At 47.8% G+C, this 115,343-nt stretch carries 102 protein-coding genes, 12 pseudogenes and 2 riboswitches (2 of these 116 only partly in view); of the genes and pseudogenes, 58 read left to right on the forward strand and 56 right to left on the reverse strand.

All coding sequences use genetic code 11. The features are described from left to right. The 7 genes from HUN05_02725 to HUN05_02755 all read left to right on the forward strand — a co-directional run. On the forward strand, window positions 1-27 hold the 3' portion of the coding sequence (locus HUN05_02725; protein ID WDP84208.1) for a cytochrome c3 family protein. The gene continues 309 nt to the left of window position 1, outside the view; 27 of the gene's 336 nt are visible here — the last part of the coding sequence; its start codon lies off the left edge, out of view; its stop codon occupies window positions 25-27. A gap of 1 nt (window position 28) precedes the next feature. Beyond that, the gene (locus HUN05_02730) at window positions 29-796 is read left to right on the forward strand and encodes a YaaA family protein (GenBank protein WDP84209.1); all 768 of its coding nucleotides are present in this window, start codon (window positions 29-31) and stop codon (window positions 794-796) included. 113 nt (window positions 797-909) lie between these two features. Continuing rightward, window positions 910-1,476 carry a flavodoxin family protein gene (locus HUN05_02735; protein WDP84210.1) on the forward strand — a complete coding sequence of 189 codons (567 nt, stop codon included), beginning with the start codon at window positions 910-912 and terminating at the stop codon, window positions 1,474-1,476. A gap of 224 nt (window positions 1,477-1,700) precedes the next feature. After that, complete coding sequence (locus tag HUN05_02740; GenBank protein WDP84211.1) at window positions 1,701-2,276, forward strand: hypothetical protein; 576 nt, start codon at window positions 1,701-1,703, stop codon at window positions 2,274-2,276. Between the two features lie 8 nt (window positions 2,277-2,284). Then, window positions 2,285-3,286 carry a hypothetical protein gene (locus HUN05_02745; GenBank protein WDP84212.1) on the forward strand — a complete coding sequence of 334 codons (1,002 nt, stop codon included), beginning with the start codon at window positions 2,285-2,287 and terminating at the stop codon, window positions 3,284-3,286. Then, entirely contained in the window at window positions 3,283-4,671 is a 1,389-nt protein-coding gene (locus HUN05_02750; GenBank protein WDP84213.1) for a PLDc N-terminal domain-containing protein, read from the forward strand. The genes HUN05_02745 and HUN05_02750 overlap by 4 nt, the downstream gene beginning before the upstream one ends. Before the next feature lies 1 nt (window position 4,672). Next, on the forward strand, window positions 4,673-5,410 hold the full coding sequence (locus HUN05_02755; protein WDP84214.1) for an endonuclease/exonuclease/phosphatase family protein: 738 nt from the start codon (window positions 4,673-4,675) through the stop codon (window positions 5,408-5,410). A gap of 9 nt (window positions 5,411-5,419) precedes the next feature. Here HUN05_02755 and HUN05_02760 read toward each other — a convergent pair whose 3' ends face one another. Beyond that, window positions 5,420-6,367 carry a hypothetical protein gene (locus tag HUN05_02760; protein WDP84215.1) on the reverse strand — a complete coding sequence of 316 codons (948 nt, stop codon included), beginning with the start codon at window positions 6,365-6,367 and terminating at the stop codon, window positions 5,420-5,422. 179 nt (window positions 6,368-6,546) lie between these two features. On the opposite strand from HUN05_02760, the gene HUN05_02765 reads away from it, so the two are divergent. The 6 genes and pseudogenes from HUN05_02765 (at window position 6,547) to HUN05_02790 (ending at window position 13,697) form a co-directional block, all read left to right on the forward strand. After that, the gene (locus HUN05_02765; GenBank protein WDP84216.1) at window positions 6,547-7,257 is read left to right on the forward strand and encodes an IS6 family transposase; all 711 of its coding nucleotides are present in this window, start codon (window positions 6,547-6,549) and stop codon (window positions 7,255-7,257) included. Window positions 7,258-7,713: 456 nt separating this feature from the next. Beyond that, window positions 7,714-8,322, forward strand: a complete 609-nt coding sequence (gene rdgC, locus HUN05_02770) for a recombination-associated protein RdgC (protein WDP84217.1) — start codon at window positions 7,714-7,716, stop codon at window positions 8,320-8,322. A 10-nt stretch (window positions 8,323-8,332) separates the two neighbouring features. Next, complete coding sequence (locus tag HUN05_02775; protein ID WDP84218.1) at window positions 8,333-8,863, forward strand: hypothetical protein; 531 nt, start codon at window positions 8,333-8,335, stop codon at window positions 8,861-8,863. Between the two features lie 370 nt (window positions 8,864-9,233). Continuing rightward, window positions 9,234-10,355, forward strand: coding sequence for a DNA polymerase III subunit beta (gene dnaN, locus HUN05_02780; protein WDP84219.1), 1,122 nt, complete (start codon window positions 9,234-9,236; stop codon window positions 10,353-10,355). Next, on the forward strand, window positions 10,352-12,766 hold the full coding sequence (gyrB, locus tag HUN05_02785; GenBank protein WDP84220.1) for a DNA topoisomerase (ATP-hydrolyzing) subunit B: 2,415 nt from the start codon (window positions 10,352-10,354) through the stop codon (window positions 12,764-12,766). The genes dnaN and gyrB overlap by 4 nt, the downstream gene beginning before the upstream one ends. 272 nt (window positions 12,767-13,038) lie before the next feature. After that, window positions 13,039-13,697: pseudogene (locus tag HUN05_02790) on the forward strand (cytidylate kinase-like family protein). Between the two features lie 316 nt (window positions 13,698-14,013). Here HUN05_02790 and HUN05_02795 read toward each other — a convergent pair. After that, a pseudogene (locus HUN05_02795) lies at window positions 14,014-14,820 on the reverse strand (IS4 family transposase). A gap of 96 nt (window positions 14,821-14,916) precedes the next feature. Between HUN05_02795 and HUN05_02800 the strand changes: the two are divergent. Beyond that, window positions 14,917-14,997: pseudogene (locus HUN05_02800) on the forward strand (IS6 family transposase). A gap of 3 nt (window positions 14,998-15,000) precedes the next feature. Here HUN05_02800 and HUN05_02805 read toward each other — a convergent pair. Further along, window positions 15,001-16,215 (reverse strand): ISL3 family transposase, encoded by a 1,215-nt coding sequence (locus tag HUN05_02805; protein WDP84221.1) that lies wholly within the window; start codon window positions 16,213-16,215, stop codon window positions 15,001-15,003. Window positions 16,216-16,356: 141 nt separating this feature from the next. Between HUN05_02805 and HUN05_02810 the strand changes: the two genes are divergently transcribed. Beyond that, entirely contained in the window at window positions 16,357-17,001 is a 645-nt protein-coding gene (locus HUN05_02810) for an IS6 family transposase (protein WDP84222.1), read from the forward strand. Between the two features lie 272 nt (window positions 17,002-17,273). Here the strand turns inward: HUN05_02810 and HUN05_02815 are convergent, their stop codons facing one another. The 4 genes from HUN05_02815 to HUN05_02830 all read right to left on the reverse strand — a co-directional run bounded on the left by HUN05_02815 (window position 17,274) and on the right by HUN05_02830 (window position 22,331). Then, entirely contained in the window at window positions 17,274-18,479 is a 1,206-nt protein-coding gene (locus tag HUN05_02815) for a 4Fe-4S binding protein (GenBank protein WDP84223.1), read from the reverse strand. Between the two features lie 109 nt (window positions 18,480-18,588). Next, window positions 18,589-19,881: an ammonium transporter gene (locus HUN05_02820; protein ID WDP84224.1), complete on the reverse strand. Its 1,293-nt coding sequence runs from the start codon at window positions 19,879-19,881 to the stop codon at window positions 18,589-18,591. A gap of 531 nt (window positions 19,882-20,412) precedes the next feature. Next, window positions 20,413-22,053 carry a DNA polymerase III subunit alpha gene (locus HUN05_02825; GenBank protein WDP84225.1) on the reverse strand — a complete coding sequence of 547 codons (1,641 nt, stop codon included), beginning with the start codon at window positions 22,051-22,053 and terminating at the stop codon, window positions 20,413-20,415. Then, on the reverse strand, window positions 21,945-22,331 hold the full coding sequence (locus HUN05_02830; GenBank protein ID WDP84226.1) for a hypothetical protein: 387 nt from the start codon (window positions 22,329-22,331) through the stop codon (window positions 21,945-21,947). Before HUN05_02830 ends, HUN05_02825 begins: the two co-directional genes overlap by 109 nt. Before the next feature lie 56 nt (window positions 22,332-22,387). On the opposite strand from HUN05_02830, the pseudogene HUN05_02835 reads away from it, so the two are divergent. After that, a pseudogene (locus tag HUN05_02835) lies at window positions 22,388-23,599 on the forward strand (IS256 family transposase). 56 nt (window positions 23,600-23,655) lie between these two features. Here the strand turns inward: HUN05_02835 and HUN05_02840 are convergent. The 4 genes from HUN05_02840 to lexA are packed head-to-tail and all read right to left on the reverse strand — an operon-like array spanning window position 23,656 to window position 27,227. After that, window positions 23,656-24,576 (reverse strand): PHP domain-containing protein, encoded by a 921-nt coding sequence (locus HUN05_02840; protein ID WDP84227.1) that lies wholly within the window; start codon window positions 24,574-24,576, stop codon window positions 23,656-23,658. Further along, a complete protein-coding gene (locus HUN05_02845) occupies window positions 24,573-25,793 on the reverse strand; it encodes a hypothetical protein (protein ID WDP84228.1) in 1,221 nt (406 codons plus the stop codon). Before HUN05_02845 ends, HUN05_02840 begins: the two co-directional genes overlap by 4 nt. Further along, complete coding sequence (locus tag HUN05_02850; protein ID WDP87894.1) at window positions 25,790-26,563, reverse strand: DUF72 domain-containing protein; 774 nt, start codon at window positions 26,561-26,563, stop codon at window positions 25,790-25,792. The genes HUN05_02845 and HUN05_02850 overlap by 4 nt, the downstream gene beginning before the upstream one ends. Before the next feature lie 25 nt (window positions 26,564-26,588). Continuing rightward, window positions 26,589-27,227 (reverse strand): transcriptional repressor LexA, encoded by a 639-nt coding sequence (gene lexA, locus HUN05_02855; GenBank protein ID WDP84229.1) that lies wholly within the window; start codon window positions 27,225-27,227, stop codon window positions 26,589-26,591. A 297-nt stretch (window positions 27,228-27,524) separates the two neighbouring features. Between lexA and HUN05_02860 the strand changes: the two genes are divergently transcribed. The 6 genes from HUN05_02860 to HUN05_02885 all read left to right on the forward strand — a co-directional run bounded on the left by HUN05_02860 (window position 27,525) and on the right by HUN05_02885 (window position 33,880). Continuing rightward, on the forward strand, window positions 27,525-28,292 hold the full coding sequence (locus HUN05_02860; protein WDP84230.1) for an ABC transporter ATP-binding protein: 768 nt from the start codon (window positions 27,525-27,527) through the stop codon (window positions 28,290-28,292). A 17-nt stretch (window positions 28,293-28,309) separates the two neighbouring features. Next, window positions 28,310-29,446, forward strand: coding sequence for a branched-chain amino acid ABC transporter substrate-binding protein (locus tag HUN05_02865; protein WDP84231.1), 1,137 nt, complete (start codon window positions 28,310-28,312; stop codon window positions 29,444-29,446). A gap of 94 nt (window positions 29,447-29,540) precedes the next feature. Continuing rightward, window positions 29,541-30,452: a branched-chain amino acid ABC transporter permease gene (locus HUN05_02870; protein WDP84232.1), complete on the forward strand. Its 912-nt coding sequence runs from the start codon at window positions 29,541-29,543 to the stop codon at window positions 30,450-30,452. Then, the gene (livM, locus tag HUN05_02875; GenBank protein ID WDP84233.1) at window positions 30,436-31,662 is read left to right on the forward strand and encodes a high-affinity branched-chain amino acid ABC transporter permease LivM; all 1,227 of its coding nucleotides are present in this window, start codon (window positions 30,436-30,438) and stop codon (window positions 31,660-31,662) included. The genes HUN05_02870 and livM overlap by 17 nt, the downstream gene beginning before the upstream one ends. Before the next feature lie 5 nt (window positions 31,663-31,667). Continuing rightward, a complete protein-coding gene (locus tag HUN05_02880) occupies window positions 31,668-32,390 on the forward strand; it encodes an ABC transporter ATP-binding protein (protein ID WDP84234.1) in 723 nt (240 codons plus the stop codon). 173 nt (window positions 32,391-32,563) lie between these two features. Next, window positions 32,564-33,880 (forward strand): HAMP domain-containing protein, encoded by a 1,317-nt coding sequence (locus tag HUN05_02885; GenBank protein WDP84235.1) that lies wholly within the window; start codon window positions 32,564-32,566, stop codon window positions 33,878-33,880. 7 nt (window positions 33,881-33,887) lie between these two features. On the opposite strand, the gene HUN05_02890 is transcribed toward HUN05_02885, so the two are convergent. The 3 genes from HUN05_02890 to HUN05_02900 are packed head-to-tail and all read right to left on the reverse strand — an operon-like array spanning window position 33,888 to window position 36,157. Beyond that, complete coding sequence (locus HUN05_02890; GenBank protein ID WDP84236.1) at window positions 33,888-35,099, reverse strand: IS256 family transposase; 1,212 nt, start codon at window positions 35,097-35,099, stop codon at window positions 33,888-33,890. A gap of 39 nt (window positions 35,100-35,138) precedes the next feature. Then, window positions 35,139-35,642: an ABC transporter permease gene (locus tag HUN05_02895; protein ID WDP84237.1), complete on the reverse strand. Its 504-nt coding sequence runs from the start codon at window positions 35,640-35,642 to the stop codon at window positions 35,139-35,141. Continuing rightward, window positions 35,624-36,157 (reverse strand): ATP-binding cassette domain-containing protein, encoded by a 534-nt coding sequence (locus HUN05_02900; GenBank protein WDP84238.1) that lies wholly within the window; start codon window positions 36,155-36,157, stop codon window positions 35,624-35,626. The genes HUN05_02895 and HUN05_02900 overlap by 19 nt, the downstream gene beginning before the upstream one ends. A gap of 76 nt (window positions 36,158-36,233) precedes the next feature. Then, a riboswitch (cobalamin riboswitch) is annotated at window positions 36,234-36,428 on the forward strand. Window positions 36,429-36,693: 265 nt separating this feature from the next. Here HUN05_02900 and HUN05_02905 point away from each other — a divergent pair. Further along, on the forward strand, window positions 36,694-37,944 hold the full coding sequence (locus tag HUN05_02905; protein WDP84239.1) for a DEAD/DEAH box helicase: 1,251 nt from the start codon (window positions 36,694-36,696) through the stop codon (window positions 37,942-37,944). An 8-nt stretch (window positions 37,945-37,952) separates the two neighbouring features. Here the strand turns inward: HUN05_02905 and HUN05_02910 are convergent, their stop codons facing one another. From HUN05_02910 to HUN05_02925, 4 genes are all read right to left on the reverse strand, one after another. Then, the gene (locus tag HUN05_02910; GenBank protein ID WDP84240.1) at window positions 37,953-38,504 is read right to left on the reverse strand and encodes a hypothetical protein; all 552 of its coding nucleotides are present in this window, start codon (window positions 38,502-38,504) and stop codon (window positions 37,953-37,955) included. A gap of 107 nt (window positions 38,505-38,611) precedes the next feature. Further along, window positions 38,612-40,062, reverse strand: a protein-coding gene (locus tag HUN05_02915) for an IS3 family transposase (protein WDP87895.1) whose coding sequence is annotated in 2 segments (ribosomal slippage) — window positions 38,612-39,675 and window positions 39,675-40,062 — 1,452 coding nt in all. Because the reading frame shifts where the segments join, the coding sequence is not laid out codon by codon here. Between the two features lie 527 nt (window positions 40,063-40,589). After that, window positions 40,590-41,261 (reverse strand): response regulator transcription factor, encoded by a 672-nt coding sequence (locus tag HUN05_02920; GenBank protein WDP84241.1) that lies wholly within the window; start codon window positions 41,259-41,261, stop codon window positions 40,590-40,592. 61 nt (window positions 41,262-41,322) lie between these two features. Further along, on the reverse strand, window positions 41,323-43,536 hold the full coding sequence (locus HUN05_02925) for a cache domain-containing protein (GenBank protein ID WDP84242.1): 2,214 nt from the start codon (window positions 43,534-43,536) through the stop codon (window positions 41,323-41,325). A 650-nt stretch (window positions 43,537-44,186) separates the two neighbouring features. Here HUN05_02925 and HUN05_02930 point away from each other — a divergent pair. From HUN05_02930 to HUN05_03010, 17 genes and pseudogenes are all read left to right on the forward strand, one after another. Further along, window positions 44,187-45,026: pseudogene (locus HUN05_02930) on the forward strand (IS4 family transposase). 74 nt (window positions 45,027-45,100) lie between these two features. Further along, window positions 45,101-45,811 (forward strand): IS6 family transposase, encoded by a 711-nt coding sequence (locus tag HUN05_02935; GenBank protein ID WDP84243.1) that lies wholly within the window; start codon window positions 45,101-45,103, stop codon window positions 45,809-45,811. Between the two features lie 152 nt (window positions 45,812-45,963). Continuing rightward, window positions 45,964-46,380 (forward strand): transposase, encoded by a 417-nt coding sequence (locus tag HUN05_02940; protein WDP84244.1) that lies wholly within the window; start codon window positions 45,964-45,966, stop codon window positions 46,378-46,380. Window positions 46,381-46,562: 182 nt separating this feature from the next. Then, window positions 46,563-47,772: pseudogene (locus HUN05_02945) on the forward strand (IS256 family transposase). Window positions 47,773-47,971: 199 nt separating this feature from the next. Further along, a complete protein-coding gene (locus HUN05_02950) occupies window positions 47,972-48,268 on the forward strand; it encodes an ABC transporter permease (GenBank protein ID WDP87896.1) in 297 nt (98 codons plus the stop codon). Window positions 48,269-48,351: 83 nt separating this feature from the next. Beyond that, window positions 48,352-48,539, forward strand: a riboswitch (cobalamin riboswitch). Between the two features lie 201 nt (window positions 48,540-48,740). After that, window positions 48,741-49,745: an iron ABC transporter permease gene (locus HUN05_02955; GenBank protein ID WDP87897.1), complete on the forward strand. Its 1,005-nt coding sequence runs from the start codon at window positions 48,741-48,743 to the stop codon at window positions 49,743-49,745. A gap of 5 nt (window positions 49,746-49,750) precedes the next feature. Then, window positions 49,751-50,527 (forward strand): ABC transporter ATP-binding protein, encoded by a 777-nt coding sequence (locus tag HUN05_02960; GenBank protein WDP84245.1) that lies wholly within the window; start codon window positions 49,751-49,753, stop codon window positions 50,525-50,527. Continuing rightward, complete coding sequence (locus tag HUN05_02965; protein ID WDP84246.1) at window positions 50,484-51,461, forward strand: ABC transporter substrate-binding protein; 978 nt, start codon at window positions 50,484-50,486, stop codon at window positions 51,459-51,461. Before HUN05_02960 ends, HUN05_02965 begins: the two co-directional genes overlap by 44 nt. Next, window positions 51,458-52,162 carry a precorrin-2 C(20)-methyltransferase gene (gene cobI / locus HUN05_02970; GenBank protein WDP84247.1) on the forward strand — a complete coding sequence of 235 codons (705 nt, stop codon included), beginning with the start codon at window positions 51,458-51,460 and terminating at the stop codon, window positions 52,160-52,162. Before HUN05_02965 ends, cobI begins: the two co-directional genes overlap by 4 nt. Then, on the forward strand, window positions 52,159-53,214 hold the full coding sequence (locus HUN05_02975) for a nucleoside recognition protein (protein WDP84248.1): 1,056 nt from the start codon (window positions 52,159-52,161) through the stop codon (window positions 53,212-53,214). The genes cobI and HUN05_02975 overlap by 4 nt, the downstream gene beginning before the upstream one ends. A gap of 2 nt (window positions 53,215-53,216) precedes the next feature. Continuing rightward, the gene (cbiE, locus tag HUN05_02980) at window positions 53,217-54,461 is read left to right on the forward strand and encodes a precorrin-6y C5,15-methyltransferase (decarboxylating) subunit CbiE (GenBank protein ID WDP84249.1); all 1,245 of its coding nucleotides are present in this window, start codon (window positions 53,217-53,219) and stop codon (window positions 54,459-54,461) included. After that, on the forward strand, window positions 54,461-55,243 hold the full coding sequence (gene cobM / locus HUN05_02985) for a precorrin-4 C(11)-methyltransferase (protein ID WDP84250.1): 783 nt from the start codon (window positions 54,461-54,463) through the stop codon (window positions 55,241-55,243). Before cbiE ends, cobM begins: the two co-directional genes overlap by 1 nt. After that, window positions 55,206-56,285 carry a cobalamin biosynthesis protein gene (locus HUN05_02990; GenBank protein WDP84251.1) on the forward strand — a complete coding sequence of 360 codons (1,080 nt, stop codon included), beginning with the start codon at window positions 55,206-55,208 and terminating at the stop codon, window positions 56,283-56,285. Before cobM ends, HUN05_02990 begins: the two co-directional genes overlap by 38 nt. Beyond that, a complete protein-coding gene (gene cobJ, locus HUN05_02995; protein WDP84252.1) occupies window positions 56,186-57,064 on the forward strand; it encodes a precorrin-3B C(17)-methyltransferase in 879 nt (292 codons plus the stop codon). Before HUN05_02990 ends, cobJ begins: the two co-directional genes overlap by 100 nt. A 22-nt stretch (window positions 57,065-57,086) precedes the next feature. Beyond that, window positions 57,087-57,599: a cob(I)yrinic acid a,c-diamide adenosyltransferase gene (locus HUN05_03000; GenBank protein WDP84253.1), complete on the forward strand. Its 513-nt coding sequence runs from the start codon at window positions 57,087-57,089 to the stop codon at window positions 57,597-57,599. Continuing rightward, window positions 57,596-59,062 carry a cobyric acid synthase gene (locus HUN05_03005; protein ID WDP84254.1) on the forward strand — a complete coding sequence of 489 codons (1,467 nt, stop codon included), beginning with the start codon at window positions 57,596-57,598 and terminating at the stop codon, window positions 59,060-59,062. Before HUN05_03000 ends, HUN05_03005 begins: the two co-directional genes overlap by 4 nt. Before the next feature lie 227 nt (window positions 59,063-59,289). After that, the gene (locus HUN05_03010) at window positions 59,290-60,372 is read left to right on the forward strand and encodes a hypothetical protein (protein ID WDP84255.1); all 1,083 of its coding nucleotides are present in this window, start codon (window positions 59,290-59,292) and stop codon (window positions 60,370-60,372) included. 56 nt (window positions 60,373-60,428) lie between these two features. Here HUN05_03010 and HUN05_03015 read toward each other — a convergent pair whose 3' ends face one another. Then, window positions 60,429-61,640, reverse strand: coding sequence for an IS256 family transposase (locus tag HUN05_03015; GenBank protein WDP84256.1), 1,212 nt, complete (start codon window positions 61,638-61,640; stop codon window positions 60,429-60,431). Between the two features lie 56 nt (window positions 61,641-61,696). Between HUN05_03015 and HUN05_03020 the strand changes: the two genes are divergently transcribed. The 3 genes from HUN05_03020 (at window position 61,697) to HUN05_03030 (ending at window position 64,112) form a co-directional block, all read left to right on the forward strand. Then, complete coding sequence (locus tag HUN05_03020) at window positions 61,697-62,353, forward strand: DUF342 domain-containing protein (GenBank protein ID WDP84257.1); 657 nt, start codon at window positions 61,697-61,699, stop codon at window positions 62,351-62,353. A gap of 359 nt (window positions 62,354-62,712) precedes the next feature. Then, window positions 62,713-62,895: a hypothetical protein gene (locus HUN05_03025; protein WDP84258.1), complete on the forward strand. Its 183-nt coding sequence runs from the start codon at window positions 62,713-62,715 to the stop codon at window positions 62,893-62,895. A 56-nt stretch (window positions 62,896-62,951) separates the two neighbouring features. Continuing rightward, on the forward strand, window positions 62,952-64,112 hold the full coding sequence (locus HUN05_03030; protein WDP84259.1) for a hypothetical protein: 1,161 nt from the start codon (window positions 62,952-62,954) through the stop codon (window positions 64,110-64,112). Window positions 64,113-64,151: 39 nt separating this feature from the next. On the opposite strand, the pseudogene HUN05_03035 reads toward HUN05_03030, so the two are convergent. From HUN05_03035 to HUN05_03055, 5 genes and pseudogenes are all read right to left on the reverse strand, one after another. After that, window positions 64,152-64,406 (reverse strand): annotated as a pseudogene (locus HUN05_03035) (transposase). Between the two features lie 178 nt (window positions 64,407-64,584). After that, window positions 64,585-65,796 carry an IS256 family transposase gene (locus HUN05_03040; GenBank protein ID WDP84260.1) on the reverse strand — a complete coding sequence of 404 codons (1,212 nt, stop codon included), beginning with the start codon at window positions 65,794-65,796 and terminating at the stop codon, window positions 64,585-64,587. Window positions 65,797-65,835: 39 nt separating this feature from the next. After that, window positions 65,836-66,456: a DDE-type integrase/transposase/recombinase gene (locus HUN05_03045; protein ID WDP84261.1), complete on the reverse strand. Its 621-nt coding sequence runs from the start codon at window positions 66,454-66,456 to the stop codon at window positions 65,836-65,838. Beyond that, window positions 66,453-66,605, reverse strand: coding sequence for a hypothetical protein (locus HUN05_03050; protein ID WDP84262.1), 153 nt, complete (start codon window positions 66,603-66,605; stop codon window positions 66,453-66,455). The genes HUN05_03045 and HUN05_03050 overlap by 4 nt, the downstream gene beginning before the upstream one ends. 4 nt (window positions 66,606-66,609) lie before the next feature. After that, complete coding sequence (locus HUN05_03055; protein WDP84263.1) at window positions 66,610-66,882, reverse strand: hypothetical protein; 273 nt, start codon at window positions 66,880-66,882, stop codon at window positions 66,610-66,612. 7 nt (window positions 66,883-66,889) lie between these two features. Here HUN05_03055 and HUN05_03060 point away from each other — a divergent pair, with 7 nt between their 5' ends. Continuing rightward, on the forward strand, window positions 66,890-67,414 hold the full coding sequence (locus HUN05_03060; GenBank protein ID WDP84264.1) for a hypothetical protein: 525 nt from the start codon (window positions 66,890-66,892) through the stop codon (window positions 67,412-67,414). 4 nt (window positions 67,415-67,418) lie between these two features. Here the strand turns inward: HUN05_03060 and thpR are convergent, their stop codons facing one another. Then, the gene (gene thpR, locus HUN05_03065; GenBank protein WDP84265.1) at window positions 67,419-67,991 is read right to left on the reverse strand and encodes an RNA 2',3'-cyclic phosphodiesterase; all 573 of its coding nucleotides are present in this window, start codon (window positions 67,989-67,991) and stop codon (window positions 67,419-67,421) included. A gap of 19 nt (window positions 67,992-68,010) precedes the next feature. Then, window positions 68,011-68,289 carry a thiamine biosynthesis protein ThiS gene (locus HUN05_03070; protein ID WDP87898.1) on the reverse strand — a complete coding sequence of 93 codons (279 nt, stop codon included), beginning with the start codon at window positions 68,287-68,289 and terminating at the stop codon, window positions 68,011-68,013. Window positions 68,290-68,613: 324 nt separating this feature from the next. Here HUN05_03070 and HUN05_03075 point away from each other — a divergent pair, with 324 nt between their 5' ends. Together HUN05_03075 and HUN05_03080 are read left to right on the forward strand one after the other, a co-directional pair. Beyond that, window positions 68,614-70,737 (forward strand): PAS domain S-box protein, encoded by a 2,124-nt coding sequence (locus tag HUN05_03075; GenBank protein WDP84266.1) that lies wholly within the window; start codon window positions 68,614-68,616, stop codon window positions 70,735-70,737. Next, window positions 70,734-71,372 (forward strand): response regulator transcription factor, encoded by a 639-nt coding sequence (locus HUN05_03080; GenBank protein WDP84267.1) that lies wholly within the window; start codon window positions 70,734-70,736, stop codon window positions 71,370-71,372. Before HUN05_03075 ends, HUN05_03080 begins: the two co-directional genes overlap by 4 nt. On the opposite strand, the gene HUN05_03085 is transcribed toward HUN05_03080, so the two are convergent. From HUN05_03085 to hcp, 10 genes are all read right to left on the reverse strand, one after another. Continuing rightward, window positions 71,358-71,846, reverse strand: a complete 489-nt coding sequence (locus HUN05_03085) for a MarR family transcriptional regulator (protein WDP84268.1) — start codon at window positions 71,844-71,846, stop codon at window positions 71,358-71,360. The genes HUN05_03080 and HUN05_03085 overlap by 15 nt on opposite strands. A 207-nt stretch (window positions 71,847-72,053) precedes the next feature. Further along, a complete protein-coding gene (locus HUN05_03090; protein ID WDP84269.1) occupies window positions 72,054-73,949 on the reverse strand; it encodes a TRAP transporter fused permease subunit in 1,896 nt (631 codons plus the stop codon). A gap of 93 nt (window positions 73,950-74,042) precedes the next feature. Then, window positions 74,043-75,008, reverse strand: a complete 966-nt coding sequence (locus HUN05_03095) for a TAXI family TRAP transporter solute-binding subunit (protein WDP84270.1) — start codon at window positions 75,006-75,008, stop codon at window positions 74,043-74,045. 127 nt (window positions 75,009-75,135) lie between these two features. Beyond that, window positions 75,136-76,206, reverse strand: a complete 1,071-nt coding sequence (locus HUN05_03100) for a patatin-like phospholipase family protein (GenBank protein WDP84271.1) — start codon at window positions 76,204-76,206, stop codon at window positions 75,136-75,138. Beyond that, window positions 76,206-76,997 (reverse strand): tRNA pseudouridine(38-40) synthase TruA, encoded by a 792-nt coding sequence (locus HUN05_03105; protein WDP84272.1) that lies wholly within the window; start codon window positions 76,995-76,997, stop codon window positions 76,206-76,208. Before HUN05_03105 ends, HUN05_03100 begins: the two co-directional genes overlap by 1 nt. 94 nt (window positions 76,998-77,091) lie before the next feature. After that, window positions 77,092-77,583, reverse strand: a complete 492-nt coding sequence (locus HUN05_03110; GenBank protein WDP84273.1) for a pyridoxamine 5'-phosphate oxidase family protein — start codon at window positions 77,581-77,583, stop codon at window positions 77,092-77,094. 348 nt (window positions 77,584-77,931) lie between these two features. Continuing rightward, a complete protein-coding gene (locus HUN05_03115; protein WDP84274.1) occupies window positions 77,932-78,711 on the reverse strand; it encodes a sulfite reductase in 780 nt (259 codons plus the stop codon). Next, on the reverse strand, window positions 78,708-79,448 hold the full coding sequence (locus HUN05_03120) for a 4Fe-4S binding protein (protein WDP84275.1): 741 nt from the start codon (window positions 79,446-79,448) through the stop codon (window positions 78,708-78,710). The genes HUN05_03115 and HUN05_03120 overlap by 4 nt, the downstream gene beginning before the upstream one ends. A 38-nt stretch (window positions 79,449-79,486) precedes the next feature. After that, a complete protein-coding gene (locus HUN05_03125) occupies window positions 79,487-80,221 on the reverse strand; it encodes an HD domain-containing protein (GenBank protein WDP84276.1) in 735 nt (244 codons plus the stop codon). A gap of 87 nt (window positions 80,222-80,308) precedes the next feature. Beyond that, on the reverse strand, window positions 80,309-81,952 hold the full coding sequence (gene hcp / locus HUN05_03130; protein ID WDP84277.1) for a hydroxylamine reductase: 1,644 nt from the start codon (window positions 81,950-81,952) through the stop codon (window positions 80,309-80,311). Between the two features lie 160 nt (window positions 81,953-82,112). Between hcp and HUN05_03135 the strand changes: the two genes are divergently transcribed. Then, window positions 82,113-82,838, forward strand: a complete 726-nt coding sequence (locus HUN05_03135) for a Crp/Fnr family transcriptional regulator (GenBank protein ID WDP87899.1) — start codon at window positions 82,113-82,115, stop codon at window positions 82,836-82,838. A 149-nt stretch (window positions 82,839-82,987) separates the two neighbouring features. Here HUN05_03135 and HUN05_03140 read toward each other — a convergent pair. The 3 genes and pseudogenes from HUN05_03140 to HUN05_03150 form a co-directional block, all read right to left on the reverse strand. Next, a pseudogene (locus HUN05_03140) lies at window positions 82,988-83,701 on the reverse strand (IS6 family transposase). 72 nt (window positions 83,702-83,773) lie between these two features. Further along, window positions 83,774-83,959: pseudogene (locus HUN05_03145) on the reverse strand (IS4 family transposase). 222 nt (window positions 83,960-84,181) lie between these two features. Continuing rightward, the gene (locus HUN05_03150) at window positions 84,182-84,775 is read right to left on the reverse strand and encodes a hypothetical protein (GenBank protein WDP84278.1); all 594 of its coding nucleotides are present in this window, start codon (window positions 84,773-84,775) and stop codon (window positions 84,182-84,184) included. A gap of 88 nt (window positions 84,776-84,863) precedes the next feature. On the opposite strand from HUN05_03150, the pseudogene HUN05_03155 reads away from it, so the two are divergent. After that, window positions 84,864-85,118: pseudogene (locus tag HUN05_03155) on the forward strand (methyltetrahydrofolate cobalamin methyltransferase). Window positions 85,119-85,305: 187 nt separating this feature from the next. Here the strand turns inward: HUN05_03155 and aroB are convergent. Beyond that, window positions 85,306-86,352, reverse strand: a complete 1,047-nt coding sequence (gene aroB / locus HUN05_03160; GenBank protein WDP87900.1) for a 3-dehydroquinate synthase — start codon at window positions 86,350-86,352, stop codon at window positions 85,306-85,308. Further along, a complete protein-coding gene (gene aroF / locus HUN05_03165; protein WDP84279.1) occupies window positions 86,349-87,359 on the reverse strand; it encodes a 3-deoxy-7-phosphoheptulonate synthase in 1,011 nt (336 codons plus the stop codon). Before aroF ends, aroB begins: the two co-directional genes overlap by 4 nt. A 321-nt stretch (window positions 87,360-87,680) precedes the next feature. Between aroF and HUN05_03170 the strand changes: the two genes are divergently transcribed. The 5 genes from HUN05_03170 (at window position 87,681) to minE (ending at window position 91,439) form a co-directional block, all read left to right on the forward strand. Then, window positions 87,681-88,331 (forward strand): response regulator transcription factor, encoded by a 651-nt coding sequence (locus HUN05_03170; GenBank protein ID WDP84280.1) that lies wholly within the window; start codon window positions 87,681-87,683, stop codon window positions 88,329-88,331. Window positions 88,332-88,357: 26 nt separating this feature from the next. Further along, complete coding sequence (locus HUN05_03175) at window positions 88,358-89,503, forward strand: response regulator (GenBank protein ID WDP84281.1); 1,146 nt, start codon at window positions 88,358-88,360, stop codon at window positions 89,501-89,503. Window positions 89,504-89,629: 126 nt separating this feature from the next. Further along, a complete protein-coding gene (locus HUN05_03180; protein WDP84282.1) occupies window positions 89,630-90,325 on the forward strand; it encodes a septum site-determining protein MinC in 696 nt (231 codons plus the stop codon). Between the two features lie 39 nt (window positions 90,326-90,364). Further along, on the forward strand, window positions 90,365-91,162 hold the full coding sequence (gene minD, locus HUN05_03185; protein ID WDP84283.1) for a septum site-determining protein MinD: 798 nt from the start codon (window positions 90,365-90,367) through the stop codon (window positions 91,160-91,162). Window positions 91,163-91,172: 10 nt separating this feature from the next. After that, on the forward strand, window positions 91,173-91,439 hold the full coding sequence (gene minE, locus HUN05_03190) for a cell division topological specificity factor MinE (GenBank protein ID WDP84284.1): 267 nt from the start codon (window positions 91,173-91,175) through the stop codon (window positions 91,437-91,439). Between the two features lie 121 nt (window positions 91,440-91,560). On the opposite strand, the gene HUN05_03195 is transcribed toward minE, so the two are convergent. From HUN05_03195 to HUN05_03205, 3 genes are all read right to left on the reverse strand, one after another. Then, a complete protein-coding gene (locus HUN05_03195; protein WDP84285.1) occupies window positions 91,561-92,010 on the reverse strand; it encodes a YaiI/YqxD family protein in 450 nt (149 codons plus the stop codon). A gap of 73 nt (window positions 92,011-92,083) precedes the next feature. Further along, the gene (gene aspS, locus HUN05_03200) at window positions 92,084-93,871 is read right to left on the reverse strand and encodes an aspartate--tRNA ligase (GenBank protein ID WDP84286.1); all 1,788 of its coding nucleotides are present in this window, start codon (window positions 93,869-93,871) and stop codon (window positions 92,084-92,086) included. 2 nt (window positions 93,872-93,873) lie between these two features. Further along, a complete protein-coding gene (locus HUN05_03205; GenBank protein WDP84287.1) occupies window positions 93,874-95,166 on the reverse strand; it encodes a histidine--tRNA ligase in 1,293 nt (430 codons plus the stop codon). A gap of 268 nt (window positions 95,167-95,434) precedes the next feature. Between HUN05_03205 and HUN05_03210 the strand changes: the two genes are divergently transcribed. Then, window positions 95,435-97,159 (forward strand): GAF domain-containing protein, encoded by a 1,725-nt coding sequence (locus HUN05_03210; protein WDP84288.1) that lies wholly within the window; start codon window positions 95,435-95,437, stop codon window positions 97,157-97,159. A gap of 208 nt (window positions 97,160-97,367) precedes the next feature. On the opposite strand, the gene hisD is transcribed toward HUN05_03210, so the two are convergent. The 4 genes from hisD to HUN05_03230 all read right to left on the reverse strand — a co-directional run bounded on the left by hisD (window position 97,368) and on the right by HUN05_03230 (window position 103,133). Further along, complete coding sequence (hisD, locus tag HUN05_03215) at window positions 97,368-98,663, reverse strand: histidinol dehydrogenase (GenBank protein ID WDP87901.1); 1,296 nt, start codon at window positions 98,661-98,663, stop codon at window positions 97,368-97,370. A 307-nt stretch (window positions 98,664-98,970) separates the two neighbouring features. After that, a complete protein-coding gene (locus HUN05_03220; protein ID WDP84289.1) occupies window positions 98,971-100,698 on the reverse strand; it encodes an aldehyde ferredoxin oxidoreductase in 1,728 nt (575 codons plus the stop codon). 44 nt (window positions 100,699-100,742) lie between these two features. Continuing rightward, window positions 100,743-101,912, reverse strand: coding sequence for an RtcB family protein (locus HUN05_03225; protein ID WDP84290.1), 1,170 nt, complete (start codon window positions 101,910-101,912; stop codon window positions 100,743-100,745). Window positions 101,913-102,209: 297 nt separating this feature from the next. After that, window positions 102,210-103,133, reverse strand: a complete 924-nt coding sequence (locus HUN05_03230; protein WDP84291.1) for a glycyl-radical enzyme activating protein — start codon at window positions 103,131-103,133, stop codon at window positions 102,210-102,212. A 340-nt stretch (window positions 103,134-103,473) separates the two neighbouring features. On the opposite strand from HUN05_03230, the gene HUN05_03235 reads away from it, so the two are divergent. The 4 genes from HUN05_03235 to HUN05_03250 all read left to right on the forward strand — a co-directional run bounded on the left by HUN05_03235 (window position 103,474) and on the right by HUN05_03250 (window position 108,724). Then, window positions 103,474-104,124: a TetR/AcrR family transcriptional regulator gene (locus tag HUN05_03235; GenBank protein WDP84292.1), complete on the forward strand. Its 651-nt coding sequence runs from the start codon at window positions 103,474-103,476 to the stop codon at window positions 104,122-104,124. Window positions 104,125-104,139: 15 nt separating this feature from the next. Then, window positions 104,140-106,692: an SCP2 sterol-binding domain-containing protein gene (locus HUN05_03240; GenBank protein ID WDP84293.1), complete on the forward strand. Its 2,553-nt coding sequence runs from the start codon at window positions 104,140-104,142 to the stop codon at window positions 106,690-106,692. A 39-nt stretch (window positions 106,693-106,731) separates the two neighbouring features. Further along, window positions 106,732-107,943, forward strand: coding sequence for an IS256 family transposase (locus HUN05_03245; protein WDP84294.1), 1,212 nt, complete (start codon window positions 106,732-106,734; stop codon window positions 107,941-107,943). A gap of 205 nt (window positions 107,944-108,148) precedes the next feature. Next, complete coding sequence (locus tag HUN05_03250) at window positions 108,149-108,724, forward strand: hypothetical protein (protein ID WDP84295.1); 576 nt, start codon at window positions 108,149-108,151, stop codon at window positions 108,722-108,724. Here the strand turns inward: HUN05_03250 and HUN05_03255 are convergent. The 8 genes and pseudogenes from HUN05_03255 to HUN05_03290 all read right to left on the reverse strand — a co-directional run. After that, window positions 108,639-109,799: a hypothetical protein gene (locus HUN05_03255; protein ID WDP84296.1), complete on the reverse strand. Its 1,161-nt coding sequence runs from the start codon at window positions 109,797-109,799 to the stop codon at window positions 108,639-108,641. The two genes, HUN05_03250 and HUN05_03255, sit on opposite strands and share 86 nt — an antisense overlap. Window positions 109,800-109,855: 56 nt before the next feature. Continuing rightward, window positions 109,856-110,038, reverse strand: coding sequence for a hypothetical protein (locus tag HUN05_03260; GenBank protein ID WDP84297.1), 183 nt, complete (start codon window positions 110,036-110,038; stop codon window positions 109,856-109,858). Between the two features lie 646 nt (window positions 110,039-110,684). Continuing rightward, on the reverse strand, window positions 110,685-111,506 hold the full coding sequence (locus HUN05_03265; protein ID WDP84298.1) for an MBL fold metallo-hydrolase: 822 nt from the start codon (window positions 111,504-111,506) through the stop codon (window positions 110,685-110,687). Between the two features lie 84 nt (window positions 111,507-111,590). Continuing rightward, window positions 111,591-112,317 (reverse strand): annotated as a pseudogene (locus HUN05_03270) (amino acid ABC transporter ATP-binding protein). Next, the gene (locus tag HUN05_03275; GenBank protein WDP84299.1) at window positions 112,310-112,975 is read right to left on the reverse strand and encodes an amino acid ABC transporter permease; all 666 of its coding nucleotides are present in this window, start codon (window positions 112,973-112,975) and stop codon (window positions 112,310-112,312) included. Before HUN05_03275 ends, HUN05_03270 begins: the two are co-directional and overlap by 8 nt. A gap of 11 nt (window positions 112,976-112,986) precedes the next feature. Next, a pseudogene (locus HUN05_03280) lies at window positions 112,987-113,709 on the reverse strand (amino acid ABC transporter permease). A gap of 76 nt (window positions 113,710-113,785) precedes the next feature. Next, window positions 113,786-114,688 carry a transporter substrate-binding domain-containing protein gene (locus HUN05_03285; protein WDP84300.1) on the reverse strand — a complete coding sequence of 301 codons (903 nt, stop codon included), beginning with the start codon at window positions 114,686-114,688 and terminating at the stop codon, window positions 113,786-113,788. Window positions 114,689-115,327: 639 nt separating this feature from the next. Then, on the reverse strand, window positions 115,328-115,343 hold the 3' portion of the coding sequence (locus tag HUN05_03290) for a transporter substrate-binding domain-containing protein (protein ID WDP84301.1). It continues 806 nt past the right edge of the window; only the last 16 of its 822 coding nucleotides appear in the window; the start codon falls outside the window, past its right edge; its stop codon occupies window positions 115,328-115,330.

A 115,343-nucleotide genomic window follows, 5' to 3' on the forward strand; every position in this document is an offset into this window, starting at 1 on the left:
TCGTGCAAGGCCTGCCATAAAAGATAGAATGCAAATCATCCTTTCGCCTGCCAAGACCATGGCAGCAGGCCCAAACCAAGGTCTGGGCCCGGACAGATGGCCCAAGGACCCGGGTCTTGACATACCGGAATTTGACCAGGAGGCAAGGGCGTTGATCCAGGCCCTTTCCCCCATGGATACGGCCTCCCTTAAAAAATGTTTCAAGATCAGTGATGGGCTGGCCCTGAAAACCAAAGCCCTGATTCAAGGGTTTGAAAACGCCCGTTCCGGCCCTGCCCTTTTTCTCTTCCAGGGAGAGGCCTTTAAAAGCCTTGGACCCCAGGACTTTACCCATGAAGCGCTTGGGTTTGCCAACACCCATTTAAAAATTTTTTCAGGGCTTTACGGGGTGGTCTCCCCCCTGGACCGGATCAAGCCCTACCGCCTGGATTTCAACACCCCCCTTAAAATTAACGGCCAGGGGCTTAAAATTTTTTGGAAAAAAAAGCTGATTCCCTGGTTTGAAGCCTTGCTCGAACCAAACGAGCCCATCGTAAATCTGGCCTCGGACGAGTACAGCAGCATCCTGAACTCCAAAGAACTGAAAAAAAGGATGATCTCGTTCCAGTTCAGGGAACAGACCGAAAAAAAACTGAAAAACATCCCGGTCCAGGCCAAACAGGCCAGGGGATATTTTGCAAGGTATATGATCCAGCAGAGAATCACCCGGCCCGGAAAGATGAAAAAAATTGCCATTGAAGGATATGCATATGAAGAACGCCTCTCTTCAGAAAATGAATGGTTTTTCATCCGCTGACCTTTGGCTGGTGATTCGTTTGTCCTGATCGTTTATGACCCTCTTTATTTATTTGACAAATCCGTTTTTTCATCTAGAATATCTTCCAAACATAAAATAAACAGGAGCATTCAATGAAAATTTTAACCCTTCAGGGCAGTGGACGAAAAAAAGGCAATACAGCAAAAGCGCTTGATTTTGCAGAACAGGAACTGATCAGCCTGGACCATGAGGTGGAATCCGTATACCTGAGTGACAAGTCTCTTAAGGGTTGCCTGGGATGTGCTGCCTGCAAAAAAAAACCATATGAAATCGGCTGTGTTCAAAAAGACGATATCCCGGAAATTCTTGAAAAAATGGTGAATGCCCAGGCCGTGATCTTTGCCTCTCCCCTTTATTTTTGGGGGGTGAATGCCCAGCTCAAGGCCGTTATTGACCGGACCTACAGTTTGTACACCCTTTACCATGAACCCGGCCATGCCTCCCTGGTCGAGGGACAGCGCCAGGCCCTGTTAATGACAGGGGCAGGCCCCTGGGACAACAATGCAGAGGCGGCCTTTACCGCATTTTCCAGAATCCAGAATCCCCACAAAGCCGTCTTCGCCGGAGAATTGTTCATTGGCGGCTGCACCACCCCGGATCAAATGGATGACGCCATCAAGACAAGGGTCATTGAATTTGCCAGAAAACTTGTTGAATAAAGGGTACCTCTGATAATCAGGATTTTGGTTTGAGTTATAGGCGCAGGTAAATTTTAACCAGATGAATATATTGAATATTTCGAGGATTCAAATTTGCCTGCAACAAAGAAACAGCGCCAAAAGACAATTAATAGAAGTGGCCTAAAATACGAATCACCTGAATATAAACAAAGGTGACGGTACTCTGCCGGAATGCCGGCATAGACGACCAAGGAGAGACCTCTATGAAACATTTAAAGCTTAACTTATTGATCCTTGCACTCATCACCCTGATCTGGACACCTGCACATGCAGATTCATTTTCCAACACCATTTCAGTCTTTAAAAAATCAGATGCGGTTCAGCCTTTTTTAAAAAACTGCTATGGATATGCCGTGTTCCCCACTGTGGGCAAAGGCGGAATCGTGGTCGGGGGATCCTTTGGCAAGGGCAGAGTTTATAAACACGGCACCCTGACCGGAACGGTTATGATGTCCAAACTCAGCATTGGATTCCAGCTGGGCGGCCAGGCCTTTTCCCAGATCATTTTTTTCCAGGACCAAAGATCATATACGGAATTTATCTCCGGAGATTTCGAGTTTGATGCTTCGGTCTCTGCCGTGGCCATTACCGCAGGGGTCCAGGCCAAGGCCGGAACCGAAGGCGGAACTGCCGGGGCCAGTGCCGGTCCTGCAACCGGGGTCCAGGCAGACATCAACTATTTTAAGGGTATGGCCGTGTTTGTCCATGCCAAGGGCGGACTCATGTACGAGGCGTCCATTGGGGGACAAAAATTTGATTTCACCCCATTGAACCCATAATCGGAGAGATGAAGCAAGTTCTATTTCTGACCTTGCTCTTTTTCCTGCTAATGCCCTCCGGGGCCATGGCAGCAGAGTGCTCCACGCCTGAAGCAGATGCCCAAAGCAGCCCTTCAGACCTTGGAGAAAAAATAGACACCTTTCACCAAAAGGTGTCAAAAACCATTATCAGTTCGGCCCTTTATTTTGATGATTTTTTTTCAGATGAACGATTTCTTCTGGAGGACAACCAGACCCGGCTGATGATCCGGCCGGCCATTGGGTATGAAAAAAACAAAGACCTGGAAACCAGGTTAAGAATCTCGTTGAGACTGAAGCTGCCCAAGGCCGAAACCAGGTTCAGCCTTTTGTTCACCAGTAATATTGATGATGAGAACGACTGGAACAGATCTGCCCTTGACATCCCATTGGAAGGGTATGAACAGGACCGAAACAACAAATTTCACGGTGCCCTTCAATACATTTACCGGGCCACCAAAAGGCATAACCTCAGATTCAGCGGCGGGGTCAGGGTTTCCACCCGGCTCCAGATCTACACAAGCGACAGGTATCGATTTTTCCGGCCCATGGAAAACTGGGACTTTCGCCTGATCCAGCGGGCCCGGTGGTATTCAAGGGACAAGTGGGAGCTCAGATCAACTCTTGACTTTGACCGGGAATTTTCCAAAAAATATCTTTTCCGCCTGTCCACGGACTGGGACTGGTATGAAAAAGAAGATAACAGCCCCACCTATGGGGTGAGCACCTCCCTTCACCAGTTTTTAAGCCCCAAGCGGGCAATACGATACGAGTGGGCCACGGGATTTGAATCCCGGCCCTGCCACCGGGTAACCAGCACGGTATTGAGCATGAGCTACAGACAGCGGATATGGCGGGACTGGTTGTTATATGAAATAACCCCCCAGATTGCCTTTCCCCGAGATGAAGACTTTCATTTCACCCCTGGCATTTCCCTTCAATTTGAAATAGAATTCGGCTATGTAAAGAAAAACAAGGATATAAGGGAATGAATGAGAACCTGATCTACATACTTGTATTTCATGTAGGTACCATTGTGGTTGATATCCTTGTGCTCAGTGCTCTTGGGCATATGGTCTACCAGCGAAGAGAACCCACCAGCATGATTGCATGGCTTTTGGCCATTATTCTCCTGCCCTATATTGCGGTGCCACTCTACTTTATTTTCCGAAGCAGAAAATTAAAAAGAAAGAAAAAATCCAAGGTGATGCTGGCCTGCAGGCAGGAAGTGCCAAAAGAAGACGCAGCCCAGATTGATCTGATTCTGAGGAACAACGGCATTGCAGGGGCCACTCTTGGCAATACCTTTGAATTTTATCCGGACGGGGTAGAGGCGCACCAGGCGCTCATGGAGCATATCCGGTCTGCCAAAAAAAATATCCTGATATCCACCTATGTGTTCAGCTCCGATGATGTGGCCCGGTCCATTATATTTGCCCTGACCCAGAAAGCCAAAACCGGGGTGGATGTTCGTTTGCTCATTGACAGCATCGGCTCTCTTCCCCTTTACCTATTCCAATGTCCCTTAAAAAAACTCAAACAGGCCGGGGGAAAGGTGGCCTTTTACATGCCCCTGCTGGCCAGGCCGTTCCAGAACTATATCAACCTAAGAAACCATAGAAAAATATTTTTGTTTGACGATACCCGGGTCATGGCAGGGGGAATGAACCTGTCCAGGGAATATATGGGACCTGTCCCCTGCAAGGACCGGTGGATCGACATTCTATTTGAGATCCAGGGACCAGCGGTATTCCATTACCGGGAAATTTTCACCCAGGACTGGAACCACACCTCGTCTGCGACCCTGGAAATGCCAAAACTAATGCCCGACCCGGCCGGTGACACCGGCATCCAGGTGGTACCCTCCGGCCCGGACATTGCCAGTGACGCCCTTTATGAAGCCCTGCTCTCGGCCATTTTCTCGGCCAGGGAACGGATCTGGATTGTCACCCCCTATTTTGTACCGGACAAAAGCCTGCTCCAGGCCCTGATCATTGCCAGACACCGGGGGGTGGATGTCAAACTCATCACCCCGGCCAACTCCAACCATTTGATTGCCGACTTAGGCCGGTCGTCCTTTATGCGGGACCTGGATGCCAGCGGTATTGAAGTCCATTTATTTCAGGACGGGATGATCCATGCCAAGGCCATTTTAGTGGACAAACGGGGGGTGATGATGGGATCGGCCAATATTGACCAGCGAAGCCTGTTTTTAAACTATGAGGCCGTAAGTTTCATCTACTCCCCCCAGGCCATCCTAAGCTGCGAAAAATGGATGAAACAGCTGCTGACAAGGTGCCGGGGAACAATGGTTCAGGCCGGCCGATGGCGTCGGGCCGGCGAAAACCTCATGCGAATATTCGCCCCCCTGTTATAAGATGCTGATCCCTGCCTCTCCCCTGGTTCAGTCCCCGGTATTTTTTGAAAATACCGTTATTCCGGAACAATTTTCTCTTCTCTGCTGGAATGTTCACAAGGAAAATTTAAAACCTGAATTCATTGACCAGATTCTAGAGTGGAAATCCCTTCATGGCCTGAATCTTATCCTGCTTCAGGAGGCCCGGTTTTCCGATGCCCTCATCTCCGTTGCAGGGTTTCCCTATGTGGCAGCTGCCAATCTCCGTCTGCCCGTCCATTACTCCGGGGTGATCACGGCAGCCAATGCAGATCCCCACAAAAGCAGCTTCCACATGACCCATGCCAAGGAGCCTTTGATTTTTACTCCGAAAAACGCCTTGATCACCATTTACCGGTTCAAAGACAAAGAAACCCTGATGGTGGTGAACCTTCACGCCATTAATTTCAGGTCCCTGGCCTGGTACCAATGGGAACTTGCAAGGTTGTTCGACCTGCTCCGGGCCTATGAGGGGGCCATTGTCTTGGCTGGGGACTTTAACTGCTGGCGGCGGTCCAGAAAAAAAGTCTTGGACCATTTTACAGATCTTTTAGGCCTCACCTACGGGATCCCTGAAAACGAACACCACATCAAACAATGGTTTGGGTTTCTTCTGGACCGGATCTATTACCGGGGCATCACCCTCAAATCCATCCAGGCAGTAAACTGTAAAACCCTGTCCGACCACAACCCCATCATTGCCCAGTTTAAAAGGGCTTAAAAAGCACCATCAAAGTTGAGATTCAATGGGCAGCATTCCCAAAAGATCAATGCCCAAGCGCTTGAAAAATGAGGTGTGGGGGTCTCTCAGGTAGACTTTGTTTTTTCCGTCTTCCTGCCGGTGCCAGCGAATCTGATCCGGGCCGGTCTGATTTTGTCTCAGTTCCAGTTCAATGGCAATCTTGTCCACATGGGTATCAAACCACTCCCCCATCCCTCTTCCGATTTCAGGTGAATCCAGAATCAGGCCGATTTCAGTATTTTCAATCACAGACCGGGGATCCAGGTTTAAAGAGCCGATAAACACCTGTTTTCTGTCCAAAACAAAGGATTTAGTGTGCAGGCTGGCTTTGGATGCCCCGAGTTTTCCTTTTTTCTTCTTTTTTTCCTGCCTGGAAATTTTTTTATCCAATTCGTACAATTCAACCCCTGCCCTGAGCAGGGCCTTTCGATAGCGGCTGTAACCGGCATGGACAAGGGAAACATCCGTGGAGGCCAAAGAGTTGGTCAAGACCCTCACCCGGATCCCCCTGCGGCAAATATCAGCCAGATACTCAACCCCCTTTTTCCCCGGCACAAAATAGGGAGAAAAAATAATCAGCTCCTGGTCCACCCGGTCAAAATGGGGTGCCAGCCGGCTGGACAAATGGATATCGGTCCGCTCCCTGGAGGCTGAAATTTTTTCAGGTTCATCATATACGGCAACGGCCTTGCCCCAGAAAAATTCAGCCTGGCCAAGCTTGAGCCGGGAGGCCAGGTCAGATGAGGCCAGGGCCCTGACATAGGCAGATCCTTCATGGTCACGAATAAAGGTTTCCATCTCCTGGCGATAGGTTTCAACGGTCTCCTTGTGGGGTGCTTTTTTAGCCAGTGAGGTGGCAGGATAGGCAAGTTCACTATTCCAATATTTATCAAAGGAAAGGGAGACATCCCGGACCACGGGGCCTATGGCCAGCACATCCAGGTCACTGAATTCAATGTCAGGGTCTGCCTGAAAATACTCATTCCCAATATTTCGTCCCCCCAGAATCGCCGCCTGATTATCGGCAATAAAGGCTTTATTGGGTTCTGTTGCAAAAAATTATTAATGTCTGATACAAGTCCGTTTTGGCACTAATTTGTTTGCAGAGAGATAGTATGAAAAATGAAAACCCTTTCAAGTGGCGTCATTATGAAAAAGAAATCATCCTGTTGAATGTTCGCTGGTATCTGAGATATCAACTGAGTTACAGGAATCTGGAAGAGATGATGCAAGAACGGGGCTTGTCTGTGGATCACAGTACCATTTACCGATGGGTTCAGCGCTATGCTCCTGAAATGGAAAAGCGAAGCAGGAAGTATCTGCGGCAATCAAATGATTCTTACCGTATTGATGAAACATATATCAAGGTGCGGGGGAAAATGAAGTATCTTTACCGAGCGGTCGATTCCCGTGGAAATACCATCGATTTTCTTCTTCGCAGCAGACGTAATATGGAATCTGCCAAACGATTTTTTAAAAAGATGCTGCGAGCTTCCAATAGCTCCAGACCTCGGGTTCTGAGTGTTGACGGAAATTCTGCATATCCTCCGGCTGTAAAGGCTTTGAAAGAAAAAAAGCTTCTGAATAAGGACTGTATCCTAAGACAGAATAAATATCTGAACAATATTATTGAGCAAGACCACCGGTTTATCAAAAAGCTTGTCAGAGCTGGTATGGGGTTCAAGACATTTCATTCTGCCTGGCGGACGCTAAAAGGCTATGAAATTATGAACATGATCAGAAAAGGACAAGTTAAAAATATCAGGAAGGGAGAAATTTTAAAGCAGAAAAAATTCGTCGAAAATCTGTTTTCTTATGCTGCGTAAATTTTACGCCTGAACGATCTCTTTGTCCTGGAAATATTTTTTGCAACAGAACCTTCCGTAATAAATTTAATGCAATGTGCCGAATTGCTGCAAAATTCTCAGGAGAGTTCCACTTTCTGACTCTGCTTTCGTCTTCACGGAACCCAATATCCAATTATTATAGCAAACCAGGAGTGTCAGGCTGGGATGGGGTGAAGGGGGTGGAGTGGCGTAAATGAGCGGCCCGCCAGGACGGCATAGGTCCGATCATTTCCGCTTCTTAAGCAGTCAGGACGACCGCTTAAGATTTAACGGAATCCCCTCGGCAGATCTTAATAAAAGTTACATGCGATGGCCCGGTAAAATCAATTGATCAAGGATGGATCAACACCTGTTCATTCCCTTCTTAATATGATATTATGCCTAGTTTTAAAACAGATTCTATCTTGAATAATAACCATAATTTAAGGAGATAATATGGGGTTGATCTCATCCACCCATTCCATGAGCCGGTACTGTGTAGACGGATCATTTGACGGCAGTATTATGGAAGAGGTCCGGGAGGGCCTGATCCAGAATGCCATTCCAAAAATTGAAAGCGAATATGATGAAATTTCAGCCGGGTGGACCCCGTTTGAAAGTCCGTACAATCCGGATTTTGAAAAGTTTTCCTTTATATTCGGCACCTATTTTCTCTTTTCCCTGCGCATTGATAAAAAATCAGTTCCGGCCAAAGTGGTTCAAAAACACATGGCCCTGGAAATAGAGAAAAAAAAACAAGAGTCAGGCAGGGAATTTATCTCAAAAAATGAAAAATCGGAAATCAAGGAAATGGTCATTGATATCCTCATGCACAAGATTCCCTCGGTTCCCAATATTTACGATGTGCTCTGGAGTTATGAGGAAAAAACCCTGATCCTGTTCACCACCCAGAAAGCAGCCAATGAATTGTTTGAAACCCTGTTTTTAAAATCCTTCAACCATAAACCCATACGGATCTTTCCCTATACCATGGTGGAAAAACTGGGATCTTTTTCAAATGATCAAAAAGACCGTATTATGACCCTTTCCCCCCTTAAATATTAAAAGGTGAATCATGCTTGATATTGCAACCGCGTATAATAAATATTCCTTTTTAGGCAATGAATTTTTAACCTGGGTCTGGTATCTCATTGAAACCGATCAGAACATCTCCGCCCTTGCAGGAATTCAGGAGCCCATAAGCCTTGAAATCGGCAATTCTTTGAGCCTTGAAAACAACCTGGGAGATAAATCCAAGGAAAAAATTACCATAAAAGGCGACCAGGCAGGCCTTGAAGAGGGCACCACAGCTCTTAAAAAAGGGGCATGGGTCACGGATATGAACCTGATCTGCAAAATCGGAGAAGAAGAGTACAAGTTAAACATCAAAGGGGAGAGCTTTAATTTTACCGGCTTAAAAACCCCGACCATAGACACCTCGGCATCTGAAGATGAAATTGAAGGCATGGTCATTGAAAAAACCTATTTAATACTCAAGGTTACCCAGGTTATTGACAGCCTGTTTTTAAAATATATTGAAAACAGAATATCAGATGAGTGGAAATCCACAGAATTTCAAGCCATTAAGCAATGGATCCATTCATGATCATAAAATGTTCAAAACTTGAATCTTTTAAACCCAATCAAAATAGTGAACAAAACTGCCGGGTTTTAAATCTTTTTTAAACCGGGTTTTAAACCGGAACCACACATATTATTCTTTAAATTTCAGTATATTAAAAAGTTATGAACATTTAAAACCAGCTTATTATTGTTGTTGTTCTTTTTTAAAGAATTAAATAATAAAACAACAGCAGACTTAAAAAAAAACAAATGCATGGATCAAAATTTTATTTTTATACAGATCTTTTGATAAGATGGTAAAATTTTTATCCGGGCCAAGGTTTAGTAATTGATAAAAAAAAGGTTTTAATATAGACTTTCAAGGATATGCAAACTAAGGAAAAGGAATCTAAATGAAATTTTCGTTTAACAAAAAAGATATTCTGGAAATCTTATCAAAGATTCAGGGGATTACAGGGAGAAAAACCAACCTGACCATTACATCGGATATTCTGATCAAGGCATTTGGCTCTAAGATCAGTATCACGGCCAATGATCTTGAAACGGTATTTACCGGGACCTATGAGGCTGAGGTTGAAACCGAGGGGATTTTATCCATCAATGCCAAAAAATTCTTTGAAATCATCAGAGAATACCCTGAGAATGAAATTTTTGTTAATGAAGTGGAAAACCGGTGGGTGGAAATCGGAACCGGGGACAGTATCTATCATATTGTTTCCTCGGATTATGAAAACTTTCCTGAAACCCCTGTGATTGAAAATGTAAACTTCATTGAGGTGGCCTCAAAAGACCTTAAAAAAATGGTCTCTGTTTCATCTGTGGTCAATTTCCAGGGAGATGAGAAACGCATTTATGTGTTAGGCTCTTTGATTGAAAAAATTGAAACCGATCAGGGGGACAGGCTCCGGGTGGTGTCAACGGATTCAAGACGGCTGCACAGCTTTGATGTACCCTATACCGGTGACCTTGACCTGGGGGATGACCGGGTGATCATACCCAAAAAAGGATTGTCAGAGCTGGGTAAATTCATTGATTCAGGTGTGGAAACCATTAATCTGGGGATCAAGGATAATCATTTTATTTTTAAGCGGGCGGATGAATCCATTATGATCAAGCTTTTGGACGGGGATTACCCGGATTACAAGCCCATTATCAATTATGCGGAAATGACCCCCATTGAAGTGGATAGAACCCTTTTTTCCACCCTTATGCGGCGGGTATCCATCCTCACCTCCGAGGATTATAAAAGCGTGGTTCTCAACTTTGTTGAAAATGAACTCACGGTCACCATTACCAATCCTGAAATCGGTGAATCCAAGGAACGGCTCATGGTGGGATTTTTAGGAGAGGAGATCAAGAGCGCATTCAACCCGAGATATTTCATGGATGCCCTCAATCTTTTCGAGGATTCCATTGTAGCTCTGAACATCAAAGACAGTAAAAGCCCATGCATCATCAAGAGCCTTGATGATGACAACCTTATCTGCGTAATAATGGCAATGCATATATCATGAATAAAAATACAGTGACAAAAGAGTATAGTGCGGGCAGCATTAAAGTTTTAGAAGGTCTTGAAGCGGTCCGTAAACGGCCTTCCATGTATATTGGAAACGTGGACTTGGAAGGCTTGCACCATCTGGTTTACGAGGTGGTGGACAATTGCATTGACGAGGCCATGGCCGGTCATTGCGACACGGTTAACGTGACCATCCACGAAAATATGAAGGTGAGTGTGGAAGACAACGGCCGGGGGATCCCGGTTGAAATGCATGAAACCGAACATATCCCTGCCTGCGAAGTGGTCATGACCAAACTCCATGCCGGCGGCAAGTTTGACAAGGATTCCTACAAGGTTTCCGGCGGGCTTCACGGGGTGGGAATTTCCGTTGTAAATGCCCTGTCTGAAAAATTGACCATGGAGGTCTATAAAAACGGTAAAATATACACCCAGACCTATTCAAAAGGCATTAAAACAACGGATCTGGCCATTACCGGCGACACGGTAAAGCGGGGAACCAAAATTATTTTCACCCCGGACTTTACCGTGATGAATGAGAATGATTTCATTTACGAGACCCTGGTTCGACGGATGCGGGAGCTGGCCTTTTTAAACAAAGGGGTCAGGATCATCATTGAAGACGAATGCTCGGCTGAAAAAAAAGATTTTTTCTATGAGGGCGGGATTGTCTCTTTTGTGGAATATCTTAACCGGTCCTGCACCGCCCTTCATGAGCCCATCCACATTGAAGGGGATAAAAAAGATGTGCAGATCGAGGTGGCCATTCAGTACAATGACACCTTTAAGGAAAAACTATACTCGTTTGCCAATAATATCAGAACCATTGAAGGCGGATTCCATGTGTCCGGCTTTAAAGGGGCCTTAACCCGGACGGTGAACTCCTATATTACCGGGGCCAATAACCTGCCCAAAAATATGCAGAATATAAAGATCGGCGGGGATGATATGAGAGAGGGGCTTGCCGTGATCATTTCGGTAAAGCTCATGGAGCCCCAGTTTGAAGGCCAGACCAAGACCAAGCTTGGCAACAATGAGGTCAAGGGGATCGTGGAATCCCTGCTCAATGAAAAATTATCCCAATACCTGGAGGAAAATCCCGTCGTGGCCAGAAAGATCATTGCCAAGGCTGTGGATGCGGCCAGGGCCAGGGATGCCGCCAAAAGAGCCCGGGAGCTTGCCAGGAAAAAAGGCACGCTTTTAGACTCTTCCCTGCCGGGCAAGCTGGCTGAATGCCAGTTTGCAGATCCTGCTGAAAGAGAGCTTTTCCTGGTCGAGGGTGATTCTGCGGGCGGTTCTGCCAAACAGGGCAGGGACCGTCGTTTCCAAGCCATTCTTCCCCTTAAGGGCAAGATTTTAAATGTGGAAAAGGCAAGATTTGACAAGATTTTGCGAAGCGATGAAATCAAAAACATCATCACGGTCCTGGGCACAGGCGTGGGCCAGGAAGAGTATGATATTGAAAAAATCCGGTATCATAAAATCGTGATCATGACCGATGCCGACGTGGACGGTTCCCATATCAGGACCCTGCTGCTGACATTTTTCTACCGCCAGATGCCCGAGCTGGTCTCCAAAGGGTATCTGTATATTGCCCAGCCCCCTTTATTCCGGGTGGGGTCAAGGAAAACCGGTGTTTACCTGAAAAATGAAGAAGAGTATTCAAATTATCTGGTCCGCAGGATTTCCTCCCAGAAACATCTGGTGATCAACGGCAATAAAGATCCGTTGAGCGAAGAGGAGTTTTATGAATTTCTCTTAAATATGACCAGCTATTCCGAATCCTTAAATCTGTTGAAAAAAAGAGATTTTAATACAGACCTGCTCATGATCCTGGTGAAAAACAAGGTTAACTCCAAGCTTTTCTTGGAAGATAAGTCAAATCTGGAAGCCTTGTCAAAACACCTGCCCAAGGATAAGTATATCACCGGTGATATTGAGTTTGATGCGGAACGGGGCATCTATGAGATGGATGTTTTAGATGAGACCGGCAAGACAAAATTTATCCGGGTGGGCCGGGAAATCCTGAGAAGCACGGATTACCAGAAAATGCGCACCGCCTATGAAAAGATCAAATTATTTGACCAGCCGCCCTTTGCCCTCTCTTCAAAGCAGGCGGATGCCAAAATCGTCAATACCCTTGATAACCTGGAAGATCTATTCCTCTTTCTCATGGGAGAGGCCAAAAAAGGAATCAATATTCAGCGGTACAAAGGTCTGGGTGAGATGAATCCGGACCAGCTCTGGGAAACCACCATGAATCCTGAAAAACGGATCATGCTCAAGGTGGATATTGAAGATGCTGAAAAGGCCGACGAAATATTCACCCTGCTCATGGGCGAAGAGGTTGAACCCAGAAGAAATTTTATCCAGAAGCACGCCCTGGAGGTCTCTTCTTTGGATTATTAAAGAATAACTAAAGCTTAGTGATAAACGCCCTGCACTCAGGAGTCTCTGGTGCAGGGCGTTTTTTATTGTTTGATGCTATAGAGATGCGGTCTGTAATGCTTCAAACTCGATGAGTTGAAAGCTCTTTGGTTTATATTGTTCAATATTGGAATGAAAGAAAGCCTGACATAAAAGATCGTATTGGACGGTAAAGGAATTAATCCAATTGATATTCGAATGAGTAAAGTTTATTATATGAATATTATTTATTCGATAATAAAAAGGAGGATCCCATGAACCGGTCCATTCATAAAATTATTGATGAGCAGATAAAGCAATGGGAATTATCAAAGACCCGATTGCCAGAAGAAATCCAAACATGCCGGGTTATCACCATTTCAAGGGAATGCGGCTCCCAGGGGCAGAAGGTGGGTGAAAAACTTGCAGCGGCCCTGGGGTTTGATCTTTTTCACCACCAGATCCTTGAGGCTATGATTGAAACATCTAAAAGCTCCAGGATCTTGCTTGAATCTTTGGATGAAAAGGCCATGAACGTGGTGGACGACATTGTATCCAATTTTGTCAGCGATCATCACCTCTGGCCGGACGAGTATTCAAAACTGCTGCTCAGAATCTTAAATACCATCGGTAAACACGGGAATGCCGTTATTTTAGGCAGGGGCGCTAATTTTGCCCTGGAAAAAACCCATGCCCTGAAAATCAGGATTGTTGGACCGGAACGTGTCAGGCTCAGGCATATCCAGGAAACCTGGGACCTGAATTATGAAGATGCCCTTAAAAAGATGAACAGCACAGATGCCGACAGAATAGCCTTTGTGAAACGCTATTTTAACTCCAACGTTGAAAATCCCGCCATTATGATCTCATCCTCAACACCGGCACCCTCTCCGTGGATAAAGCCGTGGATATTATCCAGTGCGCCATTGGATAACCTTCTTGCACCCCAGCAGTCCCTGGCAGAGGAATTTTCATCCCTGCAAAAGAGCGGTCACCGACAAAGAGCCAGTAAAAGGAAAAAATAATACCATACATTTTACCCATCGTTCCCAGAGCGTGTATGGTATTTTTGAAGATTTTCTTCCAGATGACTGAGGCAGAGCCCTTCTTGCCAAAAAAGCAAATCTTTATAGGTCAGATCAGACAATTCCGAGACTGTGGTGGTATTAGGGCATGGACATGGCCTGGGTGCTGATGGGTATTATCCGCAACATTTTTTGTTTTAAAAAAAGTTACTCAGTGATGTCCGGTTAGGTTTTTGCTTGCTCAATAATTTTTTGATCTTTGACAATATTGTCCCTGTTTGAACTATGAGAGCCCTGCTCCTCGCAGCCAAACAGGTCATTTAGAATGGCGGTTCGCAGCTGCCGAACTCTTTTGATCGTGACCTTTTCATTAAACTGTTTTTGGCAATGGATTGCCAGTAACAGGTAAGTGATAAGGCCGCCAAGAATCTGAACCATAAGGCCGTATTCACTGCGGGCAATGAGATGATATACCTTCAGATGTTCTTTCCACCATTTGAAAAAATCCTCAATGGTCCACCGGAGTTTATAAATTGTTGCTATTTGTTCCGCTGTTAAATCATGCCTGTCAGTTGCCACATAGTATTTGACGCCAGCAATTTTATAGCCAACAACCCGAACAGGCCTTTTCGTCTGGTTTTGATTCGGAGTACCAAGTTTAACCAGTGCATCATAAAAAATGTAGCTGTCGGAAGGGGTCTCGTGGTTATCAATAATTGTTCTTGTTGTCCTGGTTTTTATACGGCAGACAAAATGTTTGCCTTGCTCCTGAAGCAGGTCAAATTCTTTATGGGATTGATATCCACGATCCATAACACCTGTTTGCCCCTTGGAAACTATTTTGGGAACAAAGGTGCGTTCAGCGCCGTTGCCTTCAGTCAAAAAGATTTTGTTTGGGATTCCGTGATTAATGTCAAATCCGCAATGTACTTTGGCTTTTTTACTTCCTTTTCTGTAGTTCGCCCAGTGCATTGAAAGGACTGCATTTATGAGACTACCGTCAATGGAAACCAACTCTCCTAACTCGGCGTGTTCACCCGGATGACACTCAAGAGGGTTCTGTTGCAAAAAATTATTAATGTCTGATACAAGTCCGTTTTGGCACTAATTTGTTTGCAGAGAGATAGTATGAAAAATGAAAACCCTTTCAAGTGGCGTCATTATGAAAAAGAAATCATCCTATTGAATGTTCGCTGGTATCTGAGATATGGTTCATCCGATTAATGCGTACCTTTTATTGTGAAGGTCCAAAAGTTTCAACCTGAAAAACTCCGAATCCCTGTATCCATAAGCTTTCCGTTTCATGGTTTTTATCTTGTTATTTGTCCCTTCTAAAGGACCTGTAGATATCCTGTAATCATAGTATGAAAGGATTCTTTGCCTGTGCACAGCCAAGGTCTTGGCAAATTTCATCAACATTGAAATTTTGGAAATATTGGCCAGATTGATCCAATTGCTGACTATCTTTTCAGCTGTTTCTTTTTTCTTTTGATTCCATATTTGCCTGAGTTCCTCTTTCATGTAGTAGACTACCAATAGCGGCTGATTTATTTTCAATGCTTCTTCTAACCGTTGGGCCTCCTTCTTGTCATCACTGAGGTTTTCGGGATTTTTTAACAAAAGCCACCGGACTCCCTTCAGAAGTTTTTGTTGCCCGGTATTGGCAAGAAGGTTGTAGAGCTTTCGCCTGAAATCCGACAGTTTCTCATTGAACAATTTAACAACATGAAATCTGTCAAAGACAATTGCTGAACCAGAAAGATTTTCAATAACAGCACTCAAGTATGCCGGGGACATATCGATGCTGACGGCTTTGATTTTTGCTTTCGATATTTTCACTTTTGTCCAAAAAGATTTCAAAGCTTCACCACCTTTTCCTTCTCCCACGTGCAGAATTCTACCGGATTCCAGATCCATCACGATGGTCAAGTATTTATGCCCTTTCCCTATGGAAATTTCATCTATGGCAATCTGCCGGACTTTCTCAAGGGGGATTTTTCGATAACGCCTCAGCAGGTCTTCTTTCTGGATCTGCTTTATCGTATCCCAGCTGATCCTTAAATGGATGGCAATATCTTTGATTGTCATGAACTGAGACAACTCCAAGACATACCGTTCAAAAGCCCGGGTATAGCTTTTCCCCTCCTGGGCAAAGGATAGTTTGATTTGCCGGACAAATTGACAGAACGAACACCAAATTCTCTGGATAGCCGTCCTGAGAATCACGGGTTTTGAACCTACCGGTATTGTTCTGAGATCTCTTGTCACAATCCCTTTCCTGGTGACGGACCTGGAATTACATTCCGGGCATTTTACCGCCTCCGGTTTTGGTATGAGTTCAAAAGTGATTATTCCACCGATGAAACGTGTTGTTTTATAAAAGTAGTCACGAAGGCCAAAGGCATGGTATATGAAGCTTGTGGACATTAATTCATTCTCCGATTTTGTGCGAATAACACAAAAAAATTAGAACATGATCATGTTCACACCATCATTTCAAGCATAAAAATCCTTACTGTGTTATTGCCTTCCCAGTGATGTTTCTCAGTCCAGGTACGCGATTTTCTGATGAACCTGAGATATCAACTGAGTTACAGGAATCTGGAAGAGATGATGCAAGAACGGGGCTTGTCTGTGGATCAAAGTACCATTTACCGATGGGTTCAGTGCTATGCTCCTGAAATGGAAAAGCGAAGCAGGAAGTATCTGCGGCAATCAAATGATTCTTACCGTATTGATGAAACATATATCAAGGTGCGGGGGAAAATGAAGTATCTTTACCGAGTGGTCGATTCCCGTGGAAATACCATCGATTTTCTTCTTCGCAGCAGACGTAATATGGAATCTGCCAAACGATTTTTTAAAAAGATGCTGCGAGCTTCCAATAGCTCCAGACCTCGGGTTCTGAGTGTTGACGGAAATCCTGCATATCCTCCGGCAGTAAAGGCTTTGAAAGAAAAAAAGCTTCTGAATAAGGACTGTATCCTAAGACAGAATAAATATCTGAACAATATTATTGAGCAAGATCACCGGTTTATCAAAAAGCTTGTCAGAGCTGGTATGGGGTTCAAGACATTTCATTCTGCCTGGCGGACGCTAAAAGGCTATGAAATTATGAACATGATCAGAAAAGGACAAGTTAAAAATATCAGGAAGGGAGAAATTTTAAAGCAGAAAGAATTCGTCGAAAATCTGTTTTCTTATGCTGCGTAAATTTTACGCCTGAACGATCTCTTTGTCCTGGAAATATTTTTTGTAACAGAACCAGAGATTCTCTCAAACCGTATATCCCCCAGCTGGAATACCATGAATTTGACAAGTGTGGTCATTCGCCTTTTAGGGAGAAATATGCAAAAGATGATTTTTTTCGGATAATCTCTGCCTGGTTAAAAGAAAATTCAGATTCGTTTTGGGCATAATCCGGTGCTGCACCTGGATACAAGTCTTTCCAATCCGCCCTTGCGGTGTTTCCGGGGCATGCTGGGCTAATCTGTTTTTTTAAGCAGGCGGATATCCCCTGTCATGAGTATGGCCCGGGCCAATTTCCCTATGACTTTTATCCGGGCCCAAGGGGTTTTGTCTTTCAGGAAAATGGTGTTCAAGGCCTTTCGGTCTGCCGGGGGCCTGGACTTTGAAGGCCGGGGTGCCAGGGAGAGGGCATTGGCAGGGCAGGCTGTCACACAATGGCCGCAGCCAATGCAGCGGTTGGGATTCAGGATAGGTTCAGATCGTTTTTTTTCTTGACCCTTTGACAAGACAATGGTCAGTGCACCGGTCTGGCAGTGGTCTGCACATTTGCCGCAGCCCACACAGATATCCTTGTCCAGGATCACTTTAAAATTGGATGCCCAGAAGTCCAGGGGCAGGGGCAGTTCTTTTTGAAGACTCAGCATGGAACAGCAGCATCCGCAGCAGGCGCATAAAAATTCGATCTTTTGGGTGTTGGACGGCTGGAGCACCAGCCCCTCTTCCTGGTTTAATTGAACAATTTCCATGGCCTCCTGCCTTGGGATTTTTCGGCCGATTTCCATTTTGATCAGGGTCTGGGCAATATCGCCCATGGCAAGGCAGGTCTCTGTCCGGTCTGTCTGGGTGCAGGGCTCATTGAGCATGGCCTTTTTTTTGCGGCAGATACAGGGCAGGATCACAAAGGGCGGCCGGGCCGTTTCTAACAATCTTTGGATGTCGTCAAAATCAGCCATGGGCAGGTGTGGGGTGATCGTCTGGTTGATGGGAATGGTCCGCATCTGTGGCAGTGTTGTTGACAGAAATGAGATGCCATAGCCTTTTTCCGAGGTATAGGCTTTGAAATCCCGGATAAATTCAGGGGTGAGCCGGTGGGCCTGGAGTTCGTACATTCCCACCACCAGAGGGGTGTTGCCATAGCAGCCCTGGCCGTTCTTAAGGTAATATTCAATCCCGCCCTTTTTGACCATGGTGGTTAAACAGGTTTCAAGGGCCTCTCGGGTATTGACCAGATGCCTGGCCCGGGAAAAAAGAGTCTCTAAAGACAGGGGCTCATGGCTGAGGCAGGCTGCGATCCTAGCCTCTTGGGAGGTGAAAATATGCTTGAGCAGCTTGATGTCACTCCCTTTGGGGCTGGGGGGGAATCCAACGGGCTGGGCGTTGAGATGCTGCTGAAGCCTTTTGTAAGGCAGATCTTTTTTGGGGTCTCCAGATAGATTCTTCATTTCTTTGTGATAGGGAAATTCGTCAGTATCGTCAATTATAAAAAAATTTAACGTTTAAATCATGATCATGGCCGGCCCGGGTCGGATCATACTCCCGGGCCGGAATTTTTTACTCGATTTCAAATGCCCGTTCTCCGTGGAGGGCGTTGTCCAAACCGATCTGTTCATGGTCAGGATCCACCCTCAACCCCTTGGTCAGAATTTTGGTGATAAAGATCACAACCAGGGTGGCTAAAATGGAAAAGGCAATGGTCCCCAGAATGGAGAGCAGCTGGACACCGATCTGCCCGGGATTTCCGTAAAACAGGCCGCAGGCCCCCTGGGTGATCGAGGGAGAGGCAAACAGCCCGGTGGCCAGGGCTCCCCATATGCCGCAGAGCCCGTGGATGCCAAAGGCGTCCAGGGCATCATCATACCCAAGTTTCTGCTTGAGCACCGTGACCCCGAAATATCCTATTATGCCTGAAACACTGCCAATGGCAAAGCCCCCGGCCAGGGTGACAAATCCGGCTGCCGGGGTGATGCCCACAAGCCCTGCAATGGCGCCGGAGGCAAGGCCTAGAAGGGTGGGTTTGCCGGCAATTTTCCATTCTGCAAACAGCCAGGCAAGGCCGCCCATGGCAGCAGCCGTATTGGTGACCATAAAGGCCGAGGCTGCCACACCGTCGGCAGCCAGCTTACTGCCGGCATTAAACCCGAACCATCCGAACCAGAGAAGTCCGGCCCCCAATGCGGTAAAGGTGATAGACGAGGGAATCATGGCCTCTTTGCCGTATCCTCTGCGTTTTCCTAAGACCAGGGCCAGGACCAGGCCCGAGACCCCTGCGTTGATATGGACCACGTTGCCCCCGGCAAAATCAAGGGCGCCGATTTTGTGCATCCATCCTCCGCCCCAGGCCCAGTTGCACACCGGGGTATAGACAAAGGTGACCCAAAGGATGGTAAAGACAATCCAGGCGGAAAATTTCATCCGGTCCACCACAGAGCCCAGAATAATGGCCACGGAAATACAGGCAAAGGTCATCTGGAACATAACAAAGAGCAGGGTGGGAATGGTGCCGGATACCGAATGGATATCGATGCCCGCAAGAAATAAATGGTCCAGGCTGCCCATAAAAAGGGAGCTGCTTTTTCCAAATGCCAGGGAATAGCCCCATGCAACCCAGACCACCGAGGCCAGGCAATAGGCTGTCAGGGTCATGGCAATGGTGTTGAGCAGGTTTTTGTACCGGGAAAGTCCGCCGTAAAACAGGGCCAGTCCTGCCGGGGTCATCATCATGACCAGGGCCGTGGACATGGTCACCCACGCCGTATCCCCTGTGTCTATGGTACCCTCCCCGGCCAGGGCCGGGACAGTGGTCAGTATGAAAATTCCAAAAACGGTTAACGCATGTTTCAGCATGGTGTTTCACCCTTAATTTTGATTAACGTTATGGTCGTGTTTCTTTAATCGCAAATCCTATACCAAACCGGGCCGGTTTTCGGGAGATTGTTGCTAACCTCCTGAAATAATATGGATACCTCTTTTTTTATCTTTGTGTTCTGTTTGGGGTGCCAGTTCAAATCTTTATTTTTATTCAAAAATGTAATTTTGTGGAAAAGATTATCGGCCAAAAATGTAACAACTTCAGAGAGTTTCTGAATTATTGTTTTGATCGGACGGTTTGCGTGGGGCGGGAGGGGATTTTAGGCGTGTACTGGCCGGCGAGCGGAAAACGGACAATTTTGTTGCTTCTATCCCGCATATTTCACAAAGCGTTTTTGCCTTAGCTGCAAGGCACAGACCGAGAAGCCGTAGTCCTTTACTGTGAGCGGACAGTAACCCAGCAGATGAGGTAAAACGCTTTGTCCGGAGGGTGAGGTTTTGTATAATGGAAAACGACTTAAAAAACGACACAACCGATTGTAATAATATAACTTTTTGGCAAAATGCTTAAAATTTCATGAAATATTCGGGATAGGAAATCCTTTGGGTGGCCGTTACGGTGAGGGTAGCAGCGCCCCACTCGGATTCGACCGTACCTGACAGTATATAGGGTTTACCATAATCCAGGATATGGCAGAACCGGGCATAGGGTCTGGGGAAAAACACGGTTTCCACGATACCGGTGTCATCTTCAAAGGTGAGAAATTTCATGGGGTCTTCCTGTTTGGTCCTCACGGTTTTGCCGGTGATCAGCCATCCGGCAATGCGGACCTGCTGTCCTTGGTGGGCGGGAATATCAACGGCTTTTACAAGGTCCTGGCCCTGGAGCCTTTTGGCAAATAAGGTCAGGGGGTGGCCGGAACAGAGAAACCCCAGGGTTGAAAATTCTTTGCGCAGCCGGTCCATGGGCAAGTCCGGCGGCAGGTCCGGGATATCCGGCCGTGGGGGGGAGAACAGAGACCGGGGGGCTGTGGCGGCCTGCCAGGCGTAAAAGGCCCAGAGCAGAGCGGCCCGGCTGTTCTGATCCGTGAGCCTGTCCAGGCAGCCGCTGTTGATCAGGGCCTGGGCATGACCCTTCTGGGGGCGGACCCGGGAAAAAAAATCAAGACCATGGGAAAAGGGTCGTTTTTTCCGCTCTTTGATGATTTTTTCCATGCAGTTTTGGGCCAATCCCTTGATGGCCATGAACCCTGCTCTCAGGGTGTTTTTCTTTCCCTGCCAGCGAATCCGGCTTTTGTGGATATCCGGCCCAAGGATTTTAACCCCCATTCGCCGTGCTTCGGACACATAGGCAAAGCAGGAGTAAAATCCGCCCTGGTTGGAGATGACTGCGGCCATGAACTGGGCCGGATAATGGGTTTTTAAATAGGCGGCCTGGAAGGATACCCGGGCATAGGAAGCCGAGTGGGCTTTGCAAAAGGAGTAGCCTGAAAAGGAGAGGATCATCTTCCAGATTCGTTTGATCTCTTCCGGGCTGACCTCTTTGGCTGCCGCCCCTTTTGAAAACGCCGTATAATAGGCGGACAACGCCCGGTGTTTTTCTTTTTTGGACATGATTTTGCGCAGTCCGTCTGCCTGGGCATGGGTGAATCCGGCCAGACAGACCGCGGCCCTGGCAACATCTTCCTGAAAAACCATGATGCCGAAGGTGTCGTCTAAAAGGCCTTTGGCCAGCGGGTGGATGGGCGTCCATTTTCCCGTGTGGAGACGTTCAAGGTATGCCTGGATAAAGGCGTTGGCTGCCGGTCTGATGATCGACGAATGGATGACCAGACTGGCAAAGTCCCCTGTTTTGGCTTTTTTCTGGAGCAGGCGCATGGCAGGGCTTTCAATGTAAAAACAGCCCATGGTCAGCCCCTGGGCCACAAGATTCTGGGTGGCAGGGTCGTCTTCAGGGTCCATAGTCTGGAAATCATCAAATTTTTTCCGGGTCTGTTCAATGCTTGAGATGCAGTCCCGGATTACCCCGAGACTCCGGTTTCCCAGGAGATCTATTTTGACAAGACCTGCCTTTTCCGTGCCCTCTTTTTCCCATTGGATCACGGGAACGCCCTTGGGGGCGGTTTCAACCGGGACATAGGTGTTAATGGGCTTTGGCGTGATGACAATGCCGCCGGGGTGGACAGATAAATACCTGGGGCAGCCCACCAGCGCCCGGGCCTTTGCCAGGATTTTCGACCAGGGATCTGGAAAGTCCATGTCTTTGAATTCCGGCAGGGCTCGGATTTGGTCTGCAAGGCTTTTTTCTGCCGTTTCCAGGCGCCGGATCCACGGCCGCAGGTTCTTGAGGCCTGGCTCACAATCTGCTCAACCACGAGAAAATAGGCGGAAAAATTTTTTTCAAAAATAATGGCAAGCTCGTGGTCTATTCGCCGGGTTACCTTGGGTGGCAGGGGAAGACCATACCGTTTTTTAAGGGCGTTCAAAATTCTGTGTCAGTTGAATGAAAGCTGATATACTCAGCTAAATAAGGAGAACTGACATGACCGAAGAAAACACCGAATTTGATTTTCAAAAAGCCCTTAAAGGCATCCAGGAAGGTAAACCCTTCACAGGTAAGGGCGGCGTCCTTACATCATTAATCAAAAATCTTGCTGAAGCTGCTCTTGAAGGAGAGTTGGAGTCCCATCTCGGGCAGGAAGTTTCTGCCAACCGCCGTAATGGAAAAAGCAAAAAGACCATTAAATCCCTGGATGGTAAATTTGAGCTAAAAACCCCGCGTGACAGGGCCGGAACCTTCTCTCCACAGATCGTCAAAAAACATCAGACAACGCTCAGCGATGAAATTGAAAGAAAGATAATAGCCCTTTACGGCCTGGGCATGAGTTATAATGATATGGCTTCCCATTTACAGGAAATCTATGGACTTGAGATTTCAAATGCCACTCTGAGCACCATTACCGATAAAATCATCCATACCGTCAAAGAATGGCAGGCCAGGCCGTTGGAAAATGTGTACCCAATCGTATGGCTTGATGCCATACATTATAAAGTACGAGAAAACGGAAAGGTCGGCAGCAAAGCCGTTTACACAATTCTTGGGGTGAATATCGAGGGCCGCAAAGAGATTCTTGGGCTGTACATATCCGAGAATGAGGGTGCGAACTTCTGGCTGCAGGTGTTAACAGACCTTTCAAACCGAGGGGTAAAAAATATCCTGATTGCCTGTGTTGATGGTCTAAAAGGTTTACCCGAGGCCATTGAGACCATATTCCCGGACACAGAAGTTCAACTCTGCGTAGTCCACCAGATCCGAAATTCATTGAAACACGTTGGTTCCAAAAATAAAAAAGAATTTATGGCAAATCTAAAACGTGTTTATAAAGCGGTCAATAAGGATCTGGTCGAAGAATAACTGGATATCTTGGAAAATAAATGGAATGACAAATACCCGATTGTGATAAAATCCTGGCGGAACAACTGGGAACGCCTCAGTCATTTCTTTAAATATTCAGAAGAGATTCGACGGATAATATACACCACAAATACCATTGAGGCTGTGCATCGACAGTTTCGAAAACTGACCAAAACAAAGGGATCATTCCCGAACCAGGACAGCCTGTTAAAGCTGCTTTACATGGGGATCCAGAACGCCAGTAAAAAATGGACAATGCCGATTCAAAATTGGTCACTGACAATTTCCCAGTTGGCAATTTTCTTTGAAGGCCGGCTGGATAAAGAGCTGGGAATTTGATAGGGATTTATTTACAGATGGAAAAGATGGTTCCAGGAATTTCACTCCAGCAAAAGTCAACTCCTCCGACGTGGCTGATTGAAGGCCCATTCTCGGACCTGACTTTTACTTCCGCTGGCGCTGAGGCAGATCCGGGAACCGAAACCGTGACACAGAATTCTGAACATTCCTCGTTTTTCGGCGCCTTCCATGGTTTTTTTTCTCAGCAGGTCATGGGCGGTTCTGCCCGGTCCCGGCTCAAATGGCGGCATGATAATGCCGAAGTCAGGCCCTTGAAAATTCAGGCGCTCTCCAAGCGCATAGGTGGCTTTGACCGCCTGGGGCAGGATGGAAAATTTTTGTTGATAATATTCAGGGCTGTTGAGAAAGGCGTTCTCCGGAGCAAGGTCTCCATGGCCTAAGCGGGAGAGGCATTGGTTCGTATCAATGGCCCTGACAAGGGCATGGGTGCCATGGTCCCGGGAATGGAGAAAAAAACTGCCCGGAGTGGCCACCATGGGAAGGGATCTTTTCCGGGCGGTCCGGCACAGGTCATGGCGGCAGGAAAGCGGAGCCCTGGGCAGGGCCGCACCCAAGTCCAGACAAGGGTCCTGGTCATGCCAGTCTGCCAGCAGCTCAGAAGACCGGGTGAGGATGACCATGCCCCGGCCCAGGGGGGGGATGGCCTGTTTCAGGGAAAAGTGTTTGTCTTGATGGCGGCGGGTGAGCAAGGTGCAAAGGTGGTGGTAGCCTTGATCGTTTTTTACCAGGCAGATGGCCCGGTGCGGGGATGAGGGATCGGTGATTTCAGCCCCGACAATGGGCTTGAGCCCATGGGTTCTGCAGGCGCTAAGAAAGTCCCAGAGCCCGTAAAGGTTGTCGGTGTCGGTAAGCGCCAGAGCCGAATATCCCAGCTGCCTGGCCCGGGCGCACAGCCTTTCCACGGATGCGGTTCCCCACATCAGGGAATAATGGGAACGGCAGGTCAGAGGAATCATGGGGCCGGCCTGGAAATTTTGGGCTTTAGCCTATTGGTTGTTCCGGGATTGCATAGGGCTGCCCCGGCCTGGATGGCGGTTTGCCCGAACCGGGACCTGATTTTGTCCATGGCCAGGTCCACCCGGTCTGCCCGGGCTGGATGATCCCATGGGCCAGGTCCTGGAATGCCCACGTTTTGGAAACGGCCCTGCCCGGGTGCGGTATGGCAGGAAAGGGATAAATGGCGGATGTAGACCCGTCGTTTCCATGCGGAACAAAACAGGGTCCAGGCCTGTTTGAACATGGGGATGTCATTGGTGGTGGCCTGGGGCATGGCTTTTTGGCAACAGATTCCGTCGGCGTAAGAGATGGACAACACCAGTTTTTGGAGCCGCAACCCATGATGGCGGGCCTGGCGGCCTAAGGCGGCCACCATGGGAAAGAGTCCTGCTTTGAGTTCATCTGCCTCGTTGGTCTCTGTGGCAAACTCATGGTCAACCGTAATCGCGCCGGCCCGGGACCGGATCACAGGCTCAGGGTCCACCCCGTGGAGAAGCTGGTGGATACGCCCTGCCCGCTGGTCAAAGGGAATGCTCAATTGTGCCCGGGTCAGGGGCTGGGCCTGGGCCACCCGGGTCAGGTTGAACTGGGTGATCGTTTGAATCTCTTGTTTGGAGAGTCCGGGCAGAAGTTCAATGGGCAGGGCGGCCAGGAAGGTCTCTTCTTCTCCGGGTCCCACAATAAATTCTCCAACAGGTTTGACCATCCGGGTGGCGGCCTTGGCCACAAGCTTGTTGGTGGCCAGAGACCAGATCGGGTCCAGGCCGAATTCTTTTAATATGGCTTTTTTCAGGCGGAAGGCCACATCCGGCGGCGGACCGTAAAGCCTTCCCGTGCCTGTGATATCCAGGAAAAAATGGCCGTCCCCGGCACCGGATTCAACAATGGGGGTATAGGCCAGGGCCTGTTTGAATATTATTCTCATCACCTGGGCATACCGGTTGAACCGGGGGGGCAGAATTCTAATGCCCGGATCCCGGTGTTTGACCGAGGACAGGTTCATGCCCTTTCGCACCCCGGTTTGAAAGGCCTGTTCGTTCATGTCAAATACCCGGGCCCTTGGCCCGCCTGCCGGGGCAATGACCACTGGTGCCTTTTTCAACCCGGGGCTCAGGCAGGTCTCCACCCGGGCGGCAAAGTCAGCAATGTTGAGGTGGATGATGGACCGGGGCGTCATGGCAGGGTTTTGATGATCTGTTCCAGGCGAAGACAGTTTTTCGGGGCCTGGCCCCGGACATGGTTGTTGAAAAACAGGGCTCCGGTTTCAGCCTCGGGCATGATTTCCTGGCAGGTCATTGTTCCAATTTCCCTGAGTTCGGGTTCGCAATAGTCGTAGTCAAACTGTTTTTGCATATTGCCGGACCGCCAGCCCTGGCGGTTTCGCCCGTGAAGCCTGAGATAAAAAAGTTTGGGGTTGGTGACCAGGGAAAGCCTGGGAAATAGATGGGGCAGACGAGGACCGTCCACCGTGACCAGGGTGATCTGTCTTTGTTCAAGCCCGTAAAAGACCTTGTCGTTGACCCAGGAGGGGTGGCGGAATTCCACGGCCAGGGGGAGTCCTGCAAGTTCGTCTGCAAGGGCGGCAAGATAAAATAGCCTTTTTTGAGTCCGCTGAAAATAGGGGGGGGACTGGATCAGAATACTTAAAAGTGACTGGTTTGCCTTTAGGGGGGCAACGCCCTGGCGGAAGCTGGCCGCCTCCTGGGTCCAGGTTTTCGGGTTGACTTCGTGGGTCAGGGTCAGTTTGACACTGAATTTGAATCCAGGGGGGACCTTGGCTGCCATCCGTTCCATGGCGCAGGCCTTGGGCATTTGATACCAGGTGTAGTTGAGTTCGCAGGCCTTGAATATCCGGGTATAGGCCGGCAGCATATTTGCGGCATGGGTGCCTGCAGGGTAAATGCCGGCATCCACCCATTCTCCGTAGGAATATCCGCTGGTGCCCATGAAAAGCGGACTTTTAGGAGGGGAGTCAGTCACGGGGCGCTTCCTGGTCCATGGCCGGTCGGATAATGCCCACAACCTTTCCCTGGATGAGGACTTGGTCAAATCCATAGGTCTGGGGGGTAAATTCCGGGTTTTCCGGGCGCAGCTCAATGCGGTCGGAATGGAGAAAAAAACGTTTGACCGTGGCATCCTCGCCATGGATCAGGGCCACGACAATTTCGTTGTTATGGGCATATTGCCTGGGCCGGCAAACGGCAATGTCCTGGTCCAGAATACCGGCATTTTTCATGGACTGACCCTGGATCCGAAGTCCGAAAAGGTCGTCTCCGGGATAGAGCTCAGGATCAACCACGAGGCTGCCCTCCCATTCCTGGCTGGCGTACATGGGCAGGCCGGCCGTCATCCGTCCGATGATGGGGATGGTTTTGGCCCGGCCCTTTGCCTCTTTTCTGGGGCCCAGAATATGAACGGTTCGGCTGTACCGGCCCTGCCTGCGGATATACCCTTTGTCTTCAAGGGTTTTTAGGGTTTGGGCCACGGCGGCATGGCTGACCTTGAGGGTGGCGGCAATGGTTCTCAGGCTTGGGGCTGAGCCGGTGAGATCCATCTCTTTTTCCAAAGAATCCAGCACTTTTTTTTGTTTTTCTGTGAGCGGTGGTTTCATTTTTTGCTCCCTATTGTTTTTTTGAGCGTGTCAGAATACGCTCAAAATGTCAAGGGTCTTGTAACGGTAAAGTAAAGGCTATGTAAAGATCAATGGGCGGATGTAAAAATTATATGGTTAAACCATTTAATTTCAGGAACGCCCCTGCCCGTCTCTGTTTTATGGTGTTTCACAATGTAGAACGGGGTTTTTAATTGTTGACAACCCAAACTTTATGGGCTACAGAAAGCTACAAATAGGCTATAGAAGCGCTTTTTAAGTGATTTTCAGGTAAATCTAAATGGATCGAATATCGCAATGGCTGAATTAGAACTAAAAAATATCAGTGTACGGTTTGGTGGCCTCCTTGCTCTGTCCAATTTGAGTTTCACCATTGGCAACGGCCGTGTCGTCGGACTTATCGGACCCAACGGCGCGGGGAAAACCACTGTTTTCAACGTTCTTACCGGGGTGTACCAGGCATCGGAAGGGGATGTGATTTTTGACGGCAAAAGCATTCTGGGCAAACGGCCCTATGTGATTTTTGAAAAAGGCATTGCCAGAACCTTCCAGAATATTCGCCTTTTTTCTGCCATGACGGCCATTGAAAACGCCATGGTGGCAAGACATTGCCGGGCCGGAAAAGGGATATTCGGTTCTATTTTAAGGACCCCTTCCCAAAAGCGGGAAGAGGCGTGGATAAAGGAAAAGGCCATGGAGGCCCTGACGTTTATGGGGGTCGGCGACTATGCTGATGACGTGGCCTCAAGTCTGCCCTATGGGCTGCAGCGGCGCCTGGAGATTGCCAGGGCCATTGCCTCGGAACCCAAGGTGCTTCTGCTGGACGAGCCTGCCGCCGGTATGAACCCCAGCGAATCCTCGGAGTTGATGCATGACATTGCCCGCATCAAAGACCTCGGCATTGACGTGCTCTTGGTAGAGCATGACATGAAGGTGGTCATGGGTGTGTGTGATCATATTGTTTGTGTTGATCATGGTGTGAAAATAGCGGAAGGAAATTCAACTGAAATCCAGAATAATCCCAAAGTGATCGAGGCATACTTAGGTCAACCTGCCAACCAATAATTTTTAGGAGGAAGACGATGAAAAAAAGAGTTGTTTCAATTTTGGTAATGGGCCTCATCCTGGTTCCGTTTCTCTGCGGCGGTGTGTTTGCGAAAACTTTGAGAATCGGCTCCATGAGTCCTTTGACCGGCCGCTATGCCTCTGACGGCACAGACATCAAAAACGGCGTGCTCACAGCCATTGCCGTATTTGAAGAAGCCGGCGGCATTCCCGGGTTTGACAAAATTGAACTTTTTGCCCAGGATACGGCCTGTGATCCCCGTCAGGCAGTCGCTTCAGCCAACAAACTCATCAACCTGGAAGTTGCCGGCGTTGTGGGTGCCTATTGTTCATCTTCCACCATTCCTGCTTCCGATGTTCTGGCAGAGGAAGATATCATCATGATCACCCCTGCTTCCACCAACGAAAAAGTAACCGACCGCGGTCTTCCTTACATGTTCCGCATGTGCGGCCGTGACGATGACCAGGCCCCTGCCGCAGCCAAGTTCATCAAAGAATCCCTGGAAGCAAAAACCATGTTTATCGTTGATGATAAGACCACCTATTCCCAGGGACTTGCGGACTCTGTTGCCAAATCTGCTGAATCCATGGGCATAAAAATACTGGCCCATGAGCATGTAAACCAGGGGGATAAAGATTTTTCTGCGATTCTGACCATGGCCAAAAAGGCCAATGCCGATGTGTTTTACATGTCTCTTCAGGGGTTTTCTCCTGCAGCCATGATGATGCTCCAGGCCAAACGTCTGGGCATGAAATCCCAGATCGTCACCCAGGATGCCGTGTTCCAGCCCAAGTTCATGGAAGTGGCTAAAGATGCGGCTGAAGGCGTATGTTTGACCTATGGGTTCACCGATCCTTCCACGCCTGAGTACAAGGCTTTTGAAGAACGCTATGTACCCAAGTACGGCAAAATCGCAGCCTATGCCACCTATGCCTATGATGCAGCCACCTCTCTTCTCAAGTCCATCAAGGCGGCCGGCACCACAGATCCTGCCAAAGTGAAGGCAGAACTCATGAAACTGGATTTCCAGGGTGTTGCCAAGCATGTGAAATTTGCCGCCAACGGCGATTCCGGTTCTTCCTATATTGCCTTCAAGGTTGTGGACGGAAAGTTTGTCCCCTATTGGGAACCTGTAAACGGCCTGATCAAGTAAACCCTAAGTTTTACCCTTGGATGCAGCCGGCCCGGACGTTCATCTGTCCGGCTGCATCTTTTCACCAAGAGACACAGGTTAAGAAATATAAAGAATGGAATATTTTATTCAGCAGTTGATTAACGGTTTGACCCTTGGGGGCATGTATGCCTTGATTGCGCTGGGCTATACCATGGTTTACGGTGTGATCCAGCTTATCAATTTTGCCCATGGCGAATTCTTTGCCGCAGGTGGATATGTGGGGGCCATTGCCCTGGGATATTTTTCAGGCCTCGGGTACATGGAAACCCACCCGATACTCTGTCTCACCGGCGCGTTTGTACTGGCCATGGGATATTGCGCCTACCTTGCCATCGGGGTTGAAAAAGTGGCCTATAAGCCTTTGAGAAAAAATTCCCGGCTGGCTGCCCTGCTTTCTGCTTTGGGCATGTCCATCTTTTTATCCAACGGAATGATGCTCACCCGGGGGGTTTATGATGCAGTCTATCCGTCAGAGCTTTTCCAGGGCGGGTTTGATTTTGGGATGATCACCATCTCTTATCTCCAGATCACCATTGTTTCCCTGACCGCAGCCCTTCTCATCGGCCTGAACATTTTGGTGTTCAAGACCAAGGTTGGTATGGCCATGCGGGCCACAGCCCAGGACAAGACCATGTCGGCCCTTGTGGCCATTGGATCCAACCGGATTATTTCCCTGACCTTTGCCATTGGTGCAGGTCTTGCTGCGGCTGCTGGCATCATGTACGGCCTTTATTACGGGTCGGTCAAGTATGACATGGGATTTGTGCCCGGGATCAAGGCGTTTGCCGCTGCCGTTCTCGGCGGGATCGGGAATATTACCGGCGCCATGATCGGCGGTTTGATTATCGGTATGGTGGAAATCTTTGGTGCCGGCTATCTTTCCGGCGAGTACAAGGATGTGTTTGCATTCATCATTCTGATCGGGGTCCTTTATTTTAAACCTACTGGAATTATGGGCGAGAATATCGATGATACAAGAGTTTAAACGAGTCTGGAAACCGTATGCCATGGGCATGCTCTGGCTGCTGGGCCTGCTCTGGCCCATGCTGGGCATTCACCCGGACGGCACCCTGACCTTTCAGACCACCTTTCGGGTATGGAGTTATCTCCTGGCAGGATCCTCTGTCTGCCTGGTGATTTATATTATCAAGGCCAGCGGATCCATGACCTTTGTCTCCCGTCCTTTGTCCAGGGCTGCCCAGGGTGTGAAAGCCTCTGCCACGGCGCTGCCCACCTGGGTCTGGCTGGTGGTTCTTCTGGGGTTTTGTCTGGTCTATCCCCAGTTTGCCGGGCGGTACGGCACGGATGTGGCCATCAATGTGCTGCTCTATATCTGTCTGGGCTTAGGGCTTAACGTGGTTGTGGGCCTGGCCGGGATGCTGGATCTGGGATATATCGCCTTTTACGGGGTCGGAGCATACACCTATGCCATTCTCAATACGGTCTACGGCCTTGCCTTCTGGATATGCCTTCCCTTTGCCGGTGTCTTTGCCTGTATTGCCGGCTGCATTGTGGGGTATCCCACCCTGCGCATGAGAGGCGATTACCTGGCCATTGTCACCCTGGGGTTTGGGGAAATCATCCGTATCATCCTCAACAACTGGATGGATTTGACCAACGGCCCCAACGGGATTCTGGGCATTGACCGCATTGGATTTTTCAAATTTGTCTTTGACAACGGGATCTCCTTTGAAACCATCTGGGTGAAAAAACTCCAACTCTTCTATTATTTTGCCCTGGGCCTTGCCATTGTCGTGGCCATTGCCGTAAACCGGCTCAATTTTTCCAGGGTGGGCCGGGCATGGGAATCCATCCGGGAGGATGAAACCGCAGCCGAGCTTATGGGGGTGAACACCTTTATCTACAAATTACTGGCCTATGCCACGGGTGCTTTTTTTGCCGGCCTTGCAGGGGCCTTTTTTGCCGCCCGGATGAAGTTTGTCTCTCCGGAGAGTTTTACCTTTCTGGAATCGGCCATGGTGCTGTGCATGGTGGTCCTGGGGGGCATGGGGTCCATCCCGGGCATTATTCTCGGGGTGATTGCCCTGATTGCCCTGCCTGAAATCTTCCGTGAATTTGAGTCCTACCGAATGCTGGTATTTGGATCTACAATGATCATCATGATGCTGTTCCGGCCGGCAGGCCTGCTTCCGGCAAAGCGTGTGGGCCAGCGGTCCGAAGAAAAGGAGGGCTGATAAGGATGAGCGAAAAACCGATTCTTGAAATGAAAAATGTCCATTCCGGATACGGTTCCATCAAGGCGCTCAAAGGGGTGTCCATGAAAGTCATGCCCGGCGAAATCGTGGCCATGATCGGGGCCAACGGGGCCGGTAAATCCACAACGCTTATGACCATCTGCGGGATAGTGGTCCCGGAACAGGGCGAGGTCTGGTATGATGGCAAGCAGATCAACCGGGTGGCCCCTGAAAAACTGCCCACCAAAGGCCTTTGCCAGGTGCCTGAAGGACGCCGGATTTTTCCCAGGCTTTCTGTGAGGGAAAATCTTGTTCTGGGCGCCTTTTACCGCAATGACAAGGACCAGATTGAAAAAGATATCCAACATGCCTACGACCTTTTTCCCATTTTGGGTGAACGGAGCAAACAGGAGGGGGGCACCCTTTCAGGGGGAGAGCAGCAGATGCTGGCCATTGCAAGGGCTTTGATGACCAAACCCAAGGTCCTTTTGCTGGATGAACCCTCTTTGGGGCTGGCCCCCATTATTATCCAGCAGATTTTTGATATTATTGCTGAAATTAATCGGGAAGAGGGCACCACCATTTTATTGGTGGAACAGAATGCCAACCTGGCCCTCCAGGCCGCCACCCGGGGCTATGTCATGGAAACAGGAGAAATAACCCTGGAGGATAAGGCCTCCGCCCTGTTGAAAAATCCTAAAATCCGGGAGGCTTATCTGGGCGAATAAGGGCCCTTTTCCTATTGACATCTTTTATGTTTCACAGCCGGTCCGGGATGCTTTTCGGTCCGGCTGTTTTTATTGAATTTGTGGATAAATCCTGGGACCTCTGGTATGTGTTGTCAAATTAAAATCCATGGATCGTAGCAGATCAAAAAGGGGAAAGGCAAATGACAGGACGGGTGAAAAAAAGTATTAAAGCCCAGATGACCCTGCTGGTTCTCAGCAGTGCCGCCCTGATTCTGGGTCTTGTTGAAACCTACAGCTATGTCAATACCCGGCAGATGATTCTGAAAACAGGGCAATCCATTGCCACTCACCTGACACGTTCCATGACCCGCCGCATTGAACAGGAATTTCGGGCCGTGGAAAAATTGCCCCAGAGCCTCTCTGTTTTCATGAGTATTTCTCCTGTCCGGGACACATCCAAGTTTAAGTCCCTGATGGTCAATCTGGTTCATGAAAATCCTGAACTCTTTGCCAGCGGTCTTTTTTTTGAACCCACGGGAGAGGGCCGGATGACCCCCGGGGTTACACCCTATGCGTTCAGAAAAAAGGATGGGATAGAATATGCCCAGCTGGCCGGGTCCGGGTATGCCTATCTGGAAAAACAATTTTATATCCTGCCAAAGGTTCTGAATTGCCCGGTCTGGAGTGATCCGTATTTTGACAAAGGCGGGGGCAATATTCCCATGGCGACCTATTCGGTGCCATTGTACCGGCCCGGGCTCCGTGATAAGGCCCAAGGCTTTTATGGGGTGGCAACGGCAGATATCTCTTTAAAATGGCTGACAGAGTTCACCCGGTCTGTGCGAAGCGGGAAAACCGGCTTTAGTTTTATTATTACCCGGACAGGGCTTTTTGTGGTACATCCTGATGAATCATTGATCCATGGCGAATCCATATTTTCCCTGGCAGATAAACATAATTCCTCTAAACTCAGGGCCATTGCTATAAAGATGATCCGCGAGGAACAGGGATTTTTACCCATTGGTCCTGTTCTTGCCGGGGAGGACGCCTATCTGGCATGGGACGAGATTTCCTGTTCCGGGTGGATTCTGGGCACGGTGGTGGCCAAAAAAGAATTGTTCAGGGAGTTGGACCTTTTGAAACAGCGGTCCATTGGCATTTGCATTGCCGGCCTGGTATTGCTGCTGGGAGCAAGCCTTGGGGTTGCAAGATCCTTGTCCCGCCCCCTGGTTGACATGGCGGCCACCACCCGCAGGATTGCCAAGGGGACGCTTGAGGTGGACTTATCCCATATTAAACGCTCGGATGAGATCGGTGTTTTGGCCAATTCCATTGAGGATATGGCCGAGGGGCTTCGCCAGAAAGGGGAATGTTCAGAATTCTGTGTCACGGTTTCGGTTCCCGGATCTGCCTCAGCGCCAGCGGAAGTAAAAGTCAGGTCCGAGAATGGGCCTTCAATCAGCCACGTCGGAGGAGTTGACTTTTGCTGGAGTGGAGTTCCTGGAACCATCTTTTCCATCTGTAAATAAATCCCTATCAAATTCCCAGCTCTTTATCCAGCCGGCCTTCAAAGAAAATTGCCAACTGGGAAATTGTCAGTGACCAATTTTGAATCGGCATTGTCCATTTTTTACTGGCGTTCTGGATCCCCATGTAAAGCAGCTTTAACAGGCTGTCCTGGTTCGGGAATGATCCCTTTGTTTTGGTCAGTTTTCGAAACTGTCGATGCACAGCCTCAATGGTATTTGTGGTGTATATTATCCGTCGAATCTCTTCTGGATATTTAAAGAAATGACTGAGGCGTTCCCAGTTGTTCCGCCAGGATTTTATCACAATCGGGTATTTGTCATTCCATTTATTTTCCAAGATATCCAGTTCTTCTTCGGCCAGATCCTTATTGACCGCTTTATAAACACGTTTTAGATCTGCCATAAATTCTTTTTTATTTTTGGAACCAACGTATTTCAATGAATTTCGGATCTGGTGGACTACGCAGAGTTGAACTTCTGTGTCCGGGAATATGGTCTCAATGGCCTCGGGAAAACCTTTTAGACCATCAACACAGGCAATCAGGATATCTTTTACCCCTCGGTTTGAAAGGTCTGTTAACACCTGCAGCCAGAAGTTCGCACCCTCATTCTCGGATATGTACAGCCCAAGAACCTCTTTGCGGCCCTCGATATTCACCCCAAGAATTGTGTAAACGGCTTTGCTGCCGACCTTTCCGTTTTCTCGTACTTTATAATGTATGGCATCAAGCCATACGATTGGGTACACATTTTCCAACGGCCTGGCCTGCCATTCTTTGACGGTATGGATGATTTTATCGGTAATGGTGCTCAGAGTGGCATTTGAAATCTCAAGTCCATAGATTTCCTGTAAATGGGAAGCCATATCATTATAACTCATGCCCAGGCCGTAAAGGGCTATTATCTTTCTTTCAATTTCATCGCTGAGCGTTGTCTGATGTTTTTTGACGATCTGTGGAGAGAAGGTTCCGGCCCTGTCACGCGGGGTTTCCAGCTCAAATTTACCATCCAGGGATTTAATGGTCTTTTTGCTTTTTCCATTACGGCGGTTGGCAGAAACTTCCTGCCCGAGATGGGACTCCAACTCTCCTTCAAGAGCAGCTTCAGCAAGATTTTTGATTAATGATGTAAGGACGCCGCCCTTACCTGTGAAGGGTTTACCTTCCTGGATGCCTTTAAGGGCTTTTTGAAAATCAAATTCGGTGTTTTCTTCGGTCATGTCAGTTCTCCTTATTTAGCTGAGTATATCAGCTTTCATTCAACTGACACAGAATTTTGAACGCCCTCGTTTTTTCTGTGTTTTTATCCCGGTATAAAATTGATTAAGTCGGATGATAAGAGATCGAAGGCAGTTGCCCAAAAGCATCCCGCCGATGGGGATGAGATACCGGACGTCAAAAAGGGAGGCGATTTGAACGATGATAAGATCAAAGAAAAACAAGATGACTGAAAAGGGAATCACCAGGGCGAAAAACAAAGGGATGAAAAAAGGGAGTATTTTTAAATTGCTGGATTTGAGTACGGTATAGCAGGCAATGAGAATCATGATCAGCAGATAGGCAAAGTTCAGCAGCACGGAGTTGAGCCGGAATAAAAATTCAAGATAAATTCCTACAAAACTCAATTGCAGGCACATGCGGAGGCTACCGGTTAAAATGGCACGGTTGAGTCCAAGTTTCAGGTATTGGCTGATGATTAATATTGGAATGAGAAAGATCAAAAGGCTGGACAGGGAAAGTATGCTCAGGTCTTGGGCACCCATATCAGTTCCAGTTCAGGGGTCTGGTTCATGCCCATGATATGCCTTGCAATTGATTTTTTCATGGGCTCATCCAAAGCAGAGGTGGGTTCATCCAAAAGCCAGATCGGCCGGTTGAGCATAAACCCCAGAAGCAGGCCGAGGCGCTGGCGCTCTCCGCCTGAAAGAACCGAGACCTTTTTTTCCAATGAGCCCGGCGTAAGCGCCAGAAGAGAGAGGAAAAAATCCATCTGCCCCATGTCCATTGCCGTGTCCCTGTTTAGCCTGAGAACGCGATGGATCAGAGAGATGCCGGTTTCATCGGGCAGATCTACATCCTGGCTCAGGTAAAAGATTAAATTTCGGATGGATTTGATATCTGGCTTGCTGAATGTGAGGCCGTTTATTTGGATGATCCCGGTATCTTGAGGGTCAAATCCGAGTAACAGCCTTAAAAAACTGGTTTTTCCGGATCCGGAACGGCCTGAGATCAGGTGTTTTTCTCCTTTGCCGATATCCATGGAAAAGTTTTTAATCACAGGCTGCCCCTAATGGATATCATGGCCTGCCCTGCAATTGTTTAGAGAATGATTCATCTGCCCAAGGATAAATTTCATTGACAAAAGTGTCAAGGTTTTGTACCAGAAAACGTATCAAGAACAGGGAATCCTGTGAGATTCAGGAGCGGTCCCGCCGCTGTAAATGGATACGGACGCTTTGAGCACCACTGATGAGGTTAACCCCATCGGGAAGGTAAGGCAATCCGGCAACTCCTAAGCCAGAAGACCTGACTTGATAATTACCTGTGCCGTCTCTGCGGAAGACAGAGATCCAGAAATGATTTGGATACATCCTTCTGTGTGACTTGCAAAAGGATGTTTTGTTTTTTTTAGGGATACAGGTAATCAGCGCTGCCTGCCACGCAGCGTATGAGAACCGGGGGCGGTTTGGGGGGCGCTGGCGTTAATCTGCCGGCGCCCCTTTCCTTTTGAGGGCAAAGGGCAGATGCCCCTGTCTTGCTTTTTCTTTCTTAGGCCTGTATCCTATCCCCAAACCTGTAATACGAAAGAAATTTATGAAATTTGACACCTATCCCATCAGTTCGGTCTTAAAGAAAAATCTGGGTAAACAGGGCCTGATACGGCCCACGGACATTCAGTACAAGGCCATTCCTTCCATTTTAAAAGGAGAGGATGTCCTGGCCATTGCCCAGACCGGGACAGGCAAGACCGCCGCTTTTGCCGTTCCTATCATTGACAATATTCACCAGGCCAAATCATCCAAAAAAACATTTGGCATCCACTGCATTGTCATGGTGCCCACCCGGGAGCTGGCCGTACAGATCCACGGGGTATTTGTTTCTCTGTGCAGACAGACCAAGGTAAAGCCCTGTGCGGTTTTCGGCGGGGTTGAACAGGACAGTCAGATCAATGAACTGACCTGGGGGGTTGATATTCTCATTGCCACGCCCGGAAGAATGTTTGATTTGATCAGCCAGGGGGCCATTGATGTCAGCCGGGTAAGAATTCTGGTCCTGGATGAAGCCGACCAGATGCTGGACAGGGGATTTATTCAGGATATCGAGTCCATTAAACGGCATTTAAAACAGCGTCACCAGACCCTGTTCTTTTCTGCCACCATTAATAAGGAAATCAAAAAACTGGCCTTTTCCCAGGTTAAATCCTCTGCCATCAGGATTCAGATTTCCCCTGATGATCCTGTATCCAAAAATGTATCCCATTTTGTGGCCTTTGTGGAGATGGATGATAAGCGTTTCTTCCTGCGCAGGTTTGTCCGGGATCATCCCCAGGACAAAATCATGGTGTTTGTCAGAACCATGGTCCGAGCTGAAAGAGTTGCCAAGGCCTTGGCCCGGGGCAATATCGATGCCATCACCATTCACGGGCAAAAAGACCAGGCCCAGCGCCTGGAGGCCATGGAGGCTTTTAAGTCCGATGCCCAAAAGATTCTCATTGCCACGGATGTCTCTGCCCGGGGAATTGATATCCCCAATGTGGACTATGTGATCAACTATGATCTGCCCGATCAAAAAGAGACCTATGTGCACCGGGTGGGCAGAACCGGCAGAGGCCGGTCAAAGGGATCTGCCCTCTCTTTTTGCAGTACCGGGGAAAAAGAGCTGCTGGCAGATATTGAAGGGTTTATCCATAAAGAAATTGACAGGGTTCAGATGGGAAAAGAGGAATACGCCCTTACCGTGGATGTGCTTGACGGCCCGGAAAATATTCAGGATATGATCCAGGCCAATGAGGATTGGGAAAAAAGGCATAAAAAAAAATCAAGACGGAAACGGCGCAAAAAATAAGTTCAGTATCACATCCACAGGTACAAAAAGCAGGAGATATACATCACCGTCACTGAGGTGGCGATGGCCATGCGCAGGGCAGAGAGCTGGAATGCCTTTTTAATCACTTGGACGTTGACGGCAAATGCATAGAGAGCGAGCAGGAAGGTCAGCACAATAAGCAGTACAGAGAATGCGCCGATCTGGAGGACGGCCACAAAAGGGGCCAGAGGCCAGAGGGCAATGGCAGCAGCGCCAATGTAAAAGTAGGAGATCATAAAATTGGCCTTTCCCCCCATGGCCTTGAGAAAGACCCAGATAAAAAGCGCCGCACCCGCATGCATGAAAAAAGCCACAGGGATCCCTGCAATGATGATTTTGGCCGTATTTACGGACGTGGCATCAAACCCTTTGTCCACAAGGGTCATTTTAGCGAATAAGGCAGCAGAGCATCCGTAAACAAGCCCGAGAATCAATACATTGATAATACAATAGTATTGAAGGGCCTTGATCTCTTTTGGTGTCTCCCCTGAAAAAGGGGTAAAACTTAAAAGGTTTCCCATGGAAGTCAGGTAGTTCATTTGTTTTCCTTTGCTGCCCATATGGTATCAAAAGATTGCAGTGCCCGGGCCTATCCCGGGCACTGCACGGAATGTGTCAATGACAATGAGACACTTTATGCCTAAAATTAGGCTCCAATCTTATCCTTCTCTTCCTGTTCCGGTTTGTTGATCCAGGCTGCTTCTGGTAAAGCTGGTGGCCGAGGGATTTTCCCCTTAAAGCGTATTGGGTTTTTAATAAACGCCTCTTTCAAAGTTCTACAGCGAGACCCATAAATCTCTTTAGCAATGCCATAATGAAACTGTTCCGGGGTTACCAGGCCAATACCAGAATGGTAATGCTCTTTATTGTAGTATCCAAAGAAATCCTGGCAGAAGGCTCTTGTATCCTCGATCGAACCAAAATGATTTGGAAATTTTGGACAATATTTCAATGTTTTAAACTGAGCTTCAGAGTAAGGATTATCATTGCTGACGTGCGGTCTGCTGTGGGTTTTGGTTACCCCTAAATCGACAAGAAGTTGGGCAACCCCTTTGGATTTCATACTGGCTCCCCGATTTGCATGAAGTCCAAGCTGACCGGGTAATATATTTTGGTTTTCACAGGACTTCTCAATAAGCCTTTTGGCCAATGCTGTTTGTTCCCTATGGGCGACCATCCAGCCGACAACATACCTGCTGAAAATATCCATGATTACATACAGATAGAAATAAGTCCATTTTGTGACACTTTTCAACTTGGTAATATCCCAGGACCAGACCTGATTCGGTCCTGTTGCCAGCAATTCAGTTTTTTTATATTTCGGGCGATTTACCTGCCGTCTTCGTTCCGGCACAGAACCATGTTCTTTGTGAAGAAGCCGATACATCGTTCTGATGGAACAATAGTATTCTCCTTTATCAAGAAGAGAAGCATAGACCTGGTATGGGGCCTGGTCTCGATACGTGTCCGAGTGAAGAATATCCAAAACCGTTTGTTGTTCATCAGGGTTCAAAGAAAGAGGAGAACTGCCCCGCTTTGATTTTACATGTTTTTTCGGAGAATAAAACCTATAAAAAGATGAACGAGGGACACCGAAAGCCTCACATGAAGGCTTTTTCCCAATATCGTAACTTAACGTTAGGGCGGCATTCATCAGTCGTCTCCTTTGAGGTCGTCCAGATTTTGTTGGATTCCCAGGATCTGAGAAATTTTTTTTTGGGCTTCAATGATGAGTTCCGCCTGTTTTAACTTATGCTCTAATTTAGATTTTTCTTTTTGAAGTCTGGCGACCTCTGTTGCCAATGGGTTCTTCTCTTTGGATTTCCTCCCTCGCTTTCGAGGTGCCATGGCGTTGAGAAGTCCTTTATTCCGGGCTTTGCGCCAATCGGCTAAATTTGAAGAATAGAGGCCCTCTCTTCGAAGTATCCTACCTATTCCTCCGGATTCATTGCAGTTTTCAACCTCTTGGAGAATACGCAGTTTATAAGAAGCAGTGAAATTACGCCGGGGCTTTTTCTCAGGAACTTCAGGATCAGGGATTGAATCCTGTCCCCCCAAGGAGGCACCAATTCCAGTCGCCCTATGGGCTCCTTCCATTGGTGCCTCCTTGGGGGCTGCCTGTTTTTCGGACTCTGGTAGTGGGTTCATTTTTATCGGTTTCATATAAGTATTGCCTTACCCGCCCTACACTAATTTATCAAGGGGTAAGTGTCTCACTTATATTGTCACAGAGGGCAGAGAAGACTATGGTTAGCGTAATCTCCTTTTTGTAGAGCTTTTCTTTCATGGCGATAACTCCCTATTTAAAAGATGGATATCATTATGGCCTGAAGCAGACGCTGTCACACTTTTTGTGCTGCTAACGGCGTCAGACCGGTTTTCAGCCTTTAACCAGGTCAGGTGTTCCCTGCCCCATTGAGCATCCCAGACGGAAAAATAGTGTAAATAGAAAAATTAACCGCCTTTTGTTGATACGATAATACGCACAACAACGGACTATTGGTGTAGTAAAGGACAGGGGGGGAGACAATCGGCTCAAACCCGATTTTAAATGTAGGTGTTTTTGTGGGGCAAGATAGGGCCGGCACATAGGAAGATGTAGGTCGACAACCTACAGGCGGTGTTTAACCCGGCTGGGTACTGATCTGGCCTGTCTTTTCAAAGTGAACGGCACAGCGGACAAGTTCATTGGCATGCTTGAGGTTGAGTTTTTCCTTGATTCGTTCTCTGTAGGTGCCGATGGTTTTAATACTTAGAAAGAGGCGCTCGGCAATTTCCCGGGAGGAAAACCCTCTTCCGATGAGTTTAAACACCTGGAGTTCTCTGTCCGTAAGCCGGTCAACCGGGGTTTTTTCCCGGGCTTTGGGGGTGTCGGACATGGACAGGAGGATATGCTCTTTTACTTTTTCATTCAGATAAATTTTGCCGTCAAGCACATGGTGAATGGCCGTGACCACGGACTCCATGGCCTCTTGTTTCATGATATACCCCAGGGCACCGGCAGACAGGGCCCGCTGGGCATAAAGATATTCATCGTGCATGGAGAGCACCAGCACCGGGATATGCTTGTGGTGCTGTTTGACATATTTAACCAGGTCAATCCCGTCTGACTGCTTCAGGGAAATATCGGCAATGATGAGATCAGGGTCCATCTCTTCGATTTCCAGAATCGCCTGGTCCACATCCTTGGCTTTTCCAAAGGCGGCAAGGTCGTGTTCCTGGTTTATGAGTTCGGCAAGTCCCAACCTGAATATGGGATGGTCCTCAACCAGCAGTATTTTGTTTTTATCCGGCATATTCCATCAATATTAAAAATTTATTCACCGTACCACCATCTGTTTCAGAATGCCAGCGCTTTCAACTGCCTGGCTCGTTCAAGGCTGCAGCAGGCATGGTCAGCTTTACCAGAGTCCCTTTTCCCCTGTCCCGGGAGATCACCAGGGAGGCGCCCACAATTTTTGCCCTGTAGTTCATTATCCTTAATCCCATGCCCTTGGACTCCGGATCCGGATCGATGCCGTTGCCGTTGTCCTGGATGCCGAATTCAAACTGGTTGTCCTTGAGCGCCATTGAGATAATGATTTTATCGGCCCTGCCGTGGCGGATGGCGTTGCGTACGGCTTCCCCTGCAATATGGTAGAGGTTGAGGGTGACCATGTGATTTTGGACCTTAAGCCCTTTTTCCTTTTGAAGACGGCAGTCCACATCATGGATCACCCGGGTATTGGTCACCAGGTCCTCAAGGGCGGCTTCAAGGCCGAGATTAAAATATACAGGGCAAAGCCCTCGGGCCAGGCGCCGGGTTTTGGATATGGCCTCTTTGATCAATTCTGAAATCCGGTCTGAGAGTTGTTCTGCATCAGGGGCGGTATGGTCTGCCTTTTGTTTTAATACTTTTACCAGGCCTTCAATGCCGATGAGATGGGGGCAAAGATCATCATGAAGATCGTTGCCGATGGCCTGGCGTTCCTTTTCCCCGGTTTCCATGATGGCCTTTTCAAGGTGTTTGACTTCAGAGACATCCCGGTGGATGATGACCGAGCCCAAGGGGTTGCCATTGCGGTCTCTGTACACCGATCCCCGGGTGGTGACATCCACAAGGCGTCCGTCCTTGGCCTTTCGCTTGGTTTCAAGCCTGGGGATAATTTCTCCGTTGAGGATGGAGCTGATCGCTTCCATGGTTTCTTTCCAATGGGCCTTGGGCACAAAATGGTCCATTTTGTGTCCCATGCTGTCTTCAAGGGTGAATCCGAACACCTTGGTAAAGGCGGGATTCATATAGGTGACCATGCCGCTCATATCATAGACCACAATTGGATCAGGCACGGATTCCATGACAGAACGGTATTTTTCCTCGCTTTCGGTCAGGGCTTCCTGGGCCAGGCGTCTCTCGTTGATTTCTGCTAAAAGTTCCTTGTCATAGGCGGTCAAGCGATCCATAAACGAGTTGTAATAAAAGGTCAGTTCCCCCACCTCGTCACTGGATTCCATTTCAATGGCCCTGTTGGCAAACCCGCTCCCAATATCCTGTTTGAACCGGGTCATCAGGGATTTCAAAGGCTTTGTAATGGTATCGCTTAAAAAAACCGTAATGGGTATGAAAATCACCAGGGCAGCCATGCCCACCAGGATGATGATCTGCTTGATGGCAAACAAAGGAGACCGGATTTCATCCAAATAGGAGGAAGAGGCAACGATCCATTCATATTCAGGAATATAATTGAAAAAAACTAGTTTTTCCCTGAACCGTTTTTCCCCGGGATTTTTCCAGGAATAGACCAGCTTTCCGTTTTTTTTTTCAAGCATGTCCTTGAAAAATTGGTCTGAAAACCGATTGTCATGGAATACATTGATCCCGGTGAGTTCCGGGTGGATAATCACGTTTCCCATGGTATCCATAACATAGGAGTACCCGGTTTGCCCAAATTTCAGGCTTAAAATATCGGTTTTAAAATCATTAATTTCCACCAGCTTGAGAAACTCTTTTCTATAGGAGGACACCGTGATCATCCAGTCCCAGGGTGCAAAATAGTTTAGGTATAATGCCTTGGGCCGGGGGGCCTCGTCTCCCGGGTTCTGCCATTCATACTCAATATACCCGTTTTTCATGGCAATCATTTCCTGGACAAACCTGCGGTCTGAGATGTCCAGACCTTCCAATGATTTTTTCGGGTGCTTGATCACCCGGCCGTGGCCGTCCAGGATGCAGATATACCCGCTGGAGCCGATGGTCTGACATAAAATGATATCGACAGCCCTTTCCCTGGCTTTCTGGCTAGAGATTTTGCCTTTTTGCGACAGCTGGTAAAGCCGCTGGATAATTTCATAATTTTTTTCCGCCACCCCTCTTAATCTGTTTTTTATCGAGACGGACACCGCTGTTTTTACTGAATTGTGAATGGCCGAGGTGGAGTTTTTTAATTCGCTTTCAATATTGGCCTCCACAGTCTGCTTGACAATGGAATAGATGATCAGGCTGGACAGGCTCATGATGACGATAAAGCAGGATGAATAAATGAAGAGCAGCTTGTGCCGGATGGGAAAGTTTTTGATCAGGTCAAAGGGATTCATCCTGGCTCCTTTATCAAGAATGCGGCGTTTTGAACGGTACGCGGTTCACAGGGCAACCTGAGTCTGGGGGGCGCAGAAGCCCCCCAATGGGGCTGAACCCCGGTAGCCCTGGAGATGGCGCCTCTCCTTTTGTGTAACCCTGGGGTAAGGTTTAAAACTTCAAGCGGGAAAATTAGGTGACAAACAGAATCAACCGTTTTTCACTTGTCATCCGGACTTGGTTTTCGCCGGTCTTCTCCGCTGCGTTTTTCCTTTTCCGGCGGGATAAAATACTCAACAAATTTTTCTGACCTCTGGTCACTTGAATCCCGGCGATTTTTAGGGTTACGCCTTTCCGGCTTTCTTTTCATCAGCCTACCTCATCAAAATTATATTTGTCTGCTTTTTTTATTCATTCAGGACAGATTTAGCCCTAAAACGCCTGGTTTGTCAAATAGATCATGGGATGATTTCTTATAAACTATTATTTATTTAAATATCGTTATATCAATTGACATGAAAATTTATTTATGTAATTTAGTTCAGTAGTGTCCGGTTAGGTTGTTGCATATAAAAAGCATCTAAAATCATTGAAAAAACAGTCTGTTTTGTGTTGACAAATGTGCGTGAAAATTTTTGTGCGCCTTGAAAATTTAACTCAAGGAGCTCAAATGACGCACATCTCAGTCCCTAAAAAACAACTACGGTCCCTGAACTTTGACAATTTCAGGTGCCCTCTGATAAAGTCACTTTCAAAAGCACCGGAATTACAATCTCGAGGAGACCGCCCTTTAAAAATGACATTCGAAGACCAGATAAATGCTTTGGTTTATTTCCATCTTCAGGAGCACAAGTCTGCCCGACATTTAATTCAGGATCTCAAGGAGAATGTTTTTGCTAAAGAAAATATTGCGCCAGACGGTGGTATCAGCCGTAGTAGTTTCTGTGAAGCCATCAATCACAGGGGACTCGAACAACTGCAATTTATCTTTGAGGATCTTTATAAACAGGCTCTTGAGTGTCATCCGGGTGAACACGCCGAGTTAGGAGAGTTGGTTTCCATTGACGGTAGTCTCATAAATGCAGTCCTTTCAATGCACTGGGCGAACTACAGAAAAGGAAGTAAAAAAGCCAAAGTACATTGCGGATTTGACATTAATCACGGAATCCCAAACAAAATCTTTTTGACTGAAGGCAACGGCGCTGAACGCACTTTTGTTCCCAAAATACTTTCCAAGGGGCAAACAGGTGTTATGGATCGTGGATATCAATCCCATAAAGAATTTGACCTGCTTCAGGAGCAAGGCAAACATTTTGTCTGCCGTATAAAAACCAGGACAACAAGAACAATTATTGATAACCACGAGACCCCTTCCGACAGCTACATTTTTTATGATGCACTGGTTAAACTTGGTACTCCGAATCAAAACCAGACGAAAAGGCCTGTTCGGGTTGTTGGCTATAAAATTGCTGGCGTCAAATACTATGTGGCAACTGACAGGCATGATTTAAGGTTCTGTTGCAAAAAATTATTAATGTCTGATACAAGTCCGTTTTGGCACTAATTTGTTTGCAGAGAGATAGTATGAAAAATGAAAACCCTTTCAAGTGGCGTCATTATGAAAAAGAAATCATCCTGTTGAATGTTCGCTGGTATCTGAGATATCAACTGAGTTACAGGAATCTGGAAGAGATGATGCAAGAACGGGGCTTGTCTGTGGATCACAGTACCATTTACCGATGGGTTCAGCGCTATGCTCCTGAAATGGAAAAGCGAAGCAGGAAGTATCTGCGGCAATCAAATGATTCTTACCGTATTGATGAAACATATATCAAGGTGCGGGGGAAAATGAAGTATCTTTACCGAGCGGTCGATTCCCGTGGAAATACCATCGATTTTCTTCTTCGCAGCAGACGTAATATGGAATCTGCCAAACGATTTTTTAAAAAGATGCTGCGAGCTTCCAATAGCTCCAGACCTCGGGTTCTGAGTGTTGACGGAAATCCTGCATATCCTCCGGCAGTAAAGGCTTTGAAAGAAAAAAAGCTTCTGAATAAGGACTGTATCCTAAGACAGAATAAATATCTGAACAATATTATTGAGCAAGACCACCGGTTTATCAAAAAGCTTGTCAGAGCTGGTATGGGGTTCAAGACATTTCATTCTGCCTGGCGGACGCTAAAAGGCTATGAAATTATGAACATGATCAGAAAAGGACAAGTTAAAAATATTAGGAAGGGAGAAATTTTAAAGCAGAAAGAATTCGTCGAAAATCTGTTTTCTTATGCTGCGTAAATTTTACGCCTGAACGATCTCTTTGTCCTGGAAATATTTTTTGCAACAGAACCGAACAAACAGCATTGGCCAAAAAGCTAATTGAAAAGTCCTGTGAAAACCAGAAGATATTACCCGGTCAGCTTGGGCGACATGCAGATCGGGGAGCCAGTATGAAATCCAAAGGGGTTGCCCAGCTTCTTGTCGATTTAGGGGTAACCAAAACCCACAGTCGACCACATGTCAGCAATGATAACCCATACTCTGAAGCCCAGTTTAAAACATTGAAATATTGTCCACAATTTCCCAAAACTTTTGGTGCTATTCAGGATGCAAGAGCCTTCTGCCAGGATTTTTTTGGATACTACAACAAAGAGCATTACCATTCTGGTATTGGCCTGGTAACCCCAGAACAATTTCATTCTGGTATTGCTAAAGATATTTATGAATCTCGCTGCCGAACATTGGAGGATGCATTTATTCAAAACCCAAAACGATTTAAGGGAAAAATACCGAGGCCATCGGCTTTACCAGAAGAAGCCTGGATTAACAAACCGGAACAAAAAGAGAAGGATATTATTGGAGCTTAATTTTAGGCAGAGAGTGTCTCATTGTCATTGACACATTCCGTTGAATGCTGCTATGGATATCAAATATCTGGAGGAAGTTATGTTTGGATGATACTTGAACCAATCAAAACTATAGAGGGCGTTCAAAATTCTGTGTCAGTTGAATGAAAGCTGATATACTCAGCTAAATAAGGAGAACTGACATGACCGAAGAAAACACCGAATTTGATTTTCAAAAAGCCCTTAAAGGCATCCAGGAAGGTAAACCCTTCACAGGTAAGGGCGGCGTCCTTACATCATTAATCAAAAATCTTGCTGAAGCTGCTCTTGAAGGAGAGTTGGCGTCCCATCTCGGGCAGGAAGTTTCTGCCAACCGCCGTAATGGAAAAAGCAAAAAGACCATTAAATCCCTGGATGGTAAATTTGAGCTGGAAACCCCGCGTGACAGGGCCGGAACCTTCTCTCCACAGATCGTCAAAAAACATCAGACAACGCTCAGCGATGAAATTGAAAGAAAGATAATAGCCCTTTACGGCCTGGGCATGAGTTATAATGATATGGCTTCCCATTTACAGGAAATCTATGGACTTGAGATTTCAAATGCCACTCTGAGCACCATTACCGATAAAATCATCCATACCGTCAAAGAATGGCAGGCCAGGCCGTTGGAAAATGTGTACCCAATCGTATGGCTTGATGCCATACATTATAAAGTACGAGAAAACGGAAAGGTCGGCAGCAAAGCCGTTTACACAATTCTTGGGGTGAATATCGAGGGCCGCAAAGAGGTTCTTGGGCTGTACATATCCGAGAATGAGGGTGCGAACTTCTGGCTGCAGGTGTTAACAGACCTTTCAAACCGAGGGGTAAAAGATATCCTGATTGCCTGTGTTGATGGTCTAAAAGGTTTTCCCGAGGCCATTGAGACCATATTCCCGGACACAGAAGTTCAAGTCTGCGTAGTCCACCAGATCCGAAATTCATTGAAATACGTTGGTTCCAAAAATAAAAAGGAATTTATGGCAGATCTAAAACGTGTTTATAAAGCGGTCAATAAGGATCTGGCCGAAGAAGAACTGGATATCTTGGAAAATAAATGGAATGACAAATACCCGATTGTGATAAATCCTGGCGGAACAACTGGGAACGCCTCAGTCATTTCTTTAAATATCCAGAAGAGATTCGACGGATAATATACACCACAAATACCATTGAGGCTGTGCATCGACAGTTTCGAAAACTGACCAAAACAAAGGGATCATTCCCGAACCAGGACAGCCTGTTAAAGCTGCTTACATGGGGATCCAGAACGCCAGTAAAAAATGGACAATGCCGATTCAAAATTGGTCACTGACAATTTCCCAGTTGGCAATTTTCTTTGAAGGCCGGCTGGATAAAGAGCTGGGAATTTGATAGGGATTTATTTACAGATGGAAAAGATGGTTCCAGGAACTCCACTCCAGCAAAAGTCAACTCCTCCGACGTGGCTGATTGAAGGCCCATTCTCGGACCTGACTTTTACTTCCGCTGGCGCTGAGGCAGATCCGGGAACCGAAACCGTGACACAGAATTCTGAACATTCCCGAAAAAACAATATTTATTCACCCTTTCCCTGTACGGAAGCCAGTTCCAGGCCATAAAGCCCTGGGTCAGGCAGAGCATTGTTTCTGCACTCACCCCCACCATTGCCTCCATGGCAACCATTGGACTTGTCTCCCTGCCCGGCATGATGACAGGACAAATTCTTGGGGGCTCTTTACCCATTGTGGCCATAAAATACCAAATCGCCATCATGGCAGCCATTTTCTATACTGAGTTTTTTTCTGTGGCTTTGTCTCTGCTTTTTTCTTTGCCAAAGGGGTTTAACAGCATGAACGTGCTGAATTTAAGAATCTTCACCAAACCATAGCCAACCTGCTGATATCCTTACTCTTTACCCCTCATTCCTCTCCATTCTCCGCCCAGGGACTTGACACTTTTACAGGAAAAGCATATTTTTACACGATATCAGGTGCTGTATCTGCAGTTAAAAGGGAATCCTGTGAAATTCAGGGACGGACCCGCCGCTGTGACCGGGGATGAATCCTGCCATAACCACTGATGAACTCATTTCATTGGGAAGGGGTAGGCCGTAAGATGATCCGGAAGCCAGAAAACCTGCCTGATCCAAAGATTTACACTGAAAGGGTGTGAATCAACCATAAGCGGAAAAATACGGTTCCCAGGTCAGAGCAGGTTTTCTGATCTATTTTTTTTGACAAAAACAGGAACCCAATGAACAAACGTTTTTCACACCCAACAAAACCATACATTGCTCCAGGCGGCATTGTCCCATGGGAAAAGCCATGACTGACATCGGCAGAGCCCCGGGCACAAAGCCCATGGCAGCGACATTGGTTCTTGTCTTGGGGCTGATGATAATCATTTCCCTGTCCATGGGCTTTTTATCCATTCCCCTTGGGGATATTTTTTATATTGTTTGCGGAAAAATATTCGGCATCCGCCTGCCGACCCATGCCATGGCCGAGACCTATCAGGCAGTCATCCTTGATGTACGCCTGCCAAGGATTTTTACCTGTGCAGCCGTAGGCGCGGCATTGTCAACATCAGGGGTGTTGTTCCAGGGTATTTTGCTCAACCCCCTGGCAGACCCGTATACCCTTGGCGTTTCTGCAGGTGCCGCCTTTGGCGCCTGTATTGCCATCTTGTTAAATTTATCAGCCACCTATGTTTCCATCCCTTTCTTTGCCTTTATGGGCGCCTGCACCACCCTCTTTTTTGTCATTTTTCTCTCCTATTCTTCCAGGCAGCAGATTGGGGGGCTTTCTTCCAACAACCTTATCCTCTCAGGCATTATTGTCGCAGCCATTCTCTCTGCCGGGATCAGTTTTTTAAAATTTGTCGCAAATGAACAGGTTTCCGTGATTATCTTCTGGCTCATGGGCAGTTTTGCATCCAAAACCTGGACAAACTTCTGGGTGGTTTTTTCCTTTTTAATTCTGGGCTTTTCAATCGCTCTCTACTATGCCAGGGATTTGAATTTAATTTCTTTGGGAGACCGGTCTGCCGCAAGTCTCGGGGTCAACCTTAAAAAAGTCACCCTGATATTATTGGTCACCGGTTCCATGCTAGCCGCCGTCTCGGTTTCCATTTCCGGAATTATCGGATTTGTCGGCCTTTTGGTTCCCCATATGATCCGCCTCATCACAGGCCCGGACAATCGCCATTTGCTCCCCCTCTCACTGGTTGCCGGTGCAATACTCCTGCTTGGGGCTGACACCATTACCCGGGCCGTACTGCCCCATGAAATACCCATAGGAATCCTCACGGCCCTTACCGGAGGCCCTGTGTTCTGCTGGATCTTCAAAAAGAGCAGGATGGGATAGGTATTTTGAATATTAATATCCAAAACACCTGGTTCTCGTTTGGGCAGACCCCCATACTTAAAGATATCAACTGCGAGTTCTCACAGCCTGGTTTTCACGCCATCCTCGGTCCCAACGGAAGCGGAAAAACCACGCTCCTGGACCTGATTTCAGGCTTTTTACAACCTGACCAGGGAAGCATTCTTCTGGACCGGACACCGATTTCACAACTTTCAAAAAACAAACAGGCCAAATCCATGGCCCTGGTTTCCCAGAATTATGCGGTCAACTTTCCCTTTACCGTGAACCAGGTGGTCCTCATGGGCAGACACCCTTACTTGAACCGATTCTCCCACCCCACGAATAAAGACCTGAACTTTGCAGATAAAATCATGTCCCACACCGGAATCCTGCATTTAAAACACAGGAAAATGACTGAATTGTCAGGAGGAGAAAAACAACGGTGCATCTTTGCCAGGGCATTGTGCCAGGATACGCCCATCCTCCTGCTTGACGAAGCCTTTTCAAATATGGATATCTGCCACACCCTCCATCTGCTAAGGCTCTTAAAAAAAGAAGTGGTGTCCAGAAAAAAAACCATCATAGCCGTACTCCACGACCTGAACCTGGCCGCAGCCTGGTCAGACCGGCTTATATTTTTAAAGGCTGGCCGGATCATCTCCATGGGGAGTACGGATCAGGTCTTCACCCGTGATAATATTCAAACCGTTTTCAACGTTGACACCAAGGTAAAATACAATGACTACTCCCAGGCCAGACAGGCATATTTTAAAGCCTCATAAGCGCATCCGAGCACTCATGGCCCTGGTGGTCTGCCTAGTGCTCGGACTGTCAGGCATAGGCCAGGTAGAGCAGGTGGCTGACCAAAAAGGCAGGATCTTGACTTTTTCAACACCTTTTAAACGGATTATTTCCCTGTACGGGGCCCACACTGAAAACCTCTTTTATTTAGGGGCAGAGACCCAGCTTGTCGGGGTATCCATCAATGACACCTATCCTGAACAGGTAAGGACAAAACAAGACTTTTCCTACCATGATGATCTTGAAAAGTTTCTGTCGGTCCAACCGGATCTGATTCTGATCCGCCCCATGATCGAAAACGGATACCCAAAACTCATTCACCAGCTTCGATCCTATGGAATCACGGTTATTTCACTTCAACCTTCTAGTGTTGAGCAGATGTATGACTATTGGCTGGCCTTGGGAAAGCTTACGGGAAAAAACAAGGCTGCCCAGGCACTGGTTTTAAAGTTTAAAGAAAATATTTCCAACATCCAAGAAAGAACCCAAAAAATCTCTCCTAAAAAAAGGGTATACTTCCAGTCCATCCATACCCGGATGAAGACCTTTACCCCGGAAGCCATGCCTATTTTTGCCCTGGAAACTGCCGGGGGCATCAATGTGGCAACTGATGCACGGGCCTCCAGAAACACCAACGTGGCCATTTACGGAAAAGAACAGATCCTGGCCAAAGCAAACCAAATTGATGTATTTCTGGCCCAAAAGGGTATTATGAACCCGGTGGAAAAGAAAAATATCATGAACGAACCTGGATTTCACATCATCAAGGCAATAAAAAAAAACCAGGTCTTTTTAATTGACGAAAGCATTGTTTCCCGACCGGTCCCAAGACTCTACCAAGGGATTCTGGCCATTGGGAACCTGCTCTATCCTGAAATTTTTACTGGTATGACAAAACAAAAGGGTGTTTTATGAAACCTAATGGCAAATTATTCGGTGTCGGGGTCGGCCCCGGAGACCCTGAACTGATAACGGTTAAAGCCGTCAGGGTAATCAAAGAGGCAGATGTTATCTTTACCGCAGCCTCCAGCAAAAACCCCTACAGCCTGGCCGTTGAAATTGCCTCGCCATATATTTCAAAGTCAGCAACGACAAAACAACTGGGCTTCCCCATGACCAAACATTCCCAAAATGTTGAAGCCGCCTGGACAGCCAATGCAAATGAAATTGCAGCCGTTCTCAAACAGGGGCAAAAAGCGGTCTTTCTTACACTTGGGGATCCAACCACCTATTCAACCTTTGGGTATATATTAAAAAAAATGAACCAGGTCATGCCAGAAGCCGATATAGAAACCATTCCAGGCATCACCTCGTTTCATGCCGCCTCAGCCCGGTTAAACCGGATTTTAGTTGAGGGAGAACAATCCCTGCTCGTAACGTCCGGCGCATATGGGGGAGAGCAAATCCGCAAAATTCCGGGTGTTGAAAATGTGGCCATTGTCAAGGCCTATAAAAACATCAAAGATCTAAACCAGTCGTTAAGGGAAACCGGGCTTTACCCCAAAAGTGTTGCCGTTTCAAAATGCGGAAGGGACCACGAAAAGATCATTGAAAACATAGGTGAGCTGGAAACCCGGGATCCTGATTATTGGACATTAATTCTGGCCTCAAGATGAAAACCAAGACCATTCAGTTCAAAAAACTCGGGCTCTCTTTTTTGGTTTCAATCGGTATCATGGCCATAGGACTTGCCTCTTTTGAGGCCATAAAAATAGATATTCTGGTTGCAAGACTTCTCTTTCCCCTGACCCGGTTAATCTTGTTTATCTGTTTGGGGCTTATGGCAGGGCAGGCCATTGAAATCCTTGGCTGGACAAGGGAGGTGGCGGTATTGGCCCGGCCTTTTTTTAAATTTTCCAACATGGGGATTTATTGCAGCGCCGCCTTTACAACCGCCTTTTTATCCGGGGCCTCAGCCAATGCCATGCTCCTTGATTTTTATGAAGAAAAAAAGATATCAAAAATCCAACTTTTTCTTTCCAACTATCTGAATCAGTTCCCTGCATTTTTCCTTCATCTGCCCACAACCATGTTTATCGTTCTGCCCCTCACGGGCAGGGCCGGCGGACTCTATTTTCTGCTGACCTTTCTGGCCACCTTGCTTCGAACACTGATATTTTTATTGTTCGGACATTTTTATTTAAGCCCCCGGACCGCTGCCGCAGGAGATTCACCAGGGGAGGGCCAGGCAAAGCAAGGCCGGCACGCAGATCCCAGGACCGTCATCGCCAAGATCCGGCAAAAACTGCCTGGCCGGGTCGTCAAAATATTAATTTGGGTCTTGCCCATTTACACCATTGTATTTGTTTTCCATATGGCCGGGGTTTTCAACGCTTTAAACCAGGCGTTATCCGCCCATATCAGCATTGAATTCATGCCGGTGGAATCCTTATCCGTTGTTATTTTAAGTTTTGCCGCAGAATTCACCTCCGGGTTTGCTGCGGCAGGCGCGCTGTTGGATGCCGGGGTTCTCACGGTGAAACAAACGGTTTTAGCCCTTTTAATGGGCAACATCCTTGCCTTTCCCATCAGGGCTCTCAGGCACCAGCTGCCAAGGTATATGGGAATATTTTCTCCCAAAATGGGATTGCAATTATTATTATCCGGCCAGTTTTTCCGTGTGACCAGTTTGATTTTAACCGGGCTAATCTACTATTGGGTGACATAAAAATGAATCCTGTACACGTTATCGGTATTGGGCAGGGTCTTTGCGACCTGACCTCAGATCATTTTAAAATCATTGAGCAATGCGACCTTCTCATTGGCGGCCAGCGCCTTATTGCCATGTTCAAAGGCCAGAGGAAAGAAACCTTAACCGTCAAATCAAATCTTTCTGCCGTTGTATTAACCATACAAGAACAAATGGCTGTTAAAAAGATTGTGGTTCTGGCATCAGGAGATCCCTTGTTTTACGGTATTGGATCAATCCTTTGTCGAAAAATCCCGGACAAACATCTTTGTATCCACCCCAATATCACCTCGGTGGGGGCAGCATTCTCCGCCATTTGCCAGCCCTGGCAGGACGCAAAAATCGTCAGTCTCCACAGCAGTACAGACCGTGAGTTTTCCTTTCCATCCCTTGCCCTTGAAACCAAAGTTGCTTTTTTGACCGGCCCGGAAAAAGATCCCGGATTCATTGCAGAAAAACTCATTGAATACCAGCTGGACGGATTCCGGGTCTGCGTACTTGAGAACCTGGGCCACCCTGACAAGGAAAAAATATCCTGGTTTACAGAGTACAAACAGATCCTGGAACAAGGGTTTTTCCACCCAAACATCGTGATCTTATTAAAACCTGAAAACAAGATTGTTTCACATGAAACATACATTGGCATGCCCGACGCTTTTTTCCGCCATACCAAGGGGCTGATCACAAAATCCGAAGTGCGAAGTATTTCATTGTCAAAACTAAAACTGGTCAAAAAAGACCATGTGCTGTGGGATATCGGATCTGGGTCCGGGTCTGTGGGCATTGAGGCTGCCATCCAAATCCCGTGGGGACAGACCTATGCCGTTGAGAAAAACCAAGACCGGATACCAGATATTATCCACAACATTAAAATATTCAACCAGCCCAATGTCAAAGTTGTCCACCTGGATTTCCCAGAAGGTCACCAATCCCTTAAAAGCCCGGACCGGATCTTTATCGGCGGCGGCGGCAAAAACCTGGAAAAAATCATTTCATGCGCCTGTGACAGGATCCGGCCCAAAGGCGTTATTGTGATCAACACCGTGATCATTGAAAGTATGGAAACCGCAATGACCACCCTTGAAAGACACGGGTTTTCACCGGAACTGATACAGGTTCAGATATCCAAATCAAAACCCATGCCCTATGGCAGGCGAATGAACGCCCTGAATCCTGTCTGGATTATTTCAGGCACCAATCCTTTAACCCAAAAGGCTAAAAAATAATGACTCACCCCCCTTACCCGATCATATTTGCCGGGGCCGGGCCCGGCGACCCGGAACTGATGACCATCAAAGCCATGAAAGCACTTGAACAGGCAGACCTGGTGATCTATGCAGGCTCCCTTGTCCCCGAAGCCGTTCTGTGCTGGAAAGGAAATTACACCATTGCCATGTCCAGTGCCGGCATGGCCCTGGAAGAAATTGTGGATAAAATGGCAACATCAGCCAAAACAGGACAAAGGGTTGTTCGGCTTCACACGGGAGACCCGTCCCTTTACGGCGCTATTTTCGAACAGATCAGGGAACTGCAGGCGCGTAAAATCCCCTACACCGTCATCCCCGGAGTGACAGCCGCCTTTGCCGCAGCTGCGGCCATGGGCATGGAGTATACCCTGCCGGAAGTGACACAAACATTGATCTTAACACGAATGTCGGGCAGGACCCCTGTCCCTGAAGCAGAGGCCCTTGAAAAATTAGCCGACCACAAGGCGTCAATGGCCATCTACCTGAGCATTGGACTGGTGAAAAATGTTCAAAAAATACTTGAAAAAGCATACGGACCATCGAGTCCCTGCGCCATCGCATACAAGGTCAGCCATCCGGAACAGGCAATCTTTTTCACCTCCATCGATTCTCTAACAGAGACCTGTCATCAAAAATCCATTACCCGACATGCCCTGATCATTGTAGGCAAGGCAGTAGAAGTCTGCCAGGGAAACACAGATCTGATCAAATCAAAACTATACGATGCCGAATTTACCCATGGATACCGCCAGGGAAAATAAGATAAATACAAAGATGGCCGTATGGGCGATCACCCCCAATGGCATCTTGCTTGGATTGCGTCTTTGTGCCTGCTTTGAGAATACCACCTTTTTTATTCCTGAAAAAAAGGCACTCCCGGCAAACAAATTAGAACCATTTAAGATCAGGCGTTTTAACCAGCTCAAAGACGAGCTTTGCAACCAGTTTAGAAAATTTACCGTCCATGTGTTTATTTTTTCCACGGGCATCAGCGTGAGACTGATCGCCCCCCTGCTTTTATCAAAAACAACAGACCCGGCCGTTGTTGTGGTGGATGAAAAAGGATATAACGCCATCAGCCTGATTTCGGGCCATCTTGGCGGGGCAAATCAATGGGCGGCAGAAATTGGAAAAGCCATCAATGCCGTTCCGGTCATTACAACTGCAACCGATATCAACCATCTGCCCTCCATTGATCTTCTTTCACAAAAGGCTGACCTTTATATTGAAAACCCAGGGGCCATCAAAAAAGTAAATATGAAATTTTTAAAGGGGCAGCCCCTTGCAATAGACGACCCAAAGGGGTTGATCACCCCTCTGATTCCAGACGTATTTATCGGGCCATGGCCTGAAAAAAAAAGAGCGCCAGACCTTTTATGTTCCTGGAAAACAAAAAAAGTTTCACGTGAAACTCTCATCCTGAGACCCCGGGTGCTCATTGTCGGAATCGGGTGCAACAGGGGGACACCCCATGACAAGATGATCAAATTCCTATGTCAAACCTTTGAAAGACAGGGCTTGAGCCTGAACTCCATATCCATCTTGGCCACCACAGAGGTAAAAGCGGATGAATCCGGGATTCTTGAATTATCAAAAACATTAAACTGCCCCATCCATTTTTACGGGCGAACCGAACTCAACAGTGTGGAAACCATAGAAAATCCATCTAAAATGGCAGAAAAATATTTAGGAGTCAAAAGCGTATGCGAAGCAGCAGCGATTCTGGGTGCCCAAAGGGGCCAACTCATTGTTCCAAAACAGAAAACCAGGGAGATCACCCTGGCAATAGCCGTTCCAGAATAAAATTATTTATTGTCGGCACCGGCCCGGGCAATGTCAGCCATATGTCCGACAGGGCAAAAGAGGTGATCCGGGCGGCGGACTGTATTGCCGGGTATACCACTTATATGGAATTGATAAAGGATCTGGTCAAAGACAAACAAGTTATCTCAACGGGAATGATGAAGGAAATAGACAGGGTTGAACAGGCCATTGATGCGGCATTGTCCGGGTCAAGCTGCGCCCTGGTCTCAGGCGGAGACCCGGGGATTTATGCCATGGCTGGCCTGGTTTTTGAACTCTGTGAAAAACGAGGTGTTTCAATTTCCCGCCCAAACCAGGACCGTGGGGAGGAGACCCAAACGCTGGAAATTGAAGTGATCCCCGGCATCCCGGCATTGGCTGCAGGAGCTGCGTTGGCAGGCGCTCCTTTGACCCATGATTTTGCAGCCATCTCGTTGAGCGATCTGTTGACCCGGTGGGAGACCATTGAAAAACGGATTTCCTGTGCAGCAATGGCAGATTTTGTCATTGTACTTTATAATCCCAAAAGTAAAAAGAGAGACTGGCAATTGGGTCGGGCCCGGGAACTAATACTCGAACAGAGAAAAGGGTCGACCCCTGTGGCTGTGGTAACAGGTGCCATGCGTGAAAATCAAAAAATTGAATTCACGACCCTGGACGCCATGGATCGCGCGGATGTGGGCATGCAGACCGTTCTTTTTATCGGTTCAAATGCCTCACTCAAATACATGGATTTTATGTTTACCCCAAGGGGATACACCCGGAAATATACAGATTGATCAGGCCAAAGGAGAATGACTCATGAAAGGATATGTTCAGGTATACACGGGCAATGGAAAGGGAAAAACAACTGCCAGCATCGGGCTTGCCGTCAGGGCGGCAGGCGCCGGGCTCAATGTGTTTATCCTCCAGTTCATGAAACAGGGTGATTATTCTGAAATCAAGGCCTTGTCAAAATTTAAAAACATTACAATTGAGCAATACGGGGCAGGGCAATTTGTAAAGGGCCAACCGTCTGAACAGGAAAAACAAAGCTGCGCCAAAGGGTATGAACGGTTATGCCGTCTGGTTGAAGCCGGAGACCACGATCTTGTCATTGCAGAAGAGGCCAATGTGGCCTGTATGTGCAATCTGATCTCGGAAAAAGACCTGCTCAGGCTCGTTGAGCTAAAACCCGTTCACGTGGAACTGGTCCTTACCGGACGCGGGGCGCCTGATGCGTTAATAGAACAGGCTGACCTTGTCACAGAGATGAAAGAAATAAAACACTACTACAGCCAGGGCGTTACCGCTCGGACAGGCATTGAAAAATGAAAAAAAACATAGCTGTTCTCGGAACCGGCTCTGATGTAGGCAAAAGCATCATTGCGGCAGCCATATGCCGAAGCCTTGTTGAACAAGGGGAAAAGGTTGCCCCGTTCAAGGCCCAGAATATGTCCAACAATTCCGGCATAACACCAGAAGGGCTTGAAATGGGACGGGCACAGATCGTACAGGCCGAGGCGGCAAAAATATCTCCCCATGTGGATATGAATCCAATCCTATTAAAGCCCACTGGTGAAAAACAATCCCAGGTTATTTTAAACGGAGAAGTTTACGGGAATCATACGGCAATGGACTACCATAAAAACAAAGGGTTTTATCATAAAGCCGCCTGCCGGGCCTTTGACCGTTTGTCTTCACGGTATGAACGCATTGTTCTCGAAGGCGCAGGGTCCTGCGCCGAAGTCAACCTCATGCCCAGTGACATTGTTAATTTAGCCATGGCTGAGTATGCAAATGCAGATGTGGTGCTCACGGCAGATATTCACAGGGGAGGGGTATTTGCACAGCTCATCGGCACCCTTGAGTGCCTGCCCCAAAAACACAGAGACAGGATAAAAGGGTTTATCATCAACCGGTTCAGGGGAGATATCTCTCTGTTCAAGGATGGGACGGCCTGGATAGAAAATCGTACAGGAAAACCTGTTTTCGGGGTTCTGCCATGGTATTCCCACTTTAAAATAGATGCTGAAGATTCGGTTGAAATAGAAGAGTGCCAAACCCTATCCCCCATAGATCAAACCAAGCCCGCCATTGCGATCATCCGCTTGCCTCACATTGCCAACTTCACGGATTTTCATGCCCTTTTTCAAATACCGGAACTGGCTGCCAGGTTTATTGACAGACCAATGGACCTATCTTCCTTCAAGGCCGTCATCATTCCGGGCTCTAAAAACACCCGGGCAGATCTTGAATGGATTCACAAATCTTTTTTCAAAGATTTAACCGAGTATGTGGATAAGGGGGGGCATGTCCTGGGCATTTGCGGAGGATATCAGATGCTCGGAACCCTTGTGGATGACCCGGATGGACTTGAGGGCAAACCGGGTGTGACCCGGGGGCTGGGACTTCTTCCTGTGGAAACGGCGCTCAAGGCACCGAAGACGACCACATTGAGCAAGTTTGAGTGGGGAAAAATTTGCGGAGATGGGTATGAAATCCACATGGGCCAGACCTATGCCCATGGGGGAATGCCCCTGGTTCGCATTGTTTCAAGGAATCAAGTTCCCTGTGAGGGAGTTGACGGGTGTCTAAGGGAAGACAAACGGGTAGCTGGCACGTATATACACGGTTTTTTCGACCATCCGGAAATCTGCAACAAATGGCTGTCCATGATCGGAATTGATACAAAGTCCTTTGCCAAGAGAATTTGTTTGGCCGATCAAAAGGAAAAAAATTATACTCTGTTACGGCGGCATTTTGAATCCCACGTGGATCTGAGTTCTATTTACTGAATCTAACCGTTTACAATAAAGGGAAAATTCTTTATTCTACCATAATTTAAATTGTCGTATAATATTATTGCGGACTGGAAACCAATACGTGGCAAACTCTGAAAAAATCCCCAATCTGGCGCAGCTCGCCCACCGGTACGGGACCATCAACGACAACCAATATGCCCATTTAACCCGCCTTTATGCCCTGGTAAAAAAAGAAAAAAACCGCCGACTATGCCAGCCTCATGATGGGCCAGAAAATGGCCACCCAATATCAATTGGGTCTGCTCCGCCTGATTCAGGAATACCATCTGATCAGATGGAAAGGTGAAGAATTTGGCAAAATTGCGGTTAAACAGGGCTTTGCCACACCCGGTGACATTCAAAAAGCATTAGAAATCCAAAAGAAAAATTTCAAGGCCTCAAGACTGAAAAAGCTGATCGGAGATATTCTTGTTGAAAACCAGGTCATTACAGCCAGGCAAAAAGAAGAAATTCTGCACGAACAAACCCTTTTTGATAAAAAACCGGAAAAAAAAGGGCCCCAGGATTCAAGCTTCCCAAAAGAAGGGAGTGATTTAGACCTTTCTTTGTATGAACAAAACTTTTTAAGGATTAAGGCCCTTGATCAGGAGTTTTCCGCCTCTGTGCTTGAAAAAGGCCTGGCCAGTGAACAAGAGGTGGGCCAGGCAAGAAACCGCCAGGAAGAAGAATTTGAAAAAAATAAAACCATAAAACGCCTTGGAGATATCATGGTCTCCATGGAGTTGATTACCCCGGAACAAAAAGAGGCCATCCTGGCAGAACAGAGCCGGCTGAAAAAAAGCGGGGAGCAAGAAAAAAAAGGGCCACTGTTTTCCATTGATGTGAGCAAAGACACAATGACTGCATGGGTGAAGATTGACCCGGAAAAAAAAGGCAGGATCACCCTTGAACAAATCAAATCTGAGATGAAATCTAAGGGTATCGTCCACGGCATGTGTTCGGATGCCCTGATTCAATGCCACCTTGAATCGAATATTACCCGGTTTGTTGGGGCTCGGGCCGATTACTCTCAAAAACTTTGCCAGGCAAGGGATTTAACCTCGTTTATGGATAAAGACCTCACAGAACAGGGAGAAAAACGAAAGGGGGACCTGCTGGTTCAGGAAAACGCCATCTGGCATATGGACCCCCAAAAAAATATTTACGGAAAAATCACTTCTGATTTATCGGGAATGTTCAGAATTCTGTGTCACGGTTTCGGTTCCCGGATCTGCCTCAGCGCCAGCGGAAGTAAAAGTCAGGTCCGAGAATGGGCCTTCAATCAGCCACGTCGGAGGAGTTGACTTTTGCTGGAGTGGAGTTCCTGGAACCATCTTTTCCATCTGTAAATAAATCCCTATCAAATTCCCAGCTCTTTATCCAGCCGGCCTTCAAAGAAAATTGCCAACTGGGAAATTGTCAGTGACCAATTTTGAATCGGCATTGTCCATTTTTTACTGGCGTTCTGGATCCCCATGTAAAGCAGCTTTAACAGGCTGTCCTGGTTCGGGAATGATCCCTTTGTTTTGGTCAGTTTTCGAAACTGTCGATGCACAGCCTCAATGGTATTTGTGGTGTATATTATCCGTCGAATCTCTTCTGGATATTTAAAGAAATGACTGAGGCGTTCCCAGTTGTTCCGCCAGGATTTTATCACAATCGGGTATTTGTCATTCCATTTATTTTCCAAGATATCCAGTTCTTCTTCGGCCAGATCCTTATTGACCGCTTTATAAACACGTTTTAGATCTGCCATAAATTCCTTTTTATTTTTGGAACCAACGTATTTCAATGAATTTCGGATCTGGTGGACTACGCAGAGTTGAACTTCTGTGTCCGGGAATATGGTCTCAATGGCCTCGGGAAAACCTTTTAGACCATCAACACAGGCAATCAGGATATCTTTTACCCCTCGGTTTGAAAGGTCTGTTAACACCTGCAGCCAGAAGTTCGCACCCTCATTCTCGGATATGTACAGCCCAAGAACCTCTTTGCGGCCCTCGATATTCACCCCAAGAATTGTGTAAACGGCTTTGCTGTCGACCTTTCCGTTTTCTCGTACTTTATAATGTATGGCATCAAGCCATACGATTGGGTACACATTTTCCAACGGCCTGGCCTGCCATTCTTTGACGGTATGGATGATTTTATCGGTAATGGTGCTCAGAGTGGCATTTGAAATCTCAAGTCCATAGATTTCCTGTAAATGGGAAGCCATATCATTATAACTCATGCCCAGGCCGTAAAGGGCTATTATCTTTCTTTCAATTTCATCGCTGAGCGTTGTCTGATGTTTTTTGACGATCTGTGGAGAGAAGGTTCCGGCCCTGTCACGCGGGGTTTTTAGCTCAAATTTACCATCCAGGGATTTAATGGTCTTTTTGCTTTTTCCATTACGGCGGTTGGCAGAAACTTCCTGCCCGAGATGGGACTCCAACTCTCCTTCAAGAGCAGCTTCAGCAAGATTTTTGATTAATGATGTAAGGACGCCGCCCTTACCTGTGAAGGGTTTACCTTCCTGGATGCCTTTAAGGGCTTTTTGAAAATCAAATTCGGTGTTTTCTTCGGTCATGTCAGTTCTCCTTATTTAGCTGAGTATATCAGCTTTCATTCAACTGACACAGAATTTTGAACGCCCTCGATTTATCCGGTACGGATTTCACTGTCCGCTGCGGTAGCGACACAAGGCGATCAAAGGAAAAAACCTGTATACTTGCAGCAAAAACCGGGATTCCAGCGATTTCCGTAGAACGACATTTATACATCCATCCCAGAATAAATGTACTTGAAGATGCGGATCAGCGATACGGTCCCCTTGAGGCTTATGCAGATCTCACCGTGTCCGGAATCATTACCGGTGCATACCCTGTCACCGCGGGCAATCTAAGGGCCCGGGAAATACGGGGAGCCAAAATCGAGGCCATTGGAGATATTCACGTGAACATGGGCATAACCGATGCCGTCATCCGGGCCCAGGGAGATGTCCATGCCAGATATTTACACAATTGCACAATTGAAACCTTTGGCAACGTATATGTTAAAAATGAAATCTTTGATTCAGACATCCGTTGCTCCGGCAGGGTGGACAGCCCGAACTGCCGGGCCATAGCCTCAGAAATTTATGCCAAAAAGGGAGTGGTTCTGGCCGGTATTGGGAGTAAAAAGACCTTGCCCTGTAAAATTTTTGCCGGCAGCGAACATCATATTCTGACCCAGGAAAGGCAAATCAAAAAACAAATCAATCTGGCCAGAGAACAAATAAATCGGCTCCAGGAAAAAATGTAGGAAAACAAGGCGTTGGCAAAGAAAAGTTTTCAAAAAATGGTGGAGTTAAAAATATTTCATGACAGCGGAATGTGTCAATGACAATGAGACACTCTATGCCTAAAATTAAGCTCCAATAATATCCTTCTCTTTTTGTTCCGGTTTGTTAATCCAGGCTTCTTCTGGTAAAGCCGGTGGCCTCGGTATTTTTCCCTTAAATCGTTTTGGGTTTTGAATAAATGCATCCTCCAATGTTCGGCAGCGAGATTCATAAATATCGGGCGCATTCCCATTTTCCCGGTTTTAAAAAGGCCTGTCTTTTAGAGCAAAAAGAATGATATCCTCTGTTACGCTGAAATGAACATAAATGGATTGTGCTAATGAAGAAAGCTGAAGATTGTAATACTGTTGATGAAGTCCTTGCATGCCTCAAAGAACTGGAAGAAGATCCAAATCGCTTGGTTCGTAACGCTAACGAATTAGAACAGATGGAGCAGGAAATCCTTGAGTATACAAATCGGATAAGCGCCTTTTTTTTAAAAAAAAGATCCAGGCCTCAGTAGATTCCTCTGAACAGGTCGACCAAGAAAAAGAATTGATGTCCAATTGGCCGGGACGGATGAAAAGCGAAGGGCTTGAGACCGTTTGGATTCAGCTTTGTACAGATAGTTCGGTTGATATTCATGTTCGATACTATCGAAGGTCCTGTGACCGCCGAAAAGGAAAAAGATATAAAGGTGCATACGCTGGTTTAATCCTTCTTGGAATCCATGATCGCTGCTCGCCTGCTTTGGCTTCTATGGTGAGTTCTTGGTCAGCCTTATTAAGTTCTTTTGAAGAAGTCCGTCAAGTGCTTTGTGACCGTGGGATGACGTTGGGTATAAAGGTCATCCGTAAACTGACCTATCGGTACGCAGAGCGGGCTCGAGCCGAACAACAAGCGGGCCGAATCCCATTAAATGATGGAGATTTACTTGAAGGGCGGCGAGTCGTTATCAGCACTGATGGTGGCCGCACTCGGCTCAGAGAGAAGAAAAGGGGACCAAAAACCCAAAAGGATAGAACCCGATTTCGTGGGGCATGGCGAGAACCCAAGCTTTTGATCATTTATGTAGTGGACGCCCATGGAAAACAAGAAAAAAGCTTTTCACCATTTATTGATGGCTGTTTCAATGGACCGGATGGTGTATTCCACTTGTTAAAGGGTTATTTGAACTCCCTTCATATTCAGAACTCAGACAAAATACTGTTTGTTGCAGATGGGGCACATTGGATTTGGAATCGAATCCCCGGACTGCTAAAAGCATTGGGTTTGGCTCCTGAGCGTGTGTATGAACTTCTCGATTTCTACCATGCAGTTGAGCATCTGGGTACAGTAGTAGGCTTAAGGAAGACCTGGTCATCCAAGGAACGCAAACGCTGGGTATCGAAGCAGCGAGGTCTTCTGCTGAAGGGAAAGGCGATTGAGGTGGTACAGGCCGTCCAGAAGCTTTGTAGAGGCAGAAACAGTAAGGCTATCAAGACGGAACGGGATTATTTTGTGCGCAATGAACTGAGGCTTAATTTCTCAACTGTAAAAGCGTTGAACTTACCTATTGGCAGCGGTGCTATTGAAAGTTCGATTCGGAGAGTCGTGAATTTACGTCTTAAAGGTCCATGCATCTTTTGGTATCGGGAGAATGCAGAAAAAATGATTATGCTGCGATCATTTTATAAAGCAGGGCGTTGGAACTGCCTGAAGCAGATGGCAAACATGCACAATCCAGTGCCAGCGGTATAACCGGGAAAATGGGAATGCGCCCTAAATATCTTTAGCAATGCCATAATGAAATTGTTCTGGGGTTACCAGGCCAATACCAGAATGGTAATGCTCTTTGTTGTAGTATCCAAAAAAATCCTGGCAGAAGGCTCTTGCATCCTGAATAGCACCAAAAGTTTTGGGAAATTGTGGACAATATTTCAATGTTTTAAACTGGGCTTCAGAGTATGGGTTATCATTGCTGACATGTGGTCGACTGTGGGTTTTGGTTACCCCTAAATCGACAAGAAGCTGGGCAACCCCTTTGGATTTCATACTGGCTGGGAATGTTCAGAATTCTGTGTCACGGTTTCGGTTCCCGGATCTGTCTCGGCGCCAGCGGAAGTAAAAGCCAGGTCCGAGAATGGGCCTTCAATCTGCCACGTCGGAGGAGTTGGCTTTTGCTGGAGCGGAGTTCCTGGAACCATCTTTTCCATCTGTAAATAAATCCCTATCAAATTCCCAGCTCTTTATCCAGCCGGCCTTCAAAGAAAATTGCCAACTGGGAAATTGTCAGTGACCAGTTTTGAACCGGCATTGTCCATTTCTTACTGGCGTTCTGGATCCCCATGTAAAGCAGCTTTAACAGGCTGTCCTGGTTCGGGAATGATCCCTTTGTTTTGGTCAGTTTTCGAAACTGTCGATGCACAGCCTCAATGGTATTTGTGGTGTATATTATCCGTCGAATCTCTTCTGGATATTTAAAGAAATGACTGAGGGGTTCCCAGTTGTTCCGCCAGGATTTTATCACAATCGGGTATTTGTCATTCCATTTATTTTCCAAGATATCCAGTTCTTCTTCGGCCAGATCCTTATTAACCGCTTTATAAACACGTTTTAGATCTGCCATAAATTCCTTTTTATTTTTGGAACCAACGTATTTCAATGAATTTCGGATCTGGTGGACTACGCAGAGTTGAACTTCTGTGTCCGGGAATATGGTCTCAATGGCCTCGGGAAAACCTTTCAGACCATCAACACAGGCAATCAGGATATCTTTTACCCCTCGGTTTGAAAGGTCTGTTAACACCTGCAGCCAGAAGTTCGCACCCTCATTCTCGGATATGTACAGCCCAAGAACCTCTTTGCGGCCCTCGATATTCACCCCAAGAATTGTGTAAACGGCTTTGCTGCCGACCTTTCCGTTTTCTCGTACTTTATAATGTATGGCATCAAGCCATACGATTGGGTACACATTTTCCAACGGCCTGGCCTGCCATTCTTTAACGGTATGAATAATTTTATCGGTAATAGCGCTAAGGGTGGCATTTGAAATCTCAAGTCCATAGATTTCCTGTAAATGGGCAGCCATGTCATTATAGCTCATGCCCAGGCCGTAAAGGGCTATTATCTTTCTTTCAATTTCATCGCTGAGCGTTGTTTGGTGTTTTTTGACGATTTGTGGAGAGAAGGTTCCGTTCCGATCACGCGGGGTTTTTAGCTCAAATTTACCATCCAGGGACTTAATGGTCTTTCTGCTTTTTCCATTACGGCGGTTGGCAGAAATTTCCTGTCCGAGATGGGACTCCAACTCTCCTTCAAGAGCAGCTTCCGCAAGATTTTTGATTAATGATGTAAGGACGCCGCCCTTACCTGTGAAGGGTTTACCTTCCTGAATACCTTTAAGAGCTTTTTGAAAATCAAATTCGGTGTTGTCTTCGGTCATGTCAGTTCTCCTTATTTAGCTGAGTATATCAGCTTTGATTCAACTGACACAGAATTTTGAACGCCCTCTACTGGCTCCCCGATCTGCATGTAGCCCAAGCTGACCGGGTAATATCTTCTGGTTTTCACAGGACTTTTCAATTAGCTTTTTGGCCAATGCTGTTTGTTCTCTATGGGCGACCATCCAGCCGACAACATACCTGCTGAAAATATCCATGATTACATATAGATAGAAGTAGGTCCATTTTGTGACACTTTTCAACTTGGTAATATCCCAGGACCAAACCTGATTAGGTCCTGTTGCCAGCAATTCAGGTTTTTTATATTTCGGGCGATTTACCTGCCGTCTTCGCTCCGGCACAGAACCATGTTCTTTGTGAAGAAGCCGATACATCGTTCTGATGGAACAATAGTATTGCCCGTTATCAAGAAGAGAAGCATATACCTGATATGGGGCTCGATCTTGATATTTTTCAGAATGTAAAATATCCAAAACCGTTTGTTGTTCATCAGAATTCAAAGAAAGGGGAGATCCGGTCCGACTAACTCCAATATGTTTTTTTGGAGAATGAAATCTGTAAAAAGATGATCGGGGAATACCGAAAGCCTCACATGAAGGCTTTTTTCCAATATCACAACTTAACGTTAGGGCGGCATTCATAAGTCTTCTCCTTTGAGGTCGTCCAGATTCTGCTGGATTCCCAGGATCTGAGAAATTTTTTTTTGAGCTTCAATGATGAGTTCCGCCTGCTTTAGCTTGTGCTCTAATTTGAATTTCTCTTTTTGAAGTCTGGCGACCTCTATGGCCAATGGGTTAAATTTGATGAATAAAGGCCTTCTCTTCGAAGAATCTTGCCGATCCCTCCGATTTCGGTACAATTTTCAATCTCTTGGAGAATACGCAGTTTATAAGAAGCAACGAATCTACGCCGGGGTTTTTTTCAGGTACTTCAGGATCAGGGATTGAATCCTGGCTCCCCAAGGAGGCCCCAATTCCAGTCGCCCTATGGGCTCCTTCCATTGGTGCCTCCTTGGGGGCTGCCTGTTTTTCGGACTCTGGTAGTGGGTTCATTTTTATCGGTTTCATATAAGTATTGCCTTACCCGCCCTACACTAATTTATCAAGGGGTAAGTGTCTCACTCACATTGTCACAGAGGGCAGGGCAAAACAAAAAAAAGCAATACTCCACAAAGAGTTTAAAAGGCAAAAAGACAAACTTGAAAAGGATAAACTAAAAAATATATTTAACCTTATTACCATTTTTGAAAAAAGAGTGACAAATTCAGTTGCCTCATTAAAAGGGTTGAACAAAACCAAAAAGGAATACGACAACAGCGCTGCCAGACTGGAGGCTCAGATTCAGGCATTAACACCCAAAGTTGATTCAAAGGTTCTATCACTGGAACAACACTGGTTTGCCTGTCTTGACTGGGCCATGAATCAACCCCGTTCCGCTCAAATTGAAATTACAGGCAAGGCATTTCAATGCGCCTGGCTTGGAGGCGTTTTCTCAGGCATTGCCCTGGATAAAGACCACTTCTCTATCCGTGTCAAAGAAACCAGATCAGACCAAGCTCCCCCTAGAATGGAATTTGTTCAAAAGGGACCGTCTTCCTGATCTGTCAACGGTTTTGGGTTGAAAACAAAGGGGTGTGAACAGCGCCCGAGCGCGTAAGCCGGCTGTTGTACAGATCAATTGTCTGGACTGAAAACCGGGGTGAAAAAAAGGGGATGTCCTGGGAGAGGATCTCTTTGACCAGTCCAGGATGTACAGGCGCTTTGATCCGGGCCAGGGTCACATGGGGAACAAATTTTTCTCTCCCGGTTGTCACCCCCTGTTTATCGAGTTCCGCAGTCAAAGAATGATACAAGGGCTCCAGGACTTTGGAATCATCTTCAATCCCTGCCCAGAGCACCTTGGGTCTGGCCAGGCGTGGAAACGCACCCAGCCTGCCAAGGGCCAGTTCAAAGGGAAGCTGTTCTTTGACGGCAGTGTTCATGGCCCTTTTTATGAAAGGAATCTTCTTTTGAGACACATCCCCTAAAAATTTTAAGGTCAGATGGAAATTTTCAGGCGGTGCCCAGTTTGCTATAAACTTTTTGGATTTTAAATGGGATTGAATTGTCACAAGTTCTTGTTTAAAACCTTTGGGCAGGGAAACAGCAATAAAACAACAAAGCCCAGGCCAGCCCATTCTATGAGACTGGCCCATTTTAGTTGTTTTTAAACCCGAGCAGCACCCGATACGGTCCGGGTGTACCGTGGGGGACAAAGGCAACCCGGTGATTGTCTTTGAGTTGGGTCGAAAGTTTTTTGACCCTTCCGTTGATAAAGACCACTTCCACATCCTCCGCCTTGAGCTGCATTTGGAAAATCAAATCCCTGGCTGATGTGCCCGGGGCCACATCCATTTTAAGATTGGAAAATCCAAGCCCCCTGGCTTTGAGTTTTTTTTGTAAAAATGAAAAAGCATTAAAGGTAATATTTGGCATCATTTCACCTGATATAATTTTAGGGGCGATCCATCCGCCAGCAGTTTACCAAAATAAAAACAAATTCTCAAACCACTAATTCCGGATTGCAAAAACCTGTGGCCAAATTTTCTATTGGCTATATTTGACGATATTCCGACTGGTTGAGCCCTTCGGCAGCCCGATTGCCTCCCAAGGCAGAAATCTCCAGGAAATAGCCCCCTAAGGAGTTCATCCTTTCCGGCGAAAAGCAGACAAAGGACACAAAAAACTAGGTCGCTTGAGGGTGAATCAGGCATTACTTAAATCCATTGAAAAAATAAGGGGTTGGTCTATACTGTACATATGCGCCTTAGACTCATCATTTTAATATTGGCTGTATTTGCTTTTTTGTCCGCATCAACAGGGGGGTGGCTCTATTATTTTTCCTATCGGGAGGCGGCCTTCCAAAAGACTGAAACCAGTGCCCTTTCAAGGTTAAACCTTTTAACCCGGCAGTTTTCCACCCATTTGTCCGAGCATATCAAGCCGGTAAAGACCTTGTCAGGAATCCGGGAAATGATAAGGGTTCTTGAAGATACAGATCTTGAAACCATTTACCAGGCCAACCGCTTCCTGGACCATTTCACCCAATCCATGGCATTGGATGTCAGTTACCTCATGGATAAACGAGGGATCACCCTCTGCTCTTCCAACAGAAATGATGCAGATTCTTTTGTGGGCAATGATTTTTCATTTCGACCTTACTATAAAAAAGCCATTCAGGGCGAGCCTGCCACCTCTTTGGCACTGGGCACCACATCGAGCAAACGGGGAGTATATTTCAGTCATCCAATTTACCGCAGACACAGCAAAGAAATATTAGGGGTGGCCGTGATAAAATCCTCTGTGGAATTCTTAGAATCCGCTTTGGTTTCAAAATCAAAAGAGATACTATTGTTCGTTGACCCCAAAGGGATCATTTTCATGACCAACCAACCTGAATTCAGATTTAAACTGCTCTGGCCCCTTGATGAAGAGACCCTCAACTCCATTGCCGACTCAAGGCAGTTTGGCAACGGCCCCTGGAAATGGTCTGGTTTCAGAAAAGAAAAAAACCACCAGGTATTTGACCCCAAAAAAATTCAATATGTATTTGCCAGCCTGCCTGTTTCAAATTATCCGGGGTGGAACATCATTTCCCTAAGAAAACAAAAGGACATCCAAAAACAAGTGACCCAGCCGTTTATAAAAATTATCGGCCCCATCGTGATTTTTATTTCCATCCTGGCAGGTGTTCTGGTCTTTGCACTCTACCAGATGGCAGCCAAAGAATTGTCCCAGCGCAAACAGGCCGAAAAACAATTAAAAATTTCTGAAAAAAGATACCGCAGAATTTATCATAAAACCCCTGTGATGCTTCACTCCATAGATACCCAGGGAAGAATCATTCATGTCTCCGACCATTGGGTTGAGCAGATGGGATTTAAAAGAGACGAAGTCATTGGCAAACCGTTAACCCGCTTTTTTTCAAAGGCGTCTAAACAATATGCACTTGAAACCGTATTCCCCAAATTCTTCAGCACAAGGTTTTGCAAGGATATTCCCTATACCTATAAAAAAAAGAACGGGGAAAAAATGGAGACCCTCTTATCCTGTTACGGGGTTAAAGATGGAAATGGAAAAATCATCCGCTCCCTGGCGGTAAGTGTTGATGTTACAGAAAAAAACCGGGTTCAAAAAGACCTTGAAAAGGCAAAGGAAAAATTATCCTCCTACTCCCAGGATCTTGAAGGCCAGGTCAGGAGGCGTACGGCCCAGCTGGAATCAACCCAGGCCAGCCTTAAAAAACTATCCAAAAACATCATTGCCTCCCAGGAAAGGGAAAAGGAGCTTGTGGCAAGGGAGCTTCACGATCATCTTGGTCAGGTGCTGACCGCCCTTCGCATTGATGCGGTATGGGCTGAAAAACAATTGGCCCAGGTGAATGAAGAGGCCGAACAAAGGGCCCAGAAAATGAGCAGCCTGATTGAAAATACCATCCAGGATGTAAGAGATATGGCCTATCGGTTAAGGCCCAGGGTCCTTGACGATCTGGGATTGAGCGACGCCCTGGAATCCTTGGTTTCTGATTTTGAAAAACGGTCCAATGTATCCTGTGTCTTCCGCCATGATGAACTTCCGAAAATTGACAAAACCCTGGCAACTGCTCTATACAGAATAGGCCAGGAAGCTGTGACCAATTCACTTCGTCATTCCAAGGCCACCACCATTCTGGTCGAATTGAGAACAGATGCTGAAGGCATTGTCTTGACCATCCAGGATAACGGGTGCGGATTTAGACCTGATACAAACAGAACCCGCCAGGGATTCGGCCTTGAAAGCATGAGGGAACGGGCCAATCTTTCCGGCGGAAAACTCACCATTGATTCATTCCCGGGCAAAGGGACCTTTGTTACATGTAAAGTAAAGGCGAAAGGAGTATCATGATCAAGGTATTGCTTGCAGACGACCATAGTATTGTCAGAGAGGGACTGCGAAAGGTACTTGAAGACGATAATGAAATCAGGGTGATCGCAGAAGCACCGGACGGAGAAACCGCATTTGACAAGGCCATGTCCCAGCACCCGGATGTGGCGGTAATTGACATCTCCATGCCGGGCATGGACGGACTTGAGGTGGTCACCCGAATGGCAGCCTATTGCCCGGAAATCCCGGTGCTGATCCTGACCATGCACGAAGAAGAGCAATATGTCATCCGGGCCATTGAATCCGGGGCCATGGGATATGTGACCAAGCAGTCCGCCCCCGAGCAATTGGTTGCTGCGGTTAAAAAAATAAATGCCGGCGGCCGGTATTTAACGGAAAAGGCCAGCGAAGCCTTGGCGCTTCGGCTGATCCGGGGAAACAAAGATAAAAGCCTGACAGAGTCGTTGTCCATGAGGGAGTTGCAGGTATTGAGAATGCTTGCCACAGGCAGCACCAACCGTGAAATTGCAACGGCTTATAATATCTCTGTTAAAACCGTAGACACCTATAGATCAAGGCTGCTTAAGAAACTGAATTTAAGAAATAATTCAGACTTATCCAGGTATGCCATTCAAAATAAACTAGTGGAGTTCTGATTCAGACTTATTTTCCCGGCCGGGATGGTTTAAGCGTTCAAAATTGGCAAAAATCTTATTCAGGGTGGCCCGGCAGAGTTCCATTTCTTCAAAAGAGATCTCCTGCTCCGCTTCCTTGAGCATTTCTTCCACCAAGTCGATAAGATCTTTTTTAAACGCCTTGGCCTTGTGGGTGAGATAGATCAATTTGCTGCGTTTGTCCCTGCGGTCGGGCACCCGCAATACAATATTTTTTTTTTCAAGAACGTTCAAAAGCCGGGTAATGGCAGCCTTATCTTTAACAGCAATCCTGGCCAGAGCCTGCTGGGTCTGACCATCTTTTCTGTAAAGATGAATGAGGATACTCCATTGTTCATAACTGATGTCAAATCCGGCATCCTGAAATTTTTTGGTCAGCCGTTTGATGATTGCCCGAGATGTCCGGCCCACAAGGTAACCAATGGATGAATCAATAACCCGATTATAATTGTCCATATCTTATTTGTATTCTCTGTTTTTATATCAGATCTAAGGCGTTTTATTTAGGACACTATGGACCAAAACGCATCTTAGGGCAACCCAAAATCCCTGGGCGGTTGAATTTACAGGCCTGATTTGAAGGAATCGCAAAAAAAACCTGCCGCCGGCTAAACCGCCGGGGCAGGCTAATTTACATCAGGACTGACAGACCCGGATAAAATATCAGGATGCGGCCTTATTTCCGAAAATCTTTTTCAGATAGTTGACCCAGATCCCGCTCAAAAACCATGAATAGGCCCAGGTGGCAAAAAAGATGGCCACAAATGCCTTTATAATATCCATGGAACTGCCGTCAAGGGAGAATCCCGGGACATATCCGAAAAGAAGGGGGCCCAGGTATAAAAATTTAGCAAATTTAAACGAGGTAAATGCCGTCTTCCACATATTGGCCTTGGCAATGGTCGCGCCTGCAAATGCGGCAATACATACCGGCGGTGTGATATTGGAATCCTGGGACAGCCAGTATACGATCATATGGGCGGCAATTTCATTGACCCCCAGATGGGTGAGGGCAGGTACTGCCACAACCGCAGTAATCAAATAGGCTGCTGTCACAGGGACCCCCATGCCAAGCACCAGGGAGGCAAGGGCCACCAGCATAATGGTCAGCAAAAGAGAGCCCCCGGCAAGTTCTATCATGATATCGGCAAAGGTCAGCACCAAACCGGAAAAGGTAAGCACACCGATAATAATCCCGATAACCCCGACGGTTGCGCCGATTTTCAGGCTGTTTTCCGTGCCGGAACGCGCGGCATTTAAAAAATGAGTCAACCCGGGTCTGATCCACGCAGGATGTTTAACATACATGATGATTGATGCCAGAACACCGATGACAAGCCCGACCCACTGGGGTATTCCTCCATCATTACCCCCGATGGCAATATTGACCATAGAGATAAAAAATACCGATGTCACAATAAACGCCATGGTCAGATCCATGGGGGTCTCTCTTCTGACCCATGAGATATACACACAGGTGACCAGGCCGATGATGGCAGAATATCCCGGAGAATAACCGGTGAGCATGAGTATGGTGATGGCAATGAGGGGAATGGTATAAAACCATTCATTTTTAAAAATATATCCGGCTGAATGCTTGGATTTTTCACCCACAATATTATCTTTTTTGGCTTCGTAATGAACCATGCAGAAGACTGAGAAAAAATACATCAGGGCCGGGAAAATGGCCACCAGCATGATCTTGGAATAGGGGACGCCTGTGAGCTCTGCCATGATGAACCCGCCGGCCCCCATGATGGGCGGCATAAACATCCCGCCGATGGAGGCTGCCGGTTCCACCCCGCCGGCCACATGGGGCTTGAACCCGGCTTTTTTCATCATGGGAATGGTGAACATCCCCGTGGAAACTGTATTGGCAATGGCTGACCCTGAGATGGATCCAAAAAGCCCGGAGGCAATCACAGAGACCTTGGCAGGGCCGCCGATCTTGTGGCCTACCGCTGCCAGGGGCCAGTCAATAAAAAATTTCTGAGCCCCGCATTTTTCCAAAAATGCCCCGAACAGGACAAAGAGAATCACATAGTTGGCAAGTACATTGGCCATGATGCCGAATACCCCGTCACTCTTGTAAAATATGGAAATGCACAGCTCGGTAAAAGGGGCGCCTGCGTGGGAGACCAGATCCGGGGCCAGGTATCCATAGACCCCGTATAACAGCATCAGGGTGCCGAGGATTACAAAGACACTGCCCACCACCCGTCTTGCCAGCTCAATGCCGATCAGCACCCCGATGACGGCAAAGACCATGTCGATATGGGTTTCAGCACCGGTCCTGTAATTGATGACCTCAAACATGAAAATCCAGTAGCCAATGGAGACAAGGGATAGGACAATCAGGATATAATCAAGTATTCTCCCGATTGTGGATTGGGATTTGTACAAAAGAAAGACAAGTAAATAGGTGATAATAACATATACCCCCCTGTGATACTGGGTGGCCATGGGTTGAACCACAGCGGCCCAGGAGTAAAAAACGACCAGGATTACCGAGCAGGCATCAAATATGATCTGCTCGAATCGATTGAGTTTTTCGTACACGGTTTGCCTTCCTATCTTGGTTAAACGATTTGGGAAAAATATTAGACAGGCCAGGAATCATTCCTGACCTGTCTTGGGCCAGCCAGGGGAGAATTATAATACCCCTTTATCTTTCCAGAATTTCTCAGCACCCGGATGAAAGGGCGTCACAATACCGTCTGCCCCTGTTTTAACATCCATGTGTTTAAAGGTTTTTTTCTGGGCCTTCATATGGGCCAGGCCTTCATCGGAATAGATCAAAGAGAGCATTTTATAAACCGTGTCTGCAGAGACCTTGGCATTGGCCACCCAGAGGGCAGAGTCCTGGAAGGAAGGAGAATCGTAGTCTACGCCCTTGTAAGTATTGGTAGGCACAGCGAGTTTGGCAAAATAGGGATATTTTTCATAAAATCCTGAGGCCTTTGCATCTGCATCCAGGTTGACCAGGGCGATCTCATTGGTCTGGGCAGCCATGATAACGGCGCCGGAAGGAAAGGCTGTGAACAGCCAGAAGGCATCAAGCTGTTTGTTGCCGAAGGCCTGGGCTGCATCGTTGTAGCCCATGGCGTTTCTTTCAATCTTATCCCAAACCCCCATGTGGCTGAAAAAAAGTTCGCAGTTGGCAAAGGCGCCGGAACCTGCGTTGCCCACACCCACTTTTTTGCCCACCAGATCTTTTACGCTGTTAATGCCGGAGCCTTTGCGGGTGACCAGCTGTCCGGGTGCGCCGTAAAGCCATGCCACGGCCAGGACATCTTCATATTTTTTGGTATCATTTTTCATCATCCCGTTGCGCCCAAGATAAACATGACCTGAATAGACAACACTCATCTGCTGGCGACCTAAATTGGTCTTTCTCAAATTTTCAACGGAACCTGCCGAAGACTGGGCCTGGACCTTGAACTCTTTAACTGCCTTCATGGGTTTAAATACCTGGATCCCGTTGGCAACCACCTGAAAGGTGCCGCCGGCAGGGCCGCCGCCGAAAACAACCCTTTCCATTTTTGCAAATGCAGACTGGGTAAATGCCATTGAAAGAACTGCGATACACCCGATGATAAATAATTGCTTACCTTTCATACGATCCTCCTGTTTTGGTGTTTAACGTAAACTGGCCATTTATACCGGATACCAGGGTAGCAATATGAAAGTCACGGATCAATGGGAGGTTTTCTGATTCTTGTGTAGGTAATTTTCTTACAAAGGGTTAAAAGGGCTGAACCATATTCCCTATCCTCCCCGTTTCAACGGCCCCAAGAAACTCGGATCCCAGTGCCAGGCTTTTTTGGGCGACTTCCTGCCAGACTCTGGTGCGCAGCTCATCCTTCCCGTGGAAGCGGTTAAAATCCTTGCGGTCCGGAATTCTGGCAAAGGGCAGTCCTGCCACAAACTCAGGAGAAGGGGCCACAAGGATGGTCCGGTCCATAATATCGCCCTGGGCCCTGCGGTTGGGCAATGTCTTGTCAAACCAGCCCGGAATAATCTCAGGATAAAAATGGGGGTAGAGGATAAAGCCCTGTCTCTCCTTTAAAAGGGGAAATATTGGATGATAATCCAGAACGCCCCCGTCTCTGTAGGTACCCTTTTTTGCACCGGGGATATCTTTGATTCCATCCATGATAACGGGAATGGACCCGCTGGCCAGAAGCGCCTGTTTAAAATTCTGTGAACTTAACCCTACCCTGTTTAGGGAAAGGCCGGTAAAATCCATGGGCCAGTCAAGGGCGCCGGGCACATGGAAAAGGGTACGCTCAAAAAACAGAGACTGGGTATTTCTCGACAACAGATTCATGAGAAAGGCCGCGAGCATGGATGCCAGGAGCACACCCTTGTTTTCCAAGGCCATGGGGCCTTTGCACTGAACGGCTGAAAACCCTAAATGTAAAAACGGGTTGGCAAGAATTTCACCTATTTTTTCTTTTCCAAGAAATTGATCAAAAATCTTGAGAGATTCTTCGGTAATTTTTTCAGAGGTCACCCTGCCCTCATATTTCTGGCCGATATAGGCCTGTTTTAGACGGTCAAAGGCAGGGCCCGGATCTTTTTGAACTCCGGCAGCAAGTTTCCAGGCACCGATGGAGGTGCCGAACAGATAAATATCATGGGAGATAGGGTTCAGCCACTGGGAAAAAATCGCCCGGTCCAGGCCGTATATGGCCAGCCATTTGGCCGCACCTGAGGCTCCGAAAACGCCCAGAATATCTTCAGGAACGAGCCCCTTTTCCATGATATGGGTCCTTGCCGCTCTTCCGGCCCGTATGATAAGGGGGTTGGCCATCAATAGTCCCGGATCCTGTCCATATGATCAAATGCCACCTGGCCAAGCATGAGTCCTGAGGCCGGGGCAATGGTTTCAAGGGGGTAGGCGTTGCCCCCTGTCAGCGAGTCTTGAATTTGCCCAAGGGAAACGCTTCCCTTTCCCAGAGCGATGAGCTGTCCCATGATCAAACGGATCTGGTGGCGTAAAAACCCTTTAGACCGGACCCTGTACACCCAGGTCTGGTCAGGAAAAAAGCTGGCTGAAAACTCTGTGTTTCGCTCAATTTGGCTCACCAGAAGTTCACGTTTAAACCGGGTCCCAGGCCCGGGCTTTGTACAATATTGGACAAAATTATGAACCCCTTGGAACAGTCTTGCCCCTTTTTGCATCAAAGGGATATCCAAATCCGCCATAACGCCTGCCATGAACGGGGCGCAAAAGGGATGAATTTTTTCACCAAATGAAAAAAAATAAAGATACTCCTTTGTTTTCGGACTGTTGATAATATTGAACTTGGGCCCGACCTCTTCCACCTTAAGGGCCCGGATATCAGGGGGGAAATTCTGATTTATTTTTTTAAAAAACAGCGTCTGGTCAATGGGAGAGTCAATAAACAGTTCAAACACGGAATGAGCGGCCGAGACCATGGCATCGGTCCGGCTGGTGCCCAGAATTTTAAAATCCAAGGGGTCCAGAACATATTCAAGGGTTTTGGCAACCATGGATTCAACGGTTTTGACCCCGGGCTGCCGCTGCCACCCGTGGAACCGGAACCCCAGATACTGGATATGGATAAGATAGTACTTCATTTTATAATTTAGTTATCAGGAAGGCGTCAGGAATGGCAAGCGCTTTTGTACCCTCCATATCAAAAGACCTTTAACGCCTGTAGGGATCCGGGTCCTATTTCCACAGGGACCGGGTCATGGCCCCGGCCGTCACCAGCCTGACATCGTCAAAATAAATATCTCTGACCCGGGTCATATCTTTCCATAAAATATCGTATCCCCGGCTGCCTTTGGCCCGCCTGATCTTTTTTTGCCAGATAAAAAGTTCTGACTCAGTTGCCGGCCTGAGTTCTCCCACCCGGCCGTATAGGCGCAGGCCCGGAGGCGAATGAAATACCCCTTTTCTCAAGGCCCTGAACCAATAAAAAAATCCTGTATTAACCGTCATCACGGCCACCCGGTCCGAGGTTTGAAAATTTTTGGGCATCTTTTCAGGAAACCGCTCAAAGAAAAACCCTTGGCACGCCTCCGCCAGAATCAGGGAACCAATGGGAGTGATATGGGGATTGCCCGCCTTGTCCACCGTGGCAAAGGCACAATAACTGGATTTTTTAATATTGTTTTGAAATTCCTCCCTGATCTCCTGCCAATGATCTTTGATATTCATTAGGACCTCCTTGAACCGGATTATAAATAACCACTATCCTTTAAATCTTATTTTTTCTGTATTTTTAGAAAAAAATTACCCTTAAGTCAAGAAAAAAATCAATTTGTAATGGGCAAAAAAAAGAGATCACCCCAGGGTCGCCACCATCAAAAAAAATTTCAATTGCCAAAAGGCGCAGGCCCGAAGGGGTAGGCTCCGAGAGTAACGCCCTGATAGATAGGAAATAGCGCCTTTAATAGTCTTTAGCGTCTCCTGGGGATTAACAAGAAAGGATCTTAAAAAAAAACCGGGGGGCAACCGCCGACATATTTCACGAATCGGTTCTGCTTTAGCTGCAAGGCCCCAGGGTCAAAGAATTTGGGAAAGGGACTCAAGAACATGGGAAAATCGTTGACCTTCCCTGGAGTGGGATTTATAAAAATCAAGAGCGGATTGAACAAGGTCAAGCACCTCATCCTGGGACAAAATCCCCGGCACTTCCATGCCCAGGCGGGGATGGCGGCCAAGCCGTCCTCCGAGAAGCACCCGGAATCCGTTTTTTGCCTCTTCCAGGGTGGCCGTAGGGCAGAGGCCAATACATTTGCCGCATGCCAGGCAGGCCTGGGCGTCAATTTCAGGCCCTGAATCACAGAGGACAATGGCCTTTTCAGGACAGGCAGTTTCACACTCCCGGCAAAATGAACAGGGCTGGTCACTGATCCCAGGCAGGCTTGCACCAATAATGCCGATATCCGAAATCTGGGGGCGGGAACAGGCATTGGGGCAGTCGGAAATACAGACTCGAAACTCGTGGTGAAATTTAAGGTCGCCTTTAACCCGGGACTTTAAAAACCCGAGGATATCCGCCTCTTCCATGAGATTCTGGATCTTTTTCAGCAGCAGGCCCGATGGGGCCACAGCGTTGGGGCAGTCCTGGGTACCGAAGCAGGCAAAGACATCATATCCTTTGATCTCCTTTTCCATGCCCCCCTTTGAGAGAAACTTTTTTTTCAGGGCAAGGAGATCCGCGAGAACGACCCGCTCCCTTCCCCTGTCCTCTACAAAGGTTTCAACTCTTTTTTTCACCTTTTTCCGGACAAAGAAAGGGACGGTTTTAATGGCCGTTTGGGCATCCTGCTCCCAGATCACGAGAGAATCTCTCCCCTGGCTGAGACCACCACCTCTTCGAAGGGGATATCCATGGCCGATTTTTCCAGGGCCTTTTTAATGATTCCGGCTATGCCGGAACAGCAGGGGACTTCCATGACCACCGCAGTAATGCTCTTGATGCCGGACTGGGCAAAAATCTGGGCCAGCTTGTCAACATAGGCCTGGGCATCGTCAAACTTGGGGCAGCCGATCATCACGGCCTTTCCCGTAAGGAAATCCGCATGAAAACGAGGATAGGCCACAGGCACACAGTCTGCTGCGATCAAAAGATCTGCATTTTTTAAAAACGGCGCCCCTGCAGGGACCAGGTGAATCTGAACCGGCCAGTGCCCAAGGGCGGAAGGCCCTCCGGGGGCAACCGTCCGCGCTTTTGAGGCACACTTGCACTCATGGCCTGCAGGCTCGGCTGTGGGAAATACTTTCAAGGCCGCAGAAGGGCAGCCTGAATGGGGCGCTTCTGCTTGCTTTTTCTGCTGTTTGAGCAGTTCTTCCACAGCCTCTTCGTCAAACTCATCAGCTTCTCTTTCCACGATGGTAAGGGCATCCTGGGGACAATCCCCTATACAGGCCCCAAGACCGTCGCAGTATTTATCAGCCACCACCCGGGCTTTGCCCTCAATGATCTGAATCGCCCCTTCGGCACAGGACAGCACACAATTACCGCAGCCGTCGCATTTTTCATCGTCAATTTCAATTATTTTTCGCACAACTTTCATTTTATATCTCCCCAGGGAAATCCCTGTTAATTACGATTTTAATCTTCCTGGATCAAAACTTCTTTGGCTAGAACACGGCCGGAATCCGTTAAAAATAAACGATCTATTTTAGCTGAAAACTCTTTTGAATCAACGTTTTGATGCTTGCCGCACTCGACCATATTGGTCAGCATGTCTGCATCATAAACCACCTTGAAATTCATGGTTTCATTCTCCAGAGGATGATGGTGGCGGCCGATGATATCGCAGACTTCACTGACCAGACCTTGTTTGGCCCCCAGTTTTTCCATGATCCTTTTTGCCACTGGCGGCCCCTCTTCTTCCTGGTGTTTGGCAGCTGAGGAGTTGTATTTTTCCTCGGCATTTTTAATGCCGATGTCATGGAGATAAGCCGCACAAAGGACCACAGCCAGGTTGGCCTTTTTAATTTTTCCAATCTTTTCCGCATGCCGGGCCACCTTGACGGCATGGCCGATGCGTTTAAAATCCTTGCCAAAGTACCGTTTCATCTCAACGGCCACCCGGTCCTTGAGCAAGTCTTCCTGCTGGCCCACAAACTCTTCGGGAAGGCTGCCCAGGCATTGTTCGGCAAACTGGCAATAGGAGGCGCACCCGAAATCCATTCGGGGATTGACGATCTTTTTTTTGCAATTGGGGCAGCGTCGGGTGGCATCGTCCTTGAAAAACTCCATGGAATGGCCGCATTCAGGGCAATTGGTTTCAAAAATAGCATCTGGATTCCAGTATTGGGTATCTTGTCCCGGACATTTCATGGGGCCTCCTTTTCCATGTCCGGCCAGAGGGCCGGGCATTCATACGTTTGGTAAGCCGGGCAGGCCGAGCCTGCCCGGCAGTTTAACTTATTTGCCTGCCATGATGGCAGCCACATCTGAATCCGCGTCTGTAATGGGTTTGATATCAAAATTTTCCACCAACACATTCAAGACCGCAGGAGATACAAAGGCGGGAAGAGTGGGTCCAAGACGGATCCCTTTCACACCCAGAGAAAGCAGGGCCAGAAGTACGGCAACCGCTTTCTGCTCATACCATCCAATGTCAAAGGACAGGGGCAGTTCATTAATATCTTCCAGACCGAATACCTCTTTGAGTTTTAAGGCAATCACGGCCAGAGAGTAGCAGTCGTTGCATTGGCCCGCATCCAGGACCCTGGGAATCCCGCCGATGTCCCCGAGATTAAGCTTATTGTACCGGTACTTGGCGCAGCCGGCAGTCAGGATGATGGCATCCTGGGGCAATTTTTCAGCCACTTCCGTGAAATATTCGCGGCTCTTATGGCGGCCGTCACAGCCGGCCATGACCACAAACCGCTTGATGGCGCCGGATTTTACCGCATCCACCACCTTGTCGGCCAGGGCAAGGACCTGGTTATGGGCAAATCCGCCCACAATCTTACCGGTCTCAATTTCAACCGGCGCTGCACAGGTTTTGGCCTGCGCCACGATCTCTGAAAAATCTTTTGCTCCCCCGTCTGCCCGGTCCGCAATATGGGTGGCCCCCGTGTAAGAAGGCACCCCTGTGGTATAAAGGCGATCCAGGTAGGTGTTTTTCTTTTTTAAAGGCACGATGCAGTTGGTGGTCATGAGGATGGGGCCGTTAAAAGACTCAAATTCCTCATTCTGATGCCACCAGGATCCACCGTAATTACCCTTAAGATGGTCGTATTTCTTAAAGGCCGGATAATAGTTGGCCGGGAGCATTTCCCCGTGGGTGTATACATCCACGCCCGCACCTTCAGTTTGTTTGAGCAGCTCTTCCATATCCTTAAGATCATGGCCTGAAATTAATATTCCAGGATTTTTATCCACGCCGATATTGACTTCGGTAATTTCCGGATGCCCGTAGGCGCTGGTATTTGCCTCATCCAGGGCTGCCATGGTGGTGACGGTGACTTCCCCGCATTTTAATACCATGCCGACCATCTCATCCACGCTCAGCTCTTTTGTGGTGGAGGCCAGACCTTCATAGAGAAAAGTCCAGATCTCTTCTTTTTTTACACCCAGGACCGCGGCATGATCGGCATAGGCTGACATTCCCTTAAGACCCAGGATCAACAGTTCCCGCAGGGATCTCACATCCTCATTGTCCGAGGCAAGGACCCCTACGGTCTCAGCCTTGGCCTGGAAGGTTGCAACATCATTGGAAAACCAGGTGGCGCTGTCGTGAAGGTCTGATCCGATCTTATCGCCGGCAGCCTGGGCCAACTCTTTTTTCACAGCCTGGGCCCGGTTGATCCACTGCACCAGGTTTTCATCGTTGAAATTGGCATTGGTAATGGTGGTGAACAACCCCTGGGCAATAAATTCAGCCGCAGAATTGGGCACATCGACCCCGGCAGCCTTGGAGGCTTGAGCAATTACGGCAATTCCCTTGAGGTTAAAAATCAGAAGATCCTGAAGGTTTGCTGTTGTATTTTCTTTTCCGCACATCCCCTTGATGGTGCATCCGGTATTTTTCTGTGCTTCCTGACATTGAAAACAAAACATCTGGCATTCTCCTTATATTATAGTGATAAACAATTCGCCTTTACATCCTGGCATGAACTTACTATAGGAAAAGACAAAAAACCTTGACCTGGATCAAGACGGATAAAAAAACTTATTTTTTTTATTGAGCGATAAAATTACGAACTGAAAGGTATATCCTATCACTAAACTATTGAAATCCATACCCCTTTTTTCAGGATTGTCTTCTGATCAGCTTGAAAAAATAACCGGCCTGGCCAAAGAAAAGAACTTTTCCAAGGGAGAATTTATTTTCCAGGAAGGGGAAAAAGGAGACGGGTTTTATATTGTGGCCAAGGGCAAAATAAAGGTGTTCAAAATCTCCTTTGAAGGAAAGGAACAGATCCTCCATATTTACGGCCCCGGGCACACATTCGGCGAAGTGCCGGTATTTGAAGGTAAAAACTTTCCCGCCTCGTCAATGGCCATTGAACCGAGCCTTATTTTATTTCTGCCCAGAAATTTATTTGTCAAACTGATCACCGACTCCCCTGCCCTTGCCATGGGCATGCTGGCCGATCTTTCCAAGCGGCTGCGGGCCTTTACCGTCCAGATCGAAAATTTAAGCCTCAAAGAGGTACCGGCACGGCTTGCCGCCTATATCATCACCCTGGCCCGGGAAACCGCTTCAGACTTGGGGCAGGACAACACAAGCCAAACCTTTGACGATACCACCGCCCTGCCCGGCAAAGTCACCCTGCCGATTTCCAAGGCCCAGCTGGCCAACCTCATCGGCACCACCCCGGAAACCATCTCCAGAATACTTAAAAAAATGGCCGATGCCGGCTTGATCATTGTTCAGAATAAAGACATCCTGATCCTGGATATGGACGGGTTGAGCGAACTCTCTGATCTGGGGCGGCTATAGCATTGATGAACCCGTAAAAAGTCCAACCGACGGCTAAGTAAAAATCTTCGCCTCCAAGGCATGGGGTTTGGTCAGGGGTGAAGGCATACATAATAGGGTTCTGTTGCAAAAAATATTTCCAGGACAAAGAGATCGTTCAGGCGTAAAATTTACGCAGCATAAGAAAACAGATTTTCGACGAATTCTTTCTGCTTTAAAATTTCTCCCTTCCTAATATTTTTAACTTGTCCTTTTCTGATCATGTTCATAATTTCATAGCCTTTTAGCGTCCGCCAGGCAGAATGAAATGTCTTGAACCCCATACCAGCTCTGACAAGCTTTTTGATAAACCGGTGGTCTTGCTCAATAATATTGTTCAGATATTTATTCTGTCTTAGGATACAGTCCTTATTCAGAAGCTTTTTTTTCTTTCAAAGCCTTTACTGCCGGAGGATATGCAGGATTTCCGTCAACACTCAGAACCCGAGGTCTGGAGCTATTGGAAGCTCGCAGCATCTTTTTAAAAAATCGTTTGGCAGATTCCATATTACGTCTGCTGCGAAGAAGAAAATCGATGGTATTTCCACGGGAATCGACCGCTCGGTAAAGATACTTCATTTTTTCCCCCGCACCTTGATATATGTTTCATCAATACGGTAAGAATCATTTGATTGCCGCAGATACTTCCTGCTTCGCTTTTCCATTTCAGGAGCATAGCGCTGAACCCATCGGTAAATGGTACTGTGATCCACAGACAAGCCCCGTTCTTGCATCATCTCTTCCAGATTCCTGTAACTCAGTTGATATCTCAGATACCAGCGAACATTCAACAGGATGATTTCTTTTTCATAATGACGCCACTTGAAAGGGTTTTCATTTTTCATACTATCTCTCTGCAAACAAATTAGTGCCAAAACGGACTTGTATCAGACATTAATAATTTTTTGCAACAAAACCGACTTGTGCTCCTGAAGATGGAAATAAACCAAAGCATTTATCTGGTCTTCGAATGTCATTTTTAAAGGGCGGTCTCCTCGAGATTGTAATTCCGGTGCTTTTAAAAGTAACTTTATCAGAGGGCACCTGAAATTGTCAAAGTTCAGGGACCGTAGTTGTTTTTTAGGGACTGAGATGTGCGTCATTTGAGCTCCTTGAGTTAAATTTTCAAGGCGCACAAAAATTTTTACGCACATTTGTCAACACAAAACAGACTGTTTTTTCAATGATTTTAGATGCTTTTTATATGCAACAACCTAACCGGACACTACTGACAAAATCTATAACGCGTTTGCGTAAATCTGATGAATATCTCATGGGGAAAATATAAGTTGTATAAATCCTTGTTCAAGTAATTGTTTGCTCTGCTATATGATATCCCGCTGGACCTTTTCATATTCCTCGTCTTCCACGCAGCCGTCAGGGAAGCGGCTTTTCAGGTTCACATAGATGAAGAGCAGGCGCTGGGGCAGGGCCTTGGACTCTTTGAAAATCGGTTTCCGGGTCCAGGTGATGCCTTCGGTTTCTTTCATGGCCTCGGGCATGAAATCAAAGTCGTCGGGCAGATCATTGGGATCCGCCGTGGTCAGGGTGGTGAGTCCGGCTTCGGTCAGGGCATCATAGGGGTCAAAGTGGGAGCCGTCAGGCACGGAGCCGTGGTCGGCGGCCACAATGGTGAAGACGTCGTCCCCAAGAACATCCATGATGGTCCCCAGGGTCTGGTCAGCTCCCATGTAAACGGCCTTGTGGAGTTCCTTGGCTTCTTCGTGGCGTTCCGGGCTGTCTGCCAGTTCCGGATCCAGCTGGGTGATCAGGTAATGGTAGATAAAGTCCGTGGGATGGGTGTGTAGATAGAACACATCCCATTCATTTTCCATAAGCAGGGTCACGGCGGCATGGTTCAGCCATTTGTTGTGCATCTCGATGAGTTCTTTGAACATGGGTTCGTCAAACCATTCCATGGATCTATGCTGGAATCCGCCCATGATCGTGGGGGTGGATTCCACTTCCATGAGCTTGGCAGCCTTTTCAGGAGGATGGCACCAGAGTTCCATTAAGGAAAAATTCCCGGAGGTCCACATTACCGGCGGACTGTCCAATATCTCCTACGGCCTTCCCCAGCGCCATATCATCAACCGGACCTTTGTGACGCTGATGATGGCTGCGGGCATGGATTCAGCCATTATTGATCCGCTGGACAAAAAGATTATGGCCACAATTCGTACCGCAGACATGCTTTTGGGTCATGACCAATTTTGTATGGAATACCTCAAGGGCGTTCGTTCTGGTGCTATTGAAAGTTAAAAAATTACCCCTGTTAGATCCCCCTGCTTCTAATCCTTGAGGCAGGGGTTTTTGAACCCTATCGGAAATTGAATTTACCCCCCACAATCGGGCGACGATTTGTTATTTTTGATCCAATTTTCAGGCCATAACATATGCAGGGATAGTGGACGGGACTATAATCAACCGTATTGGAGATTCAACCCTCTTATTCGGGGTGACAGAGTTCGTCCCGGATAAAGGCGTTCATCTCATTAAAATTGATTTTGTCCACCCGGGCCTTTCCCAAGGCCTGGAGAAAGACAAAAAAGAGGTCTTCCCCCTGCTTTTTTTTGTCCCTTGAGGCGGCCTGGATAATTTTTTGACTTGAAAACGAGTGATTCACCGGGAGTTTCAGGCCCAGGAGCAACTCTTTTATCCGGTCCACCTCCTGGGGAAGGATATAGCCTTTTTGCTGTGAAAATTTGGATGCAGCCACCATGCCCATGGAAACCGCCCGCCCGTGGCCGGACTGGTCCAGTTTTTCCATGGCATGGCCGATGGTGTGGCCGAAGTTGAGCTTTCGCCGTTCTCCGGCTTCGTGTTCATCCTTTTGCACCACCCTGGATTTGATATCCACAGAGTCGGCCACCAGGCGGAAAATAACGTCCCGGTCCAGATCCAGGGCCTTTTGCTGGTTGGCCTCGATAAATTCCAAAAGTTTGATATCTTTTATCAGCCCGTGTTTAACCGCTTCAGCCAGGCCGTTGGAAATTTCAGATTTTGGCAGGGTGGCCAAAAGGTCAATATCGCAGATCACAAACTCAGGCTGGTTAAACAGCCCCACCATATTTTTAAAGGCATCCAGGTTTACCCCGTTTTTTCCCCCCACACTGGCGTCCACCTGGGAGAGTAAAGAGGTGGAGACAAAGCCGAACTTTACCCCGCGCAGGAATATGGATGCGGCAAATCCTGTGATATCGCTGACAATCCCTCCCCCGATGCCAAGGATAAAGCTTGACCTGTCACAGCCCAGACGAACCAATTCCCTTAAAATGTACTCAATCGTGGCCAGGGTTTTAATTTTTTCTCCGGTGCCAATGGTGATCACAGGGCCTTTGGGAAATCGGCGGTTGTAAATTCTGAAAATATTTTCATCGGTGATGATTACCGGCGTATTTCCAGAGGGAATATACGCCGGTACCCGGGAGAGGGATTCCCCAACATGGATTCGGGAGAGGCCAAGTCGGCCCTGGACTTTGAATGTTTTCATCAGGCGTCCTTGACGATTTTATGGATGGCGTTCATTTTTTCCATGACCTGGGCAAACTGGTCGGGAAACAGGGACTGGGCACCGTCGCTCAGGGCTTCTGCCGGGTTGTTGTGAACCTCTATCATTGCTCCGTCCGCGCCCAGAGCCGCAGAGGCATATGCCAGGGGCACCACCTGGTCCCTTACTCCTGCGGCATGGCTGGGGTCGACAATAATGGGCAAATGGCTTTCTTTTTTGGCTGCAGGCACCACGGAAAGGTCTAGGGTGTTTCTGGAGTGGCGGACAAATGTTCTGACGCCTCGTTCGCAGAGGATTACATTGGTGTTTCCCTCTTCCATGATGTATTCGGCGGCCATGAGCCATTCTTGCAGCATGGCGGACATGCCCCGTTTCAGAATCACGGGTCGCTTGGATCTTCCGGCACGTCTGAGCAGGGAAAAGTTCTGCATGTTTCGGGTGCCGATCTGAACCACATCTGCATAGGCTTCCACAAGGTCGAAGTTTTCAACATCCATCACCTCTGTGACCACGGGCAGGCCGGTTTCCTTCCTGACTTTTGCCAGAAGTTTTAACCCCTCTTCCCCAAGGCCCTGGAATGAGTAGGGGGAGGTTCTGGGCTTGAATGCCCCGCCCCTGAATAATAGTGCGCCTGCCTGTTTAACGGAAAGGGCAATGGACAATACCTGGTTTTCAGTTTCAACGGCACAGGGACCGGCAATTATAGGAAAACTGCCGTCTCCGAAAACGGCATCCCCAACCTTTACATGGGTGTTCTCCTGCTGGAACTCCCGGCTGACAAGTTTATAGGATTTTGTCACCGGAATGACCTCCTTTACACCGTTAAGCCCAAGGAAATGGGCAGCATCCACAGAGCCTTTGTTGTGAAGGACACCAATGGATACCCTGTCTCCTCCTGGTATGGGCCGGGCTTCGTAACCTCTTTTTTCAACGGCTTTAACAACAGCCTGAATTTGTGAGTCTGTTGAGCCTTTTTCCATTACAATTAACATGTTTTTCCTCCGATTGGGTTTTATCAGTATTCATGGGTTTGGGCAATAAAAAAGGCTGCAGCACCTGCTGCAGCCTGTATCCGTTTTTTCGGGATGATCTCAAACCCAGGTCACAGGTGCAGGCAAAGGCCTTGCCACCGGCACCAGAACACCTCTCCTTTAAGGGAGATATTAAAAAACGAGTTTGTTTCTGTATATAAGAACAACATAATGTCCCTTTTACAAGGAGTTTCTGGTACTTGTCAAGGAAAATTCAAAATTTATATTTGATTTTCGTCTGTCTTCAAGATAGACTCTGACAAAATTTACAAATAGGAGCCTATGTCGTTAAAAGTCATTATAGCAGATGATCATGCCATTATCCGGGAGGGCCTTAAAAGCCTGCTGGAAAAAAAAGGAATCATGGTCATGGATATTGCCAAAAACGGAAGGGAGGCCGTTGAAAAGGCCATTGCCCTCAAGCCGGATATTATGATGATGGATATCTCCATGCCTGATTTGAACGGGATGGAGGCCACTGCCAGAATCCGCCAGGAGGTTCCCCATACCCGGGTGATTGCCCTTTCCATGCATTCGAGCAAAAGCATCATTGACAAGATGTTTGCCTCGGGTGCCTCGGGCTATATTTTAAAGGCCTCTGCCTTTGAGGAAATTTATGATGCCATCCAGGAGGTCATCCAGGGCCAGTTTTACCTGACCCCGTCCATTGCCCGGATGTATGTGGATGAGCATGGCCAGAAATGCCGCGACGGGCAGGCGCTTCCTAAGTTTAACAAAATATCAAAAAAAGAGCGGGAAATTCTTCAATTGGTGGCTGAAGGTAAAAAAACGAGGGATATTGCCCAAAAGCTTGGGGTAAGCGTAAAAACGGTTGAAACCCATAGGCGAAACATAATGAAAAAACTCAATATTTTTTCAGTGGCCGGTTTGACCAAGTTTGCCATCCAGGAAGGGATTATATCTCTGGAATAAATGTTGTAAAAACCCAGGCAGGATAAATGGAATATATTAAAGTCAAGGATGAGTCGAGCGATGCCGTAGAGGCTTTGGCAAATGGAATTGCCCATGACGTAAACAATCTGCTGGCGGCCATCAAGGGGCATGCCTCCCTGATGATGAGCAGTGTGAATTCTTCAGATCCATTGTACGGGCATATCACGGAAATACTGTCATGTATTGACAAAGGGTCTGAAATTGCAAATCAGCTGTTGGGGTTTGCCCAGGTGGATGCCTTTTACAGTACAAGTATTGATGCCAACCGCCTGGTCCGTTCTGCCGTGGAAAATCTGGATCTTAAAGGCAAACGGATTATCCTTGATGTGGATTTGGCGGCCACCCCCCTGGTCATCAACGGAGATTCCGACAAGATTCATCAGGTGGTTTCAACCATTGTGGAAAATGCGCTCCAGGCCATGCCCAATGGGGGCAAATTATCCGTGCTCACGGAGTCCGCAGCCATTATGAATGGAACGGCAGAGGCCTATGGGCTGGAAACCGGGTTTTTCTGCAAGATTACCATCACAGACACAGGGGTCGGCATGGACAATGCCACCCTGGGCAAAATTTTTAAACCCTTTTATTCTGCAAACCATAAAGAGTTTCCGGACAGAAAGGGCCTGGGCCTGACCTTTGCAAAAAAGATTGTCCAAAACCATAGCGGGGTGATTGACGTCTGGAGTTCTTCCAATGTGGGCTCTTCCTTTTCCATTATTCTGCCCCTGGCCGAACCCGTTGAAAACCAAAACCTGCCTTCGGCCCAGGAAAAACTGGTGCTGGGCAATGAATCCATTCTTCTGGTGGATGATGAACAGCGGATCCTCACCGTTGGCAGAGAAATTTGTAAGGCCTTGGGTTACAAGGTGATCACGACAGATTCAGGGAAAGAAGCCTTAAAAATCTATGCTGAAAAACAAGATCATATCAATATTGTTGTCCTGGATATGATCATGCCCGAGATGAACGGGCTTGAGACCTTTATTGCCTTGAAAAAAATGAATCCCGATATTAAGGTGCTCTTGTCCACAGGCTATGCCATTGATCAAAAGGCACAGGAAATGTTGCGCCAGGGGTGCAAAGGGTATATTCTCAAACCCTATTCCGTGATTGATTTTTCACATAAAATCAGGGAGATACTTGAATTATAGTTCCGGTGTTACCCCGGGCATTTTCCCTCTGTCAGGGCCAGGGAAAGGATCATGTCTTGACACGGTTTTATTGATTTCCTATAGTCCCTTGAATCGCTTAACAATTGAATATTTTTATGGAACTCAATGATAAATTTTGACAATGCCGCACCTGTAAAGCTCAAGGGGGCAGGCGGGGGATTTTGGATTACCCTTGACCCTTCCCATCCGGAATCTGTTCTGATTGCTGAAATTGATAAACTGATCCGGAAATTGAAACACCTGGCAGTCAATGCCGACATCACCCTTGATGTGGGGGATGCCAGAGGACAGGAAGATCTTATTTTAAAGGTAAAATCCCACCTGGAGACAACCTTTGACCTGGGCAGGATTTCAACCTCTCCCCAAAAAAGATCCATTCCCACCGAACGAATCCGCCAGCGGGACCTGTCCAAGGGATGGAACCACCATAAGAGCGATGTCCTCATGCTCCGGGGCCGGGTTCGTTCAGGCCAGAAAATACATGCAAAAAAGCATTTGGTGATTACAGGGGATGTAAATCCCGGGGCAGAGCTCCTTGCCGGCGGGGACGTCATTGTTTTGGGCCGCCTTTCAGGGAAAGTCCATGCAGGATATCCGGACCGGGAAGATGCCATTGTGTTTTCCCTGGCCTTCGATCCCAGCTATGTCAAAATCGGCCAAATTGCAGCCGCAGGCAGTGAGGATGACGACGGGCAGGAGACAAGGCCTGAATTTGCCGCTGTGGAAAACAGAGCTATTGTTGTCAAAGACTATATGAAGGCAAGCCCGTTCCGACGGCTGCCCTGGCCCGAAGCCATTTAATTGGTATTGTAAATATATTAACATGAATTGAGGTGTGAATTGGAAGGAAAAATCATTGTCGTAACATCAGGAAAGGGAGGTGTTGGAAAAACAACAGCAACCTCGTCCATTGGTGCGGCCCTGGCCCTTGAAGGCAATAGGGTGGCCATTGTTGACATGGATATCGGCCTGAGAAATCTTGATGTGGTCATGGGGTTGGAAAACCGGATTGTCTTTAATATTGTGGATGTGGTTCAGGGCCGGTGCAAAATTGACCAGGCCGCCATCCGGGACAGGCGGATTGATAACCTTTTTCTGATTCCTGCCTCCCAGAGTGACAACAAAGATGTGCTGACCACTGCCGGAGTTGAGCGGGTGACCAAGAAGCTGAAAAAGAAGTTTGATTATGTGATCATGGATTCTCCTGCCGGCATAGAACAAGGATTTCAAAACTCCATTGTCGGGGCCACTGAGGCCCTGGTGGTCTGTACTCCGGATGTTTCGGCCATCAGGGATGCCGACCGGGTCATCGGCCTGCTCTATTCAAGATCCCTGGAACCCAAGCTTATTGTCAATCGTATTGAACCCTCCCGGGTGGCCCGGGGGGAAATGCTCAGCCACGAAGATGTCATGGAAGTTTTGTCCATTGAACTGGCAGGGCTTGTGCCCATGGATGACAAGGTGTTGATTTCCTCTAACACGGGCACCCCTCTGGTGCTTCAGAATGATTCCGGGGCTGGCCAGGCATTCCGTCGAATCGCCAAGCGGCTTAACGGAGAAAAAGATCTGCCCATTGAAATGCCTTCCCACAAAACCAGCATGTGGACCAAAATCAGCAAAACTTTTGGGTTAAAATAAGGAGAGTCGAATGCTAAAAGGATTGTTGAGACGGTTTACCGGACAAAAAAACTCAAAAGATGAGGCCAAAAAAAGGCTTCAGTTTTCCTTGATCTACGATAAATTAGAGGTCAATGACACCACTTTGACCAACCTTCAAAGTGATATTGTGAATGTTATCTCAAAATATTTTGAAATTGATAAAGATGCCCTGGAACTAAAAGTCAGGCGGGATGATGATGTCTCTGCCCTGGTTTTTAACACCCCCATCCTTCATGTGAAGCGCAAAGGTGCATAAACCCAACTAGAAAAAGAGCTTGTTCTTTTATGATTATCTCAAGTGCCCGGATCCTTGGATCCGGGTTTTGTATTTTTTGCTCTGTCTTGAGAAATACAAAAAAGATGACCGTACCTGGGGCTTAATATCCCCTGGCAGATAAGAATTTATGGATGGCGTTGGCAAAGTTCTGGCAGTCCTTTGGACCCATGGGTGTCGGACCTGAGGTCTCTATTCCGCTTGAACGAAGATTTTGTTTAATTTCCCTGACATAGAGACAGGACTTGATGGTCTCCTGGGTGTAAAATTTGCCCCTGGGATTCAAGGCCTGACCGTTTTTGGCAAGGACATCTGCTGCCAGGGGGATATCGCTGGTGATGACCAGGTCGGAAGGGGTCATCAATTTTAAAAATTCATTGTCCGCAATATCAAATCCTGCCCCCACAACAAGGGTGTTGATGAACGGGGAGCGCGGAGCCTTTAACGGCTGGTTGGCCACCAGGGTGACCTGGATTTTTGTCCGCTGTGCTGTCCTGTACAGCAGGTCTTTAATTTTTACAGGACATGCATCTGCGTCTTCCCATATTTTCATCGGCTGCCTCTAATAAAAAAAACGCGCCCGGCAAAGGGGCCGGGCGCGTTGAATTCCTATTGTTCCGGGATCTTTATTCCACGGGCTTGACCACTTTGATGGCCAGTTCCTGGAGCTGGGCTGACCCTGCTTTTGACGGGGCTTGGGTCATCATGCAGGTGGCCTTCTGGGTCTTGGGAAAGGCAATGACGTTTCTGATGGAGTCTTCCTTGCACAAGAGCATGACCAGACGGTCCAGGCCGAATGCAATGCCGCCGTGGGGGGGCGCACCCGAGGCGAGTGCCTCCAGGAGGAAGCCAAATTTTTCATTGGCCTCTTTTTCCTCAATGCCCAGGCAGTTCAGCACTTTTGCCTGGAGATCGGTATCATGGATACGAATACTGCCGCCGCCGATTTCAATGCCGTTGAGCACCAGGTCATAGGCCCTGGAATTCACCTCAAGGGGATGGGTTTCAAGCTTGTCCAAATCGGATTCCAGAGGGGCGGTAAAGGGATGGTGAAGGGACTGGTACCGCTTTTCGGTTTCATCATATTCAAACATGGGAAAGTGGGTGACCCAGGTGAACTGATACTCATTTTCATCAATAAGCCCAAGGCGGCGGGCCAGTTCGTTTCTCAGCTGTCCAAGGGCCTCGTTGGTGATTTTTGGCTGGTCTGCCACAAAAAACACAATATCCCCGGGTTCAAGATCCAGGCGCTGGCGCAACTGCTCTTTTTCGTCGTCTGAGAAAAATTTGGCAATGGGAGACTGCCACTGGTCTTCCTTGATCTTGATCCAGGCCAGGCCTTTGGCTTTGTAAACGGCTGTAAAATCGGTGAGTTCGTCGATTTGCTTTCTGGAAAAATCAGCACAGCCCTTGGTATTGATGGCCTTGACCAGTCCACCGTTTTTAACCACAGAGGCAAAGACTTTAAAGTCTGCCTTTTCAACAATGTCCGAGACATTGGTCAGTTCCAGGCCAAACCTTAAATCCGGACGGTCCAGGCCGAATCTTTCCATGGCCTCGGCATAGGTCAGGCTGGGAAAGGGTTCGGTAAAATCCATGTCCAGTACGGTTTTGAAAATGGTTTTGATCAGGCCTTCGGCAATGTCCATGATCTGGGTTTCATTGACAAAGGAAAGCTCCATATCGATCTGGGTGAACTCCGGCTGGCGGTCGGCCCGAAGATCCTCATCCCTGAAACATTTGACAATCTGGTAGTACCGGTCAAATCCTGAAATCATGAGCAGCTGTTTAAATAGCTGGGGAGACTGGGGCAGGGCATAGAACTCTCCCTGGTTGACCCTCGAGGGAACCAGATAGTCCCTTGCGCCTTCGGGCGTGCTTTTGGTGAGAAAGGGGGTTTCAATGTCCACAAAATTATTGGCGTCTAGATAGTTTCTCACGGCCATGGTGGCTTTGTGGCGGGCCAATAGATTGTTTTTCAGCTGGTTCCGTCTCAGGTCCAGGTACCTGTACTGGAGGCGGATGGATTCAGAGGCTTCTGCCCGGTCTTCAATCTGGAAGGCAGGTGTTTTGGCCCTGGAGAAAATTTTAAGCTCTTCCACCAGGATCTCAATGGCCCCTGTGGTCATGTTGGGATTGACCATGTCATCGGGTCTGGGGGCCACCTTTCCCCGGATGCCCAGTACATATTCATTCCTGAGTTCCTGGGCTTTTTTATGGACAGTTTTGTTCACCACCGGGTTAAATACAATCTGGGTAATGCCTTCTCTGTCCCGAAGGTCTACAAAAATGACCCCGCCATGGTCCCTGCGGTGGTGGACCCATCCCATGAGCACCACTTCCTGGTCAACGTGGGCGGTCCCTAAATCGATACAGGTGTGTGTGCGTTTCATATCTCCAAGTAAATCAGTCACGTTTATTTCCTCGATCCATTATTGGTTTTTATTCCGTTATTTTTGTTGCAAATCTTTATCAGGTCCGGCACCAGGGTTTCCATGGAAATGGGGGTCTGTTCCTTGGTCTCCATATTTCTTAAAACCGCGGTTTGTTCCGCCAGTTCATTGTCTCCGACAATGAGAACAAAGGAGGTCTTGAGCTTGTTAGCCCGCTTCATCAGGGCTTTCATGCTTTTTTTCCTGAAATCCGTATCTGTTTTCATGCCCTGGCGGTTCAGGTCACAGGACCAGTGAAAGCTTTTTTCAATGGCAGCCTCTCCCAGGGGAAGAATAAAGAGGTCCAGCCCGGTGTCTTCGGGCTGAATTTTGAGCTGTTCCATGACTTCCACCAGTCGGTCAAATCCTATGGCAAAGCCGATGGCCGGGGTGGCAGGACCGCCCAGTTCCTCGACGAGCCGGTCATACCGGCCCCCGCCTGCAACGGCGGACTGGGCCCCCAGGGCATTGGTCTGGATTTCCCAGGCGGTCCGGGTATAATAGTCCAGGCCCCTGACCAGGGTTTTGTCCACCTGAAATTCAACCCCTTGGGTTTCCAGGGCTGATCTTACCTTTGTAAAATGATCCTCGCATTCAGGGCAGAGATGGTCCACTGTTGCCGGTGCTCCATTCAGTGCCTCTCTGCAGGTTTCCACCTTGCAGTCCAGAATCCGTAGTGGATTTTTTTCCATCCGCCGTTTGCAGTTGTCGCAGAGGGCTTCTTTGTTTTCGCCGAGAAAATCCATGAGCGCCTGTTGAAATTTGGGCCTGCAATCCGGGCAGCCCAGGCTGTTTATATGGGCGGAAAGTCCTGTGAGTCCCAGGCGCTGGAACAAGGTGTTGAGCAGAAGGATAAGCTCACTGTCAATATAGGGGGATTCAATGCCGAAGACTTCGGCGTCAATCTGATAAAATTGGCGGTACCTTCCCTTTTGGGGCCGTTCCCGTCTGAACATGGGGCCGGTGAGGTAAAATTTTCTCACAGGATCCGTGGCATAGAGTTTATGCTGGATATAGGCTCGGCAAATGGAAGCGGTGGCTTCGGGCCTCAGGGTCAGCTTGTCCCCTTTCCGGTCCTCAAAGGTGTACATTTCTTTTTCAACGATATCTGTGGCTTCCCCGATGCTTCTGGCAAAGAGCTGTGTCTTTTCCAGAACCGGTATCCGAATTTCTCTATATCCAAAGGATTCAAACAGGTCGGCTGCCTCTTTTTCAACCCTCTGCCACAGGGAAATATTTTCCGGTAATATATCTCTAAACCCGCGTATGGTCTGCATTCTCTTTGTCTTTACTCGCTTAAGGTTATGGTCAAAAATTTATACAAACGATATATATAGATTAAAATCAGCGTGTTAGTCAATATCTAATCCTCTGGAGAGGGGGTAAGCCGTTGATTTTTATTGCATTCTTTTTTTTTAAGAAATTAAGTATATAAAAAAAATTTTTTTTGATAAGATACTATCTTCCGAAAAAATGGCAAAATTAATAATGGGTTAAATTATTGAAATGCCACTAAAAAGCAACGTGTTGGACAGGTGATTAATCATGAGCGAGAAACCCAGTTACAAAGCGCTTGAGCAGCAGATTAAACGACTTGAGCAGGCTGTTTCCAGAACACGGCGGGCCGAGATGGTCAATAAAACGCTGTTTCACATTGCCTCTGCACTCAATACCAGCGACACCCTCCAGGATTTGTACGTTTCCATCCACAAACATCTTTCCTCTCTCATGGACATGACCAATTTTTTTATTGCGGTTTTTTACCATGAGAAAAATGCCATTCAATATGTATTTCGCAGGGATGAGGCTGCTGACTTTTCTCCTAAATGGATTTATAATTTCAATGAAAATTTATCCCTGACAGGAGAGGTGATTTTAAAGAAAAAACCGCTTCTTCTGGATGAGCAGCAGTTGAGCGAGCTTGCCGCCAAAGGCCAGGTCCTGGGCCGCCTGCCCAAAAATTGGCTGGGCATCCCCCTGATGATTCAAGGGGATGTGCTGGGTGTGATGGCCGTGAAAAGCTATACCAATCCCATCAAGTATAACCAGGACCATGTGGAGCTTCTCAGCTTTGTCTCTGAAACCATTGCCGTTGCCATTGAAAAAAAGCGGGCTGAAAAGGAATTGATGCAGACCCGCAAACGACTGGTCCGGTCCCAGAAGCTTGAGGCCATAGGCACTTTGGCAGGCGGTATTGCCCATGATTTTAACAACACCCTCTCCATTACCCTGGGCAATATCAACCTGGCCCAGATGATTGTCACCAGTGATCCGGTAAAGGAATATCTGGCCGATGCAGAGCAGTCCATTCTCCAGGCCAAGGAGCTGGCCTCCAAATTTGTTGTGTTTTCCAAGGGCGGCGGGGTGCGGATCAAATCCCATATTGATACCCATGGGTTTTTAAATGATGCCCTGACCCCCATGGAAAAAGAAGATGCCATTAAGTGCGATCTTAAGATTCTGGACCTGCCGCCCGTGATGGAAGCGGACAAGGAGCTTCTCCAGGAAGCGTTGAAAAATATTGTGATCAACGGGGCTGAAGCCATGGGCATGGCAGAAAAAGTCCGGGTGGAGGCAAAAGTTCATCCGGACAAGCAGGGCATGATCATGATTTCAGTGATTGATCATGGCCGGGGGATTTCACAAAAAGATATTGAAAAGGTGTTTGATCCTTATTTTTCTACAAAACCCATGGGCAATAACAAGGGAACCGGACTGGGCCTTTCCATTGCCTGGGCCATTGTAAAAAACCACCAGGGCACCATCCGAATTGAATCCAGCCTGGGTCAGGGCACCCGGGTGGACATGATTTTACCGGTTTTTCAAAAGGGAAATCCCAAGGGCCAGGCCCCTAAATCTGTCCACCAGGACAAGGCGCCCCCAAAGTATGCCCAGACCAGAAAACCCCTGGTATTGTTCATGGATGACGACACCATGATTCTTGAAATCACAAAGAAAATTCTGGAGCGGCTCGGGTATGAGCCTGTGATTGCCAGGACCGGAGAAGAAGCGGTTGAAAAATACCGGTCTTCCCTGATTAAAGGCAAAATTATCGGAAAGGTGATTTTGGACCTGGAGGTCAAGCGCGGCATGGGCGGGGTTGAAACCATGGAAAAATTGTTGACCCTGAACCCCGGGATTAAGGGGATTGTGGCTTCCGGATACTCCAATGATCCCACCATGGAAAATTGTTCGTACTTTGGATTTTCAGCGGCCCTGTCAAAACCCTTTTCCATTGATACCCTGAAAAGGGCCCTTGACGATCTTTAGTTTGGGTCTAACCCGAATATTTCATAACCAGAAGGTCAGAAACTGACAATTTGGGGCAACTGGATATTAATATCTTTAAATCCAGCAAGGTATAATTTTTTGCCCAGCCAATTCCAAGGGTGCAAATTGTCACCCTTCGGGCGAACCGATTTTACTTCATCTGCGGCGTTGCAGACCGTTCACAGTCTTTTAATCCATTGATCCGGGATTATTTTCTGACCTTTACCGAGTTGGCATGGGCGTCGAGGCCCTCGGTCATGGCCAGGGTGATCACATCATCGGCCTCCTGCTTAAAGGCGGTTGACGAATAATGGATCAGGCTGGTTTTTTTGGTAAAGTTTTCCACGCCCAGGGCAGATGAAAATCTTGCCGTTCCAGCCGTGGGCAGCACATGGTTGGGGCCTGCAATATAATCCCCCATGGGCTCCGGGGTATAGGGCCCCACAAAAAGCGCACCTGCATTGTGAATCTGATCGATATAATCAAATGGGGCCTCCACCAGGAGTTCCAGATGTTCAGGTGCCAGGCGGTTGGACAGTTCGATGGCGGTTTTAATATCCGGCACCACCAGGATGGATCCGAAATCCTCAATGGATTTTTTGGCGATCTCTTTTCTTGACAGTTTTTCGATCTGGGTCTTTAGGGCAGCAATGGTCTGTTCTGCAAATCTTCTTGAATCCGTGACCAAAATGGCCGAGGCCAGCACATCATGCTCTGCCTGGGAGAGCAGGTCTGCCGCGGCAAATTCAGGGTTTGCCCCCTTGTCGGCAATGATCAGGATTTCACTGGGGCCTGCAATCATGTCAATTCCCACACTGCCGGAAACGATTTTTTTGGCCAGGGTCACATAAATATTGCCGGGTCCCACAATAACATCCACCTTTGGCACCTGCTCGGTCCCATAGGCCAGGGCGCCAATGGCCCAGGCAGACCCTGCCTTGAACACAGAGGTGATTCCCACCTTTTTTGCTGCCGCCAGAATATGGGGATTGATCCGGCCGTCCGCCATGGGCGGGGTCAAAAGGTTGATGGACTCAACCCCTGCGGTCCGGGCGGGAATTCCTCCCATGAGAACGGAGGAGACCAGAGGGGTTTTTCCGCCCTTGGCCCCCGGGGCATAGATTCCTGCCGCCTGGACCGGGCGTACCATCTGCCCCACCATCACCCCGTTTCTCGGGGTATCTATCCATGAGTTTTCCTTTTGCCGGGTGTGAAAGGATGTCAGCTGTTCAACAGACCGGTCCAGGGCCTTTAGAAATTCGGGAGAGATCCGGTCCAGGGCCTCATCAAATTCCCGGTCCGTAACCTTGAGGGTCTCAAGGGTGACGGCAGGGGAGTCAAACTTATTGGTGTATTCAACCAGGGCCTGATCCCCTCTTTTTTTTACATCATCCAGATAGGCCTGGACATTGTCATGGTCTTGTTTGGAAAAGCCCAACCCTCTGTCAATGGTGTCCTTAACTCTTTTTTCAGCGTCCTCGGACGGGTAGTTAAATATTTTCATGGCAATCTGTTTTTGTATTTTTATCATCATTGGATCTCCCTTAAGGCATACCATAGGGATGCCCCGGCAAGTTGGCAACCTTATATTTATAACAAAATTTGTCCGGGAAGAACAATTGAAACTTTTTAAGGGCCTATAAATGATTTAATCAGAGGGTCCTGGCGGGTTTGTACGGATTGAAAAAAAGGCGGGGCAGAAGAGAGGGGTTGATCTTGTTTTTTGTTGATAAACGAAAAAAAGAAATCAGAAAGGGCATTTGAAAAGACCGGCAGGGGAGAGTTAAAATCGCTTTCCCCTGCCGGTGTTGTTAGAACTCCAGGGTTTTCTGGAGGTCTTCGTTGCTAAAATCCCAGGTGGTTTTATGGGGGGGGAACTCTTCTAAGAACATTTCAGGGAGCTGGTCATCCACAGGGGTAAACCCGGCTCTTTTGTTGAATTCCTTTTCATTCCTGAGAACGGATTTCCCCAGCTCAAGAATATCCTCCGGGGTCAGTTCAAGTCCGAACTGGGCATTGATCATCTTGGCAATGGTGGGCAGCCCGTCTTCATTGTCCAGGACGGCAAAGGCCACAAAGAGGCAGAGGCCTGCCGCATCAATGGCCGCGGTGGCGATCTGGAGCCCCTGGGAAAGTTCCATGTTCCCCTCTTTTTTGGTGGGGTCAATGGATCCGCCAACGGCCAGGATATTGGCAGTCACCCCGTAGCCGGCAGTATGGTCGGCTCCCATGGGGGTGGTGGCATAGGTAACGCCCACGCCCTTGCAGGAGCGGGGATCATAGGCGGGCAGGGCCTGTTTTTTGACCACGGGCACCCGGTCAACGCCCAGGGCTTCTCCGGTAAAAAAGGCCCCGTTTCCGATGATTTTGCCTTCGGAGCTGTATTCACCCACCTTGGAAAGCAGAGCAATGGCGGCAGGACCGTCACCCCAGGGGATCATTCCCCCTTCCATGGCAACGCCCAGGGCCACACCCATGTCGATGGTGTCCAGGCCGTAATCATCGCAGATGCGGTCCAGCATGGCAATTTCGTCCAGGTTCTTAATGGTGGTGTGGGCGCCGAATGCCCAGATGGTTTCATACTCAAACCCTGAGGTCAGGTAATTGTTGTCCTTGTCATGGTAGACATTGGAACATTTGATCACGCAACCCGGGTGACAGCCCTCTGTGGTGATGCCGCCCCTTTTTTCAATGTTTTCAGCCATGGTTTCCCCGGAAATCGCCTGGGCATCTTCAAACCGGCCGGACCTGAAATTCTGGGTGGGCATGGCCCCGGCTTCGTTGACGACATTGACCAAAACGGCAGTGCCCAAGGCTGGCAGGCCTTCCCCGGTTACCGGGTGGCTGCGGAGCATTTCCATCCACCGCTTGTTGGCGGCCTTAAAGGCTTCGGGGTCCTTGATCTCCAGGCGTTCAGCCCCTTTATCATTAACCACAATGGCCTTGATTTTTTTTGACCCCATGACAGCGCCCAAACCGCCCCGGCCATGAGCCCGTCCAGGTCTGCCGTTCATATCAGCCTGCTGGATGGAGGCGGCCTTGAGGCATTGTTCTCCTGCCTGGCCAATGGACAGAACCCCTCTGTTTTTCCCATATTGGGTCCAGAGGGATTCCATGACCTCATAGTTGCCTTTTTTAACCAAATCATCGGCAGGCAGGATTTCTACCCCGTCATTGTTGATGACGATCATGGAGTATTGGTCATCCTGGGGTTTGTCTTCAAGAACAATGGCGGTAATGCCCAGCTTGGCCAGTTTCTGGGAGACCAGGCCGCCGGCATTGCTCTCTTTGATACCGCCGGTAAGGGGAGACTTTGCGCCGGCGGAAAGCCGTCCTGAATTTGTTGCAGGAGAGCCTGACATGATGCCCGGAGCAAAGATCAGTTTGTTGTTTTTTCCTAAAGGGTGGCAGGTGGCAGGCACTTCGTCCAGAATCATTTTGGATGTCAGCGCCCTTCCCCCGAGACCTGCATAGGCCTCCGGGGTTTCTTCAAAGGTAAAGGTTTTTTCCTTTGTATTAATTCTCAATAACTTCCCCATAATATATCCTCCTTGGCAAAAGTTGATTAAACTTAAGGGGTGGTTTAACGAAATTTTTTTGGCTTTTTTAATGCCATTTTAACCAATTTCGGCTCAAATTTGGCTAATATCTCAACAAGACCCTTTTGCTGGGACATAACACGGCCGATATTTTTATATGCCATGGGAATCTCGTCAAGTCCAGCAGAAATCAATCTAACCTGATTTTTTTCAAGAATATTCTGTAAATCCTTAAATGTGAATTTTTTAAGGGCAGCGGTTCTGCTCATGAGACGGCCGGCCCCGTGGGCTGCTGAGCTGATGGCCTCTTCATTGCCCTTGCCCCGGACAATAAAGCAGGGATCTGTCATGGTTCCGGGAATAATGCCCAAAAGACCCTTATGGGCCGGGATGGCCCCTTTGCGGTGGACAATGACATTTGTCGGGCCTATTTTTTCCTTAAAGGCGAAATTATGATGATTTTCCACGCTTGCCAGGGGACTTAGGCCCAGGGCCTTGAAAATGGAGTCGTGTATGATGTCATGGTTGGCCGCAGCATAGGCGCCCATAAGGGTCATGGCCTTAAAATAGGATTGGCCCTCTTCTCTGTCCATGGAGAGCCAGGCCAGGTGTCTGAGGTGGGCGGGCAGTTCCGGATGAAGGGACTGGGCCAGGTTTGAATAATGTTTGGCAATCTTTGCCCCTGTCCCACGGCTGCCCGAGTGGGTGAGCAGGCCGATGTAAGCGCCCGGCGTGAGTCCAAGCACAGGTTTGTCCAGGGTCAGGTTTCCGAATTCGGCAAAGTGGTTGCCACCCCCGCTGGTGCCCAGTTGTTTCCAGGCCCTGTCCTTTAAAACAGCCACCTGGTGACAGAAAGTCCAGTCCCTGTCCATGACCTTGTGGCTTTTGGGATGCTTAAAATATTGGCCCGTTCCAAACCGGGTATGGGTTTCCAGGACTTTTTTCAGCTCTTCTCTGAGAGGGGCGAACCCGTTAAAGGGGATCGGAAGAACAGAGAGCCTGACCCGGCAGGCAATATCCACGCCCATGGCATAGGGGATCACCGCATTGTCGGCCGCCAGGACCCCGCCGATGGGCAGTCCGTACCCCTTGTGGGCATCAGGCATGAGGGCCCCTTTGACCGAAACGGGCAGGGACATGGCGTTTTCCATTTGTTCAACGGCTGCCGGATCCAGATCCTGTCCAAACATGATGTATTTGTTTTTTTTGACCATAATTTTGCAAGGGTTTGTTTTTGCCGGTTTCAAGGTTGTGCCCCATGGCTTGAGTCTATCAAATACCGGCCTCATGATAAAGGCAAGCTATCATCATTTTTTGGCATTTAGGGTCAGGGTCGTTTCTTTTATTGTTGATTTGCCGGTATGAATTTGATCCCCTATTCATGGGGCTGTTTTATTGCCAAAATACCCGGCAGGATAAGGGCCCGGGTATTTGGGGAGATTTTTTTTACCCGCCATGGCCTTTGCCACAGCAAATTTCATACTTGAACGGCTCTGGATGATTCGTACATGTTAAGGTTCAAGGCCAATCCCTTGGTCCGTAAAAAATTTTTCGCAGGCCTTGACCTGCGGGTCCGGCATCCATTCTCCCAGGGACTCCGCCTGGGTTGCAACAGGTGCCATGCCGATTTTTTTAATCTTTTCCTGCCACAGGGGGTGGTATGGCAGCAGCTGGGTTTTTTTTACATTCTCCTGAATATAAAATTCAGCAATGGCCTTTAGATTCTCCTGGGTGTCGGTGATATTGGGGATCAATGGGGTTCTGGGCAGGATCTTTACCCCGCCGTCCAGATATTGCCGATGAAGATGTTTAAAATTTTTTAAAATAGTTGTGTTGGAAATGCCGCAATATTTTTTATGGGCATGGCTGTCCAGAATTTTGATGTCAAAATAGATCAAATCCACATGGGGGTAGACCAGATCCATAAAGGCCCTGTAATTAAACTGCCCGCAGGTCTCAATGAGGATGTGAATCCCTTGTTCCTTTAGTCGTTTTGCAGCCCCGCCCAAATATTCCATCCAGAGAGTGGGTTCTCCCCCGGAAAAGGTTACCCCGCCCTTTGAGGTATCAAAAAACGGTTTGTCCCTGATCACCTGTTCCTCCATGCTGGAAACGTCCATGGGCCGGCCGATACGCTCCAGGGCCCCGGACGGGCAATGGTCCACACAGTCAAAACACAGGTTGCATACACTGCGGTCAATGAACAGGGGATTTTCTCTGGAAAGGGCCTGCCGGGTGCAGGTGTCGATGCAGGTGTTGCATCCCACACAGGTTTTTGATTCAAAGGCAATCTCAACCCCGGGGTTTTTGCTTTCCGGGTTATGGCACCAGACACAGTCCAGGGGACAGCCCTTAAGAAAGATAACGGTGCGGATACCCGGGCCGTCATCAAGGGAGTTGCCCTTTAGTTCAAGGATAAGTGGGGCGTTTTTCATCTTCTGTATTCTGTCCTTTCTATCAATTTAAATGGCATCTTTTTGTTCAGGTTCGCTCAATAGGTAGTTTACCCTGGAATACCCGCCAAAAGAGGTCGGTGATTTTCCAGGCCGGGCGTTAACCCCTTTGATCTGGATATTCAGGTTAATTTCATCCCCATCTATGGCTGCCCCCTAAGGATTGACAATTAATAGAACAGCGTTTCATTAATTGTCAACCTTTTGTCATAAAAGCCTGATCAATTGAAATCAGGCGCTATAATAATCAGAAAACAATCGTTGACAGGTAGATTTAACGCTGTTAAATAAATGATAATAATTTTTCGATGACGGAGAGGTCATGCCCAGAATCACCAGAAATCCGGAAGAGATAGAAAAGACCAAAAATAAAATTTTGGATGCTGCGCTTGCCATCCTCTTTGAAGAGGGATTTGACGATTTGAGCATGCGCAAACTCGGTCGGAAGCTGGGTATGACAGCCCCCAATATCTACAATTATTATTCCAGCAAGGATGAGTTATACCTTGTCATCCAAACCATCGGGTTTGAACGCATCTGCCAACGATTTGAAAAAATTACATCAATGCACACCCTTCCCATCCACCAGTTTTCCGCCCTGGTGGATGCCTACCTGGCATTTGGCATGTCCAATCCTGATTATTACAGCATTATGTTCAGCAGGAATACACCCAAATACACCGATTATATCGGAACCAAGCTTGAACCCATTGCCTTTAAAGAAAAAAAAGCAGCACTTAAAGTGGCGGATCTCGTCACCTCAGTCATCCGACGCCTGGCCCGGGAAAACAGCCGGATTCAAGAACAGGATGCGGCCTACCATACCATTCAAGTCTGGACCAGCCTCCATGGCATTGTATCCCTTTATTATACCCGGGTCCTTCAGGAGCTGGACGAGAATGTGGAAATGACCATCAACAGGCTCAAATCAGATATGGTCCAATCCTTTGGTCCTGAAAAAACAGTTACTTAACACAGGGGTAAAAAAATGAACTTAAAAAACCTTGCCACCCTTTCGTTTTTAGCACCGCCCAAACCCGAGGTTAAGGATAAAACCATTTTAAACACCTTTACCCATGTTGCCTTGCGATTGATGGCCCTTCAGTTCAACCTGAGACCCGCCTTAAAAAACAAACTCAAGCACACCGCCATGATTGATTTGTCTCCAAACGGGAAAGAGAACACGACCGGCAAGGGCCGATTTGAGAGGCTGAACTTTACCGTGGGCATTAAGACCCAAACCAACTCTGTGCGCCAATATATCCGGTTTCAGGAGGGCAAGGTCACGGTCCTTGGCAAAGCGCCTGAACAGGTAAATGTCACCCTTACGGCATCAGATGACAAGGCCTTAAAGCAGCTGGCCCTCACCCCCCCAAGCGACATGCTCAACCTTATCTTAAAAAACAGGATCACCCTTGAGGGGAACCTTGCCTATCTCCAGCTGTTTAACTATTGCATCTCCCTTGTCATGGGTCGGTTCCATGAAAAAATGGCCCGAAGAACCCTGAGAGCTGAAAAAAAAGTCAGGCAGAAAAATGCCCCTCCCAGCAACCCGGAGTTTGCAAAGGAACTGGCCCTTAGAAAAAATTACAGGATTCAAGGGACAAAAGGTCTGGATTCCGGGGTAAAATACCTGGATGATCCTTTTCTGCCTGAGTTGAGCCTGGACGATTTTCCCCGGCTGTCCACCTTTTTTAAAACCCACCTTGATACGGTACCCGAAGTTGATCCGGAGCGGATCAGTTTGCTCACCCAATGGTACCGGGCCAACGGCTGGGAAAAGGATGCACAGGGAAACCCGTGGTTCCCGGAGTATCGAAATGCCCTGGCCTTTAAGCATCTTATGACCTGTAAACAGCCCATTATAAGGGAAAACGATTTGATTGCCGGAACCACAGGATCCAAGGAGATCTCCACCCATGTCTTTGGTGATGGCCAGGGCACCCTTTTCTGGGGGGAGCTTGATTCTGTCAACAAAAGAACCTTAAGTCCCTATACCTGCACCCGTAAAACAGCAGATATTCTTCACAGAGAAATTTTCCCCTTTTGGGCGGACAAGACGTTTAGGGAACATGTGCGGCTGACCAAAGATACCCCCTTGTGCCAGAAAATCGATGAGCGGTGGGTGGCCTATTATGTGTGGAAATCCACGGGCATTTCCCATACCATTCCCAATTTTGAGCGCCTGTTGACAAGAGGGTGTGCCGGTATCAAAGAGGATATAAGAAAAAGGTCCCAGGATGAGTTTTTATCCAAAGAAGAGACAGACACCTTAAAATCCATGACCCTTGTTCTGGAAGGGGTTGAGATCTATGCAGACCATTTGGCCCGGGAGGCTGCAAAACGGGCCTCTGCCCAGCAAGACGCCCAGCGAAAAAAAGAGCTTGAGGCCCTGGTCCGGATCTGCAGCAGGGTGCCAAGGGAGCCTGCCACCAGCCTTGCAGAGGCGTTCAATGCCATCAATATCATCTGGACCGCCCTGCACAATGAAAATTCAGACACAGGGCTGTCTTTGGGCCGGCTTGATCAACTGCTCCAGCTCTATTTTGAAAGGGACATTGAAAAATGCAGTTCAGATGAAGAAAGACAGGCGTATATCAAATCTGCGGTGGAGCTTGCCGGCTGTTTTGTCATGCGCCTTACCGACCATGTGCCCATGCTTCCGGACATTGCCAATTATCTTTTTGGCGGGGCAACCTCCACCCAGGCCATCACCCTTGGCGGGGTGACAAAAGAGGGAGAGGACGGGGTCAACGATATGACCTATGTTTTTCTTAAAACCGCGGAAATGCTTGTGGTCAGGGATGCCAATTTTAACTGCCGATATAACAGCGACAAAAACAGTGATAATTACCTCAAGCGGCTGTGCGAGGTCAATATCATTGCCCAGGCCACCCCCATCATGCACAGTGACCAGGCCATGTTCAAGGCCTTGGGCCAGCATGGATATCCCCTGGAAGATATCCGGGACTGGGCAGCCACAGGATGTGTGGAGCCCACGATCCAGGGCAAACATAACAGCCACACCGCCTCGATCCTGCTCAACATGGTGGCATCCATGGAAATGGCATTAAACAACGGGTTTCATCCCCTCATGGGGTTTTCTGCCGGGCCTGAAACCGGGCAGATAGAAAAGGGTGATTTCAAACGTTTTCAGGATTTTTTTGATGCCTGGGAAATACAGCAGAAATTTATCATTGACCAGGCCTGCACCCTGAACAATTACCTGGGAGAGGCCCATGGGAAGATTCGCCCCACCCCTCTTTTATCCGTACTTCAGGACGGCACCATTGAAAGCGCCAAAGACGTGCTCAAGGGCGGGGCAATCTACAATAGTTCAGGCACCTCAAATATCGGCCTGGCAGATGTCATTGACTCGCTTCTGGTGATCAAACAACTGGTTTTTGATGAGAAAAAAATCAGCTTTCAAAAATTAAAACAAGCCATTGATGCTGATTTTGAGGGATTTGACTGGATTCATGCCATGGTGAGCAACAAGGTGCCCCAGTTCAGAGGGCGTTCAAAATTCTGTGTCAGTTGAATGAAAGCTGATATACTCAGCTAAATAAGGAGAACTGACATGACCGAAGAAAACACCGAATTTGATTTTCAAAAAGCCCTTAAAGGCATCCAGGAAGGTAAACCCTTCACAGGTAAGGGCGGCGTCCTTACATCATTAATCAAAAATCTTGCTGAAGCTGCTCTTGAAGGAGAGTTGGAGTCCCATCTCGGGCAGGAAGTTTCTGCCAACCGCCGTAATGGAAAAAGCAAAAAGACCATTAAATCCCTGGATGGTAAATTTGAGCTAAAAACCCCGCGTGACAGGGCCGGAACCTTCTCTCCACAGATCGTCAAAAAACATCAGACAACGCTCAGCGATGAAATTGAAAGAAAGATAATAGCCCTTTACGGCCTGGGCATGAGTTATAATGATATGGCTTCCCATTTACAGGAAATCTATGGACTTGAGATTTCAAATGCCACTCTGAGCACCATTACCGATAAAATCATCCATACCGTCAAAGAATGGCAGGCCAGGCCGTTGGAAAATGTGTACCCAATCGTATGGCTTGATGCCATACATTATAAAGTACGAGAAAACGGAAAGGTCGGCAGCAAAGCCGTTTACACAATTCTTGGGGTGAATATCGAGGGCCGCAAAGAGGTTCTTGGGCTGTACATATCCGAGAATGAGGGTGCGAACTTCTGGCTGCAGGTGTTAACAGACCTTTCAAACCGAGGGGTAAAAGATATCCTGATTGCCTGTGTTGATGGTCTAAAAGGTTTTCCCGAGGCCATTGAGACCATATTCCCGGACACAGAAGTTCAACTCTGCGTAGTCCACCAGATCCGAAATTCATTGAAATACGTTGGTTCCAAAAATAAAAAGGAATTTATGGCAGATCTAAAACGTGTTTATAAAGCGGTCAATAAGGATCTGGCCGAAGAAGAACTGGATATCTTGGAAAATAAATGGAATGACAAATACCCGATTGTGATAAAATCCTGGCGGAACAACTGGGAACGCCTCAGTCATTTCTTTAAATATCCAGAAGAGATTCGACGGATAATATACACCACAAATACCATTGAGGCTGTGCATCGACAGTTTCGAAAACTGACCAAAACAAAGGGATCATTCCCGAACCAGGACAGCCTGTTAAAGCTGCTTTACATGGGGATCCAGAACGCCAGTAAAAAATGGACAATGCCGATTCAAAATTGGTCACTGACAATTTCCCAGTTGGCAATTTTCTTTGAAGGCCGGCTGGATAAAGAGCTGGGAATTTGATAGGGATTTATTTACAGATGGAAAAGATGGTTCCAGGAACTCCACTCCAGCAAAAGTCAACTCCTCCGACGTGGCTGATTGAAGGCCCATTCTCGGACCTGACTTTTACTTCCGCTGGCGCTGAGGCAGATCCGGGAACCGAAACCGTGACACAGAATTCTGAACATTCCCCCAGTTCGGGTCAAGAGATCCCGGGGCACGGCAGATGGCCGACAGGGTGTTGCGGGTGGTTCACCAGGGATATCAATCCAACCCCCACTACAGGGGCGGGCATTATACGGCTGGATTCTGGTCCATGTCCCAGCATGTGGCCTATGGTACCCTTTCCGGGGCCCTGCCCTCCGGAAGACGGCGGGGCAAACCCTTTACCCCGGGCCTGACCCCCTATCCAAACGCCTCAAGGAGCCTGACAGACATATTGTCAGATGTGGCCGCCTTGGATCCCAGGCTTCTGGATAATAATATGGCCTTTAACGTGAAATTTGCCCCCAAGGCCTCGGATAAACGGGAAAAGGCCGTAGACCAGATGTTTTCCTATGTAAAATCCTATTTTCTCCAGGGAGGCATGCAGATCCAGTTTAATGTCATTACCTCAGAAACCCTTAAGGATGCGATGAACCATCCGGAAAATTATCGAAATTTAATGGTCAGGATATCAGGGTACAATGCTTATGGGCGCATTCCCATTTTCCCGGTTATACCGCTGGCACTGGATTGTGCATGTTTGCCATCTGCTTCAGGCAGTTCCAACGCCCTGCTTTATAAAATGATCGCAGCATAATCATTTTTTCTGCATTCTCCCGATACCAAAAGATGCATGGACCTTTAAGACGTAAATTCACGACTCTCCGAATCGAACTTTCAATAGCACCGCTGCCAATAGGTAAGTTCAACGCTTTTACAGTTGAAAAATTAAGCCTCAGTTCATTGCGCACAAAATAATCCCGTTCCGTCTTGATAGCCTTACTGTTTCTGCCTCTACAAAGCTTCTGGACGGCCTGTACCACCTCAATCGCCTTTCCCTTCAGCAGAAGACCTCGCTGCTTCGATACCCAGCGTTTGCGTTCCTTGGATGACCAGGTCTTCCTTAAGCCTGCTACTGTACCCAGATGCTCAACTGCATGGTAGAAATCGAGAAGTTCATACACACGCTCAGGAGCCAAACCCAATGCTTTTAGCAGTCCGGGGATTCGATTCCAAATCCAATGTGCCCCATCTGCAACAAACAGTATTTTGTCTGAGTTCTGAATATGAAGGGAGTTCAAATAACCCTTTAACAAGTGGAATACACCATCCGGTCCATTGAAACAGCCATCAATAAATGGTGAAAAGCTTTTTTCTTGTTTTCTATGGGCGTCCACTACATAAATGATCAAAAGCTTGGGTTCTCGCCATGCCCCACGAAATCGGGTTCTATCCTTTTGGGTTTTTGGTCCCCTTTTCTTCTCTCTGAGCCGAGTGCGGCCACCATCAGTGCTGATAACGACTCGCCGCCCTTCAAGTAAATCTCCATCATTTAATGGGATTCGGCCCGCTTGTTGTTCGGCTCGAGCCCGCTCTGCGTACCGATAGGTCAGTTTACGGATGACCTTTATACCCAACGTCATCCCACGGTCACAAAGCACTTGACGGACTTCTTCAAAAGAACTTAATAAGGCTGACCAAGAACTCACCATAGAAGCCAAAGCAGGCGAGCAGCGATCATGGATTCCAAGAAGGATTAAGCCAGCGTATGCACCTTTATATCTTTTTCCTTTTCGGCGGTCACAGGACCTTCGATAGTATCGAACATGAATATCAACCGAACTATCTGTACAAAGCTGAATCCAAACGGTCTCAAGCCCTTCGCTTTTCATCCGTCCCGGCCAATTGGACATCAATTCTTTTTCTTGGTCGACCTGTTCAGAGGAATCTACTGAGGCCTGGATCTTTTTTTTAAAAAAAAGGCGCTTATCCGATTTGTATACTCAAGGATTTCCTGCTCCATCTGTTCTAATTCGTTAGCGTTACGAACCAAGCGATTTGGATCTTCTTCCAGTTCTTTGAGGCATGCAAGGACTTCATCAACAGTATTACAATCTTCAACTTTCTTCATTAGCACAATCCATTTATGTTCATTTCAGCGTAACAGAGGATATCATTCTTTTTGCTCTAAAAGACAGGCCTTTTTAAAACCGGGAAAATGGGAATGCGCCCATGCTTATTTTGTTCAGCTGAACAAGGATATACAAATGGAATTAATTCAGCGGTCTGAATACAGCCATTAAAAAGGTATGCAATCCTCGATTGCAGGCGGAAAAGGTTCTTGGCCATAACGGGCCTTGTGTTTATGGTCATAGATTTGAGCAGAGTAATCCAGCATGAAGTATTAAAGATGCTCAAGAAAGCCGCAAGATTAATGACGTCATTATTGAAAATATGTTGTTTTGTCATCATTCAGGTTTTCTGGTCTATATCATCGACAGGATTTATCCTTTGACAAAATCGGTCTTGGCAACCTGGCACGGTAAATTTTCCGGGCTTGTTTTGGTCAGGAAAGGATGACGATTGGCACTGATTTTTTCAAATTAATTTTGGGAGGATCGTCTATGGATTGGTCAACAAAAAGCAAGTTTCTACCTGTGGAAACCATCACCAGCAAAGGGCCGAAATCAGACAGCAGGTGAAAAACCGTCAGAGCCAGTAAAAATCCCGGGGCCAGGCCGCCCTAAAAAAAGGGGGGGGTAAAAAAAGCGTTAATATTATAGACGGAGGGTCTGGCCCGTGGCAATCTTTTCAGCCCCCAATTCCCGGTGAAACCGGCACAAGGCGTCAAACCCCGTACAATGCATAGGCAAAAGGCGGTCCACAGGATGGGTTTTGAAATACTCAAGGGTTTGATCGAGCTGATCACCGGGCGCCAAAAGATGGAACCCTCCCAGGACCATGTGAATCCGGTCCTGGGAGGTCACGGCCTTGGCGCATTCGCAGATATTGCATATTCCGGCATGGGCACAGCCGGCAATGACCACGCATCCCTGGTCGGTTTTAACGGCCAGGGCCGTATCATCTTCAAGAAAATCCGCCCTTTGTTTTCCGTTCTCCATCTTAAAAAAAGAGGTGGACCTGGATTCAAAATCATTGGACCGGGGAATTTGGCCCAAAAAATAAACCGTGGGGGTCAGCTGTCGGGGCCGGTCAGACAAGACAAGATCAAAGGAGGTTTCGATCTGCTCTCTGGAAAGGCCGATGCCGTTGTATTCCCCTGTGGGCTTGTGCCGGTCGGTAAACACGGCCGGGTGGGCAATTAATTTTGTTTTTTTAATCCGGCCCGGCAGACAGGCAAGACCGTCGGTATGATCCCAGTGGCCGTGACTTAAGGCAATCCAGTCCAGGGTGTTCAGGTCAAGATTCAAAAGGGCTGCATTGTCGAAAAAGATCGGTGAGGGGCCGGTATCAAAAAGGATATTCTGCTCAGCCCGGATAAACAGGGAAAGGCCGTGGGCCCCTTTGAAAATCCTATCCTTAAATCCAATCACGACCTGGTCCTCACACAATACACTGATCTCAAGTTTTGTTTTCATCTTTTAACTCTAGTCATTTTGTCACCCCGCATGAGGGCTGCGCCTTTTGGCTATAAATCAAATCCGGTGGGCAACGATTTTTCTTTACCCGATCCCGTTAAACGGGGCCATCACCCGGCCTAAAAATTGTTTTGTCCGGTCATGAACCGGTCGGGGAAAAAAGTCTTTGGCATTGTTTTTTTCCACAATCCGGCCCTGGTCCATAAAGGCAATCTCATCTGCGGCCCTGCGTGCAAACCCCATTTCATGGGTGACCACCACCATGGTCATGCCGGACCGGGACAATCCTGCCATAACTTCAAGGACCTCTTTGATCATTTCCGGATCCAGGGCGGAGGTGGGTTCATCAAAAAGCATGACAGCAGGTTCCATGGCAAGCGCCCTTGCAATGGCGGCCCGAAAGCGTGGCCGGGTATTTGTTTGCCTGATCCGCAATTCCCACCTGGTCCAGCAGGGCCATCCCCTTTTTTTGGGCCTGGGCCTGGGACATCTTTTTAACCTTTACAGGGGCAAGGGTGATATTTTCCAATATGGTTTTGTGGGGATAGAGTTCAAAATGCTGGAACACCATGCCGATGCGGGCACGCAAGGCATAGATATCCGTATCCCTGCCCTGGACTAAGACCTGGTCCACAAAAATTTCTCCGGACTTAAATTTTTCCAGGCCATCGATGCACCGGAGCAATGTGGATTTGCCGGATCCGCTTGGGCCGCAGATAACCAGGGTTTTACCGGCTTCAATGATGACAGAGACCTGGTCAAGGGCCTGGTAACTGCCGTATGACAGGCAAAGATTTTTGATTTCAATCATAAGAGGCCTCCTTTGCCTTGGACCTTTGTTCCAGGTAATGACCTAAAAAAGTTCCCAGGGTGCAGATGATAAAATAAACAGATGCCGCAAACAAGTAGAGTTCAACGGACCGGGCTTCCCGAGCATCCACCAGGTTAACCCTGCGCAAAAATTCCCTAAGGCCAATAACATAGGCAAGAGACGTGTCCTGAAACACCACCACGCAATGGGTTACAAGGGCGGGAAGCATTTTGGCCAGGGCCTGGGGCAAAATCACGTGTAAGGTTAGCTGGCCGGGCCGAAGTCCGGTTGCCAGACCGGCTTTTTTCTGACCCACGGGCACCGCCTGGATGCCCGACCGAACGATTTCTGCAAAATAGGCGGCTTCATAAAGGATAAAAGACAGAACCACCGCGGGCAGTTCCCCCAGGGACCGGCCCAAAAACACAGGCACCAGAAAATAAATCCAGAAAATCACCAGGATCAGGGGAATGCCTCGGAAAAAATGGATATAAATACTGGCCGGATAATAAATCAGCCGAAAGGAAGACAGCCTGGCAAGACCCAGAACAATTCCCCAGACAAGGCCGCCAGTGATGGCCATGACCGCGATTTCAAAGGTCAGAAAAAGTCCCCCGGCCATATACCCCAAATTGTCTGTGATAACGCTAAAGTCCATAGCCGTCAGCCTCATCCCCCCCGCCGGATCAGGCCGGGAACGGCCCAATGCGTTTCTATTCGCCACATCAAAAGGGCCACGCCCTGGGCAATGACAAGGTAGCAAAGGCTGGCAGCCGTTGTGGTTTCCAGGCCATGCCAGGTAAAAGAATCAATGACATAAGCCGTATGGGTGATTTCCATAACACCGATGGTCATGGTCAGGGCGGAATTTTTAAAACAGGTGAGAAACTCCGTGGTAAAGGCCGGGAGGATGATCCTGAAGGCATAGGGCAGGATTACGCAGCCATATACCTGAAAAGGCTTTAAGCCTGTGGCATAGGCGGCCCGGTAAAGATCCCGGGGAATGGCAAGAAGCCCTGCTCTAAATTGCTCGGCCACCCTTGAGGCCGTGTACATGCCAAGCCCTGCAATCCCGCAAAAAAAGGCATAATCGGGAATCGTGTCATACACCCAGGCCTAGGCTGCGCGGGGCAGAACCAGAAGCGCTGCAAAATACCAGAAAAATAACTGAACCAGAAAGGGAATATTTCTAAACACAAGGACGTATCCAAGGCCCAGTATCCTAAGCCCTTTATTGGGACAAATCCGGCAGGCCGCCAACCCGATTCCCAGGGCCACGGCCAGGCACCAGGCAGCCAGAGAAATGCTTAGGGTCGTCCAGATGCCCTTTAGCATCATGGTTCCGTAAGGCTGCTGCCAGAGGACCGACCAGTCAAAGGTATAGTTTAGCAAAATACTCCTGTGAATTTAAAAGGGGGCAGGTTCTGCCCACCGGCTTTAGGTTTACCTTATTTTTTTGGCAAACCGCCTATTCAGGATAACTCAAGGATTTGAGCAACACCTTGTATTCCTCGGTCATGGGCAGAGGGACCACCCCGTCCGGTCCGAACCATTTTGTGTACAGGGATTCAAACCTCCCGTCCTTGATCATGTGGATCAAAGAGGCATTGACAAAATCCCGCCATTCCCCCTGGCCTTCGGGCAGAATGATGCCATAGGGTTCATAGGTCAGGTATTTACCCATAATTTTCCAGTCGTCCGGATGACCGGCCTTGGACCGCATCCCGGCCAGCTGGCTGGCATCGGTGAAATAAGCATCGATTTTACCCTGCTGGAGGGCCAAAAAACCCTTGTTATGCTCTTCAAACAGGACTTTTTTGCAGGCCGGCGTCACCAGACCCTGGGCAATGGCCCGGTCCATTCCTTTTATATTGGCAGTTGAGCCAGAGCCCATGCCCACCCGTTTGCCCCCGATATCGGCAAAGGTTGAAATGGGACTGTCCTTGGGCACCATAAGCCGGGTCCCTGTCAGAAAATAGGGAAGGGTGAAATCCACCACCTGTTCCCGGGCCAGGGTAATGGTCGTGGAACCGATGCCCATGGCCACCATGCCGTTGGTCACCATGGTAATCCGGGTTTTGGGATTCATGGGATGCTTGACCAGACGAATGGGCTTGTTAAACTTTTTTTCCAGATCTTTTACCACCTGGGTGCCCAGGTCAAGACCGAAACCCACCCAGGAACCGTCCTTATCAATGAACCCAAAAGGCACAGACCCTTCCCGGAACCCCATGTGAACTTCACCTGAGCTGCCAATGGTTTCAAGCAGATTGTCATTACCGGCAATGGCATGGTCCATGCTGCCGGTCATGCCAAGTAAAATTGCCAGGCTATAAAAGGCCCCAACGGCCGCTCTCATGATTTTTTTCATGTTTTCTCCTTTTTAAACGCTATGACACCCGCCCCAGGCGGCTTGGGCAGCAATGTCCGGTTTAACCCTCAACAAATATTGATATTCCTTCCAAAGTTTGCCGGGAGTTTCTTATAAAAAAATATGAAAAGCCAATTGTTATATGTGATAACCTGCCAGGTCCCTATTTGAATTTTCTATACCCCTTAAAAGAGGAAGCCGCTTATTTTCGCAGGCCACAGAACGCAATCCAGTCACAAAGTTTAAAACTATTGCCAGACTAAAAACCTGTAACAATCTGGTGCCATGCGACCCTTGTCCGACAGATATATAAAAGAAAGTCAGGCAGACTCCCCTCTGATTTTTGACAGAGGGAAAAAACCTGTGAAAACGGGTCCTATTTTTTATCCCAAAAAGATAAAAAGACCAGCTGTTTTACCTATGAATTTGATGGCAGATTCGGCCATTACACCACAAGGGTGTCATTTTGGATGAAAAATAGAGGCCGGCGGCACCTGCCCTATCCAGGTAACGGTTGCCGGCATGCCGTGGCTTCAGGCCAAGGCAGCCACGGGATTGGAGAGGTGGTGGAAAAAACAGGTGATGAAATGCTGATATTGATGTCTGTGGTAAGGGATACTGTGTTCGGACTATGGGAATTCAATGATTTGTGGGA

The sequence above is a fragment of the Desulfobacter sp. genome, from assembly GCA_028768545.1.
GTDB lineage: Bacteria > Desulfobacterota > Desulfobacteria > Desulfobacterales > Desulfobacteraceae > Desulfobacter.

Bases quoted from the DNA above. Each gene is read 5' to 3' on its own strand.
- HUN05_02730 (WDP84209.1), top strand. From the start codon at position 29: ATGCAAATCATCCTTTCGCCTGCCAAGACCATGGCAGCAGGCCCAAAC.
- HUN05_02735 (WDP84210.1), top strand. From the start codon at position 910: ATGAAAATTTTAACCCTTCAGGGCAGTGGACGAAAAAAAGGCAATACA.
- HUN05_02740 (WDP84211.1), top strand. From the start codon at position 1,701: ATGAAACATTTAAAGCTTAACTTATTGATCCTTGCACTCATCACCCTG.
- HUN05_02745 (WDP84212.1), top strand. From the start codon at position 2,285: ATGAAGCAAGTTCTATTTCTGACCTTGCTCTTTTTCCTGCTAATGCCC.
- HUN05_02750 (WDP84213.1), top strand. From the start codon at position 3,283: ATGAATGAGAACCTGATCTACATACTTGTATTTCATGTAGGTACCATT.
- HUN05_02755 (WDP84214.1), top strand. From the start codon at position 4,673: ATGCTGATCCCTGCCTCTCCCCTGGTTCAGTCCCCGGTATTTTTTGAA.
- HUN05_02765 (WDP84216.1), top strand. From the start codon at position 6,547: ATGAAAAATGAAAACCCTTTCAAGTGGCGTCATTATGAAAAAGAAATC.
- rdgC (WDP84217.1), top strand. From the start codon at position 7,714: ATGGGGTTGATCTCATCCACCCATTCCATGAGCCGGTACTGTGTAGAC.
- HUN05_02775 (WDP84218.1), top strand. From the start codon at position 8,333: ATGCTTGATATTGCAACCGCGTATAATAAATATTCCTTTTTAGGCAAT.
- dnaN (WDP84219.1), top strand. From the start codon at position 9,234: ATGAAATTTTCGTTTAACAAAAAAGATATTCTGGAAATCTTATCAAAG.
- gyrB (WDP84220.1), top strand. From the start codon at position 10,352: ATGAATAAAAATACAGTGACAAAAGAGTATAGTGCGGGCAGCATTAAA.
- HUN05_02805 (WDP84221.1), bottom strand. From the start codon at position 16,215: ATGTCCACAAGCTTCATATACCATGCCTTTGGCCTTCGTGACTACTTT.
- HUN05_02810 (WDP84222.1), top strand. From the start codon at position 16,357: ATGAACCTGAGATATCAACTGAGTTACAGGAATCTGGAAGAGATGATG.
- HUN05_02815 (WDP84223.1), bottom strand. From the start codon at position 18,479: ATGAAGAATCTATCTGGAGACCCCAAAAAAGATCTGCCTTACAAAAGG.
- HUN05_02820 (WDP84224.1), bottom strand. From the start codon at position 19,881: ATGCTGAAACATGCGTTAACCGTTTTTGGAATTTTCATACTGACCACT.
- HUN05_02840 (WDP84227.1), bottom strand. From the start codon at position 24,576: ATGATTCCTCTGACCTGCCGTTCCCATTATTCCCTGATGTGGGGAACC.
- HUN05_02845 (WDP84228.1), bottom strand. From the start codon at position 25,793: ATGACGCCCCGGTCCATCATCCACCTCAACATTGCTGACTTTGCCGCC.
- HUN05_02850 (WDP87894.1), bottom strand. From the start codon at position 26,563: ATGGGCACCAGCGGATATTCCTACGGAGAATGGGTGGATGCCGGCATT.
- lexA (WDP84229.1), bottom strand. From the start codon at position 27,227: ATGAAACCACCGCTCACAGAAAAACAAAAAAAAGTGCTGGATTCTTTG.
- HUN05_02860 (WDP84230.1), top strand. From the start codon at position 27,525: ATGGCTGAATTAGAACTAAAAAATATCAGTGTACGGTTTGGTGGCCTC.
- HUN05_02865 (WDP84231.1), top strand. From the start codon at position 28,310: ATGAAAAAAAGAGTTGTTTCAATTTTGGTAATGGGCCTCATCCTGGTT.
- HUN05_02870 (WDP84232.1), top strand. From the start codon at position 29,541: ATGGAATATTTTATTCAGCAGTTGATTAACGGTTTGACCCTTGGGGGC.
- livM (WDP84233.1), top strand. From the start codon at position 30,436: ATGATACAAGAGTTTAAACGAGTCTGGAAACCGTATGCCATGGGCATG.
- HUN05_02880 (WDP84234.1), top strand. From the start codon at position 31,668: ATGAGCGAAAAACCGATTCTTGAAATGAAAAATGTCCATTCCGGATAC.
- HUN05_02890 (WDP84236.1), bottom strand. From the start codon at position 35,099: ATGACCGAAGAAAACACCGAATTTGATTTTCAAAAAGCCCTTAAAGGC.
- HUN05_02895 (WDP84237.1), bottom strand. From the start codon at position 35,642: ATGGGTGCCCAAGACCTGAGCATACTTTCCCTGTCCAGCCTTTTGATC.
- HUN05_02905 (WDP84239.1), top strand. From the start codon at position 36,694: ATGAAATTTGACACCTATCCCATCAGTTCGGTCTTAAAGAAAAATCTG.
- HUN05_02910 (WDP84240.1), bottom strand. From the start codon at position 38,504: ATGAACTACCTGACTTCCATGGGAAACCTTTTAAGTTTTACCCCTTTT.
- HUN05_02920 (WDP84241.1), bottom strand. From the start codon at position 41,261: ATGCCGGATAAAAACAAAATACTGCTGGTTGAGGACCATCCCATATTC.
- HUN05_02925 (WDP84242.1), bottom strand. From the start codon at position 43,536: ATGAATCCCTTTGACCTGATCAAAAACTTTCCCATCCGGCACAAGCTG.
- HUN05_02935 (WDP84243.1), top strand. From the start codon at position 45,101: ATGAAAAATGAAAACCCTTTCAAGTGGCGTCATTATGAAAAAGAAATC.
- HUN05_02940 (WDP84244.1), top strand. From the start codon at position 45,964: ATGAAATCCAAAGGGGTTGCCCAGCTTCTTGTCGATTTAGGGGTAACC.
- HUN05_02955 (WDP87897.1), top strand. From the start codon at position 48,741: ATGGCAGCGACATTGGTTCTTGTCTTGGGGCTGATGATAATCATTTCC.
- HUN05_02965 (WDP84246.1), top strand. From the start codon at position 50,484: ATGACTACTCCCAGGCCAGACAGGCATATTTTAAAGCCTCATAAGCGC.
- cobI (WDP84247.1), top strand. From the start codon at position 51,458: ATGAAACCTAATGGCAAATTATTCGGTGTCGGGGTCGGCCCCGGAGAC.
- HUN05_02975 (WDP84248.1), top strand. From the start codon at position 52,159: ATGAAAACCAAGACCATTCAGTTCAAAAAACTCGGGCTCTCTTTTTTG.
- cbiE (WDP84249.1), top strand. From the start codon at position 53,217: ATGAATCCTGTACACGTTATCGGTATTGGGCAGGGTCTTTGCGACCTG.
- cobM (WDP84250.1), top strand. From the start codon at position 54,461: ATGACTCACCCCCCTTACCCGATCATATTTGCCGGGGCCGGGCCCGGC.
- HUN05_02990 (WDP84251.1), top strand. From the start codon at position 55,206: ATGCCGAATTTACCCATGGATACCGCCAGGGAAAATAAGATAAATACA.
- cobJ (WDP84252.1), top strand. From the start codon at position 56,186: ATGCGAAGCAGCAGCGATTCTGGGTGCCCAAAGGGGCCAACTCATTGT.
- HUN05_03000 (WDP84253.1), top strand. From the start codon at position 57,087: ATGAAAGGATATGTTCAGGTATACACGGGCAATGGAAAGGGAAAAACA.
- HUN05_03005 (WDP84254.1), top strand. From the start codon at position 57,596: ATGAAAAAAAACATAGCTGTTCTCGGAACCGGCTCTGATGTAGGCAAA.
- HUN05_03010 (WDP84255.1), top strand. From the start codon at position 59,290: ATGATGGGCCAGAAAATGGCCACCCAATATCAATTGGGTCTGCTCCGC.
- HUN05_03015 (WDP84256.1), bottom strand. From the start codon at position 61,640: ATGACCGAAGAAAACACCGAATTTGATTTTCAAAAAGCCCTTAAAGGC.
- HUN05_03025 (WDP84258.1), top strand. From the start codon at position 62,713: ATGAAGAAAGCTGAAGATTGTAATACTGTTGATGAAGTCCTTGCATGC.
- HUN05_03030 (WDP84259.1), top strand. From the start codon at position 62,952: ATGAAAAGCGAAGGGCTTGAGACCGTTTGGATTCAGCTTTGTACAGAT.
- HUN05_03040 (WDP84260.1), bottom strand. From the start codon at position 65,796: ATGACCGAAGACAACACCGAATTTGATTTTCAAAAAGCTCTTAAAGGT.
- HUN05_03045 (WDP84261.1), bottom strand. From the start codon at position 66,456: ATGAATGCCGCCCTAACGTTAAGTTGTGATATTGGAAAAAAGCCTTCA.
- HUN05_03055 (WDP84263.1), bottom strand. From the start codon at position 66,882: ATGAAACCGATAAAAATGAACCCACTACCAGAGTCCGAAAAACAGGCA.
- thpR (WDP84265.1), bottom strand. From the start codon at position 67,991: ATGGGCTGGCCTGGGCTTTGTTGTTTTATTGCTGTTTCCCTGCCCAAA.
- HUN05_03070 (WDP87898.1), bottom strand. From the start codon at position 68,289: ATGCCAAATATTACCTTTAATGCTTTTTCATTTTTACAAAAAAAACTC.
- HUN05_03075 (WDP84266.1), top strand. From the start codon at position 68,614: ATGCGCCTTAGACTCATCATTTTAATATTGGCTGTATTTGCTTTTTTG.
- HUN05_03080 (WDP84267.1), top strand. From the start codon at position 70,734: ATGATCAAGGTATTGCTTGCAGACGACCATAGTATTGTCAGAGAGGGA.
- HUN05_03085 (WDP84268.1), bottom strand. From the start codon at position 71,846: ATGGACAATTATAATCGGGTTATTGATTCATCCATTGGTTACCTTGTG.
- HUN05_03095 (WDP84270.1), bottom strand. From the start codon at position 75,008: ATGAAAGGTAAGCAATTATTTATCATCGGGTGTATCGCAGTTCTTTCA.
- HUN05_03100 (WDP84271.1), bottom strand. From the start codon at position 76,206: ATGGCCAACCCCCTTATCATACGGGCCGGAAGAGCGGCAAGGACCCAT.
- HUN05_03105 (WDP84272.1), bottom strand. From the start codon at position 76,997: ATGAAGTACTATCTTATCCATATCCAGTATCTGGGGTTCCGGTTCCAC.
- HUN05_03110 (WDP84273.1), bottom strand. From the start codon at position 77,583: ATGAATATCAAAGATCATTGGCAGGAGATCAGGGAGGAATTTCAAAAC.
- HUN05_03120 (WDP84275.1), bottom strand. From the start codon at position 79,448: ATGAAAGTTGTGCGAAAAATAATTGAAATTGACGATGAAAAATGCGAC.
- HUN05_03125 (WDP84276.1), bottom strand. From the start codon at position 80,221: ATGAAATGTCCGGGACAAGATACCCAATACTGGAATCCAGATGCTATT.
- hcp (WDP84277.1), bottom strand. From the start codon at position 81,952: ATGTTTTGTTTTCAATGTCAGGAAGCACAGAAAAATACCGGATGCACC.
- HUN05_03150 (WDP84278.1), bottom strand. From the start codon at position 84,775: ATGGAATGGTTTGACGAACCCATGTTCAAAGAACTCATCGAGATGCAC.
- aroF (WDP84279.1), bottom strand. From the start codon at position 87,359: ATGTTAATTGTAATGGAAAAAGGCTCAACAGACTCACAAATTCAGGCT.
- HUN05_03170 (WDP84280.1), top strand. From the start codon at position 87,681: ATGTCGTTAAAAGTCATTATAGCAGATGATCATGCCATTATCCGGGAG.
- HUN05_03175 (WDP84281.1), top strand. From the start codon at position 88,358: ATGGAATATATTAAAGTCAAGGATGAGTCGAGCGATGCCGTAGAGGCT.
- HUN05_03180 (WDP84282.1), top strand. From the start codon at position 89,630: ATGATAAATTTTGACAATGCCGCACCTGTAAAGCTCAAGGGGGCAGGC.
- minE (WDP84284.1), top strand. From the start codon at position 91,173: ATGCTAAAAGGATTGTTGAGACGGTTTACCGGACAAAAAAACTCAAAA.
- HUN05_03195 (WDP84285.1), bottom strand. From the start codon at position 92,010: ATGAAAATATGGGAAGACGCAGATGCATGTCCTGTAAAAATTAAAGAC.
- HUN05_03205 (WDP84287.1), bottom strand. From the start codon at position 95,166: ATGCAGACCATACGCGGGTTTAGAGATATATTACCGGAAAATATTTCC.
- HUN05_03210 (WDP84288.1), top strand. From the start codon at position 95,435: ATGAGCGAGAAACCCAGTTACAAAGCGCTTGAGCAGCAGATTAAACGA.
- hisD (WDP87901.1), bottom strand. From the start codon at position 98,663: ATGAAAATATTTAACTACCCGTCCGAGGACGCTGAAAAAAGAGTTAAG.
- HUN05_03220 (WDP84289.1), bottom strand. From the start codon at position 100,698: ATGGGGAAGTTATTGAGAATTAATACAAAGGAAAAAACCTTTACCTTT.
- HUN05_03225 (WDP84290.1), bottom strand. From the start codon at position 101,912: ATGGTCAAAAAAAACAAATACATCATGTTTGGACAGGATCTGGATCCG.
- HUN05_03230 (WDP84291.1), bottom strand. From the start codon at position 103,133: ATGAAAAACGCCCCACTTATCCTTGAACTAAAGGGCAACTCCCTTGAT.
- HUN05_03235 (WDP84292.1), top strand. From the start codon at position 103,474: ATGCCCAGAATCACCAGAAATCCGGAAGAGATAGAAAAGACCAAAAAT.
- HUN05_03240 (WDP84293.1), top strand. From the start codon at position 104,140: ATGAACTTAAAAAACCTTGCCACCCTTTCGTTTTTAGCACCGCCCAAA.
- HUN05_03245 (WDP84294.1), top strand. From the start codon at position 106,732: ATGACCGAAGAAAACACCGAATTTGATTTTCAAAAAGCCCTTAAAGGC.
- HUN05_03250 (WDP84295.1), top strand. From the start codon at position 108,149: ATGGCCGACAGGGTGTTGCGGGTGGTTCACCAGGGATATCAATCCAAC.
- HUN05_03255 (WDP84296.1), bottom strand. From the start codon at position 109,799: ATGAAAAGCGAAGGGCTTGAGACCGTTTGGATTCAGCTTTGTACAGAT.
- HUN05_03260 (WDP84297.1), bottom strand. From the start codon at position 110,038: ATGAAGAAAGTTGAAGATTGTAATACTGTTGATGAAGTCCTTGCATGC.
- HUN05_03265 (WDP84298.1), bottom strand. From the start codon at position 111,506: ATGAAAACAAAACTTGAGATCAGTGTATTGTGTGAGGACCAGGTCGTG.
- HUN05_03275 (WDP84299.1), bottom strand. From the start codon at position 112,975: ATGGACTTTAGCGTTATCACAGACAATTTGGGGTATATGGCCGGGGGA.
- HUN05_03285 (WDP84300.1), bottom strand. From the start codon at position 114,688: ATGAAAAAAATCATGAGAGCGGCCGTTGGGGCCTTTTATAGCCTGGCA.